The organism is Pseudoalteromonas sp. A41-2 (assembly GCF_015767615.1).
Classification (GTDB): Bacteria; Pseudomonadota; Gammaproteobacteria; order Enterobacterales; family Alteromonadaceae; genus Pseudoalteromonas; species Pseudoalteromonas lipolytica.
The window spans coordinates 798,588-913,930 of sequence record NZ_CP065231.1 but is presented as its reverse complement, the minus strand read 5'-3'; the positions used below and the strand labels follow the sequence as shown (position 1 = coordinate 913,930).

Below are 115,343 nucleotides of genomic sequence, written 5' to 3'. Positions count from 1 at the left end.
GAATACCTGCAACAGTAACCGCAATATAAAACGAAGAAATAATAAACGAAGCTTGTAACGGCGACAGCTCAAGCATTTGCTGCAAAAATGGTGTAATTGCACCATTAAGCCACGTTATACACCCCAGAATAAAAAACATTGATCCTGCCAATACCATTGGCAGCCAAATGCTTTGTTTTGTGTTGTTGTCACACTCAACCGTTGCTTCCATAATTTTTCTCAACTAGTTATTTTAATTAATTATTTTTATTTGGCTGGCTTTAAAACATCATTGTGCTGTTTAATTTCCATACCAATCACAAAAATTTAATCATACACTAACAAAAATGACAGCGCTATCATTTTGCATTCAGCTAAACGTAAAAAAGCCGTAACTAGCTGGCTAGTTACGGCTTTATTTAAATATTTACAACGGCTTAGTTATTACTTACCAATCGCTTCTTTTGCGAACAAGTGTTTAATTGGCCCCAAGTTATCAACAAGGCTAAGCCCCACACCGCGCACGAGCTTTTTAAGCGGATTAGCACCGGCAAATAACTCTTTTAGTCCTTGCATCATGGCAATGTGTTTTTGCGCATCAAGCTTACGGGTACGTTCATAATCACGCAGCGTGCGTGTACTTGCAAACTCACCCTGCTCATTGGTTAATAACTCAATTAGGTAAGCGGCATCTTTTAAGCCTAAGTTCATACCAAGCCCGGCAAGTGGGTGAATAGTATGCGCTGCATCGCCCATTAACACGACTTTGCCCGACACCCACTGCTGTGCATAACGCATTTTAAGTGGAAACGCCATGCGCTCACTTTGAACTTCGCATAAACCGCATTGGCCATCCAGTGCAGCCAGTAGTGCTTTATTAAATTCGGTATCGTCAAGTGCTAGTAACTGCTCGCAGTGCACAGGGCTGGTTGACCACACAATCGAATGCGTGTGTTTATCAGGCAGCGGCAAAAACGCTAAAGGGCCGGTTGGTAAAAACACTTGGCGTGCTGTGTGATTATGCTCATCATCGGTTTTTACAGTCGCAACAATGGCATGATGATCATAGTCTTTAAACGTAATTGGCATATTGAACTGCTTTCGAATCGCCGAGTTTGCTCCGTCGGCTGCTACCAGCAATTTAGCAATCACAGGCTCACCGCTTTCAAGTGTAATAAAGACATCGGACTCTGTTTGATGTATTTGTTGATAACGGGTTTCGAATAATAAGCTGGCATTACTTTGCTTTTCAAGTTCACTAATTAAAGCGTAGCGAATAATGTCGTTTTCAACGATATGACCAAGCTGCGGTAAGTCGAGATCATTGTGATCAAAATGAATTTTGCCAAAGCTGTCTTTATCGCGTACATCCATCGAGGTATAAGGCGTGGCGCGTTGCTTAATGATTTCTGGCCACACATTCAGTGACTCAAACAAACTTTGGCTCGCCAAACTCAGCGCACTAACGCGAAGGCCGTACTCATCCCCCGGAAGCGCCTGCTTTTCACTGGCATCAATCACCACCACACTAATATTGGCTTTAGCTAAACCAAGTGCAAGCGTAAGGCCTACACAGCCACCGCCAACAATACAAACCTGTGCTTGTTTCATATCCGTTTACCTTGCTTAACTTGACCCATTAACTGTTTGGCTAACGGGGTTTTTAACGAGGAGAATAAATCCATTGAGAAAAGACCAATGCTACGACCAAGCGCAAGCATTCGCGATGAATTTGAAAATAACCGCACCAAGCTGTCAGTTAAAGTCATAACCGTGGCAATATCTTGACTACGCACTTGGCTATAGTAGCGGGTAAAAGCGTAATCACCTAAATCGCTGCGGTGCGCCATATCACAAAGTAGTTGCACATCACGTAAGCCTAAATTAAAGCCCTGCCCCGCAATGGGATGAATAGCATGACCAGCATTACCTATAAGTACAGTGCGATGGCTGCTTAGCGCATCTACTTTTCCATACACCAGCGGGTAGCTGGCACGCATACCAACTTTACTGAACGTGCCGGCACGATAGCCAAACGACTTTTGCAAGGCAGCTAAAAATGCATCATCTGAAAGCGCCATGTGCGCATCTATATGCTCAGGCTCCATGCACCATACTAACGAGTAACGGTTATTGCTCATGGGCAAAAGCGCCATCGGGCCATGCTCGGTAAAGCGTTCAAATGCGTGATGATGATGACCACCCGCCACTTCAATATTGGCAATGATCGCGCCTTGCTGATAAGGGCGCGTATTAAACTCAATATTAGCCAGCTTTCGACTACTCGAATTAGCACCGTCGGCTATAACCACCAGTTTTGCACTCAGCTGTTCGCCCGAACTTAAAGTAACGTTCGCAGCATCGGCTTGGTACTCAAGTTTAGCAACCGTGTCAGGACAAAACAGGCTCACATCTGTGCGAGTTAACTGCTGGTGCAAGCTGCGACCAAATGGATTCACCTCAACGACATACCCAAGTGCATCTTGCGCATATTCATGGCAATCAATGTGGGTTTTACCAAAGTGACCACGGTCAGAAACCGTTACTTTTTCAATTGCAGCAGCAAATTGCGCTTGGCAATCAAATGCATTAATGGATTGTAAGTATTGAACCGATTGCTGAGCCAGTGCAATACTTCTATCATCAAAGCTTGGGTGATAGTTTGCACTTACTTCATTTGCTTCAATCACAGCGATTGATAACTGTTTATTGCTGTGTTTTAGGCCTAATGCACAACTTGCGCCAGCCAAACCACCGCCGATAATGACAACATCAAACTGCTCTGCCACGTTTGCTCCTAGCCTTTATTTGCCTTGCATCACTGCTTCAATGTCACTGATAGTTTTAGGTACTGAGAGTGTCAGGTTTTCATGACCCTCTTTTGTGACAAGTAAGTTATCTTCTATACGAATGCCAATACCTTTGTATTGCGCAGGTGCTTTGGCATCTTCGCTGATGTATAAACCGGGTTCGATAGTTAAGACCATTCCTGGCTCAAATACGCGCTCTTTTTCGTCAAGCTTGTATTCGCCTACATCATGCACATCAAGGCCTAACCAATGGCCAAGGCCATGCATATAAAACGCTTTACAGGCTTGGTTTGCCATTAGCTCATCAAGCTCACCCGTTAAAATACCCAAGTCAATTAAGCCTTGCGTTAATACCGTTGAAGCCAGTTCATTGGCTTTAGATAAACTACCACCGGGTTTCACTTGGCTAAATGCAGCCTCTTGCGCCGCAAGTACAATATTATAAAGCGCGGCTTGTGGCTCACTAAACTTGCCATTCACAGGGAATGTTCGAGTAATGTCTGCTGCATAACCCTCAAGCTCACACCCTGAATCAATCAGTACTAGGTCGCCCTCTTTTAGTTCGGCGTCGTTTTGTGTGTAATGCAGTATATTGGCGTTATCACCACTGCCAACAATGGTGCCATATGCTGGGTGGCGAGCACCATTCATTGCGTAGTGATGATGCAGTTCTGCTTCTAGCTGATATTCAGTTGCGCCTGGTTTTGCAAATTGCATCGCACGAATATGGCCTTGCGCACTAATTTCACAAGCAGTGCGCATAATGTTTAGTTCAGCGTCAGATTTAAATAAACGCATTTCGTGTACTAGGCCACGAATATCTTTAATAGTGTGAGGCGCTTTGTAACCTTTTTTTGGTGCACCACGAAGCGTGCTTAATAAGTCCCAAATTTTCGTATCGAAATGTGGGTAAGTGCCTTGTGCATAAAATAAAATCTGCTGGCCGTTCACCAAATCTAATAATTGTTCATCTAGTTCACTAAGTGGACAGGTTGCGTCGAATAAGTACTCAGATTTCGCTTTTTCGAAGCCAATTCGACGGCCATGCCAAATTTCAGCTAATTTATCTTTATTGCGACAGATAAGCGTACTTGGCGTGTCACTTGATGGGCAAAGCACTAACACTGCATCGGGTTCGTTAAAACCCGTTAAGTAGAAAAAGTCACTGTCTTGGCGAAATGCGTATTCGGTATCACGACTGCGTGTAACTTCAGCAGCTGCAGGAATAATCGCGATGCTATTTTTGTCCATCATCGCAAGTAAACGCTCGCGACGGGCTTTAAATTCAGCTTTATCGATAGCAATAGACAACATGCTAAACCTCTGTAATTTAATTAGTGAAGGGTCTTTTTAGTGCTTTTATCTGTTTGCTCTTTACCGAGTTCAGCAAAACATAATAAGGCAGAAACGCGCACGTACTCGATCACCTCGTGTAGTGCTTGGCTGTCTTCTTCGGTTTCTTCGAATAAAGTATCCAAGCGAGTAATTTCGCTAAAATCGCTAATAACTTCTTTTACGTCCGCAGACAATTTGCCATAGTCTTTTTGCTTTAAACCGAAACCAAGCATAAAACCCGACACCCAAGACACTAGGCCGTTTGCTACGTCAACTAGGGTCTCGTCATCACTTGGCAAGAATAAATCGAACTGAAATTCATCGTCACCAAAACTCGCCACAACCTGTGTATATATAGTGGCAAAAAACGCTTTTAGATCGGTATTGAATGCTAAACCATCATTGAAAACATCGCTTAATAAGCCTAAATACTCGTCGGCTTCAATATTAATGCCACAAGCAAGTAAGCCACTTATTACGCCATGGGCTTCGGCGGGTGCGACAAAAATTTCATTTTTTTCTAATAGCAATTGCGCTTGCTGGTAATCAGGTAACGTACTCATAACTTTTTCTTTGTTCGTCTCAGTAACGCCATGCTACCACTCGATAAATCGCAACTCCAATTAATTGTATGATTGAGGTCAAAAAGCAATCTGAAAAGTAAATGCCTCGTTAAAGGTGGGGAAAAACTACCCGAACGATCCGCTTTTTTGGTTTCTATGGTTTAATGATTGAAACTTGTCTTATATACTGAATATGTTCCCTAGGGTGTTGGAGCTTGGTTAAGTCCCTGAGCCGATAAATTTTATGTTAGGGTTTCTGTTCGTTTACTATTGTGCAAGCTCGGCATGTACCGAGAAGCCTACGGTAGACCGCAGATTCCCGCCCTGAAACCTCAAGGTTTCAGGACTGACACCGGGCACCGCATACTTGGGGAACACCTTCATTACTTCATGCTACGAGCTACGAGCTACGAGCTACGAGCTATCAATACTTTCATTTTATATTTTTCTAAACTGTATTTTTTGCACGCAGAATAAATTCTCACCTAGACCATTTGGCATTTAAACGCCTCCTTCGGTTTATCTTTAATCTTTAGAATTTGCTAACTTACTTGATTTCGCTACGCTCGAATCTACTTACGAATAAAAACGCGGAATAAATCCGCCGCCACTTTTTTACCTGTAGCAGCAGGTTTACCCCGCGTTATAGCACTGAGTACTTGTATTTAGAATCTAATAACGAGTACCTAGTCTCAAGCCTATTTAAACCATCCCTGAAAACGTTCCATCAATAAGTAATTAACCGGAACAAGTAATAAGGTGATAAGGGTTGCAAAAATAATCCCAAACCCAAGGCTTACCGCCATCGGGATTAAGAATTGTGCTTGTGTGGCTTTTTCAAATAACAACGGCATTAAACCAATAAAAGTGGTTAAACTGGTAAGCATTACTGGGCGAAAACGCGATGCTCCCGCCATTTTAACTGTTTCGAGAAGGTCACCGCCCTCCTCGCGCTTTTTATTGATAAAATCAACCAGCACCAGTGAGTCATTCACAACCACGCCAATCAAGGCCAGCATACCGAGCAAGCTCATAATGGTAAGCTCCATCCCCATGATCCAATGCCCCATTACCGCACCTATCATGCCAAAGGGGATCACACTCATGACAATCAATGGCTGCATATACGATTTAAACGGTATTGCCAACAGCGCATAAATAATGAAAAACACAAACACCAGCCCCCAAGCTAGCGACCCAAATGACTCACGCTGCTCTTTAGCTTCACCTTCAAGCGAATAGTCTGCACCAGGGAATTGCTGCATTAGTTCATCAAGGTACGATTTTAGGTCTGCCTGCAGCACTGTCATGTTGGTGTTTGATTTTTCAACATCGGCAGTCACGTTAAGCGTACGGTATCGGTCAATACGGTAAATTGATGACGGGCTTTGTCCCGGCACTAAAGTGGCAACATGCGACAATGGCACCGTACCACCGCTAGGTGTATTTATAAGAATATCTTTTAAATCGGCTACTGAACGGCGCTCATCAATGGGTAAGCGCACCATGACACGTACATCGTCACGACCACGCTGAATGCGCTGTACTTGCGCACCAAAAAACGAGTTACGTATTTGCTGCGACACATCAACGCGATTCAAACCAAGCGCTAAACCTTGCTCTGTTAGCTCTATTTGCAGCTCTTCTTTACCATCGGACATGCTGTCGGCAATTTCGTACACTGTTGGGTATGTTGCCAATCGTTGCTTTACTTTTTCTGCAACTTGCTCAAGTGTCGATATTGAATTGCCTGTTAGCTGTACGTCGATAGGGCTCGATGTTCGACCAAATTCAGCACGAAAGGTCACGCTTTCCGCACCGGGGATAATACCAATTAAATCGCGCCATTCACTCGCAAGTTCTCGAGAGCCAATGTCTGATTCGCGTTTTTCTGCTGGCATAATTTCAAACCGAACACTCCCCGAATTAGACGCGCCACCACGGCCACCTGTAGTAGCCAAAATGTTTAAAATAACACTTTGACCGTCTTCGTCACGGTACTTATCTTGCAGCTCTTTTGCTTTATCAGACATTTTAATCACGTATTTATTAGTGACTTCAAACGGTGTACCCGCAGGAAATGTTACTGAGGCTCTCACTGTTTCACTTGGAATGCGCGGGAAGAACACAAACTTTGTCCATCCACTGGTAATTAACGTTAAAATAATAACGAAAATACCCACAAACAAGCTGACTGTTGCCAGTTTATTCTTAAGAGCGTGATTAAGCAGCGGTTGGTAATATTTCATAATGGCATGCTCAAAGCCATCGGCAAAACGCTGTTGTAAGCGCTCCAGCTTAGTAGGCTCACCCTTTTCGTGGCGCAGCTTTAAATACTTTAAATGTGCCGGTAATACAAACTTAGACTCAATTAACGAGAACAGTAATACAGGAATAACCACCACAGGGATTTGCGCGAAAATAGCACCACGCGCACCCTCAATAAAGGCAAGCGGTAAAAATGCAGCCACCGTAGTCAACACCCCAAATGTCACTGGGGTCGCTACTTCTTGTGTACCACGAATTGCAGCCTGCTCGCCTGTTTCGGCTGTTTTTAAGTGGGTATAGACATTCTCGCCGGTGACAATCGCATCATCCACAACAATACCCAGCACTAAAATAAAGCCAAATAAACTAATAACATTTAATGTGATACCAAATAGTGGCATCACTAAAAATGCCCCCATAAACGATACCGGTATACCAATAAACACCCAAAATGCGATAGCGGGACGTAAAAACAGTGTCAGCAAAGCAAGCACCAGAATGCCACCTTGAATCGCATTACTGGTGAGGGTTGCAATACGACTTTTTACCACTTCTGAGTCATCATCCCAGTAGCTTAATTCGAAGCCTTCAGGCAGGTTATCTTGCTGTGCGACAATAAAGTTTTTCACTGCATCTGCAACTTCAATCGCACTTTGTGGGCCAATACGATAAACATCAATAAAGGCGGCTTGTTTACCATTAAAACGCGTGCGTACCGGGGTTTCTTCAAAATCGTCTTTAATGCTAGCAATGTCTCCCAAGCGAATGATCGTGCCATCTGCTTGATGCTTAATTACAATCTTTGAAAACTCATCTTTACGATATGCCTGCCCTTTAGAGCGAATAAGCACATCGCCCCCTTCTGTTTTTAAGTTACCTGCTGAGACATCGGTACTTGAATTACGAATAGCAGAAGAGATATCCGACAAACTTAAATCGTATTGACGCAAGGTATCTTTGCTTACCTCAATGGCAATTTCATAATTGCGCACCCCACTTAGCTCAACCTGAGTCACGCTAGGTAGGCGCAACAATTCATCGCGCACTGTTTCTGCATATTCTAAGGTTTCTTTTTCACCATAAATACTTGAAACGGTGACCGCTATTACTTCACGTTTCCATTCAGCGAGCGACACTATCGGCTTTTCAGCATCAACCGGAAAGGTATTAATCGCATCGACTCGGCTTTTTATATCCGCTAATAACTCTCGCGGGTCATAACCTGTTTCGACTTCAATTGTGACCGAAGCCGAGCCTTCAGCTGAGCGACTCGTTATGCGTTTTACACCTTCTAAATCTTGCACCGCTTCTTCGATTCGGATTGTGACCCCTTTTTCGACGTCTTCAGGTGTAGAGCCACGTAATGAGACGCTGACGCTGATGCGATCAGATTCAAATGATGGGAACACCTCAAGCGGTATTTGCGTTGAAACGCTAAATAACCCCGCTAATAAAATGCTGATCAGCAATAAGTTAGCTGCAACATGATTTTTTGTGAACCAAGCTATCATTATTGCGCTCCTTGCTCACGAGCGGCGCGGCGTTGCTCAATCAATTTTTTAACCGTAATGCCTTGCTCTTTTGCTTGCTTTTCAAGCTCTTCGCGGCTTAGTCGCGGTGTATCCGCGCGCGTAGCTTGATAAGCTTCGCTGCCCATTACCGTTACTTGCGTACCTGAACTTACTTGCCCAAGTGGTGTAAGCACTAAATTATCTCCAGCCGATAAACCATCAGCCACGATTGCCTGAGTTGCATTTTGCCAAGCCAGCGTAATGTCTTTTCGACGTAAAACCCCTTTTTCCTCGGTGTACACATAGCTGCCTTGGTAAATTGCACTGTTTGGAATAACTAAAGCATTCTCAACGGTTTTACCTTTAATCTGCGCTTTAATATATTGACCAATTTTAATGGGGTACTGGTTATCGCTTGTGGCTTTATACGGGTCGTGAATTTGAGCCACAACATAAAGTTGCTGAGCACTTTCATCAATCGCACCTTCGGTACGAATCACTTGGCCTTGCCAATGCTGTTTGCCTACTAGGTTTGAGCTGAACTCAACAAGTGAACCCGCACTATTTTTAGCACCATCGCGGAATTGCTCCGGCAAATTAATAAACGGTAAGTCTTTATTTTTAATAGGTAGCCTAATTTCAACACTGTCTACAGCATAAATAATGGCTATTTCCATGTTATTGCTAACAACTTGGCCTAAATCAACACTACGGCTTAACACTCGTCCTGCATAAGGCGCGGTTATTTTAGTTCGCTCTAAATCAAGTTTTGCTTTTTCAAGGTTGGCTTGTGCCGATAATACACTCGCCTCTGCGGCTGCCAGTTGAGGTTTGCGAAGTACTAAGCTACTCGCTTCTTCGCCTTTACCTAAGCGCTGCCAATCTGTCATTGCTTGTCGGCCACGCGCTTGCTCTTCAAGTAAACTTTGTTCAGCGGTTAATAGTGCGGCTTGCGCTGATTTAACTTCAGCGCGGTGATCTCTATCATCAAGCTGTACAAGTACATCGCCTTTTTCAAAAAAGCCCCCTTCACGGAATTGCTCACTTATTTTAATGATTTGTCCTGAGGCCTGCGCAACCAACTTACTCTGTGTGCGCGGTTTCACTGTACCAAAACTGTCGATCATAATTTGAAAGCTTTGCGGTGTGAGGCTCTCAACAGCAACATTCACTTTTGCTTTAGGAGGTGATGAAAAGCGATTAGCTTGCGGCGGATTCCCTTTTATAAACATCACTAAAAGTACCGTCACGATTATCACTACGAGTGGAATTAATATTTTACGAGTTTTGCTTTTCATGATTATTGCTCTGCTACTTCGGTGTTTGCTTCACTAAAATCACCCCCGAGGGCAATATGTAAGTTGATTCTGTTGATGATAAGTTGGTTTTTAATTTGAATAACTGAACTTTGTGCGTTAAAAGAGCGGTCTTGTGCATCCAGAACCGTGGTGTACGTTACCAAACCACTTTGATATTGCTCAAAAGCAAGTTGCTCTGCCGCGATGGCATTTTTTTGTGCTTCAAGTGTTTTTTCGTAACGCACTTTTAGCGCTTGCTCTTGGCTTATTGCTGTTTCAACATCGTTAAATGCATCATAAAGAGTCGCTAAGTAAACTTGTTCTTGGCGTTTAACATTGAGCCTAGCTTGCTCTTCGTTCGCTTTTAAACGTCCGCCTTCAAATAACGGCATCGAAATGCTGCCAAGTAAAGACCAAGCAAGGCTTGAAGGCGAAAATAAATCACTCATTCGATCAGTGCTATCACTGATTGAGGCTGATAAGTTCAAGCTTGGAAAACGCTGTTTGTGCGCATACGCAAGACCGGCATCGGTGCTGAGTAATTGATACCAACTGGCCATTAAATCAGGTTTACGGGTAATAAGCTCAGACGGCAAACCAAGTGGTATGGCATTATCAAGTAAAGGTAAGTCTGCGCTAACCGTAAGCGCTCCTCTGGGGTATTGCCCTGTTAAACGCTCTAAATCACGAATTGATTTTGTTAACGTAGCTTGCTGCTCAGCAATGTTTGAACGCTCTGTATTTAGCTCATTGCGAGCAAGGTAAACATCCAGTGCTTCGTTTAGACCTTGGCGGTAACCAGATTCAATGATTGATAAGTTTTGTTCTGCATTTTGTTCGCGCTGCTTATAAAGATCGAGCAATTTATGATTGCTGATCACATTAAACCAACCCGAAACAACATCAGCAACTAACTGCTGCTTAGCTTGCTCAAACGACGCTTTCTCTGCTAAGTATTCTAAGTTAGCTTGGCGCTCTGACGCCGACAACTTACCCCATAGATCAACTTCATATCCGAGCTCAAGTGATGCTGAACTTGCATTATTGTAATTTACCGGGCGGTTATCTTTACTGCGGCTAGTTCGTGTTGATAAGTCTAAGCTTGGCCACAAAGCCGCACCCGCAGCAACGAGTTGTTGCTCTTTAATTGCAACATCATAACCCGCTTGTAAAATCCCCTGATTATTCGCTAAAGCCTGTTCAACTAAGCTCAGCACCTGTGGATCTTGTAACTGCTGTAACCAATTACCCTTCACAGCTAATACTTTTGAAGCACTGTCTAGTTGTTGCCAAGCGTTTGGTATAGCTTCAAGTTCTGGTACTCGTTCACTATTCGTTGGCTGGCTTGCGCATGCACTTAGCAAAACCACACTTAAGGCAACTAAACTTGGCCTACATTGCCAATTCATCATAAAAACCTGAAAAATAACTATTTATGAGTGTAATTCAAGCATTGCATTAAGTTTTGCTCAACTGACTTTACATAAAATTACACTCGTTGACGTTGTAGTACGATAAACGGCAGGTATTTAGCGATGAGATTAGAGTTACAACGTTCAAACGTAAGCTGGGAGCAATTTGAGGAGAAAAAGCAACCCAGAGTGAAACTGTATTAGGAGCGACCGGTTTAACACTTAAAGCCTATGACCATTACTTGTTACTATTTTTTGCAACAGAAACAAAAAAGCCTCGCAATAGCGAGGCTTTTAAATAATGGTGCCCAGAGGCGGAATCGAACCACCGACACGAGGATTTTCAATCCTCTGCTCTACCGACTGAGCTATCTGGGCATAACAATTTACTAATTGTTTAATAAATGGTGCCGACTATCCGAGTTGAACGGATGACCTACTGATTACAAGTCAGTTGCTCTACCAACTGAGCTAAGTCGGCACACTAAAACTGTGTGCGTTGTGCACTATAATCACTTTAAAAGTAATTATCAAATAATGGTGCCCAGAGGCGGAATCGAACCACCGACACGAGGATTTTCAATCCTCTGCTCTACCGACTGAGCTATCTGGGCTTAAAAACTAGTTAATTAACTAGACTTTTAATAAATGGTGCCGACTATCCGAGTTGAACGGATGACCTACTGATTACAAGTCAGTTGCTCTACCAACTGAGCTAAGTCGGCACACTAAAGCTGTGTGCTGCTGCACTATATTAATGTTATAATCTTTTGATTTAAAACACCAATATTTTTAATAATGGTGCCCAGAGGCGGAATCGAACCACCGACACGAGGATTTTCAATCCTCTGCTCTACCGACTGAGCTATCTGGGCGTGCGGCGTATTAAACGGGTTTTGCCTTCGCAAGTCAACTTTTTTTTTGAGCTTTATAACTGTTTGAACAGTTTTCCATCAAGATTGCTATTTTTAATACTTTTACGGTTATTTAAGCATCAAACTGACGCTTTCTGATAGTTTACTCTAATTGTTATTTGGTTTCCTTAGGTAAAAACGTGGTGAATTTTTCTTCGTTGATGGTAGGATTGTTCTACCATCAAGGAACTGCTTAATTTTGCTGTAAAATTATTGGATAAGACCCATGCCGAGTAAATCGACCTCTACTGTAAAAGGCCTATTACCTCTTTTTATAATAACAAACGTAGTTATCACCCTATTAGCGGTGGTTGCTTACTCCTTTTACCCAACCAGTAACGCGCCGAAGCAAACAGAGCCCCCTCGCTTAACTGCAATAGAAGTTTCAGAGTTATTATCTGCACCACTTATCAGCGCACTCACTATGCCTGGACAAGATAAAGTTAAAGAAGTACTCGATTTAAGCCTATTGCTTAATAAAGATTTTGATTACTACTTATATAGATACGAAATTAATGGCGATGCATCGCTTGTCTACGCTAATAACAAAGAGGCGCTTATCGCTTCAAGTAAAGTGGACCAGCAACTTGCTCAAGGCACAATTATTCATACGGTGCTTGAGCTGAATGATCAACCCGTTGGTGAGCTTATAGTAAAACAACATCCACAGCAGCAACCAATCATAGAATCAGCCGCGCTCTCGTATGCCCTCGCGGGTTTAACGCTTTTAGCTTTAGTTATTTTATCATTTGCCTTGAGTGTATTAATTAATAAGCGTTTTATGAAAAACAGCGAATCACTCAGCAACGAATTAATGGTAATAACACAAAATGCCGATTATCAAACGCAGGTGTCAGAAGAGCTCGATTTTGGCTTAGATAAAGTCGCTAAAAACATTAATCAATTACTTAATAAAGTGTTGTCGGTTATTACCGAAAACAAAGCCGCTCAGCAAGACTTAGAAAAACTACAAAGCGGTCTTGAAGCAGAGGTACAAAGCAGAACACTGGCCCTTGAACAAGCCACCTTAAAAGCAGAACAAGCAAACGAAACCAAAACGACCTTTTTAGCAACCATGAGTCATGAAATTCGCACTCCCATGAATGGCGTGATTGGTACAATTGATTTACTGCGTCAAACAGAACTTGATGGAGCGCAACATAGACTAAGCACCATTATTAGAGACTCAGCGTTTTCATTATTGGGAATTTTGGATGATATTCTTGATTTTTCTAAAATCGAGGCGGGTAAACTTAATATAGATAATACGCCATTTTCAGTGTCAGACACCATTGAAGAGGTCGCGCGGGTGTTGTCCTCTGTCGCGAGAAAGCGCGATCTTGACCTTGAGCTTGCCATTGCCCCCGACATTCCAACCAACCTGATTGGAGATACTGTTCGCGTACGCCAAGTACTGTACAACCTATGTAGTAACGCCATTAAGTTCACCACCACCGATGATAACCGTAAAGGCTGCGTAAAAATATCAGTAGAAGTGGTGCAAAATACCACCGATCACTACACCTTACGCTTTAGTGTTTCTGATAATGGCAAAGGGATGACACGCGCACAACTTGGCGAAATATTTAATCCCTTTATACAAGCCGAAAGCTCAATTACGCGTGAATACGGTGGAACAGGCCTGGGGTTATCCATTTGTAAAAGCTTAACAGAGCTTATGCTGGGCACTATTTCTGTCACTAGTGACTTGGGTATCGGCAGTGAATTTATTGTAGAACTTCCTTTTAGCACGCAAGGTAAAGTCGATTTTGCACATAAACACGTCATTAAAGATCAGCGCGTTGTAGTTGTTACGAATCATGATGGCCGTAAAAAACTATTAACGCGCTATCTCTCGTTTATGGGGGCCACCGCCGTCATTGCCGACAGCAACGAAAAAATAGAAGCAGAACAAGACAGTAAAGATATTATTTGGGTTCTCGATGGGATCGAAAGCATGGAGGACATTAATTATATATTGCGCCGCCTGCTTTACACGCTAGAAGATAACCACCAACAAGTAATCGTTCTCAGTAAATTAGATGAAGCAGCCGTTAATCATAAAAATATTTTCTATTTAAATGCTGCCCCACTGTGTAAGTCTAACTTTATGATGTCGCTACTTGTTGCTGCGGGCTTACATCAGCCAAAGCAAATTACTTCTGCAAAAACATTTAACAACTACTTAAGCGTTGAACAAGCGCGCGAGGAAAATAAGCTTATTCTGTTAGTGGAAGATAATGTTTTAAACCAGCAAGTGTTAACTGACCAACTTCATTTACTCGGTTACGGGGTCGAGTTGGCAGAAAATGGCCAACAAGGTTTAGAGCTGTGGCGAAAAAATCACTATGCGATTATTCTCACCGACTTACACATGCCAAAAATGTCAGGTTACGACATGGTAAAAAGTATTCGCGAAGAAGCTTCTCAGCTAGAAGACATTAATGCACAACCGTATATAGTAGCAATCACAGCAAATGCGCTTAAAGGTGAAAAAGATCGTTGCTTGAGCATTGGTATGAATGATTACATCACTAAGCCTGTTGAATTAAATGTGCTTGAATCCACCTTATTAAAGTGGTCTAACAAAAGAAATCCACAAAGCACATCGGTTGAAGCCAAAAAATCAGCTATGCCTATCGATATGAACATGCTCGCTAAATATATTAATAACGATGAGGCTAAAAAACTGCGCTTCTTTAAAATGTATTTAGAGCAAAGTAATCAATTGACTAAAAATATTAATGCGGGTGTCATTGAACATGACATCGACAGCATTATTTCGTCGTGCCACCAGCTAAAATCAATTTCGAAAACGATTGGTGCGATGAAAGTCGCCGAGCTTGCCGCTGAATTTGAGCACTTTTGCAAAAACGAAGAGCCAACCAGCGATGAGCTAATTGAGCTGCGTGATGGTTTTGAAATTGAGTACTCTAAGGTAGCGCAGTTTCTCAAAGAGCAAATTAAAAAAGCTGAAACCGAGCAATAAAAAAGGGCCTTTTGGCCCTTTTCTATTATTTTTCAGGTGGACGGTAGCCTTCAATTTCTACGTCTTTACCTTCAAATAAAAACCCTACCATTTGCTCTTCTAAAAAAGCACGGTGCTCTGGGTCCATCATATTTAAATGTTTTTCATTGATCAGCATTGTTTGCTTATGCTGCCATTGGCCCCACGCTTCTTTGCTGATGTTGTTGAAAATCTTTTCACCAAGCTCACCTGGGTATAGTTGGAAGCCTAAGCCTTCAGCTTCTTTTTGTAACTTTTGACAAAATACTGTACGTGCCATAATTGCTCTCTACTCTTATTGCGTGATGCTATTGTAATCTATTGTGCTTAATTGTTTAACCAGCTTTTTAGTGGGTGCAGCCAACCCAACTTCAACCGATTCGTCAAGCGGATACCAAACAAGTTGGCGCTCGTTAATAAAATCAGGAATTGCCGGTAAGGTTAGCACATGTGGGTTAATGGTTAATTCAAAATGCGAGAATACATGGGTAAATGCCTCAAGTGCTTGCGTGTTATCAGTTAAACCATGTTGTGCTAAAAAGTGTTCTAACTCGCTGTACTCGGTAAATTCAAAAAAGCCAAATAAACCTCCCCAAATACCGCTACTTGGCCGCTTTTCCATTAATACTTTATTGTCACAGGCTAAAATAAGTTGATGACACGCTTTTTTAGGCACCGCTTTTTTAGGTTTTGAGTGTGGAAACTCTTTCACTTTACCTTGATTAAATGCCTGACATTTACTCTTTAACGGGCATGGCTGACAATCAAACTTACTGCGAGAACAAAGACTTGCTCCTAAGTCCATCATGGCTTGGTTAAATTCAGTAACCGACTCTTTGGGGGTTAACTGAGACGATAACGACCAAAGCTGGTTTTCAACTTTTTTAACCCCGTACCAGCCCTCAACCATAAAGAACCGCGCAAGAACCCGCTTAACATTACCATCTAAAATAGGGTGATGTTGACCCAGCGATAACGATAAAATAGCGCCTGCAGTCGAGCGGCCAATGCCAGGTAAATCCATGACTTCTTCGAGGGTCGTAGGAAACTTGCCTTGGTATTTATCACGGACTATTTTTGCTGTTTTATGTAAATTACGGGCACGGGCGTAATAACCAAGCCCAGTCCAGTGATGTAAAACCTGATCTTCATCAGCATTAGCGAGCGCGATAATATCAGGGAAGCTTTGCATAAACTTCTCAAAGTATGGGATAACAGTGATCACTTGCGTCTGTTGCAACATCACTTCGGAGATCCATACTTTGTAAGGGGTTTTATTTAATTGCCATGGCAGTGTCTTACGACCATGAAGGTGATACCAGTCAACCACTTGGTTAGCAAACCAAGTTGACTCCTTATTGCTTAAATTCAAAATAACATCTTTACTTGCTGAAGCTCATTGCGGCTCAGTCTATTGCAGTTAGTTAGGCCAAGCAAGTGAAAACCCAGCATCGAGGCGTGTTGCCCTTACAGGATTAAATAAGAGTTAATATAAGAGTTAATCCGTCCTTAAATAGAGCAAAAGCGCTTCGCGTATTTAACAGCGACACAGCGCTTTTGCCAATTATGCCCCCTCTCCACGTCATAAACTCCGCCATGCCTCAATATCAAATTCACTACAGCAAAATTAATCTCGAAAGATAAACAGGTCCTAACTATTGTACTCAAGGCGCTGGTCAGGGATAATACGCACCCTTTTTCTATAGTCCGTGTTTTTATCAGGCCAAATTATATGAATGACTCAAGTAACCCTAACCTCGAGCAAGCAAAGCAAGAGGGTAAATATATCCGCACTATTCGTAGTTTCGTTAAGCGCGAAGGTCGCCTAACTAAAGGCCAAGCAGCCGCCATCGAAAAGTGTTGGCCAACAATGGGCCTTGAGCATAAAAACGGCATGCTCGACCTGAAAGACGTCTTTGGTAACGATAACGATATCGTATTAGAAATCGGCTTTGGTATGGGTAAATCACTTGTTGAAATGGCTAAAAATGCCCCTGAGTTAAACTTTATTGGTATCGAAGTACATCGCCCAGGTGTGGGTGCATGTTTAATGGATGCCGATGAAGCGGGTATTACCAATCTACGTGTATTTGAGCACGATGCTGTTGAAGTGTTGGCTGACTGTATTGCCGATGAAAGCTTATCTAAGCTGCAACTGTTTTTCCCTGATCCATGGCATAAAAAGCGTCACCACAAGCGTCGTATCGTGCAACCTGAATTTGCACAAAAACTACGTAGTAAGTTAAAAATAGGTGGGGTTTTCCATATGGCAACAGACTGGGAAAATTACGCAGAACACATGCTAGAAGTTATGCAAGTTGCAGAAGGTTACAAAAACCAATCTGAAACAAACGATTATGTTCCTCGCCCTGATTCTCGCCCGTTGACTAAATTTGAGCAACGCGGTCACCGTTTAGGTCACGGTGTATGGGATTTAATGTTTGAACGTACGAAGTAACATAAGGTAAAGCCAGAATGAGTAAGTTAACCAACCCCAGTTTATTATTACTTCGCAACGACGAAGAGTTAGTTGGGCAATCCATTTTAGTGGTTAACTTTGAACAAGATGGCTTTTTACGAGAGCTAAAAGCATTAAACCCAAATGCGGCCATAACTGCATTTAGCTATAACCACGCAAATGCACAGTATGCCAGTAAAATTAATGGCATACGCGCGGTGGTTGATCACACTATTCCTGAAGGGAATTACGACTTAGTTATCTATTACTACCCTAAAGCGAAGCCTGAAGCTTTAATGTGTCTTGATAATATTCGCGCTAATTGTAAAGAAGATGCACAGCTTCTTATTGTTGGTGAAAACAAAGGTGGCGTTAAGTCAGCAGAAAAACAGCTTAAGGATTTATGTGGTTTTAGTAACAAAATCGATAGCGCCAAACACTGTATTCTATACCTTTTCTCTGAGCTGACATTAAACGATAGTTTTGATATCAGCCGTTACCACAAGCCATTTCAAGTCAAAGCGGGCGATCTTGAATTTACCGCTATCAGTGTACCGGGAGTATTTAACCATGGCGCACTCGATGTAGGGACCGCTGTGTTATTAAATAACGCCCCTAATATCAGTAAAGGTAAAGTACTCGATTTTGCTTGTGGGGCCGGTGTAATTGCCGCCTATCTAGGAATTAAACACCCTGACCTTGTGTTTACTTGCAGTGATGTCAGCGCACTTGCAACCTATGCAACCACACAGACTCTTGCGTTAAACAATTTACAAGGTGACGCAATATTAAGTGATGGTCTTGAAAGTATTGATGGTAAATTTGATTTAATAATCAGTAATCCACCTTTTCATACCGGCATTGCGACCGACTACACAATTGCTGAAGCGTTTTTAGCTAATGCAAAACAACACCTTACTAAACAGGGTAAGCTTACAATCGTCGCGAACAGCTTTTTGAAATACCCTCCTATTCTTGAAGCACAATTTGGTCAATACACAACTGACTTCAAAAATACTAAGTTTTCAGTTTACTCAGCGGCTTAGTTTTCGTTAATTAATATTGGTTGTTGAAATATTTTTCTTATTATTTAGTTACTTTTTGTTGTCTTTGCTAGACTAAGAAGTTACTAATAATACTAAAAAGATTGGCTTTAGACAGCGCATGTCAATATTCTCTGCACAAACAAGTATTCGCAAAGCTTTAACTAACGCAGTAATGTTAGTTACCGCACTCTGTTTGTCGCTATCTATTTCTATTTCGACCTACCTTGATGTAAAAGAGCAAAAATCACTCATCATCGATAAGATTACTATTTTATCTAAAATTGTCGCATACAACGCACAAGTTACCGTGCTATTCGACGATAACGAAACAGAAACTGAGCGCTTAAAATCATTTGAGTCAGTGCCTTTAATAAAAAACATTCATATTTACTCTATTGACGAGCTTTCTAATGAACCGGTTTTTTTCAGTAGCTTTAACGCCAGCAAAACACCGCCCGTTCCAATTAAAGTAGGTAGTATTAATGACTTATTAGTACCTAATGTTAAAGATAAGGTTATTGAGCTTGTTACCCCTATCGTTTACGAGGGGAACACCATTGGCTATGTGTATATTCGCGGTGGTCTAGACCGATTAAATGAATACATTAATCATAAAATTATGATTGATATCCTACTGACGCTGTTCGTACTGGTATTAGTGTTTTTTGTTGCGCGAAGTATTCAAAAGCGTATTGCAAACCCCATTGATGAGCTGAGTGTGTTACTGCAAGACGTTTCTAAAAATCATAATTATGAAACGCGCGCGCAAAAAACCAATATTGATGAAATAAATCAACTCGCGGGCAGCTTAAACATCATGCTTGCGCGCACTCAAAAACAAATTGAGCGCCATGAAAAAGACAAACAAGAGATAAAACAACTCAACCAAAGCCTTGAAGAAAAAGTAAATCAGCGAACCATTGCCCTTCGTGAAGCAAACCAAGAGCTACTCAACACCCTTGAGCGAATGCATCAATATCAAAACCAAATCGTTGAAAACGAAAAAATGGCTTCGTTGGGCCAAATGGTTGCAGGGGTCGCACACGAAGTTAACACCCCAATTGGTCTGGGGATCACCGGGTCGACGCTGTTGCGTGACAAGCTGGCTGAAATCAATACGCTGTTTGAACAAAAAACCTTAACATCGGCACATTTAAAACGCTTTATAGATGATGGCATTGAAAACCTCGACTTAATTTATCGTAACCTCAACCGCGCTGCCGAACTAGTGTCGAGCTTCAAAAAGGTGGCTGTAAACCAAGATGGCGAAATGACTTCTCTGGTTAACTTACATAACCTATTAAGTGATGTTGTGCTCTCAATGCGTTCAGAAATTGAATACCGCAGCCCTAAAGTAAACATTAATTGCAGTCACGACATTAGCATCGAAACAAAGTCAGGGCCGCTGCAACAGATCTTACAACAACTGTTAAGTAACTCCGTGATACACGCTTTTACTGACAATCAAAATAACGAAATAACCTTTGACGTTGAGCGTAATGAGAGCAGCTTAGTCATTCATTATTTCGACAATGGCGTTGGGGTAGACAAATCGATTAAAAAACGAATTTTTGATCCCTTTGTTACCACCAAACGTGGCGAAGGTGGAAGTGGTCTAGGCATGCACCTCGTTTATAATTTAGTTACCCAAGCATTAGGGGGCAGCATTATTTACGATGAGCTAAGTAATGAAGGCGCTCACTTTATTATTACTCTGCCATTGAACGAAGGTGCAGTTTAATGAGAGCGCTCTTTTATCTATTTGTATTAGTGCTTATAACATACCCCGCGCAGGCTAAGTCGCCTGACCAAGTAAAGTCGGCATTTTTATTTCAAATTGCGAAGTTTGTTGAGTTCACACATGATGACACTGCACGCCCTGTGTCATTTTGTTTTTACAGTTTAAATAGTGGTCCTGGTGCATTTATGAAGGACCGAGATGAACTGCAAATTAACAACAAACCAATTAATGTGATATTAGTTAAAAAAACTCAGCAAATTTCTGAACTTTCTCAACTTTGTGATATCACATACATTGATGAAACATTAGAAAATGATATACTTCCACTTTGGACCGATACAATTTCATTGGATACTTTAACAATAGGTGAAAGTATCAGTTTTTTAGAAAACGGCGGCATAGCCTCTCTGGTTCAAGAAGGGAATAAAATCCGACTGTATATCAATAAGCAGCACGTATTGCAGCAGAACTTTAAAGTGCAATCTCGATTGTTAGCTATGGCTAAGTTTTATCCAAATTGATTTTACTTGTTAACAATTGGATCTACTCCTATAATCTCTAGTATTCGGTTTTGCTTGATAATACCGAATTTTTGTAAATAAAATTTCCGAAAAGGTTAATATACAATGCAAACGCCAGTCATTCTGATCGTAGAGGATGAAGACGTAACTCGACTAAACCTCGTTAGTTTATTTGAAGCTGAAGGTTACAAAGTTATTGAAGCCATTGATGGCGATGATATGCATGACAAGCTTACAAATAATGATGATGTGAACCTTGTAGTTATGGACATCAACCTACCAGGTAAAAACGGGTTAATCTTAGCTCGTGAATTACGTCAAAAACGCAATGTTGGCCTGATTTTCTTAACAGGTCGTGACAACGACGTTGACCGTATTCTAGGTCTTGAAATTGGTGCAGATGATTACATCACTAAGCCGTTCAACCCTCGCGAACTAACGATTCGTGCGCGCAACCTAATCTCTCGTACAGCGTTAGGTGGCGAAGAAGCTAATATCGAAACAAATGGTGTTATTACATTTAACGGTTGGGAACTTGATGAAAACAGCCGTTGTTTAACATCACCAAGTGGCGATGCTAAACGTCTGCCTAAAGGTGAATACCGTGCGTTACGCTTAATGCTTGATTCTCCTGGCCGTATCTTTAGCCGTGAGCAACTTATTAAGCATATGACTGGCCGCGAGCTACGCGCTAACGACCGTACAGTTGATGTAACAATTCGTCGTATTAGAAAACACTTTGAAAGCGATAACAGCACATCTGAGCTTATCAGCACCATCCATGGTGAAGGCTACCGCTTCATTGGTAAAATTGACAACTAATTAGAACTAATCTTCTAACTGTTGTAAAAATAATTGGAGGGCTTCATGCCCTTCATTTATTTTGTCTGCTAAAACACTTAACCACTCTTGCAGTTCTTCTGCACTCTCATCAAGCGCACCGTGTTCCATCTTTTTAGCATGTAATTGCACATCGTTTAAACCAACAGAACCTGCAGCACCTTTTAGCTTATGGGCTACCGATTTATATTCTTCTCTGTCGTCTATAGCCAGAGCATCGGCTAATTCTGTTTGATACTGCGGGTTAAGCTTAGCAAATAACGCAGCGCTGCGTTTAAACACCTCTAACCCCATAGAGCCAACAAAATCTTCAATGGTTTCAATGTCGAGTAATTCTACTTTGATACCGGAAAGATCTTTCGGCTTAGCGGCTTTAACAGATGCAGAGTCAGGTACTTTTTGCTGTTTAATATCAAATAGCTCACCCAGCATTTTATCAAGCTTCGTGGTGTTAATTGGTTTTGCTAATGCACCTTGAATACTTATACCAGCGAGCTCCTCTTCGGCGCTTCTTACGTTGGCGGTAAGGGCGACTATCGGTAAGTTATCAAAATGCTCATCATCACGAATTTGCCTTGCTACTTCATCACCATTAATGTCGGGTAATTGCATATCCAGTAGCACTAAGTCTAAATCATCCTCGGTGTAAACAAACGACAGCGCATCTTCACCGGTTTCAGCCCAAATAACTTCGTGACCACGCTGCTCTAACAGGTTAGTTGCTATTTCAGCATTTAATGGCACATCTTCAACTAACAAAATGTTTAAGCTGCGAACTGCATAGCTTTGCTCGGTTGGCGCAATACAAAGTTTAAGGGGGATTTCTACCACGAATACACTGCCCTCGCCCTCTGTGCTGCTAACATGTATTTCACCTTTCATAGCACTAACCAACGCTTTGGTTACGGCTAAACCAATTCCCGAGCCAATTGCGTTGGTGCCATTTATATCTGGCGCTTTATAATACATGTCAAAAATACGGTGTAACTGCTCTTGAGGGATCCCTTGTCCTGTATCACTCACTCGCATTACTAACCAAGGCCCATCTGGGCGATTTTCACGGCGGCATTCGAGTTCTACATGACCTTGCTGGGTAAATTTCACCGCATTATTAATAAGGTTCCAAACAACTTGGCGAAGGCGGGTCGGATCTAAAGACGCATACACATCAAGCGTGCCTTTACGCTTGATATTAAAGTCGAGGCCTTTTTGTTCAGCAATTAAACCCGCAAAGTTCACAACATCATTGATAAAGTCTGCAACATTCACTGAATCGGCTACAATATCAAGTTGCTCACGGTCAATTTTATCTAAATCTATAATATCATTAAAGATATTACCCAGCGTTTCAGCACTTGAGAACACCGTGTTACACCAGCTTCGTTGCTGCTTATCGAGCTCAGTATCGAGTAGCATGCGGGTTAAACCAACAATGCCATTAAGTGGGGTTCTTAATTCATGGCTCAGAGTAGCAATGAATTTCCCTTTATCTTTGTAGGCTGCCTCTAGCGCTTGAGCAGCTTCTTTACGGCTGGTGATATCACGACCGAACGCAAGTAAGCCTATGTATTCACCTTTTTCATTAATAAACGGCAATTTACGCATTTCAAACCAACGTTTCTCCCCTGCTACAGGGTATTCAACGTCTAAAGTGAGTGCTTGATGAGTCTGCGACACTTTTTTGTCGGTGCGTAATACTTCAGGTAGATAATCGCTTGGGTAAATTTCTTCGACACTTTTGCCAATCAGGTCTTCGCTACTTTTACCAATCACCTCTTCAAACATTTTATTACACCCAGCGAACACACCATTGTTATCACGGTAGTAGAATAAATCGGGTGAGGAGTCGACAATAGAGCGAAGTAACATGCCCTGTTGTGCTAACTCTTGTTGTGTTTTCTTACGCTCGGCAATTTCTCGTCTTAACTCTTCAATTGCTCGGTGTTTGGCATGAAACGCCATTTTACGTTCGTCAATTTCTTCATTAAGGCGACTAATATTGTCTTTTAACGTTTGGTTTAAGAGCTTTTCTTGTTTGGTTGCACTGTCTAAGTAACTGTATGACGCTTCTAACTGACGAATAGAATTTAACAGTACAGAAATTAAAATTGGCGATACGACAGCCGTAAAAAACATTACAGCCAATACATCAACTAAGGTTACGGTTCCAACTGCCACGTAGTAAAACATACACGACAATATTAAAGACATAACCAATAACAGGGCATAGCAAGCTGCGGCGGTTTTGAATTCACCGTATTTTGATATAAAGCTTGAGAGTGTGCGAGCCCACGGACTCAAAGAAGAATCAATCATAGATAAAGCTTAGGCACATAATCTAAAAAAAACAGCATAGCTAATTTTATCACTATTCCTTATGAAATATTCATATTGTGCGATAAACACAGAATTTTTTCATCAACGCCGCGTTTTTTATATTTTTTCATGTAAAATACCGCGCTTTAATAATTGCAAAGAATGAGTATTACCATGCAGACCACGATGCCAGATATTGCTGATACGGCTCCCGCCTTACGAACAGGAAAATTAGACTGGGTTGGCATGGGCGAAATTGAACTTCCTTTCATTTTTGAATCTCGCAATATTGCCCCTGTAAATGTAGTTGCTAAAGCACGCGCATTTGTAAATTTACATAAAGAAGATGCGAAAGGCATTCACATGTCGCGCTTATTTTTAGCACTCGATACCTTATCAACTGAGCAGCAAGTGAACCCACAAACACTTGCTCAGGCACTTGATACCTTTATTAGTAGCCATGATGATTTAAGTGACCAAGCACAAATTGAATTTAAGTTTGAGCTTCCGTTGCGTCGTGAGTCTTTGTTGAGTGGCAAAGTGGGTTGGAAAAACTACCCAATCCACCTAATAGCCAAAATTAATCAAGGTGTATTAAGCTTTGAGCTAATGGTTGATGTCACTTACTCATCGACTTGCCCATGCTCAGCTGCGCTCGCAAGGCAATTAATTCAACATGCATTTGATGAAAAATTTGCAGAGCAACAACTTGATAAACAAACAGTTTTAAACTGGCTTGGCACAACAGAAGGGATTGTCGCCACACCGCACTCTCAGCGATCAATTGCAAATGTGAAAGTGAAGCTTGATAACGCTCTCACCAGCTTTGATGTGGTTGGCTTAATAGATGCATTAGAAGGTGAATTAAAAACCCCTGTGCAAGCGGCAGTTAAACGTGAAGACGAGCAAGAATTTGCACGTTTAAATGGCCAAAACCTGATGTTCTGTGAAGACGCGGCTCGTAAAATCAAAGGGCTGTTAGAAGAGCAAGATTATGCCGATTACTGGTTGCAAATCAACCACTACGAATCACTCCATGCGCATGATGCTGTTGCAATTGCCGTAAAAGGAGTTGCTGGCGGTTATACTGCTTAAATAATTTGGTAACTCCCGACACTTAGGCACACATATTGCTTTTATATTTCAGTGTCAATTTGTTGTTGTGGAGTTACCTTATGGAATTCGCTTTATTATCAATTTTAGTTTTAGTCGTAGTGGCTTCTGTTGTTGCGTCAAAGTTCAGCGATGATGGCGGAAACCCGTACCCTTTCACTCGTAAACAAAGTGTTTTTACTCAAGTTGAAAGTGCTTTTTTAAACCTTCTTGAACGTGCCGTTGGCGATCAATACAAAATTGTAAGCCGCGTAAAACTAATCGATTTAATTGACTGCAAGCAAGGCTTATCTGTTAAAGCAAAGCGAGCAGCCATGACGAAGGCAAAAGGTAAGCAATTAGATTATGTGCTTATCGATAAAGAAAAGCTAACAATCGTTGCAGCGGTTGATTTAGTAAATAATACCAACAAAGACGGTCATAAAGCACAGCGAGATTGGTTTGTTAGTGGCGCATTAGAAGCGGCTGGCATTCCTCATATTCGTATGAAGGTGAAATCGGGTTATCAACCAAGGGAAGTCCGTGATGCGATTATGTTTAAGCTAGGGAAACCTGCAGCAGCGCCGATAAGACCAACACGCAACCGTGTTACAAAGCCTGCAGTATTGTCGCCATCTCAAGCAAAAGCTCATACGAGCTCTACCGCACTTGCTGAAATATAAGTTGTCATAATAGTGGCAAAAGCAGACTTTCGGGTCTGCTTTTTTGTTTGTTTTATACATTTTTAGGTATAATCATCCTATTCAATCTAAGGAATCAAATATTATGCACGTTGGTATTATTGGCGCGATGGAGCCAGAAGTAAAAATTTTACGCGAAGCAATGGCAAACCCAAGCACGATGACAAAAGCAGGGTTTACATTCTACACAGGCGAATTAGCAGGTAATAAAGTAACACTTGTTCAGTCTGGTATCGGTAAAGTGGCGTCTGCGGTAGCGACCACGTTACTCATTGATAACTTTACACCTGATTGTGTGATCAACACCGGTTCTGCGGGTGGCTTTGAACCGTCATTAAATGTGGGTGATGTGGTTATTTCATCTGAAGTGCGTCACCACGATGTTGATGTTACTGCGTTTGGTTACGAAATCGGTCAAGTACCACAAATGCCTGCTGGTTTTGCAGCTCACCCAAAACTGATTGAAGCTGCAGAACAAAGCGTTAGCCAAATCAGTGATGTTAAGACCATGATTGGCCTAATTTGTACTGGCGACTCGTTTATGTGTGACCCGGTACGTATAGAAAAAACACGTGCTGAATTTCCAACAATGCTTGCCGTAGAAATGGAAGGCGCTGCAATTGCTCAAGCTTGCCACGTACTTGAAACGCCGTTTGTGGTTATTCGTTCTATGTCAGATATAGCGGGTAAAGAATCACCGCAGTCATTTGAAGAGTACATTGAAACAGCATCAATTAATTCATCAAAAATGGTTGTGGCCCTATTAGAAAAACTGACCTCGGTGAGTTTATAAGGTGATTACACATTTTGTTCAAACCCATTTGGACATTATTGTATTTTTTATAGCGCTCCTTGCTGAGCGCTTTTTCCCCTTAGTTAGCTGGTATCACCCCAACACTTTTTTAAGCATTATATTCGCAGCCTTGGGAGAGCGTTTATATAACCGTTCAAACCCCACGAGTTATCAATATCTTGCCTCTACCCTTGCCTTTACTTTGACCGTTTTAGTGATTGTCGTTCTTGTTGTATTGTTCTTAGAGTTTGCTTTCTACCCCGAGTTACTGAATGGCTTAATCTTATATTTACTGCTAAGTAGCCGCTTACAAGAAAAGAAGTCGCTGCGTATTGCTAGACTCATAAAACAAAATCAAAAAGCTATCGCAAAAGAGCTACTATCGAGTTTGGTTGCACGTGATGTGTCACGACTTTCATCGCCAGGTATCTGTAAAGCCACCATGGAGTCATTGGTGCTGCAAAGTGCGAGGCATTATTTTGCCGTTATATTCTTTTATTTAATCGGCGGGCCTATTAGCGCAATCGTTTATCGTTTATTAACGCTTATTCACCAATCATGGCGTAAAAAGCAACAGCCAAATAGTCCATTTTTAAAACCTATCGCAAAGCTGTTATTTGTCCTTGAGTGGCTACCCACTCGATTAGTTGCCATCACGATTGCGGCAACCAATGCCAGTAAACACAGTATTCATTATATTAAATACTACGGTAGACATTTTTATCAAACGAATACAGGCTGGTTATTAAGTGTGACCTCAGCAGCCTTACACGTACAACTTGGCGGCCCCGCACTTTATCAAGGCGAACGTTACAATAAAATGCGTGTAGGCACCGAACGATTACCCACTGCCGATGATATTCCTGTGCTTGTAAACCGTTTAAATCAAGCAAAAGCATTCTGGCTGCTATCAATCGTTGCAATCGAAATAGCCACACTATTGCTCGTTAACTAATTGCGACAAAAAAACCAGCCGAAGCTGGTTTTTTGTTTTGCTTAGTATGGAAGTATTAAGCAACCGTGATCTTTGCAAACTTACGTTTACCTACTTGGTAAATCTCAGTGGTACCTTTTGCAACTTCAAGCTTAGTATCTGTTACTTTTTCTTCACCATTAATTTTAACTGCGCCTTGCTTGATCATTCGCATTGCTTCAGACGTACTCGCTACTAAGTTTGCTTCTTTTAGCAAATTAGTGATAAAGACCGACTCTTCAGCGATGGTTACAGTCACTTCAGGGATTTCATCTGGTAAAGCATTTTTTTGGAATCGTTTGATGAAATCTTGGTGTGCACCTTCGGCTGCATCTGCGCTGTGGAAACGCGCAATTAATTCTTTAGCCAGTTCAATCTTAATATCACGCGGATTAACACCCTCTGCAACGCGTTGCTTAAGCGCAGCAATTTCTTCAATAGATAACGCACTTAGTAAGTCATAGTAACGCCACATTAGCTCATCACTAATTGACATCACTTTACCAAACATATCGTTTGGTTCATCAGTAATACCAATGTAGTTGCCTAATGATTTAGACATTTTTTGTACGCCGTCAGTCCCTTCAAGCAGCGGCATCATTAGCACTGTTTGTGGCTTTTGACCTTCGTCTTTTTGTAACTCACGACCCATTAGTAAATTAAAACGTTGATCAGTACCACCTAGTTCAACGTCTGCTTCTAATGCAACTGAGTCCCAACCTTGAACAAGTGGATATAAAAATTCGTGGATTGCAATAGATTGGCCACCGGCATAACGCTTTTTAAAGTCATCACGTTCTAGCATACGTGCTACTGTTTGACGCGCAGCCAGTTTGATCATGCCCGCAGCACCTAATGTCTCCATCCACGTAGAGTTAAATGCAACCGTTGTTTTAGCAGGATCAAGAATCTTAAATACTTGCTCTTTATATGTTTCGGCATTTGCAAGCACGTCATCACGGGTTAACGGTTTACGTGTCACGTTTTTACCCGTTGGATCACCAATCATACCTGTGAAATCACCAATCAAGAAAATCACTTCATGACCTAGGTCTTGGAAGGTTTTCATTTTATTGATAAGTACTGTGTGACCCAAATGTAGATCAGGCGCAGTTGGATCGAAACCCGCTTTGATCTTTAACTTCTTACCAGACTTTAATTTTTCAACTAATTCGTCTTCAATTAATATCTCTTCTGCACCGCGTTTTATCTCAGCTAGAGCGGTTTGTAAATCCACTGTGTATTACTCCAAAAATTCAGCTTACCGGGCGTGGTGGCCTATTAGGGTTAAAATAGAACTAAAACATTAAAATTTAGCTAGTTAGCGCCAGAAATACTGCACAAAAATAAAGCTAACTTAACCGTGTTAAGTAAAAGCCCCGAAGGCAGCGCGCGTGATTGTTCTTTATACCGCGTTATTGCATTTTAATGAAGGTACTTTAGTTAACTAATGCATAATTAGTTTAACTCTTGGCATCTGCTGCAAATTTAATCAAAAAAGTTTAACGCGCCTACTAATTCTAGCGTAAAATAGCGCCAGTTTAAATCTACAAAACTCTGGTATTTGCTCTATTTTAGGTATATCCTGCAATATTAGTAATTAATTTTCTTGACAGCAGAAAAAGGCACGTTATGGTTCACGTTGTGCACAAACTCCCCAAAAAACACAAACTGCTTATTCTCGGTTTGGTTTCTGCTATTGCTGGCTTAGCATTATTACCTTCGGAAAAAGCCACCGCATCAAAGGATAACAGTGCGAATGCACTTGAGATTGGCAAGCGCTACGAATTACAAGTTAAAGTTGACGATAACGAAAAACTGACTGAATTAAATTCTGAGCAAGCAGCAGCTAAACTTCCAGAATACGACCTTATCGACCATGAAGTTCGCAATGGCGATAATTTAGCACTTATTTTTAAACGTGCAGGTTTTTCAGCACAAACATTACACAAGCTAATCAATACAAACGCTGAAACGCGTAAACTGACAAAAATTCATCCAGGTGAAGTATTAAGCTTTGCAACCGCAGAAGATGGCTCATTAGCACAGCTTCGCTATGTTATCTCAAAAACAGATACCTTATACGTTACCTTAAACGAAGAAGGTAACTACGACACCTCTATCGATAGTAAAGAGATAGAAACGCTGAGTAAATCAGCCGGTGGAGAGATTAATAGCAGCTTTTGGACATCAGGTATTGCCGCAGGCCTTAGCGAACGTCAAATTATGAACTTTGCTGATATTTTTGGTTGGGATGTCGATTTTGCCAATGATATTCGTAATGGCGACCAATTCGGTTTAATTTACGAAGCACATTATGTTGATGGTGAATACATTGGCGACGGTAAAATTATTGCCGCAGAATTTATTAACCAAGGCGAGCGCTACACAGCAATTCGTCATACAGATGGTAACTTTTACACTCCTGAAGGCCGTAGCATGAAAAAAGCCTTCTTGCGTGCACCAGTTAACTTTAAATATATTAGCTCTAGCTTTAACCCACGCCGTTTACACCCTGTAACAAAGACAGTTAAGCCACACAACGGTATCGATTATGCCGCGCGCACTGGCACACCGGTTGTTTCAGCTGGTAATGGTAAAGTGCTTAAGGCAGGCTACAGTAAGTACAACGGTAACTATGTTTTTATTAGCCATGGCACTCAATACGTGACTAAGTACTTACACTTAAACAAAAAAATGGTTAAAACGGGTCAGAAAGTGAAGCAAGGCCAAAAAATTGGTACGGTCGGTGCTACTGGTCGTGTAACAGGCCCACACTTACATTATGAGTTTTTGGTAAATGGTGTACACCGTAACCCTAAAACGGTAAAACTACCTAAATCAGAACCCTTGCCTCGTGATGAGTTAGCCAAGTTTAAACCTATTGCAGATAACTTCTTAGCGCAATTACAGCGTAACCGTGAAATGCAATTAGCCTTAAACAAATAAGCTAATTAATAATGACAAAGCCGCTGCACGTTGTAGCGGCTTTTTTGTGCTTGGCCCTAAATTACCTTACGAGTAAATAAATAAGCTGAATAACCATTGAGATCATCACCAGAGGCCAAATGTACTTAGCGTATTTAGTTGCGCCATCAAGGCCCAGTTTTGAATGGTACTTTTCAAGTAACGGCACCAGAATAACCAAGGCAATAAACAAGCAAAGTAAGATAACAAATATATTCATGGTGGCTTCCTAATGTAGACGGTAATGTAACCAGTCTATAGGCAAAAAAAAGCGCAGTAAAATTACTGCGCCAGTCGGTTGGAAGTAAAATGTGTAATCGATTTATTAACCTACAATCGCTAACAAAATACCAGCTGCAACAGCACTGCCTAGTACCCCTGCAACATTTGGCCCCATTGCATGCATTAACAAGAAATTATGCGGGTTACTTTCAAGGCCTACTTTATTAACAACACGCGCAGCCATTGGAACGGCTGACACTCCAGCAGCCCCTACTAGCGGGTTAATAGGTGATTTAGAAATCTTATTGAGGCCTTTTGCCATAAAGACACCAGACGCTGTACCAATGGCAAAAGCCAATGCACCAAGTACTAAAATACCTATCGTTTCGACAGTTAAGAACTTATCGGCAGCCAGTTTTGAGCCAACAGCAAGACCTAAGAAAATAGTGGTAATGTTAATGATCTCGTTTTGCGCACTATTACTTAAACGGTCAACAACACCAGACTCTCGCATTAAATTACCTAAACAAAACATGCCAACAAGAGGGGTTGCCGCTGGTAAGAACAAAATAGTTAGGCTCAATACCATAAGCGGGAAAATAATCTTCTCAGTTTTCGACACAGCACGTAATTGTGGCATTTGAATTTGGCGCTCTTCAGGCGTTGTTAAAGCTCGCATGATGGGCGGTTGAATTATAGGAACCAATGCCATGTACGAATAAGCAGCTACTGCAATGGCACCTAATAAATCAGGAGCCAATTTCGACGCTAAAAATATTGCCGTTGGACCATCTGCACCACCGATAATAGCGATAGCGGATGCATCTTGCAGGGTAAACTCAAAACCTGGAATAAAGTTAAGTAAAATGGCACCAAATAAGGTTGCAAAAATACCAAACTGAGCAGCAGCCCCCAATAACAACATGCGAGGGTTTGCAATTAAAGCACTAAAATCTGTTAATGCACCCACCCCCATAAAGATCAACAGTGGAAAAACACCTGAGTCGATACCAATGTGATAAACATAATATAAAAGCCCACCTGGGTCAGATAACCCAGCAACTGGAATGTTTGTCAAAATAGCGCCGAAGCCAATGGGTAAAAGCAGCAACGGCTCAAAATTACGTGCAATTGCCAAATACAGCAATAAACACCCTACGGCAATCATAATCAAAGCAGGAAAGGTAAAGTTTGCTATACCCGTTGCATGCCAAAGGTTTAAAAGACCATCCATCTTCTATCCCCTACGCTAACGAAATCATAGCATCGCCAGTGGTAACTGAGTCACCTTCGGCTACTAAGATTTCAGCGACAGTGCCTGTATGTGCAGCACGGACTTCGGTTTCCATTTTCATTGCTTCCATAATGATAACCACATCGCCTTGATTTACCGTTTGGCCCGGCTTTACCTTAATTTTAAAGATATTACCCGCCAATGGCGCATTGAGCGTTTCACCCGCTGACGCTGATGCCGATTGTGGAATTAATTCGCTGTCTTTAAGAGTAACTTCTTTAAGCTCACCACCTTGCGCTACTACGACATCGTAAACTTTCCCATCAACTTTTACGCTATACTGCTCAGCTTTAACGGCATTTTTGCCTGACGTAGGTTGTTTACTTTCAGTCTGGGCAGTTTCAGCTGTTGGAACTGCTTCAAATGCATCAGGGTTATGGCGGTTTTTAATAAACTTCAAGCCAATTTGCGGGAATAATGCATAAGTAAGCACATCATCAATTACTTCATCAGCAAGCTCTAAGCCTTGCTCTTTGGCTTCTTTTAAAAGCTCGGCTTCTAATTTCTCAAGTTCAGGCTCAAGTTTATCAGCAGGGCGACAAGTAATCGGTTCAGCACCATCAAGGACGCGTTCTTGCAGCTCTTTATTCATTGGCGCTGGTGTCGCACCATATTCACCTTTAAGTACACCGGCAGTTTCTTTAGTGATTGTTTTATAACGCTCACCAGTTAATACATTAAGTACCGCTTGTGTTCCTACTATTTGTGAGGTGGGTGTAACAAGCGGAATGAACCCTAAGTCTTCACGAACACGCGGGATCTCAAGTAATACTTGGTCTAATTTATCTGCTGCACCTTGCTCTTTAAGCTGGTTTTCCATGTTAGTTAACATGCCGCCAGGCACTTGTGCGAGTAAAATTCGACCATCAACCCCTTTTAAGCTGCCTTCAAATGCCGCATACTTTTTGCGAACATCACGGAAGTACGCAGCAATTTCTTCAAGTTGATTTAAATCGAGTTCAGTATCGCGCTCTGTGCCTTCAACAATTGACACAATTGTTTCAGTGGCACTGTGGCCATACGTCATACTCATTGACGATATTGCGGTATCAAGCATATCAATACCTGCATCAATTGCTTTTTGATATGTTGCAGTGCTAAGCCCTGTAGTCGCATGACATTGCATAGCAATCGGAATTGAAACTGTCTCTTTCAACCCTTTAATGAGTTGCTCACACTCATACGGTTTTAATAAACCCGCCATATCTTTAATACAAATAGAGTGACAACCAAGCTCTTCTAATTGTTTAGCAAGTTTTAACCACATATCAAGCGTATGAACAGGGCTTACCGTATACGAAATAGTCCCTTGCGCGTGCGCTCCCACTTTAACAGCCGCTTTAATCGCCGTTTCTAAGTTACGTACATCATTCATCGCATCGAAAATACGGAATACATCAACACCATTTTTATGGGCGCGTTCAACAAATTTTTCAACAACGTCATCAGCATAGTGGCGATAACCTAAAAGGTTTTGACCGCGTAATAACATTTGCTGTTTAGTGTTTGGCATTGCCGCCTTTAGCTCACGGATACGCTGCCAAGGGTCTTCACCTAAATAACGGATACAGGAGTCAAAAGTAGCTCCCCCCCATGATTCAATAGACCAATAACCTGCATGATCAAGCTTTTCGGCAATAGGCAGCATATCATCTAGGCGCATACGCGTTGCTAAGAGAGATTGATGCGCATCACGCAATACTAATTCGGTTAGTTTTAATTTAGCCATGTTCAAGCTGCTCCGTTATTGTTGTTTATTTCTAAATTGAGCGATAGCAGCGCTGATAGCTGCAATATGTGCCGGTGGTACCCCTTGCTGAGGCTGTAATTTTGCGGTTCGGACTGGAACTGAGCTCGCAGAGTTTTCAAATCGCCCCAACAATTTCGACATCAGCAGTACGGCTGAAATCAAAATACTGAGAAAGATAAATACACCCACCATACCCGTTAGCATTAAGCTGGCTGCGGTTGTAAGTAAGCCACCAATATCCATACTGCTCCCCTCGCTACTCAGAATAAAAAAACACTTAAATCGAATATTTATACATTCATAATAACAAACAAAACTTATTTTTAAAGCTTTATTGTCAATTGGTAAAACCAATTAATTACAGGGTAACACATCAAACAATTAATTAACACCAAGCCATTACGGCAATTAACTACCCAATATAGACGATAAAAATACTCAATATAGTCAAAAGTTATATGTAAAAATAGTTAACTGTGTAACGTAGCAGCGTAAAAATCAGCTAAAGCAAGGGGTTTGGTAACTTGTATGCCATACAGGTTAAATTGGTCTTACCAAGAAAACATAATCACAGGCGTCCACTTTCAGCATAGAAGTTGAAAAATTATCACTATGAATAAGTTACATGATCACTCGTAATAATTACCAAACGACACGCCACAAAAAAAACCGAGAACAAAACTAACAAATTGAAAAATAAGGACTTTAAAACTTTGGTATGGAACTCGCTTCAGTCTAATCAACCGAAACGAAATTAAATAACCAAGGAGAACATTATGTTACGCTGGACAGTTACTTTTTTAGTTATAGCGCTAATCGCTGCAGTGTTAGGTTTTGGCGGTATTGCAGGGGCCGCAGCAGGCATAGCTAAAATCATATTTTTTATATTCTTAGTTTTACTTGTTATTTCACTTATATCAGGTGCTCTTAGAGGCAATGTACCTAAGTAATAACAAACCAACAGCAATTTACTTTACTAATTTATTTACAAGGAATTTCATTATGAAAAATTCAACTTTAAAAGCAGCTACTATTGCCCTATTTTCAGCTTTATTTATTATGGGGTGTGAAGACAACACAGCAGAAGAAGCTGGTGAGCGCATTGATGAAGCAGTAACCGACGCTCAAAATGCAGTAGAAGATGCATGCGAAGAAGTTAAAGAAGGTGTAAAAGCAGAAGAAACTAACTGCTAAAAATAGAGACTTTACGAAAAAAAGCGGCTTTATAAGTCGCTTTTTTTCGTAAAGCATTGGTATTTTTGAAAAACATATACAAAATAACGAAGTATTTTTTTACTTTTACCTAATATGTATACTAAGCTGATATTGCTAAGAATGGACTATCAGCAGTATTCCATTGTTTTCTAGCCAACTATAATTTATTGGGAGATAACAATGTTAACCAGCAAACTATCTAATGCTATAAGATTAGCAATTAGTACAGGCTTCGTGTCATCAGTTTTACTGTATGCACCAACAAGTTCAGCCGAAGAAGAAACTGAAGCAAAAAAAGATCTCGAAGTGATATCAGTCACCGGTAGTCGGATTAGACAACCTGGTGCGGTCTCTGCAAGCCCTATTGTTTCAATTGGAGAAAAAGAACTAGGTTATCAACAAGAACCTGAAGTAGAGCAAATCCTTAGAACCCTTCCCTCTACAATCCCTGGAGACGGTAGTAACGTAAATAATGGCTCTGGCGGTGCCGCAACCATTAACTTAAGGGGCTTAGGTTCACAACGCTCTTTAGTGTTAATGAATGGTCGCCGGATGATTCCATACAACTATAATGGGTCTGTTGATAGCTCAACAATCCCCACAGCCCTCATTGAAAGAATTGACATTATTACCGGTGGTGCCTCTGCGGTATACGGCTCAGATGCGATTGCAGGTGCTGTGAATGTAGTCTTAAAAGATGACTTCCAAGGCGTTGATTTAGACTTTAAGCACTCTGAAACAGGTGATGGTGATGGCGATAAAGACAGCATAGCCCTGACAATCGGCTCTAATTTAGAAGATGATAAAGGCAATGTGGTTCTCTCTTTAGGCTGGAGCCAACGTGATCAAATCTTACTGGGTGACCGTCCGCTGGGCCTACTCGGTATAGAAACTAAAACAGGTGCTAACTACGAGCAATTCCTCAATGGTGAACCCCCAATTCCAGCACCAGCAGATTGTAGCGGTCCAAACTCTGTTGAAAGTGGCGGTTCAACAACTGCATTCCCTACGAGATTTGCGATTGTAGGTGCGGGTACAACAGGTTCTGGGCAATTTAGAAATGACGGAACATTGCAACCAGACACCTGTAGTGTATTTAACTTTAACCCTTATAACTTCTACCAAACACCTTCAGAGCGTTATTCTGCTACAGCCATTGCTAAATATAACTTAACTGATGAGCATAAAGTATATTCAAGCTTCAACTACACAAATACCAGTGTTGATACTCAGGTCGCACCATCTGGAACATTTGGTTCAAGCTTCAACTTACCGCTTGCTAATCCACTAATTGGTGACCAAGCTAGACAATTTATGATTGACGGAGCAACAGCAGCTCTGGCAGCTGGAAGCTTAGATGATAGCAACTGGCAAGACGTCAATGGCAATGGTATCGTTGATAGTGAAGACTATTTAAAAGTTCAACTTCGTCGTAGAACGTTAGAACTTGGCGCAAGAACAGAACGTTATGACAGTGCGCAATTCCAACTTGTAACTGGTGTGACAGGTTTCTTCCTTGATGACTGGGAATACGATGTTAGCTACCAATATGGTGAATCTAACAGAACCACAGTGCGTGGCGGCTATACTAACCTAACTAATATTCAAAATGCTCTTGATACAACAGATGGTGTCACTTGTAAAAATGGTGATTCTAGCTGTGTGCCAATCAATTTATTTGGTGGTTTCGGTACAATCACTGAAGAAATGGCAGGATACGCTCAAGCAATCGCCCTGCAACAGCAAAAATACAGCCAAGAAATTTTCACCGCAACGGTTAATGGCGCCATTAATTTTATCGAAATTCCAGGTGCAGGTGCGCCACTTTCGATGAGCTTTGGTTATGAAAATCGTCGCGAAAAAGGCCTTTTTGAACCGGATGAATGTTTAAAACTTGCCCCTGCAAGCTGCCAAGGGGGAGCCGGTGGTAACCAGCTACCGATTTCGGGTGGCTTTAAAGTTGATGAGGTATTTTTAGAAGGTTACCTACCTGTGTTAGATGGGTTACCTGGTGCTGAAACACTTGATGTTGAATTTGGTTTCCGCTGGGCAGACTATGACACTGTTGGTAGTAACGAAACTTGGAAGCTCGGTTTTAACTGGCGCCCTGTAAGTGATGTACTTGTTCGTGTAATGCAACAACAAGCAACACGTGCACCTAATGTTGGTGAGATTGCATCACCTGTAGTCACAGGCTTAGACAATGCACAACAAGATCCTTGCTCTGTCGCAAATGCCGCTAATATTGATGCAACGTTGAGACAACTTTGTATTTCAACTGGCATGACTGACGCGCAAGTAGGTAATGTACAAGATGTAATATCTGGTCAAGTGCAAGTTATCAGCGGGAGCGATCCTTTAAACCCACCTGGTGCTGAAGAAGCAGAAACATTTACTGCGGGTATTGTCTGGACGCCTGAGTTCAGTGCAGTTGAAAACTTTACAATTACACTCGATTACTACGATATTGATATTGATAATATTATTGGTAACTTCTCAGCTCAGGAAATTCTAGATGCATGTTATGTACTTGGCGATGCAAACGAGTGTGCAAAAATCAACCGCATTGGGGGTGATTTAACAATTGCTGGCGCGGGTATTGAGCAATTTACGACCAACTTAAAAAACCAACGCGCCGAGGGTGTAGAGCTTGGGTTTAATTTTGGTATTTTGCTTGATGATATGGGCGAATTGCAGTTCTCTGGTAATGTAAACAAATACCTAACTCAAGAATCACAAAGTTCCAGCACTGCCCGCATTATTGACTGTAAAGGGTATTTCAGCACAAGCTGTGATCCTGTTTCTGAATTACGCTGGGTACAACGTACTAGCTGGATTTGGGAAGACTTTACGGTTTCATTACAATGGCGCCATATAGATGGTGTTGATGTTGAGCCAATCGAAGCACCTAATGTTTTTGAAGAATTCAGAAGTATTGAAAGCTATGATTACTTCGATTTATTTGCCAGCTATCATGTTACCGAATACATGAATGTTACATTCGGTATTGATAACATGTTTGAAAAAGAGCCACCTGTAGTGGGCGGTGAAGCTGGTGATACAAGCTCAAACTCAGGTAACACATTCCCAAGTAACTATGACGTTTTAGGTCGTCAATTTAAAATGGGTGTGAAGTTAAAGTTTTAATAACTTAAAACCAGAGCGGCTTATAAAGCCGCTCTTTTTTTACTTAATTTTTTACTTACATTGAACAGTTAATACCTTCCCTGACGCCATACTGTTAATTTGCCAATGACCATCGACTAAACTCACCTTCGCTATATCACTTACTTCAAAGTCGCCGGGTACATTCAAACGGGTTAAATTATCAGCCAGTTGCTGCTGACAGTATGGGGGTGTATCACCATGCATTACCAACACCGGCTTATCAGTGCGCTTTGCAAAGTCATTGATTGCATCTCGATATACTTTAAAGGCGTCGCAGTCGCTTCGGCGTGAATCAGCGCATGGCTGCTTTTTAGTTGAACGATAGATATCGGCTTGAAAGCCAAACACATATGCCTTCGCACTCTGATTAACTAACGCCTGATTTAACCAATTTACATTAAGCTTGTCTCGTGTATCGGCCGCATCGAGTGCAACATATTTATCAGTTTTTAGTATTTGAGAGCGGCCATTAAACGTACCTGGTATATGCAAAGTGCGAAACTCTATTCCGTCAAACTGCCAGCGAGCGTTTTCAAGCATATCGGCCTGCTGTGTAAAGCCCTCTAGCTGCTTCGCTTTTTTAACGTATGCTTCGTCATACATTAATCCTTTAACGTAGTTTAATCGCTCAAGTTCATCAAAACGGGGATTTAGCGTAGCACGGTCACAGTCGGTCCATTCATTGTCGCCAGGCGTGTAAATAAATGGCTGAGAAGAAAGAGAAGTAAGTAGTTTTTTATTGCTTGTTAAGAGTTCATTGGTACATGCAAGAGAGCCAGATTTCATATCACCTAAATGCATCAAAAAGCCATGAGGCGTAGTCGCAACAGCTTTTGCTAACTTGCCATTGGGCTTAGCAAGGTTAATTTCATCAATCGGTGTATAAGGCATGTCGGCCATAACTAAAAACGAGTTAGTGGCCACTGTAAGAGCTAAAGATAATGAGCTAACGAGCATAATATTTTCGCCTAAAAACACATTTACTTAAACGCATTCACTTAAACTCTAGGCAGCTTAATTAAATAAGCTGTTTAGAGACAGGTAAAACGGGCAATAGCAAGGCGAAAAGCTTCATCATTACGTTGTTCTAGATAGAAACTTTTAACGCAGCTAGCGTCAGGTTTAATCCCTCTGAATGATTAAGTAATATTGCAGGTTGGTATAAGCTCTCATAATGACAACAAAATGAAAACCAACTACGGTAGTTTTTTTCTAAAAATGATAAACTTCATGTATCAAATAATGTGAGTACTATGAATGTCGCTAAGTATAACTTACACACTAGATAAACCTTATTACTATGAGTGCTTTGATGAGTCATTGCCCTACTCTTCACAGGCAAAACCAAAATATCCATTATTAGTATTGCTAATAAGCCTAGGGTTACTTGCCTTTTATATGCTTGAAAACCATTACCTTGGCAGCTTTATGTTTATGCTGGCTATCGTTGAGTGTTTATCGTTTTACTACAAACGCCCTTGGTGGGTCACTAGACAAATGCTGAGTCGCGCATCAGGCAGTGAAGTAACCGTTAGTTTTGATGATGAGGGTGTAAAAGCCGAAAACCCTTACAAAAGCTACCAATTAAGTTGGCAGCAAATCAATGAGATTATTGAAACAGAGCGGGGTTATATTTTAAAAGCAGACAAAGGCATGCAGTATTTATCAAAGCAAGCGCTAAACGAAGCAATGACCACCGTGCTAAATAAAAGAGCCACTCAATGAGTGGCTCTTAAAAAAATCTTGTTGCTGATTAAACATTACCCGGATTAGGGTTAGATTTCTCTGCTTGGATTCGCATGTAAATTTCTTCACGATGTACAGAGACATCTTTAGGTGCATTTACACCAATGCGAACCTGATTTCCTTTAACACCAAGAACAGTAACTGTTACTTCGTCACCGATCATTAGGGTTTCACCTACTCTTCGAGTTAGTATTAGCATTCTCTTGCTCCCATGTTCCAAAAAATTAAAAGATTCCGCGTCAAAATCATTTTAATGAAAACTAGACCTAAAAGTAAGTAAAAACTCTATATCTTACTCATTTTCAGTTAAAAAAACTTTGTGTAGTGCACGTACAGCCAGTTCTAAATACTTTTCATCAATTAAAACTGATATCTTTATTTCTGATGTTGATATAAGTATCACTTTGATGCTTTCTTGTGCAAGTGCATTAAAAAATAAACTTGCGACACCTGAGTGAGATTTCATCCCTACGCCAACAGCAGATACCTTGGCAACGTTGCTTACTCCATTTATAGATTCAGCTTTGATAGCACTTTGGTTACTGGTTAAAATTTCAAGCGCCTGCTCAAAATCATTTGTGTGCACAGTAAAAGCATAGTCTATTTTTTCAAAGTTATGATTAACTTGATTAATCATATCTATTTCGATACCGAATTCTGCAAAAAGTTGCAAAATTTTTGCAAGGTTTTCCATTCCTTGTGGCACTGCGTTGACATAAATAAGACTTTCATCTCGATTAAACGCAATACCCGACACAATATTTGCTTGCACATCCGGCTCCTCAAAACTGATCAAGGTCCCTTGATCGGGATTAAAACTCGATAACACCCTGAGCGGTATATTATACTTTCCTGCTGCTTCGACACTGCGAATATGTAAGACCTTTGCGCCTAAACTCGCCATTTCGAGCATTTCTTCAAAGGTAACATGGCTCATACGACGCGCATTTGGTTCAATGCGTGGATCGGTCGTATAAACGCCGTCAACATCAGTATAAATTTGGCATTCATCGGCATTAATTGCCCCCGCAATTTCAACTGCTGAGGTATCAGTGCCGCCGCGACCTAACGTGGTGATATTGCCCTCGATATCACGGCCTTGAAAACCAGCAATAATTGCAATTCGGTTATGTTCAAGCTCATGCTTTAGCCGTGTCGCTGCAATTTCTTCAATACGGGCTTTACCGAACATATTGTCAGTACGAATATTTACCTGATCGGCAAGTAAGCTAACAGCTGAGTGTCCACGCTTAATTATTGCCATTGCCAACAACGATACCGACACTTGCTCACCAGTGGTAAGCAACACATCGAGTTCACGGGCACTAGGCCGAGAATCTATTTGTTTAGCGAGGTCAATCAGACGGTTAGTTTCTCCCGACATAGCCGAGAGCACCACCACAACTTGATGGCCTTGTTGTTTTGTTTTAACAACAAGGTCGGCGACGGCCTCAATACGCTCAATGGAGCCCACTGAAGTGCCGCCGAACTTTTGGACGATAAGTGCCACTAGTGATTAAGAACGTTCAGATAACCAACTAGTTACGCTTTCTAAAGCTGCGCTTAGGTTCTCTGGCTGAGTACCACCCGCTTGCGCCATATCAGGACGACCACCGCCTTTACCGCCCACTTGTGCAGCCATGTGATTAACAAGTTCACCCGCTTTCACTTTGCCTGTCAGGTCTTTAGTTACACCGGCAATTAAGCTAACTTTGTCGCCGTTTGCTACACCAAGTGCAATCACGCCTGAACCAATCTTCGTTTTCAGGTCATCAACCATGCCACGTAATGCTTTCGACTCTGTACCAGCTACATCAGCAACTAGAAGTTTAATACCATTCACTTCAACAACTGAGTCAAGTAGCGATGCACCCGCCGCACTTGCTAGCTTATCGTTAAGCTGAGCAATTTGCTTCTCAAGCCCTTTTGACTTTTCAAGGAGTGCTGTTACTTTTTCAAGTACCGTGCTGCTATCACCTTTTACTAGAGCTGCAACATCGTTTAACTGTTGCTCCTGCTCACTGACATACGCAACAGCTTCAGCACCTGTTACCGCTTCGATACGACGAATACCAGCTGCAATGCCGCTTTCTGATACGATTTTGAATAAACCAATATCACCAGCACGCTTAACGTGAGTACCACCACACAGCTCGATTGAGTAATCACCAATCGTGACTACGCGCACTTCGTCGTCGTATTTCTCACCGAATAACGCCATCGCCCCTTTTGCCTTGGCCTCATCAATTGCCATAAGCTCAGTCTCAAGCGCAAAGTTACGACGGATTTCGTCGTTCACTGCACGCTCAATTTGACGTAATTCATCTTTTGTTACGGCTTCAAAGTGAGAGAAATCAAAACGTAAACGCTCAGGGTCAACCAGTGAACCTTTTTGACTTACGTGATCACCTAAAATTTGGCGAAGCGTTTCATGTAAAATATGCGTGGCAGTATGGTTTTTCTTAATGCTATCGCGACGTGCAGCATCAATTGTAGCTTCTGCTTTGTCGTTTGTACCAATGCGGCCTTGTACACGACCATGGTGCGCAAATGCATTACCCAGCTTGGTAGTGTTAGTAACAACAAACTCACCACCCGCCACTTTTAACACACCCGTGTCACCAACCTGACCACCTGACTCGGCGTAGAATGGTGTACGGTCAAGAATTGCAATACCTTCTTGGCCATCTTCAAGTACAGAAACAGATTGGCCCTCAGCAAATAATTCAACCACGGTGCCAGTGTAGTGCTCTGAGTCGTACCCTTTAAAGTCTGTGTGTTTTTCAGATTTAAGTTGCTGGTTATAATCAGCACCAAATTTACCCGCTTGCTGTGCTTGCTTACGCTGAACAGCCATGCACTCTTGAAAACCTTGCTCATCAATAGTCATGAAACGCTCACGCGCAACGTCAGCCGTTAAATCAGCAGGGAAACCGTAAGTATCGTAAAGCTTGAAGACTAAATCACCCGGGATCACATCACCTTCGATGTCAGTAAGGCTTTCTTCAAGAATCGCTAGACCACGCTCAAGTGTTTTACCAAACTGCTCTTCTTCGATGCGTAATACTTTTTCGATAATTTCTTGTTGCTTAGCAAGCTCAGGGTACGCTTGACCCATTTGCTCGATTAGTGCAGCAACAAGCTTATAGAAGAACGCGCCTTTTGCGCCAAGTTTGTTACCGTGACGTACTGCACGACGAATAATACGACGTAATACGTAACCGCGGCCTTCGTTTGATGGCATAACGCCGTCAGACACTAAGAATGCACACGAACGAATGTGGTCAGCCACTACGCGTAATGATTTATCATTTAAATCTTGCGCGTTGGTTACTTTAGCCGCCGCAGCAATGAGTGCTTGGAACAAATCGATTTCGTAGTTTGAGTGAACGCCTTGTAAAATAGCCGCGATACGCTCAAGACCCATACCAGTATCAACAGATTGCTTAGGAAGCGGCTCCATTGTACCGTCGGCATGGCGGTTGTATTGCATGAATACGAGGTTCCAAATTTCAATGAAACGGTCGCCATCTTCTTCAGGTGAACCTGGAGGCCCCCCCCAAATTTCTTCACCGTGATCATAAAAGATTTCTGAACATGGACCACACGGACCCGTGTCACCCATTGACCAGAAGTTATCGCTGGTTGCAATACGAATGATGCGGTCTTCACTTAGACCCACTTCTTTGTGCCAAATGTTAAACGCTTCTTCGTCATCGTGGTAAATAGTAACCAATAACTTTTCTTGCGGTAACTTTACAGTCTCTGTTAAAAACTGCCACGCAAACTTAATCGCGTCTTGTTTGAAGTAATCGCCAAAGCTGAAGTTACCTAACATTTCGAAGAATGTATGGTGACGTGCAGTGTAACCCACGTTTTCAAGGTCGTTATGTTTACCACCTGCGCGCACACAACGCTGTGAGCTGGTTGCACGTGAATAAGGGCGGCTTTCCGCACCTAAAAATACATCTTTAAATTGCACCATGCCGGCGTTATTGAATAATAATGTGGCATCGTTGCCCGGGATCAGCGAGCTTGAAGGAACAATTTGGTGTTGTTTAGAGGCAAAAAAGTCTAAGAACTGTTGCCTGATCTGTGCGGTAGTCATATGCTGCATGTGAAAGTCTCACCCGTTTATTGCTGTGCTTGCATTGCAAAATCAATTTGTTCGTAATTAAAGCCTCGATACATCAAGTAGCGTACACGTTTCGCTTTTTCTTTCTGATCGAGTTCTCTACGTGAATTTGAAAACTTTTTTAAATATGCGTCCTGTGCGAGCTCAAACCAATCGATTTCGAACTCTTCGAGCGTCTTGTCTAACAAAGCCCGATCTATCCCTTTTGCCATTGCTTCGCTTTGGATGCGTTTAGCCCCATGATACTTCGCTAAATGGCGGCGTACAAACCCTTCGCAGTAGCGCTGCTCGTTAATAAAGTTGTGTGACTCACACCAATCTAACAAACGCTCTGTAAACTCGGGCGTCGCTTCTTTTTGTTGTAGCTTTCGGGTTAAATCACGACGCGAGTAATCTTGTCGTGAAAGTAACCAAAGTACGTAATTTTTTAACTTTTTTTCTTTATCATCCATTACGCGTCAAAGCGTCCTGATTGTGACGATGTTTCTGGTGTCTTTGGTTGGTCATCACTTTTTGGCACAACTGGCATAAAAATAGCCTGAAAAGACACGAAGAAGCTAATGTAACAAATTGGCATTAAAACCAATAGTGGAATAAACGATAAAGGTATACAGATCAGCATTAATACAGCACAAATCAAACCGTAAACACCTAACGGAGCCATATTATGATAAAACACCATGAACGAGGTTTTTAATACCTGGAACATGTTGGTTTGCTTTTGAAAATAAACCAAGGGGACTGCATAAGCAAACGCCGTTAAATACACACAGATTGCCAGTAAAAAAACGGCCACCTGCCCCATAGAAATGGTTGCCAGTAAATCCGCTATGTGTGTTTGGTTTTGTGGGTCGAACGTTTGACTTGAAATAACCGCATAGGCATCTGCAAAGATAAAATTAGATAACACCGCTAATAAAATGCCCGCCGCCATTTGATACACAGCAACTCGCACTAAACCAATACGATTCCCTTTATTGGTAAACGGTTTAAAGATATCTGCCTGACTAATCGTGCCACCTTGTTGTTTAGTTAGCACGGCTTGATAAAAGCCCGCCATTAAAAATGGGGCAACAAATGCACCGACAACTTGCAGCAGGGGTAACACTAACGATAAGAAACCAATCACACCTATTAATAGGTGCATTAAAATAAACGTAAACGGTTGCAGCTTAAAGATTTCCCAACCTGCTTTAAACCATTTTACGCCTGCATCGGCTTTAAAAATACGCACTTCGATCGACATAGCTTCTCATTCAATAACGACAAAACGCACCGAGTATAACTGGGTGCGCTATTTGTTTATAGTCACCTGCTGTGAAAATTATTCAGGCTTTTTAATTTTTTTGATATCAAGCATGTGTGAACCATGTTTGATTTTTGTTTCTAAGTAAGCGCGATTACCAACAACACCTGCTTTAATGTGTGCATGCGTGCCGACAACTGAATCAACTTCAATGCCAGCATCACGCAGAGCTTTGAGCTTATTTGGGTTGTTAGTCATTAACTTAACATGCTTTTGATTAAGTGCCTCGAGCATTAAAACAGCGTCAGAAAAATCACGCAAATCATCGGCAAAACCTAGGTGGTTATTCGCTTCGTAAGTATTCATACCTTGCGATTGCAATACATAAGCATCAATCTTATTGTATAAACCTATGCCACGCCCTTCTTGGCGCAAATATAATAAAATTCCACCTTGCTCATGCATCATTTCAATGCACTCATTTAACTGCTCACCACAGTCACAACGCGAAGAATGAAATACATCACCCGTTAAGCACTCTGAATGCATACGAATTAAGGGGATGTCTTGCTCGGTGTCGGCTTGATTAAATACTAAAGCAATATGCTCTTGACCATCATTTAAACCACTAAACGAGACGATTTCTGCAGGGATATCACTGTTTTTGCCAACATTTAGCTGGACTCTTGCTCTTACTTGCGCCACGACAAATCCAAATTAAAAAAATAAATGCAATACTGCAAATGTGATTACAACAGTTTGAGGTTGTAAGAATGCAACATACGACGAGTGATAACTAATATTGAGGCAGTTACCAGCAATTCAAGTATTATACACTCAAACCAGACGAAGATACGAGCTTTGCACATCTTTCAAGCTTAATTTTACAGCCGTATTCATCAACACTTCCTCCGCATTTTTAACTAGAAATTACCCAATTAAGTGACATTTATAATACCTTTTGTTAATCTCGACTAATAAATATGAGTAACCCTCGTTTGTGGTTTATTTAAAAGCTAACTTGCGAAATATAATAAGGATTATTATGAAAAAAGCCTCTTTAGCCATATGTTTATGGCATACTATTAAGCCAGCCTTGTTTAGCTAATCAAGATATAAACAGTGAGTTTAATGAAACTTACCGCGCCTATTTAGCTGCGCTTGAAAACCAACAAGACACTACCGAACTTGCGCAAAAAGCCTATCAACTCGGTCAAAAAGTGTATGGCGAAAACACCGATAATACAGCGAATTTAGCCATTAACTACGCAAATAGTCTTGCCACGTACCAGCACGAAAAACAATACGAGTTATACAAAACGGCATACACTATTTTAGAAAAAAGACATGGTGAACACAGTACCGAAGTCTATGATGCACTGCTCGGCATGGCTGAATCGACTCAATCAGCAAGAAAAGCAAGTGCTTACTTAAGCGACTTAATTAGCATTGCTGAGCAACAAAAGAATGACAAACTGGTTGCCGACAGTAAGCTCAGTGCAGCACGTATTTTGGCCCTTAAAAACAGTGGTGAACGTTACTTAACAGCTAAACGTTACCTAGAAGAAGCCGATGAATATTACAAAGATAATGTGCCAAGTAACTCGCTAGAGCGTATTCAAGCAGACTTTTTAGCCGCCGCTTTTGCTCAAAGCAGGCACGATTATGACTACGCAATTGAGCGCCTTAACCATGTTGTTAAAGTATTTGATGACGCACTCAGTTTTGATCACAAAGCCGAACTGGACGCCCACTCTAAGCTAGTTCATTTATACGAAAAAATAGGTAAAAGCGATGAAGCAACCAAACACTGTATTGCTATCGCAAAAATGGTGCCGTGGAAAGACAACCAAGAGCAAGAGCCCTTGTATCGCGTGCATCCTAAGTACCCCATGTCAAAGGCACAGCTTAGACAAAGTGGTTCTGTTATTATGGAGTTCGAAGTGACTCCCACAGGCTTTGTAGATAACGTTGCCGTACTTGAGTCTAAAGGCGGTAAAGCATTCGAAGTAGAAGCTATAAAAGCAATGAAAAAGTGGCGTTATGCCCCAAAATTTGAAGATGGGCATGCCGTTGCATCAACAACCCAAGTTCAGCTCGACTTTAAAATAAACTAATCAAAATAAACTAAAAGGTCGCAGTGCGACCTTTTAAAAAAATTAAAGCTTTTTGAGCAAGTTATCCGCCGCGTTTTCGATTAAATCTAGGACCTTTTCAAAACCTTGATCGCCACCATAGTAAGGATCGGGAATTTCTTGCTCGCCCGCATCACCATGGCTTAAAAATAACGACAATTTATATTGCAAATGCTCAGGGCATTGCGCGTGTAAATCAGCAAGGTTTTGCTTGTCAGCCGCTAAAATAAAATCAAACTCATAAAAATCAGCCTGCGTAACCGGGCGCGAATAAATCCCTTTAAAGCTGTAGCCTCGTTTTTCGCCTGCTGCTTTTGAACGTGAATCAGGTGGATTACCTTGGTGATAGCCAATCGTGCCTGCTGAGTCGACTTTTACATTAACATTAAGCGTCTTTGCACGACTTCTGAGCACCGCTTCAGCAGTTGGTGAGCGGCAAATATTACCCAAACATACAACCAAAACCTTCTTCATTACTCGTCCTTAAAAGTTCTTTAAAATAGCCTCATCATAGCGCTCGGCATCCAGGCTTAAATTATATTTCTCGGCGACACTATCAAGCTCAGCTTGTTTAATTGCCAGCTCATCCATAGTGATGGTGTTGTCGTCGAGCTGCCATAACAAACGCGAGCCAGCATAGCTGTAATGAATCGCTAATAAAGCATCGGCATTGCCCTCACGCCCAGCCGCTTTTAGCTTTGGCATTTTACGGGTAATCTTATTCAGCGCTTTTTTAAGCTCCCACACATACACAATCTCGGTCATATAATCATGGTTGCGGTATTTATTGAGTACAAAGCCCACCAGCAAACTGCACACAACAACCCCCAATAGATTCCAGTGAAAATGACTCCCACTTGGGTCTGGGAATAACGCAATCAAGGTTTGTGAAATGGCTAAACTACCAACGGCTAAAGCAATAACACACGCTACAATAACGTGGTTTAAATGCTTACGGTAACGGGCTTTATCTATTTGAATGAGTTTCATAACTACCTAAAGAATCACACTAATTAAAGTGAAAAAATAAAAAGTGAAAATAGTTTCACCCCTTTTTTATTTGCCAGCCGTTTTAGCTATGAAAGCAATTATCCAAAAAGGAACGGCTATGCATACTTTACCACTAAACTCAGCAAGCTTGAATAACAGCAATGGCGCTTTAAAGACAACCGTCGCAATTATAGGTGGCGGGGTAATGACCTTTGCTGCATTTGCTTTTATGCAATACCTAATTTCAGCAGAGCAACGCGCAGATATAAAAATGGGCCCCGATATCACCGTTGAAATTTACCAAGTGCCCGAAGACTCAAAAGTGCAAGTAAAGCAAACTTTGCCGCCACCGCCCGTTGCTCAGGTGCCACCGAAAACGCCCCCGCGGCCAGCTGCTGAAAACCCAGATACAATAATCATTTCCGATGCAACACCTACTATAAAATTTGATGGCATTGGCGACTCACTCAGTAAAGCAATTAATCAACCAACCGGTGATGCGACCCCTATCGTGCGTATTAACCCTAAGTATCCCCCTGTTGCTGCACGTGATGGTATTGAAGGATGGGTGCAAATTAGTTTCAGCATTTCACCCACCGGCGAAGTTATCGACCCAGTCATTATTGACGCTGAGCCAAAACGAGTATTTGACCGAGAAGCTATTCGCGCTATAAAACGTTGGAAATACCGCCCCAAAGTAGTTGAAGGTGTGGCACAATTACAAACAAACCAAAGCGTTCAACTTGATTTTAAAATAGATGGATAACGGCCTATGCTAATGAGCATCAAGACATGGTTATTTGACACGCCAAACAGCGATTGTTTGGCGCTGTATGCCAAAACAGGCGACAACCGTTATCTCAACCAACTTGTTGCTCAATACGGTAACGACCTTTATCACTACCTAGTAACACAAAGTGATAAAGATTTAGCATTCGATATTTGCCAGCAAACCTGGTTAAAAGTCATTGATAAACGTGACTTTTATCACGCGCAAAACAACCCAAAAGCGTGGCTATTTCGTTTAGCGCGTAACGTGCTAATTGATGAGTTTCGAAAACAACAAAAATTTGTTGAACTAGAAGACAACCAGCTAGTGTCTGAGCCACACGATGCAAGTTATCACTACGATTATGACGCATTTGATAAAGCACTAATGGCGCTTAGCTTTGTACAGCGAGAAGCCCTGACATTACAGCAAGAAGGCTTTAGCCTCGATGACATTGTTGCCATTACACAAAGCAACCATGAGACCATAAAAACTCGGCTGCGATACGCCCGTCAAAACCTAAAACAACAACTTGGAGGCAATCATGAAGCGTGACGACGAGCAATTTGATGCCGATTTAAAAGCGCATTATCAAAAACGCAAAGCACAGCATACTTTAAGTCCTGAGCAGCTGACGCAAATGCAAAAGCCACAACAAGCTCGCTCAAAACAGCAACGCTTTTTAGGACTTCAAATGACAGGTGTTTTTGCTGCGCTGGCCATTTTGGGCTTTATTATGTTGCAATACAATAACCGCGAACTGACTGACGTATATGCTGTAGATTTATCAGATTACCACTGGCTTGAAGTTCATGAACTTGACGCAAAAGGCAGCTATGTCAGCAACCTAAAACAACAAAAACAGACCCTAGATGCCGACTACCAACACGCCCTTGCAGCTCATCAAACCCGTACCCGCTTCACTGGCCGCTTAGTCAGTGTTGATAACGATTGGTATATCGCAGACTGCGAGCAAAATATACTCGTACAAATAAAACAGTCACTACTTGAAGAGCTACAAAAACACGGCACACTCGATACCCACATTCACCAAGGCGACCTGTTGGCCCTTGACCAAAACCAACAAGGGCAAATCATCGCACTTAAACAGTTAACGCATGAGGCCGTGAAATGTGAAAGTTAAGACACTCGTTTCCAGTCGTTAGTTGTGAGTCGATTGCGCTAACTTCGAGTAATGAGAAGCGAGAAGCGGGTTTACCCTGCGTACTAATCTCACGTAATTCACGGCTGAAGCCACTCCTACTCCTACTCCTACTCCTACTCCTACTCTAACCTCTAACCTCTAACCCCTAACCTCTAACCTCTAACCTCTAACCTCTAACCTCTAACCTCTAACCTCTAACCTCTAACCTCTAATCTCTAACCTCTAATCTCTAACCTCTAATCTCTAACCCCTAACCTCTAACCCCTAACCTCTAACCTCTAGCCTCTAACCCCTAACCCCTAACTTACAACCGCTTTTGTTCTATCCCGCTTTTTCTACCAATAGTCGCACTTTACTGAAAGTTAATAACAATTTACCTACGAACAAGCTAGGCTAATAGTATTGTGCTTAATAATTTGGAGTAACCATGAAAAAGTCTTTATTTAGCAGCCTCGTCGTCGCTTCTATCAGTTTAACCAGCTTGCAGGCATGTGCGCAGCCAGAGCAAACAATTCCGTTAGATGCCAGTGCCAATAAGTATGAGCTTGAATTAGTGAGTAAAGGGATTCAGATCCCTTGGGGTATGGCGTGGCTAAACGAGCGTGATTTATTAGTGACCGATAGGCGTGGTGAGTTAAGGCTGATCCGCGATGGTCAGCTTGATAAACAAATAATCAAAGGAACTCCTAAGCTTCACGCAGAAGGCCAAGGGGGATTACTTGATATAGAGCTCGACCCAAATTTTGCCGACAATGGCTGGATTTACCTTTCTTACTCAGGTTATGAAGGTGATGATGAAGGCTATAACACCTCAATAATGCGTGCACGTTTAAAGGACATGACGCTTGTAGACCAGCAACTCTTATTTAATGGTGAACCAAATACCACAACAACTAAACACTATGGTTCGCGTATTGAGTTTGATAAAGACGGTTATTTGTATTTTTCGATTGGCGACCGTGGCGACAGAGATGTTCACCCACAAAGCCTTGATTACGATGCGGGTAAAATTCACCGTATCAACAGTGATGGCTCTATTCCTGAATCAAACCCTTTTTATAACCATAAGAGCGCGCGTAAAAGCATTTACTCATATGGTCACCGTAATCCTCAAGGTATGGCTATGCACCCAGAAACTGGGGTAATTTGGAGTCATGAACATGGCCCTCGTGGGGGAGATGAAATTAATATTATTAAAGCTGGGGCTAATTATGGTTGGCCTGAGATCACCTACGGCATTAACTACATTGGTACAAAAATCACCGATGAAACAAGCCGCAAAGGCATGGAGCAACCAGATTGGTACTGGGTACCTTCAATTGCGCCCTCTGGTATGGCGTTTATAAATAGCGATAAATACCCGCAGTGGCAAGGGCAAATAGCCGTGGGCTCAATGAAGTTTGCTCACCTTGTGCTTGTTAAACTCGATGGTAATAAAGTCACTGGCCACAGCAAAGTATTTGAGGGTGTTGGCAGAGTGCGCAGTATTGCGACCCATCCAAATGGAGATTTATACCTTGGGGTTGATGGTGTAGGTATTTATAAAGTTGTGCCTAAAGCCTAGATCCAAGCCTTAAGCTGTCACCTCGAAGAAGCTAGTTTTCAGTCGTCAGATATCAGATTTGAACGTGCTGGCTATCGAGATTTGAGAAGCGAGCCTAGAAATACGAGGTACGGACAATAAAAAACCACAGATTTCTCTGTGGTTTTTTATTGTTTGCTTAAGGCTTAAAGTTACAAAACCAAAATACTGGTTACCAAGTAAGCGATAAAGGTTAATGCGCCGCCGAATAAGGCGTAAGGCATTTGAGTTTTAACGTGGGTTAATAAGTCACACCCAGAGGCAATCGCCGATACCGCACTGGTATCTGAAATTGGCGAGCAGTGATCGCCAAACACACCGCCACCTAGAATGGCAGCAATAACCAGTGAAGGCGGTAAACCTAGCGCTTGAATAAGCGGCACACCAATTGGAATAAGAATGGCAAATGTGCCCCACGAGGTGCCCGTAGTGAATGAAATAACCGCTCCGGTTAAAAATAGCACTGGCACAACAAGGTAAATAGGTAAGAAATCACCCACAAGCCCCGCTACAAACACACCGGTGCCTAAGTCTTTTAAGCTCGCACCAAGTGTGAGTGATAACAAGACAATTGCAACCAGCGGTAATAATTCACCCATGCCTTTAAAGCCAATATCAACAAGCTTATGGTGAGTAAAATCACGAGAGCTAATCATTAAAAAGTAAGCGACTACACAGGCTAAAATGGTTGCATACAACACTGATTTTGAGCCACTGCCACTAGCAATATCGCCATCGCCAGTCCAGAACATAAAGCCAACCATGCTGCCAATTAAGGTAATAAGTGGAATAAGCATGTAACGCGCTTTTGAGCCTTTAACTTCTTCTGCTAATTCGGTTTCTTGCTGCTCAAAGTTCTCTTCGGCTTGTTTTAATGGCCCATGTACTTTGTCGAAAGTAATGGTATAAAACACGATGAGCAAGGTGATAATCGCATAAAAATTATAACCAATACTGCCCCACAGTACCGAAACAGCAGACTCTTCCATCTCGTAGTTACCAAGTAGGCCAAGCACATACGCACCCCAGCCGTTAAGTAAAATTAAAATACACACGGGTGCACTAGTACTATCAATAATATAGGCAAGACGCGCCCGGCTCATTTTAAATTTATCAAATAAACCTCGCGATAAAATACCCGAAGTTAATACGCTCAAGTTCGATTCAATAAACACCGCAATGCCCGAGAACATGGTTAAATAACCCACTTGGCGCTTACTTTTAGCAACACCTTTGTTCATTAATAGGTTTACGGTTGCTGCCACACCGCCAGATTCACGAATATAGGCAAGCAGTGCACCAATCAAAATACTAAAAATAAGAATACGGCTGTTACCCGCTGAGCTCGCGACTTCGATTACCCGTTCAATGGTATTGATAAAAGTGTAAAACACGCTATTGCCTTCACCATTGAGGGCTAGCAAAAACTCAGACGACGCAACGGCGACCAATAAAGCCATGATCACTTCTTTGCGCCAAAACACAATTAAGATAGCAATCAAGGGTGGTAAAATTGAATACCAAGACATAAAAACCCTTTTAAATTAAGACCAATATTTTATTTTTATTATGCAAAAACTCGCTAAGCTTAATGGCTTTGCCGCTAAACTCAACTTAAATCGACTAGTGATTTAATATACTCTCATAAATCAGTGAGATAATTGAACCATACTTACCTGTTTCAAAACGCTTTCCGACAAATTCATAATTTTTATCGTTGCCCTCAATAGGTGTGTGACGGGCATTGGTAAGTAACACGATGGCAAGGTCATACTCGGGGTCAATCACAGTAACGGTGCCGGTCCAGCCAGTATGACCATAGGCTCTTGGGCTGGCATACGGGCCAAAATGCCATGTGCGTGCTTGGTGCCCTGCTCTTCGCCAGCCTAAGCCATAGGTTTCGTCGCTGGCTTGAGGCTGAGTAAATTGCGCGAGTACTTGTGGGGTAAATAACTGTTTATTGTCGTAGCCACCGCCGTTAAGCAGCACCTGCATCAATACCATTATATCGCCAGCCGTACTAAAGAGGCCTGCATGCCCTGCTACGCCCCCTAAAGCATAAAAGGCTTTTTCGTCATGTACTTCACCTTGCAATACATCGGTACGAATATTGTCAAACTCAATACGCCCGCCACGGGTGTTACCATTTATTTCAGTTGCAGCAATCTGCGACGCTAAAAATCCCTTTTGCAAAGGGTTGTACACTGTGTGTGTTAACCCTAGCGGCTGATAGAGTTGGCTTTCAACATAGCTGTCGAGAGGCATACCGCTAATGCGCTCAATCAATACGCCTAGCAACATGTAATCAATATCTGAATAGAGGTGCTTTACATTACGCCCCGCCACAAAAGGCACTCCTGTAAGCAGTAAATTTTTGGTACGTAAACTGTTTTGCGAGAAAAACCGTTCGCCAAATTTATTATCTTTACGGTGAAAATCAACCACTGCAGGGTAACCTGCGCTATGCGTGAGCAAATCCTTTACTAAACGCTGCTCTCGACCGCTGCCTCTAAATTCTGGCAGGTAATAAAATAATGGTTTTTCTACATCTAACTTACCTTCGCTTGCAAGTTTCATTAACGCAAAGTTAGTAGCAAACATTTTTGAATTCGAGGCAATGTCGAATAAGGTATCGTTTTTCATCGCTTCAGGCGATGCGAGTAATGTGCCATCTGCATGGTACTTTTTAGCAGCGCCATAGTGGCTTAATTTAATTAACTCACCCTCTTTAATAACGCCAAGCACAGCGCCAGGAAATCCTGCGGCGACTTCTTGATTTATCAGCTCATCAACAGCCTTAAAACGGTCTTTATGTGTGTTTTTAATCAACGTTGGGTAAGGAAACCGCAATGTTAAGCTCGCCCCCTCGGGTTGAACATTGTCAACTTTAAAGGTGTTAATACCGTTATGAGTGCGTTTCGCTAAGCTGTATTGATATACTTTTTCAGCTGTTAATGGTGATGCGATATTAATTTTTTCACCATTAATATAAATATCAGCACTGCGGGCATCGTGATTTTCAATGATTATTTCACCACGTCCCTTATACGCTTGAAACGTGCCTCGGTTATTTACTAACTCACGGCTACTAGGGTCGAGCGATGGAATACGTACGACAACTTGTGCATTCGCAAGCACCGTTGTCTCAGGCTCCGTTGCCAGTTGCTGTTGCTGATACTCTTTAAACAGTCTCTCGCTCTTTTTAGGAAAATACTTTTCTAATAAAGCAAACAGCACAGCTGCACTTCTGGCATCGTTATTACCGCTAACATGCCAAGGTAAAAAGTGCATTTGAAAGGCGCTCAACGCATCTAATGTTTGTGAATCAAGTTGCCCTGTTGCAATCACCTCGTAACCGTAGCTGCGCATGGCTTTTTGCATTAACTCTGTCGAAGGTTTCGATGCACTAAATAACTGCCAATACTTATCGACCGTGTCGCTGTCGTACCACGCGCCAATACCCGCTTTATATAATTGATACCAAGGAAAACGCGGACCAGGATCATTTTTACGACTTGGCGCAATGTCTGAATGCCCTACAATTTGAGTTGGCCCAATATCTGGATTGCGTTTAAGAATATCTTTGCTTAACGTAATTAATAATTCAATTTGCTTGGCATCATAATCAGGATAAATACACAGCTTGCTTGCATCATTTTGCATTGCAGGCGAACTATGCTCAGGAATATGACATGTAGGCACATTCACTATTTCAATGCCAATGGAGTGATCGTTTAAATCTTCACGTCCTTGCCAGTAACTTCGTCCAGCATGCCACGCGCGATCGTTCTCATCAACAAGTTGAATAATTTCTAATTTATCGTGCGGATAACTTGAATCGCCCGACTCCGGTAATAAGTAATGTGAGCTTAAGCCCCCTTCATCCACTAAAGCTCGCATCGACTTTTCGTAATCAATCGCGGTGTAGTGCATCACTAAAAACTTAACGCGATGACTGTAGTTAGCTGACTGGGTAAACGTATATTGATTACTGGCACAACTGACTAAAAGCGCAGCGCCACTGAGATAACACAGCTGTTTAAGTAATGTTTTTAAAGAGGGAAAACTCATAACAGTTTCATACCTGAAGTTTTAAGCATTGACGATTCACTGCAATACAGTAGCAACACCCACTTAACATGTAAAATATTTTATTTTAAGATCTAAGAATAAAAAGCATACATTATCGCTACCTCACTAAAAATGGTGCTATCTCAACAAATAATGTTGTATCTATTATGGAATAAAACTATATTATTCCATCTAAATTAAGAAAAATATTCCAAAGTTAATTCGAGTAAAACAAAAATAATTCGTCGTTTGTACTTAATTTTGCGTCTTGGCGCTTAATATTCTCGATTGAAAGGTTTGTATTACACAAAGAATAAGTTAACTAACAAAGTGAGCCCGAATGTCTACTTTTGTAAAAATTAAAGCCTTACGCCAGTCTTTGTCGAGCAGCGAAGCAAAACTAGCAGATTTCACATTAAACTCGGCCAATGCGATTCGTAATTTATCCTCTGTTGAATTAGCAAAAGTGGTTGGTGTTAGCCAATCAAGCGTGGTTAAGTTTTCACAAAAATTAGGTTACAAAGGGTTTCCTGCTTTTAAGCTAGCCGTTATCGATGCACTAAACGATGAAAGCAGCGAGCCCAAGTTACACGGTAAAATTACCTTAAACGACTCTCTTGAACAAATTGCCGAAAAATTACTTAGCAGTAAACTGGCCGTTTTAACTGAAACCAAAAACCTTAACGAAGCGCCTGCAATCGAAAAAGCGGTTGAATTATTAAAATCAGCTAAACGTATTCTTATTTGCGGTTTAGGTGGCTCGGCGCTGGTTGCCAAAGATTTCTCTTATAAATTACAAAAACTAGGAATGCCAGCTATCGCTGAACCAGACGGCCACGCCCAACTTGCCTACGTTGCTACATTTTCAAAAGGTGACTTGGTTATTGCGATTAGTGAATCGGGGATGACCCGTGAAATTGCTGAGGTCGTTAAACAAGCTAAGAAAAACGACAGCGCAGTGATTTCAGTCACTAAGTTTGGTAGTAGCCCCGTCGCAGACTCAGCAGATGTAAAACTCTACTCTGTTGCTGAAGGTGAATCAGTAAGGCTGTCATCAATTTTAGCCCGAACTGCACAAGATTTTGTCATTGATATTCTGTTCATTGCACTGACTCAATCGAGTCGACAAGGCAGGAAATTACTAGAACATTCTAATGAAGTTGTAGGCGAATTTAAGAATAACTAATTTTTAAATACTGACTATAAACCTAAAAAAGCAGCGAAAGCTGCTTTTTTTATGCCTTTATTTAGCAACTAAATTTGCACCTCACCTATCTTGTTATGTATTGATTTGTATAAGCTAATAAAAAATAAAGCGATCATAATTTCTTACAAAAAAGCCCCTCACATTCCGTATGCTCTTAAAAGCAAATGAACACAAACACTTACCCAATAAAGGTAATATATTTTATTCCACAAACAAACATGAGTAACAAAAAAATATTCTTGACCGATTCTTCTAACAGCTGTTTAATGTATAGGCAACATAATTTTAAAGTTCATAAGTCTCAATTGGGTAAGCAGTCCAACAAAGCATATAAATATAAGGACGGGAAACAATGAAACAACATGCATCCTCACTCGTAATAAGCTCCATAGCTAAAGCGACACATAATGCACTTCGCGCAAAGAAAACAGCTCTAACAGGTGTTGTAATGGCCGCGGCTTTAGCCAGCGCACCAGCCTTTGCTAATTTAACCGGTGGAATCAAGGGTAAAGTATCAACACCAGAGGCACAGCAGTCTCTGGCGGGGATCACGGTAACGGCAAAAAGTAACGTAATGCCGAAACCACGCACTGTTGTGACTCGTGAAGACGGAAGCTACGACTTACCCCAACTAAAACCGGGGACTTATGAACTCACTTTCACCGATAAAAACGGGGTCACTCAAACGATGACCGTCGATGTTTTGCTTGAGCAAACATCGAGCCTTAACGTTACCTTCGGCGGCGCAAATGAAAATGTTGAGGTCATCACCATTACTGGTAGTAAATTATACCGTCAGGGTAAGTCAGCTCTGACCAACTCACTAGGCGAAGAGGCAATCAACAACGTGCCAGTGGGTCAAGACTACCGAGACCTATTAAAACTTGTACCAGGTGTGGAGCTTTCGGCGAACACAGTTTTAGGTCCGTCAGCAGGTGGTTCAGGGGTTGATAACTCATACGGTTTTGATGGCGTAAATGTTTCTATGCCAATGTTTGGTAATTTAGCGTCAGAGCCTTCGACCCATGACGTGGCGTATGTCACCATGGACCGCGGTGGTGCTAAAGCGGTAGGCTTTAACCGTTCAGGTGGCTTCTCAATCAATACAGTATCAAAATCTGGTACTGATGAATTTCACGGTAACGTTGAATACAAAGCACAACCGAAGAGTTTTGTTGCGACCCCTATAGGCGAAGAAAGTTATGAGATGGATAAAAGCTGGTTAACTGCAAGCCTAGGTGGACCGCTGATTGAAGATACACTGTACTTTTATACCTCGTATTATCGCCCTGAAGAAACGAAGGCTAACAAGAATACAGCTTATGGCGAAGTAAAAGACTATGAAAGTATCCGTGACGAATACTTCGGTAAGCTTACATGGGCACCGACCGACGATATTTTAATTAATATTTCACAACGTACCTCTGATAAAGAGGTAAAAGGCGATTCAATAGGCGCTTACGAAACTGACAGTGTATCTGTTGGTAGCAAAGCCGACCAAGATATCTTTACGTTAGATGGCTCTTGGATTTTAGGCTCTGCAACCACCCTGTCATTCCAATACAGTAAGTTTGAATTAGAAACAGGTTCGAAACCAGATACTGAGTTGAGTGTCGTACCTTCGTTAAATAGTCAGCTTGATGTTAACAACCTTACTCAGATGGGCTATTTTTCGGTGCCAAAACCAAGAGAATATGTCTCTAAAGAAGGTTTCACAGAAGAGCAAATCGCTATTTATAATGCCGGAGCTACCGCATTAATTAATACTTATGGCTATCTTGAAGATGGTGTAATGAAAGGCAGCGGTGGTGTTGGCGCTTATTCACAATATGACAATATAAACTTCTATCGTGATTCATTTGAACTCAACTTAGAACATGAATTTGATTGGGGTGACACGTACCATACACTCCACTTTGGTGCCAAATGGGAAGAAAGTGAAGAACAACTTACCCGTTTATCAAATGGCTGGGGGCGCATCTCTTACCTTGGCGGTTTAGTTGATGCTGATGCAGATACGGCAGGCTTTGACCCTGCAGATGCTATATATCGTGCACATGTGCAGCAAATGAGTCTGGCAACTGAAGATGGTACAACTGTTTCTGGCATAAACTCAGAAATGCGTAGTATCAATTTTGAAATAAACGATACCATAGAACATGGTGACTGGACTTATAATATCGGTTTACTCGTAAGCCAAGATACGTGGTACGGGCAAGGTTTAAAAGCGAAGTCAGGCACCGTTTCAGGTTATGAGTTGGCTCCAGGACAGAAGTACGAAATGTATAAAACAGACTGGAGTGATATGCTGCAACCTCGTTTAGGTGCAACTTGGACGTACTCAGATGAAGACTCAGTCTTTGCAAATTTCGCAATTTATAATCCTGAAGCAAGTTCACTCGCTCGTGCAGCCTCGTGGGACCGTAATACGCGCTCAGAAATTGAGCTACTTCTAGATGAGTCTGGCAACATTCTTTCTGCATCACCTCGACGTGGTTCATCAGGTAAAGCATTCCAAGAAGGCATGAAACCTCGTCGTATCAATGAATTCACGCTTGGCACAACGAAATATGTGGGCTCTGATTTAGTATTACGTGCTCACGTACGTCACCGTAAAGGTATGCATTTTTGGGAAGATATGCCTAACAATGCACGCTTAACTGATTACTCAGGCGTTGATGCCGAAGGTGTGCCACAACATATCGCAGATAAAGGCCTTTATGTTGAAAACCTTGCCGATATTATCGATGAAATCGGTGGCTCATCGTATGTAATCGCTGAGGTTGATGGCGGCGAAACGAAATACTGGGAAGCCAGTATCGAAGCTGAATACCTAGGTGAAAACAGCTATATCAATGCCTCTTATGTGTGGAGCCATTACTACGGTAATTTCGACCAAGACAATACCACGACAAGTAACGATGCAAATAACTTTATTGGCTCATCATACTATGGTGATGGCCGCGGCCGTTACTCATGGGATAACCGTTACGGCACACTTTCAGGAGATAAGCCGCATAAGGTTAAAGTCTATGGTTACTACACTGTGCCGTGGGAAGCAAACATTGGTGCGTACTTTGTATTCCAGTCTGGTCAAGCTTGGGAAAACTGGGATGGAACTATGTATGGTTATCCGACAAGCCATGTTAGTCGTTATGCAGAACCTGCTGGTTCTCGAAGAACAGCAAGCCACTGGCAACTTGACTTGAACTACACGCAAGACTTTACGTTCTCAGGTGACATGGAACTACAATTCCGTGCTGACTTATTTAATGTCTTTAACCGTCAAACTGGTTACAACAAAAACCCGTATGTACTTGATGAAAACTATGGTGAATCACGCAGTTACTATAATCCACGTAGTTTACAGCTTTCAGTTAACTTCAAGTTCTAAACCAATCAATCCTGTTGGGGGCCGCATATGCGGCCCTTTTTCATCCCTTTTAATCTAAATTGTACAAAACGTTTTTGCTTCATCTAAATTAATGGCCTGCTTCATAAAATAATCAATCTGTACCGTACGTTTAATAGCGTGTTGCTGGCTGTTTTTTGATGTTGCTTGCCAGTGCCAGTCACTAAGTGCTTCACGCGATTCACTAATAAACATGCCTGCGGGGAAACTTTCTAGAAAGGTAATATCTTTGCTATTCCCGTGTTGATCAATCGTAATAATGAAGCGTGCACAGCCCGCTTTTTTGGTCATCTGTGCCACTTTAGGATAGCTAGGTTTAGTTACGCGTTTTAACGCCCATAGCTGATCTGCAGCGCTTTTATCGGCGCTTAAGTCAAGTATACGTGCAGCCTTGCTAGGGGCCTGTGAGCAGCCAGAGAGTAAGGCAAATACTGCCGCACAAAAATAGACCTTCATAATACATCCTTTTAATTATTCAGGGCCTAAATTTACCACAGCCGTCAAAAAGTGATAATAAAAAAGAGGCAAGTGCCTCTTTTTGAAATGTTTTGTTATTGATACAGTAAATAGGGCTGTCGCTTACGTTTAAATGCTGCAAGCTCAGTTTGCCAACTCTGTTTTATTTGTTGCTCGGTTTGTCCCGCCTCAATCGCTAAACGAAGCTTATCTGTGCCCGCTAACTTATCCATAAACTCAGCACGTTCAAAAAATAACTGCTGTGAATCGGTTAGTTGTTGATAAGCAGCAATAAATAAACTTAAATCTAAGCCATGCATGTTTGAATCACGTAAATCTTGACCAAAAACCTCAACGTCTTTGAATTTAGGGTTCATTGATGCCCCTTTAATCGCACGTGGCGTAAAACTAAACTCTCCTAGTTTTACAGGTGAATAGCCGACGACTTGGAACGGAAAATCAGTTCCACGACCAATGGTTATGGGTGTCGCTTCAAAGAAACATAATGATGGATAAAGCTGAATAGATTGAGCATTTGGCAAATTAGGGCTTGGTTTTACTGGCAAGTCGTAAGTCATGGTGCGCTTATAATTCGCCACCGGTACCACTGATAGCTGAAGTTCAGCTGCGTTATTTATCCACCCTTCGCCTTTAATCATCTGTGCAAGCTCAGCAACCGTCATACCATGTAAAACGGGAATTTCATGCATACCCACGAACGAACGGAATTTGGGATCTAAAATTGGCCCATCGACATAAGCAATGTTCGGATTGGGTCTATCAAGAACAATAAATGCTTTACCATTTTCAGCAGCCGCTTCCATCATATAATGCATTGAACTGATGTATGTATAAAAGCGCACACCGACATCTTGGATATCAAAAATAATAACATCCAGATCAGCCAGTGCTTCTGGGTTCGGTTTTTTATTGCTGCCGTATATAGAAACAACATCGATGCCCGTTTTGGCATCTACAGTACTTTTTACATGGGCACCCGCATCATGATCGCCTCGAAAACCATGTTCCGGGGCAAATATTTTACGCACCACAACCCCTTTCTCGAGTAAAAAGTCGACTAAATGTTGACCATTAATTTCTGACGTTTGATTGACAACTAAACCAACGCGCTTGCCTTTAAGTTCTGGCACATAGGCTTGATAGTTAACAGCCCCCACTTGTAATGGTTGTGCTTTTTCTGGCACATTAACTGGCGTTTCCTTACAACCAAGTAATGCTAAACAGCTCACAATTAAAATGGCTAAAAAACGCATTATTCCTCCACCGCTTTACGTAAAAACCCATTCGTTTGGCAAAGCAGCTGTTTTGCCTCATCTGCAGGCTTACCCGTTAATACAATCAAAATAGCTAATTTGGCACTTTGCTCGGCTTGCTTTAAAGCATCGACAGCTTGCTGCTGTGAGCAACTAGTTGCCTGCATCACTATACGAATAGCACGTGCATGGAGCTTTTCGTTACTTGCATTTACATCAACCATCAGGTTTTTATACACTTTACCGGTGCGGATCATACTGGCAGTGCTTAACATATTAAGTACAAGCTTTTGTGCCGTACCCGACTTCATTCGTGTTGAGCCTGTAACAGCTTCTGCCCCTACCACAGGGCAAATACCAATTTGCGGTAAACGCATCACCGCTGAATCAGGGTTACACGTAATGCCCACCGTGACACACCCTAACGACTTAGCATACTCAATTGCAGCACACACGTATGGAGTACGTCCACTGGCAGCGATACCCACAACGATATCTTTTCCTGTAAGGTTCGCATTTTTTAAATCTTCCACACCAAGTGTGGTGCTATCTTCGGCACCCTCAACAGCTTTTTTAAACGCGGTGTCACCGCCAGCAATAATGCCTAAAACCTGCTGTTCGCTCACACTGTAGGTCGGGGCACACTCAACAGCATCAAGAATACCTAAACGGCCGCTAGTGCCTGCGCCTATATAAATAAGTCTGCCACCTTGTTGAAATGCTTCAACAATATGATCTACTGCTAAGCTTATTTGCGGGATAACCAGCTTAACGGCTGCTGCAACCTTGTGATCTTCATTATTGATTTTTGTGAGGATCTCAGTGGTGCTGAGCAGATCGATATCCAAAGTGTCAGGGTTTTGTCCTTCAGAGACAATACCGTTTAATTCTTCAAGTAACTCACTTTGATGCTTAAAGACGTGCTCAGGGCTCATTACGTTGTCCTTTTTCAATAATGTCATGGTAATGCTTTACCGCTAGTATAGCGGCACCAGTTAATGAATCCCCTTTACAAGGAGATAATTCGTTTTGCAATGTAAGTGGCAATAAGTCTTGGCTCACCTTAGCAAGCCCCCCAATTAAAATTACGGGTAACGGCGATGTACCGCGACTTTTATTAATTAACTCAACCACTGACGTCGTGTGCTCAGTTAATACCTTATTGGCTACTTTACATTCGTTTTGTAAGCTAAACACAAGCGGACTAAAACGTGCATAATCCGCGGGTTTGGCTTGTTTAAGCCAATGACTAATTGCTTGACGAGTGCATCCTAGCTGCTCACTCAAGCGAATCGTTAATCGGCTTTTTGGTAAATCGTAACAATCTATATCGTTTAATAAATACTGTACAGCCATTAGACCAATACGCGCGCCGCCACCAAAGTCATCCACAGTAAAACCCCAACCACCGACTAATTTAGCTTGGTTGTTTGATTGTAAACGCGCACCGACAGCACCTGTACCAAGGGCAACAACAACACAAGGTTCCCCCAAATTTGCACCATAAAGCGATGTAATGGCATCACTCTCTATGCGAAGACTTGCAAACTCAATCTCGTAAATTAGCTTGAGCATTACTTTAACTTGCTCAGCTAATGTGGTTGATGCACCTCCGGCGAGGCCCATTACAGCAACGATATCACTGGCCTTTGCACCACTTTGTTCGCAAACGTCTCGAACAACCTTCACAATATTCTCAACTGCTAAATCAAGATCATTCGAAATAGACGCGGGCCCGCCTTGTGAGCGAAACGTCAATTGTGAGGATTGCTCTGTCAGTTCAGCTAAAACTTTAGTACCGCCACCATCAATGGCTAGAACATAACGCACTGTCATTTATGCAAATGCCTCATTACTTGCTTTGGGTTTGCCAACACAACACACTAATGTTGATAACAAGGTGCCAATACATAACTGCCAAGTAAAACCTAAATAAAAGCGCATCGACTCAGGCAATAACCAATCAATCATATAGGGTTGCATTAATAGCGTAACAACAAAACCAACAATTAATGCAGCGAGCACAGAACCTTCACTGCCGCGTTTTGTAAATAACGTTGTGAAATAAACACCCAATAAACCGCTGTACGAAAACACCATAACGCTTAAGGCAAACTTTAATAACGGCATATCACTGTATTGCTGCCAGAAATAGCAAAGTATTGCCATCAACGCCAACGCTAAACTAACTACTGCCATCCCCACTCTACCAGCTTTAACAAAGTGGTGGTCACTCACGTGTTTATTGGCTTTTTCTAGATACGGGCGATATAAATCTTGCACTATCACTGATGACATTGAGCTCAGCCCCGAATTTAATGTTGATATCGCCGCAGCGATTATGCCCACACTAACCAAGCCTTTAATTCCTGCAGGTACTTCATTTAATACGTAATACATAAAAATAGTAATTTTTTCGCCATTAAACTCTTGTACAACCGCCTCTCCAGCCTGATTATTCATAAGTGTTGGTTGCTGATAAACAATATAAAGCAGCATGCCAATGAAGATAAAAATAGCCATAACCGGTATTACCATCAGCACCGATAGCAATAATGCCTTACTGCCTTCTTTTGGACTCTTACAGGTTAATAAACGCTGTGTCATGTCTTGATCAAGGCCAAATGCTGCAATATTTAACAATACAAACCCGGTTAATACAGAGGCCATATTGAATACCCCTGATGGCGTAAAGTCTAAATCAAACTTAAACAAAGCAAGTTTCGAGTCAGCACCAGGAGCGGGTTCATTTAAGGTGGCTATAATGGTCGAGAAATCGGCAGGAATAATATTCAGCAAACACCAAATAACCGCGATCGCTGCACTAACATAAACAACACTCTGTAAAACATCAGAATAGATAACGCTGCGGATCCCGCCTAAAAAGGTATAAAGTAACCCCGCCAGCGCCAGTACTAAGGTCGCTATCACCACACTGTCGGCATGTATATTGCCATATAAAATCATAGCCACCGCGATGGCTGCCATATAAAGACGCGCACCACTGGCAAACACACGACCAAATAAATACATTAAACCGCTACGGCGTTTAGCTTTTGGGCCTATACGCTTTTCTAACAGCTCATACACTGTGTACACTTTTTGTTGGTAAAACTTAGGAATTAAAAATGCCGACACCACAAATGCCGCAATAAACGCCCCTATATTTGTTGCGATATAAGAAAAATCACCTTGATAACCTTGATCAGGGCCACCAATAAAGGTTGCCGCAGATTGCGACGTCGCCAAAACAGAAATAGCCACCATCCAGGTCGGCATGCTATTTCCACCCAAGAAAAAATCTTGGCTTGAGTTGGCACGTTTGCGATTAAACCACCAGCCACTGAGCAATAAAATTGCGCCATAACTTGCGAATACTAACCAATCGAGTAATGCGTAATTTGCACTCATTTATTATCCTAACTCAAACCTTAATGGAATATATTATTCCACCATTACGACAAAAATAAAATACTTTTATTTTATTATTTTTAATTTTCCAGTACCGGCAATTGCCACTGACTTTGTTTTTGCTGATATTGCTGCTTAGTTAAACTCACCAATAATGGTTTTTTACGCTCATCAAGCCAAGCTAATAAGGTATCCATATCGGTTTCGGTCATCGCTGTACATCCTGCTGTTGGTTTACTGGGCGCACGCCATAAATGCATAAAAATACAACTGCCCGCCCCATCGACATTGTAAGGATTGTGCTTTACCACGATCCCCTTTTTATATAAGTCGTCTTGGCTGTAAATATCACGGCGCATCCATTCAGATGAGTTTTTTACCGCAGCGTCTCCCACTTCTGACTTATCAACGAGTTGGTTGTAAAAAGGAGACCCTTTTACATCAATGCAGTAATCGTTAGCAGTCATAGCTTGATAGCTAAGATTCGTTTGTAATGTGTCTAAGTAACCAAATGCAGTACCTAGTTCAAAGATACCCGCTGGCGCTTTGCCATCCCCCTCTTGTTTTTGCAAACCAGCTTGCGCTGGATGTAAGCCAACACCCCAAGCAAGCCCAGTACGCCCAAGCACAACAGCGTGTTGATCACCTTGTTGTTGCCATTGTCGCCCTTTTTTTTCAAAGCGATAAAGCGTCGCATCAATTGCGTCACTGTCATTGGCTACAACCACAACTAATTGTTGATGTGTATTATCAATCACAGGCGTGTACTGCTGCGAGCTTGCACAGGCGGTTAAACTCATTGCTGCAACAAAACTAAAGATTTTTTTCATTCTGGCCACACTCCATTTGTTATCAGTTCAAGACCGTTGATTAATTCAATACCAAGACCTGGGGCATCCGAAAGCGTGATCTGTGGGCCATTAAATTCAACCCCACCTTGCACCGGATCATACTGGCCAAGGGCTGGACCATCTAAATCAATTTTACTAATTTGTTGGGCTTTTGCGGATGCTAAATGTGCAGCACCCGCCACAGCAATACTGCCCTCAAGCATACAACCAATCATACACTGCGCTTGATACTGCGCAGTGATATTGGCTATTTCAATCGCACGGCTCAACCCACCGGTTTTCATCAGCTTAATATTAATAATATCAACGGCGCCAAGCTCTAAAAGCTGAATAACCTGCTGAGGAGAAAAAGCACTCTCGTCGGCCATAATCGGTGTATTAACACGATCAGTAATGTATTTTAGTCCTTGGATGTCGTTACTTTTAACAGGCTGCTCTACAAGCTCAAGCACGACTCCGGCGTGTTCTAGTTGCTGTAAGGCCTGCACTGTTTGCTTAGCACTCCAGCCTTGATTAACATCAAGACGCAAGAGTGCTTTGCTTGCAAAGCCCGCATAAATTGCTTTAACACGCTCAATGTCTTGATTCAGGTTATTGCCGATTTTAACTTTTAATACATCGAAACCTTGATCAACTGCGAGCTGGCAGTCGCTGAGCATCTTATCGATATTATCAACACTGATAGTGATATCTGTTTTAAGCTTTGATTGCCCGCCACCGAGTAATTTATACAATGGCGCTTTATAAAGCTTGCCCCATAAATCATAAACAGCAATTTCTAGCGCCGCTTTTGCGCTACTATTACCGACTACTGTCGTTTGTATAATATGGGTGAGCTGATTAATATTTTCTATTTCGAGGCCCAATAATTTCGGCGCAATAAACTGCTTAATAACGCTTATCATGCCTTGGTGAGTATCCCCTGTAATAACTGGGGTTGATGCTGCTGAACCATAACCAATCTGGCCGCAGTGAGTCTCGATGATCACCACTAAATCTTCTATAAAACTAACTTCTCTCAACGCCGTTTTGAATGGGGTCACTAATGGCACTTTGAGCTTTGCAAAACGAATTGCTTTAATTTTCATACAGGCCTCTAGCGAATACGTTTAATGTTGTACACACGGTCTAAATAGCTTGTTTCTTGCGAGAGTCTTAACGGCAATAATGGAGTAACCGATACCCCATTTAGAGCACTGCTGTAAAAACTACCATCGCCTTTGTTGTAGCCAAGCCCTTTCACGTCGTGAATTACGTACGGCTCACCTTGGTGTTCACCTAAATACATCATCACATGACCTGGAATATAAATTAAATCACCAATTGCCATATTCTTAACAACGGATAATTTAGACGCTTCATTGGCATTTTTATCAAAGCGGCTATTTTTACCGTACTCACTGCTCCCTTGCTGACCGGAGTTACGTGGCATGAGTAAACCAAAACTTTTATAAATTTCCCCCACAAAACCAGTGCAATCTCGGCCATTGTAATCGTGCCCCCACCCATACCGCTCACCTAAAAACTTAAAGCCTTGCTTAATCAGGTTTTGTTCGGTGTAGGCGAGGTAACCGATATTTACATCTGCGGTTTTACTGATCATTGCTGGCTTTATGGCTAATTGGCCATTTTCATCGCGCGTTGGTAATTGCACAATATGGCTGGCATAGGTATTTTGCCCATTCAGTAAGTAAGGAACTTGCTCGTTATCAACAAGGGGTAAACGCACCCCCATATCAAGCTGAACTTCTGAGCGTGCATCATCATTAGGCACATAAGCAGTGTGCACTTTAGCGCCAGTGATGACTAAAAAGTTTTCTTGGTCACGGTACGCTTTAATTTTATCAGCATCGGCAAAAGCAATATCCTCAGCGGGCGTCCACGCTAAATAGTTATAAGCACGCACTAAAAGCCACTTTTTATCCGCGCTTTGATGCAAGACAGCGACAGTCTCTCCCGGAAACATGCCACTTTCTTGAAAGCGATCTAGGTCGTGATCTAAGCCACTGTTGAGCACCCGATCCCACGTTGGAAAGGTCCGTAATGACGTACGTTTCACCACCACACCAAAGCGAACTAAGTTAGTACTCGCGACCTTATTAATATTTAAATTTGCCTGATATTTAGCAAAATCTTTCGCTGTTAATTGACGTCCGTCAGTAAAAAAACGCGGGCTTTTTGGCACTGAGCTGGCTTGATTAATTAAGCTAGTGAGTTCGGCTTTAGACAGTGATTTTTGAAATGACAGTGGATCAACAATGTACTTATTTTCTTTGATTAACTTATCGTTAAACGCCTGAATTTGCGCATTTGTCATGAGCATTTTTGCTGATGCGCCTTGCTGCAACCAATAACTAGGTGACAACTGTGACTGAGTGACGGCTATCACATCTGACTGCCACCCTTCGGCATGCATAGGTGAGCTAAAGGCAACACCTAGGCTAATTGATAAAGCGATAATTGAACGACGCATGTGTGTTCCTTAATACTTATTGAGCGCGTGAATCTAATAGTTTTGTAAAAGCTGCCTGCAAATTTTGCTGCATTAGCTTGCCGACTTTTGGCAAGTGGGCTTCCTCTGCACCAGGGGTTGCTTGCTGAATACTCAAGGTAAACTCGCGACCGCCATTAATTTGCCCCAAGCATACATGTGCGAGCATAACCGTTTCGGTCGCAGAGCGAGTTTCACTTGGGCCCCAGCCGATTTTTTGCCACACTCGCCACTGCCCATTTGTCGCGGTATCAAGTACTTCTTTTGCCGAGCGTGTATCATTGGGTGCAATCGCTTTTGCAAGTGCATTAGTCACAAGATGACTGATGCCAATCATCATACCACCTACTTCAAACTGTTGGTCACTATGACCCGTGCCATTAAGGAGTACATCAATATCGCTACTTTGCAAATACGGCATACGGGTACTGGGTTCACGGTCGTGACTAACAAGGCGTTTTAACCATTCAGCTTGTGCCAAGGTAGTCATTGCCTTATTACCCGTTAAACCGCAGTTATCACAACGGTAACTTAAATAACCAGGATCATCACGATTTGCTTTGTAATGGCTGATCTTTGCATCATGTTCTGGGTGTGCAGGGTCATGCCAATATTCATCAGATGGCATAAACTGCTCACCGCCATAGGCACCATTAAATAATAAACCAGGGGTTTTGAGCTTTAACCAGTCATTATAAAAGAAGCTTTGTAATGTATTGCGCCCAGCAACATTAATAAAATAACTCGCGATTGCATTTGAATTGCCATCCGCTTTTCCAAATGGCTCATAGCTATTTACGCTACTAATTAAATCAGCCAAGAGAGTATCACCAGCCAGTGCGTGCGCACCTAATTTAGGCTGCTCTTTTCTCACGGTAGCGACAGCACCTGTGAAGGCTTGAATCTTTGATGAGCTCCACGGCTCATAAAGCTCATTGTGCGTGCCATCACTTAAGTAACGGTAAGCAAGTGCCCCACCTCTTACCTGATAATCAATAACAAGCAATTTTCCTTGCTGTTGAGACGGAGAAAAATATTGCCAATCCGCGGCAATTCGAGACTGCCAATCAGGTTGCTGATAAGCCACTTGGTCAGCACTTTTATAGCCTTTTCCAGTTCCATTATTAGCGAGACTTAAACAACCGGTATTATTTAAATCACGTGGCATGATTGCAGGTGCCATCATCACTTCGGCAAAAAACTGCTCGTCAGTCATTGTGTCCACGGGGTTATTCGCGTGACAGCCAACTAACAGCAAAAGGCTACTACAAAGCGTAAAATTGAGAGAGCGTAAACGCATGGTGTGCATAAAATAAAATTCCCACTTATTTTTATTTTTGGAATATTTTATTAAATTTAACACAAATTTCCCATGAAGCAAATTAACTCAGCTTTATTACGATTCATCTATTCTGCATCCAAAAAAATGACTTACGCGTATATACTTTTAATACCAAATAGAAAAGGGATTTATAAAATGAAAAAGTTATGCTTTATTGCGGGCTGTCTAAGCTGTTCTGGTGGCGCATTTGCTAATATTGAAAAAATTACCGTATATGGCCACCGCACTGGCTTAATCGGTGAATCAATCAGCGCCTCAAGTGGCATTATTGGCCAAGGTGAGATTGAAAATAGACCCATGCTCAGAAGCACAGAGCTACTTGAGTTAATCCCCGGTATGGCCGTTACTCAACACAGTGGTTCAGGTAAAGCAAATCAATACTTTATTCGTGGTTTTAACCTTGACCATGGTACAGACTTTTCAACCAATATTGATGGTATGCCAATCAATATGCGCAGCCATGGACATGGGCAAGGCTATACAGACTTGAACTTTATTATTCCCGAAACGATTGCCACAGTCAGTTATCAAAAAGGCAGTTACGATGCCAAGCAAGGTGACTTTTCAACTGCGGGCAGCGCCTACTTTCACCTGACAGATAACCCAAAGCATCAACAGTTAGATTTCACTATTGGTGAGGATAACTATTTACGCGCGGTTGCTTTAGGCAGCATTCCACTTGGTAATAGCAAACTTATTGGCGCCACAGAATGGCAAGGTTACGACGGGCCATGGCAAGACATTAAAGAAAGTGTAAATAAAAAGAACGCCCTCCTTCGTTTCGTTAATGAGTCTAAGCACGGTAACCTATCCATCAGTGCTATGGCATATGATAATACGTGGAATTCGGCTGACCAAATTCCGCAACGCGCCGTTGATCAAGGTATCATTTCATCGCTGGGCTCTTTGGACACCACATTAGGTGGCAGCTCTAGTCGCTATAGCTTATCGGCTAATTGGCAAAACGAACACCTCACAGCTAATGCCTATGTAATTGATTATAAAATGAACTTGTATTCTAATTTCTCGTATTTTCTTAATGATCCTGTTAATGGCGACCAATTTAATCAACGTGATAATCGTACGGTGTCTGGCGGGGCAATCAGTTATCAATTTTCGGATGTTTTAGGCTCTATTTTACTGAATCATGATGTAGGTGTTGAACTTCGTAACGATAACATTGATAACGTAGGACTGTATAACACACAGTCGAGAAATTACTTATCAACCGTACGTGAAGACCGTGTTGACGAAACAAGTTATGCTGCTTATTGGCAAACCCAACTTACTATGAGCCCTCAATTAGAGGCCACTGTAGGCGTACGCTATGACTATATTGATGCGAGCGTTAACAGCGATAATCACTTAAATTCAGGCGATGCAAATGACGATTTACTCGGTTTCAAAGCAAGCCTAACTTATTTATTCAACGAGAACGTAGCGGGTTATGCCAACTGGGGGCAATCGTTTCATTCTAACGATGCACGCGGCGCAACAATTCAACAAGACCCTGTAACCCTTGCAGCCACGGATACCGTTGATTTGCTGGTTAAAAGTAATGGTGCTGAGTTGGGCATGCGCTACTTTGATGAAAAGCACTTTAACTTTTCAGCGGCACTGTGGTGGCTTTCACTTGACTCAGAACTCCTCTTTGTTGGTGATGCAGGCAATACTGAAGCCAGTGATGCATCAACACGTTACGGATTAGAACTAAGCGCTTACTATTGGCTAGCCGAGACACTTAGCCTTGATGCTGAAGCATCGTTTACACATTCACGCCTAGACATAGATAGCCAGAACGACCGCATTGAAGGGGCTGTGCCAGTAGTTGCCAGTGCTGGGGTAAACTGGCACATAACAGAGCAATGGCAAACATCGTTGCGTCTTCGCCATATAGGTAAACGCATGCTCAATGATGATGGCAGTCAACGTTCAGAGCCTTTGACCGTCGTTAACGGTTTAGTTAGTTACCAACATACTCACTGGAAAGTCGGCTTAGAGCTACTTAATCTATTCGATAGCAGTGATCATGATATCGATTACTATTATGCATCACGCTTACCGACTGAGCCCGCAGAGGGAGTAGAAGATAATCACTACCACCCCATAGAGCCACGTACGCTTAGATTCAACGTCAGTTTACTCTTTTAGAGAACCTGCTCTGTGTACTTTTGCAAGTTAGTGATTAGGTCACGGTAAAGCGATACACTGTTATCTTTGATGCGGTCGAGGAAAAAGTCGTCAGTAATGCGAGTTATTTGCTGGCGCTTGTTCTTATCACTTAACTTACTGCCAACAATTCCTATTAGTTCAGAAATTTTCTCTTGTTCATACGCATTTAAAGACGGATCAGTACTGATATCTTTTAGCATAATCAGTGATTCAAGCATGGAACCGTTTAGTGTCACAGTGATCGCCTTCGCTAAACTGGGCAACCACGGCTTCTCAATTTGCTCACCAATCACATAAAACATATTTTGCACCGTTGCCAAGTCACCATCACGAACAGCAACACTACCTATGATCAGATATGAAATCAGCTGCTCTTTCGGGTAACTTTGACTAACCGTTTTAAAAAGTGGGTCGGTACGAATGAAATCGGCTTTCTGCTTCGCCATTTTTCGCCAACCTTTATTATAAAATGCCAGTTACTGAGCACTATAAGCTAAATACTTTCCCCGTATATCAGTGGCTTTTGCTAGCGCTAGATCGCTCTCGGCGATGGCAAAGTCATTGCTTAATCCCATGCTAAGAATATAGCTCATCATAGCATGGGTCAGTGTTGGTTCAATTTCGCCAACCTGTTTTAATCGCTCTTTTTGTAGAGTCTTATAACCATAAGCAATGGTATCTACACTGGTATCAGATACACCCGAGTAGGCTTCATAACTAAAACTACGTTGCAGCTCAGTATATTGTTGATGCTCTGATTTTGTTGACTTACATCCACTTAATAAAGCGATACTTAATACAGAGCAAGTTACGAGTTTAGTGAGTGCGACTCGATTTAAAACGTGCATCGACAATTCCTTTTTCTGCTTCGATGGCATCATGTGCCAAACCTTGATAAAGCGGGCTATTAATCGTACTTAACGAAAAAATGATATTACTATCATCAACGACGCTCATAGCATGCTTAGATGCGTTAATCATGACCCCAGCACCATCAAAACGGCTTTCGTTAAGTTTTATCGCTCGTTCAGCATCGATTGATACATTGGTTAACTCAACCACGGAGCGCTTAATATTTAACGCAAGCTCAGCGCCCGCCAGTGTGACATTTTCAAGCCTAACCAATGAATCCTTAATACGAATTGATTCAGCAACCACATCTTTAAGCAGCACGTTGTGACAATCTTCAATAATCATATGACGATAATGTCCCGTAAATTCTCGACTATGTTGATCTTCACAGTGAAAGGTCGCGATTTGTTTATCAGTAACCTTTCCGGATGTGACATCCTGAATAGCACCTGTTAATGCTTTATCTAACAAGGCCAAAAATGCCAAGGGCGTTTGTTTCATAGGAACATGACCGACACCGGGCAAAACTGCTAATTCACTGTTTGCAAGCTGGCTATTTAATACTTTTGCGGTACGCAGCGGAGCAATCGCATCGCTTTCCCCCCATATTATATGGGTTTCGGTTGTGAGGTTTGCGACAATATAGCTAAAATTTTCTTCTACTAAACTTAGCGCAGCATTCATATTAGGCGTATCCCCCATCACTAGCTTCCAAGCTCCGTCGCTGCGCTGTAATAACTCACTAAGGTAAGAGTCAATCGCGCCTTCTTCGATAAGCCCTGTTGTAAAGTCGTTTAGCTGTGCTAATTTCGTTGAGATAAATGCGGGTAGCTTACTATTGGGTTTAGGCACATTAGAAATAGGCTTAATAAAGGCGACTTTATGTAGGATACCTGCAGCATCGACCAACACCAATTTATTGAGCTTTTCAGAATACTTACCAGCAAAATATAAACTCACAGCGCCCCCCATAGAATGGCCGACAACCGAGGGAGGTTTTGTCATGTAATAATCGACAACCTCAGCCAAAACTTTCGCATAATTGCGTGGTGAGTATCGACCATCAGGGCTTTGTGAATGCGCAAACCCTGGCAAATCAATAGCAACTATATAGTAGTTTTTACTAAGCTCAGGAATAATACTAAACCAGTCTTGCATACCCAATACGCCCAATCCATGCACTAATAATAGCGGAGGAGCCTGCTTATCACCCACCTCTAACACCAACATCGATGAATTAAACACAGACTCTCTAAAGGTACTAAATTGCCAGTCGTCTTTAGGAAGAAACTCAAAATTGAGAGCTTGGATCTGCTGTGAGCTTAATTGTATTGAACGAGCCGCCGTTGACTCACTTTGCGCAGCAACAGAAAAAACAGCAAAGCAACAGATATATAAAAAGTGGAGTAAACGCAAAGGAAATTAATTTAATTATTATTGTATTAGCAAATTGTACCCTTTACATGCTAAATGTAAATAATACCATTCCGCTTAATTAAGTGGTCTATTTTGAGGCAATAAAACCGCGTTGATAACAAGGCAAAAATTTAGTTATTTAGTTGTTCTAAATCAGAAATTTTTAATGCAGGTAGCGACTGGTTTGATCACTCAAAATGATTAAGTATTTTTGCGGATTGGTATAATAGGTCAATATTGATTAAAAGGTGAAGCTGCATATTGTTAAGAAGAATAAATATACTGTAATACCGCGGCTGCGGATTTCGGGCACAAAAAAACCGACTTTCGTCGGTTTATGTCACTTTCAGAGTGAAAGTGGCGGACGCGGGAGGATTCGAACCTCCGACCGCCTGGTTCGTAGCCAGGTACTCTATCCAGCTGAGCTACGCGTCCGCAATAGTTCTGCTTATTTACGTCTTGCAATGACGGTGTCGTTTAAACACAAAAAAACCGACAGTTTGTCGGTTTATGCTTTCTTACATTGCTGTATGAATGTATAGAAAGTGGTGGGCGCAGGAGGATTCGAACCTCCGACCGCCTGGTTCGTAGCCAGGTACTCTATCCAGCTGAGCTATGCGCCCACATTCTATTCTAGTTAGTTTAAGTCTCACTAAGACTTTTCAAAAGTGGTGGGCGCAGGAGGATTCGAACCTCCGACCGCCTGGTTCGTAGCCAGGTACTCTATCCAGCTGAGCTATGCGCCCACATTTTGATGTTAGTAAAGGATGGTGGGCGCAGGAGGATTCGAACCTCCGACCGCCTGGTTCGTAGCCAGGTACTCTATCCAGCTGAGCTATGCGCCCATTCTTTACTTTACAAGATAACCATTTAAAAAATGGTGGAGAAGGAGGGATTCGAACCCTCGATAGAGCTACAAACCCTATACTCCCTTAGCAGGGGAGCGCCTTCGGCCACTCGGCCACCTCTCCGTCTTGTGGGGCGTATAATAAAGATTTCAGAAAATATGTCAAACACTTTTCAAGGAAAATCGCACAGATGGTTATAGATTGTCCACTACGGGTAAAAACAACAAACTTTTGCTCAGCCTTTGACCGGTTTTGCTTTTTGTCTGAACGAATCGATGCCCGTTAATGGGATATGCTCATCGGTTATTTCTGCTAAATATTGATCCTGATAGCCTAGTTGTTGAAACTCGGCGATGCAGGCACGATAAAAAGCTTCACGTTGCTCATCGCTTTTACTGGTGTCTGTCTGCAACTGCACAGGCTTTTTTGTCATTATAATTAAGTCCACTAATACGTTGAACGACATTTGTACAATGTTCTCATACTCGTATTAAAAAAACACCACTGTAATTACGAACAAAAGGCGATGTTTAACACTTTTACTACAACAACAACGCAGACTTAATCAGTATTTCTTTTTTTATCAATTAATTACAAATCAGTAGTCACAGAGCTCAACGTTTAAAATCAGAAATTTCCGATAATAAAAACGCCGCTAAAAAGCGGCGTTTATTAGAGTCTTAGTACTGATTAATCAGCTTGCGGACGCATATGAGGGAATAAAATAACGTCTTTAATCGTTGATGAGTCTGTAAATAACATCACCAAACGGTCAATACCAATGCCCTCGCCTGCTGTTGGCGGTAAGCCGTACTCTAATGCACGAATGTAGTCTTCGTCGTAGTGCATTGCTTCATCATCACCCGCGTCTTTCTCTTCAACTTGACGAGAGAAACGTTCTGCTTGGTCTTGTGCATCATTTAGCTCAGAGAAACCATTTGCAAGCTCACGACCCCCTACAAAGAACTCAAAACGGTCAGTAACAAATGGGTTTTCATCGTTACGACGAGCCAGTGGCGACACTTCCCAAGGGTATGCCGTAATAAATGTAGGTTGAATTAACTTATGCTCTGCAGTCTCTTCGAAGATTTCACACAAGAACTTACCTGGGCCCCATACACAGTTTTCAGGTACTTTAACGTGAACTTGCTTCGCATACGCTTTAAGCTCTTCAAAATGATTTTCTGGGTCATTAAATACAGCCGCATCAAAGTCAGGGTTGTACTTAAGAATAGCTTCGCTCATTGTTAAACGTGCGAAAGGCTTACCAAAGTCATACTCTACAGAGTCAACTACGTCGCCATGCTCGTTTTTCGTTGTGTTAACAACGATTGGTGAACCAAGTACGTCTGTTGCAACTGTACGTAGCATATCTTCAGTGATGTTCATTAAATCGATGTAATCAGCGTATGCTTGGTAGAACTCAATCATCGTGAATTCTGGATTATGACGCGTCGATAAACCTTCGTTACGGAAGTTACGGTTGATTTCGAATACACGCTCAAAGCCACCCACAACTAAACGTTTTAAGTAAAGCTCTGGCGCAATACGTAAATACATATCGATATCAAGTGCATTGTGATGCGTTACGAATGGGCGTGCAGACGCACCACCAGGGATAACCTGTAGCATAGGCGTTTCAACTTCCATGAAATCACGGTCTGCTAAGAAACGACGAATACCTTCTACCACTTTTGAACGAATACGGAATGTCTCACGCGTCGCTTCATTAGTGATTAAATCAACATAACGTTGACGGTATTTTGTTTCTTGGTCTGATAGACCATGAAATTTTTCTGGTAATGGACGCAGTGACTTAGTCAGTAGCTCATACTCAGTCATTTCGACGTATAAATCGCCTTTGCCTGATTTATTTAGCGCACCTTTAACACCGATGATGTCACCGATATCAAGTTGGCCGTATTTTGCTTTTAATTCTTTTTGTACGTCTTTTGATGCGTATGCTTGAATTTGACCTTTCATGTCTTGTAACGCAAGGAAAGGACCACGTTTAGCAAGGATACGACCTGCTACTGAAACTACATGTTGCTCAGCAACTAATTCTTCTTTCGATTTATCACCAAACTCAGCTTGCAAATCAGCCGTGTAATGTTCACGACGGAATTGGTTTGGATGACCGTTGGCTGGGCAATTTTCGCGAATAGCGTCTAATTTGCCGCGACGCTCAGCGATTAACTTATTTTCGTCTTGGATTTGATCAGTCATTTTTTAGCTCTTTTTTAGCTTGGTGGTTATAGGCCAGATTTAAGGCTGGCTTCAATAAATTTATCTAAATCGCCGTCAAGAACCGCTTGAGTATTGCGGTTTTCAACGCCCGTTCGTAAGTCTTTAATGCGCGAGTCATCAAGCACGTATGAACGAATTTGACTTCCCCAGCCAATGTCTGATTTTGCATCTTCTTGGCTTTGCTTCTCGGCATTTTGTTTTTGCAACTCAAGCTCAAACAATTTCGCTTTTAACTGCTTCATTGCTTGGTCTTTATTTTTATGCTGCGAACGCTCATTTTGGCACTGCACAACCGTATTGGTTGGTAAATGCGTAATACGTACTGCTGATTCGGTGGTATTTACGTGCTGACCACCCGCACCCGACGCGCGATATACGTCAATACGTAAGTCGGCGGGGTTAATATCAATTTCAATATTATCGTCAATTTCTGGGTACACGAAAGCAGACGCAAACGAGGTATGACGACGACCGCTTGAATCAAACGGGCTTTTACGCACTAAACGGTGCACACCCGTTTCAGTTCGTAACCAGCCATATGCATATTCGCCAACAAAGCGAACTGTCGCCCCTTTAATACCAGCCACATCACCGTCGGTTGCTTCAACAAGCTCAACTTTAAAGCCTTTCGCTTCACCCCAACGTAAATACATGCGCAGTAGCATATTACACCAGTCTTGCGCTTCAGTACCGCCAGAACCCGATTGTAAATCTAAGTACGCGTCGTTTTGGTCATGGGCACCTGAGAACATACGACGGAACTCAAGCTTTTCTAGTTGCGCATTTAAATCGGCTAATTCAGCTTCGGCTTCAGCAAAGGTTTCCTCATCTTCGGCTTCAACAGCAAGTTCAACTAAGCCTTCAACATCTTCAGTACCGGCCACTAAATTATCAATGGTCTCAACGATAGCTTCTAATGCCGACTTTTCACGGCCAAGGGCTTGAGCACGCTCAGGCTCATTCCACACTGCTGAATCTTCAAGTTCTGCGTTAACTTCTTCTAACCGCTCTTTTTTAAGAGGGTAGTCAAAGGTACCCCCGAAGCAGTTCAGTACGTTCGCGAATTTCCTTGATTTGATTAATCACAGGATTCACTTCAAACATGTACATTACTCCAAAATGGCTGATTTACCGCGCACAGCTCTCAAGATGAATTACGGTAAAATATCTACAAATATTAAAAACGCCCGATTTTAACAAAAAACCGAGCGTTTTATTAGCCTTTTATGTCGATTATAGCGATATTTTTATGTCGCTTTTTGTAGCTCTCGAATAATCAGTTGTAACGAGAATTTGCCACGGAATTCATTTATATCGAGTTGGTAGGCAGCTTTAACATAGCGTGCTTCGGTATCGGGCCAGGCACGCACATCGACACCAAATGCAATACCATCAACCAAACGTCCAGATTGATGCTTTAACACGAGTTTTAAGTGCTTTTCACCTACAATACGTTGTTGAATAACCTCGAATAGGTGCTCGAATACCGGCTCGGGAAATTGCTGTCCCCATGGCCCTGCATTTTTTAACAGGTTGGCAAACTCCATCGAAAAACACTCATTTGGCAACTCGCCGTCGGTCAACAAAATACTTTGTTTATGCTCATCGGTCAGTGTGTCGGTGACCATGCGCTCAAACACGGCTTTAAACTCGGGAAAACTCTGCTCATTAATGCTCAAGCCGGCTGCCATTGCATGCCCCCCAAACTTACTGATTAAGTGTGGGTGCAAGGTATTCACTCGTTCAAGTAAGTCACGCATATGCAGACCTTCAATTGAACGACATGAGCCTTTTATTTCACCGTTATCGCCCGCGGCAAAAATAATCGTTGGCCGGTGATATTTCTCTTTTAAACGCCCCGCTAATATACCAATTACCCCTTGATGCCAGTCGGCTTGATACAAGCAAATCGCATCGGGGATAGCGTCGGTTTTAAAGGCAAGGCGATCGAGCACGGCCTGCGCCTCAACCTGCATGCCCTGCTCTATTTCGCGGCGCTCATGATTAAGGCTGTCGAGTTCACTGGCAATACGGCGAGCTTGGTTTATGTCGTTTGATAACAAGCACGCGATGCCTAAGCTCATATCATCTAAACGCCCTGCAGCGTTTAAGCGAGGAGCCAATGAAAAGCCAAAGTCACTGGCACTTAAACGTGCCGCATTTCGATTAGCCACTTCAATTAAAGCGCTTATTCCCGGACGAGTTTTACCACTGCGAATACGTGCTAATCCTTGGTGAACCAACGTACGATTATTGGCATCAAGCGCAACGACATCAGCCACCGTACCAAGGGCGACAATATCAAGTAACTCAGCAAGGTTTGGCATTGGACTATGCTCAAAGGCCCCTTGTTCGCGTAAGTGGCTGCGCAGCGCAATTAATAAATAAAATGCCACGCCTACACCGGCAATCGATTTAGATGGGAACTGACAATCATGGCGGTTAGGGTTCACGATAGCATCTGCATTAGGCAGCGTATCCCCTTGTAAATGATGATCTGTAACCAGTACCTTAATACCGGCGCGCTTCACAATCGCAATGCCATCAATGCACGAAATACCATTATCCACTGTAATAACCAGCTCAGGCTTCATTTCAACAATTTGCGCCGCCAGTGCGGGGCTTAAGCCATAACCAAGGCTAAACCTATCAGGCACTAAATAGTCAAGGTTGTTAAACCCAAACATGGCCAAGCCTTGCATTAAAGTGGCCGTACTGGTTGCGCCATCGGCGTCGAAGTCACCGACAATTAATACTCGCTGTTGTTCTGCGAGTGCGTGTTGCAGTATTAATACGGCTTTGTCTATGTCTTTAAATAATTTAAAGTCATGCAGGGTCGCTGCACTGTTATCTAATTCATTGGCATCTTTTACCTGGCGCGAGGCATAAATTTGCTTAATAACGGGATGTAAGTGTTGAGGAAGGTATGAGTCATCGACACGGGGACGAACTTGGATTATTTTTTCCATGTTGGAAGTATTACTTTAGTTAGCTTAAAGCGAATAAAAGGCCTACCTAGGGCAGGCCTATTTATAAAAAGATTATGAAGATGTTTTTGGTAAGGCATCAAGCGCTTGGCTAATTTGTGCTGCTGATTGATAACCTGGGATCATCGTTCCATCTTCTAAAATAATTGCAGGTGTACCCGACATACCAAAGCTTTGGCCTAATTGATAATGCTCAGCAATAGGGGCACTGCATCCTTCTACCTTGGCAACCTCTGCACCGGCTTTGGCTTCAGTTAGAGCTTCTGCTGGGTCTTTTGCACACCACACATTCATTAAGTCTTCGTAACCTTTACCGCGTAAACCGCCGCGAGGGAAAGCTAGGTATTTTACGGTGATGCCCGCTTCTAAGAAATCGTCTAATTCGCGGTGTAATTTACGACAGTAACCGCATGTAATATCGGTGAATACAGTAATTGAATGTTTTTCATTTTTTGCTTTATAAACAATCATTGAATCTTCGTATTCAGCCACACCCGCCTTACGTACATCACTTAATGCGTGCTCAGTGAGATTGACACGATTTTGAAGATCAATCAGTGTACCTTGCATTAAAAATTGACCGTCAGGGCTTGCGTAAAGTACCCCCTTGTCAGTAATTAGCTCTTTAAGGCCAGCAACAGGGCTTGGGTTTACTTTTTTAACCGTAACACCTAACTCAGCAAATTTAGCAATAATTGGCGCATCTACAGCGTCGGTGGTCGACACACCATTTGCAAACACACTTAAACTCGTACCAAGCAGTGCCGTGGCTAAAACTAACTTTTTCATAACTATCCTATATCCTGATCATTTATTATATAGACCGGTACATCTTTAAAAATCTTGCACTAAGCACGTGGATGATGTTGCTCGTGTACCGACTTCAATCTCTCATTCGCTACATGGGTATAAATCTGTGTTGTTGATAAGTCACTGTGACCTAACATCATTTGCACGACACGAAGATCAGCCCCATGATTCAGCAAATGCGTTGCAAACGCATGTCGAAGCGTATGCGGTGATAACGGCGATTCAACTGATGCCAAAATAGCATAGTGTTTGATACGATGCCAAAAAGTTTGTCGCGTCATGCCAATCCCTCTCTTAGATGGGAACACAAAGTCAGTTGCATGCTTGATCATCTGCGCGCGGCCAACTTTTAAAAAGCGCTCAAGCCAATACATCGCTTCTTCACCAAGCGGCACTAAACGCTCTTTATTTCCCTTACCTTTGACGAACACAACTGCTTGGCGCAAGTTAATTTGCTCCATCCTAAGCCCTACCAGCTCAGTGACGCGCAGACCCGTTGCGTATAAAAGCTCCAACATCGCTTTATCGCGCAGCCCCATAGGCTCTTCAATATTAGGCGCAGCGAGTAGTGCTTCAACCTCAGCCTCAGACAGAGTTTTGGGTAATGACTGCCCTGCTTTTGGCTGTGCAATATTCAGCATTGGCGAATCAGCAATGGCTTTTTCACGTACAAAGTATTGGTAAAAACGTTTAAGCGCACTGATGCTGCGCGCAGTGCTGCGTGATTTAAGCCCTAAATCAACTCGGTATGCCAAGTATGCTTCAATATCTTCACTGCTGACAGCCAGTAGATCTTTGTCTTTTAAAAACTGACAAAACTTATCAAGATCGCTGCGATATGCCATCAATGTGTTTTCACTGACCCCTTGCTCAAGGTACAAAATATCTAAAAACAGCTCTAAATGTTCGGCATTGTTTGACGTTATTGCTACTTTTTCAGCTGTGAAATTATTTTCAGCCACGCGTATTGTCATCCTTATCAAGGTATCAATTAAAAAAGCCTTACGGTAAAATAGTATCAAACTACAGGAAGATAGATACTAAAAGCAGCTTGAGTAACTATCATATCAAGCAAATAGACGGTGATAAATACGATGCAGATTGGTTTATTTTATGGTTCTACTACTTGCTATACAGAAATAGCGGCAGAGAAAATTCGCGATATTATCGGGCAAGATGTTGTCAGCTTACACAATATCAAAGATGAGCCATTAAAAAATGCAGAACAATTCGATTTCGTTATCTTCGGCATTTCAACGTGGGACTTTGGTGAGTTACAAGAAGATTGGGAATCAATTTGGGACGACATCAAAGAGGTGAATCTAAACGGTAAAACCGTGGCCCTTTTTGGCATGGGCGATCAGCAAGGTTATGGCCAGTGGTTTCAAGATGCTTTGGGTATGCTACACGACGAAATTTGCCATCAAGATATTACCTTCTTAGGTCTATGGCCTAACGATGAAAGCTATGAATTTGAAGCGTCAAAAGCTCTCACAAATGAGGGTAAACACTTTGTTGGATTGGCACTTGATGAAGACAGCCAATATGAACTCAGCGATGAACGTATTGCTAATTGGGTTGAGCAAGTGATGACTGAATACAGCGAGACCCTGTAATATTCACTCCCTAATTAAGTGAATTGCTGCATAACCCATTTATTTATTAAAACGCCAAGCATTGCTTGGCGTTTTAATGTCAGGCTATTCAACACGCTGCCAGTATTGGTTGCGGTAGAAAAAGGCGATATAACCGCGTACTTCAAGCACTTTTCCCTGTTCTTTAGGGGTGAGCTTTAAGGTGTAGGTTTTGCCATTATTAGGGTCAAGAATTTCACCGTCTTGCCAACTGCCATCGCCCGCTTCTTTCGCGCCATCGATAATGGCCATTCCCAAAATTGGCTTATTTTTTTTATCGCCTTTACATGCATCACATATTGCATCTTGTTTGGCTGGGTTAAGAATTTTTTCAACTTCACCAATAAGTACACCGTTTTGCTCACGAATGCGTACCAAAGATTTAGCTTCATTGGTTTCTTCGTCAATGGTTTTCCAAAGCCCGACAGGGCTCATTGCAGCGACGCTTAATTGAGAAAATAAAAGGGCTGATAAAGCGATTGTGAGTCGTAACATAAAATACTCGCATAAAATTTAAGGCCTTATTACTATATCAGGGCTTGGTAAAACACACCATTTTGCTATGATCAGAAAAAGACAACACATTGCGAGGGAACACAATGAGTCAATATACGTTACTTACCGGAGATATTGTCAGCTTCGACAATAATCAAGTCACCCCAATTAAAGCAGATGGCGAGATTAAAACAAACCGCTTTGGTGAGTCATTATTTATTCCGCATAGCGCTAAAACCGCCGTAGAGCTTGGTAAACTCGACGATAATTTATTTAACTTAAACAAATTAATGCGCTCTGGGTATGCCGACCCCTGCCCTGCCACACGCGTGCTAATAGAAACCAAAGACCCTTTACCTGATATCGATGGCTTATTGATAAAACGCCGTTTTAGTATCATTGATTTTTGCAGTGCTGAAATAGAAAAACAGCACACAAAAGCAGTCTTAGACGCCTTGCTTGAGCTTGAGCATGTTCAACAAATTCAACTTGATGAAGTAATGCAGCTGCAACCTCCCGTGCAATTAAGTGCAAAATAGAGGTACAATCAACGCATCAATATGCCATACCAATTCGCTTAATTAAGTGCGCTATTTTGGGGCGATAAAACCTCGTTGAAAACAAGGCAAAGGTTTCGTTATTTAGTTGCTCTCGGTAACTGCTCCTAGATTGCTCCTGCATTGCTCTGCATCCATGCAGTCGTAAATCAGCAATCTTTAACACAGGTCGCAACCGGTTTAATCCCTCAAAATAATTAAGCATTTTTTGCGAATTGGAACCATACGGCAGCTTCATTAGTAAAAGGAAAAACAATGAAAAATGCGCTATTTTTACTCTTTGCAACAACGCTGCTTGTAGGGTGTGATGAGTTAGAAGTCGAGGAAAGTCATGATTTTGGCAACCAGATGTATGAGAACAAGTATACATTGATAAACACCACCGCCTTAGAGGTTGACTACTCCATGGCAAATACCGACCTGTTTGGTAACGCAAGAGAAGTCAGTGATGCGCAATATTATGTAGACACGCTCGCATCAGGTTCATTACCTGTTGATATAACACACCTTCACAATGAACGACGCCGTATTTCATTTTATGTAGAAGATCACAGTGAAGCGAGCAACTTCGCAGAGCAAATGTATCAAGTGGACAACGACCAGCCTTACCATTTTGTCGCCTGGCAAAGTGCAGAAAAGCTGCGTTTAACGCTCATAAAACAGACTCAAAATAACAAAGAGGGCTTTTTTGCCGTCCGCTTTCTTGCCACCGAAAACATTCGCTTAAAAATAGAGAATCAAATAGTTAGCCTATATCAAAATCAATTAAGTACGTGGTATCACACTGATGACTGCGCAGATGATATTAAAGTCTCTCGACTGAATGATGAAGGTGAGCGTGTTGATGAATCAGTTGCCATTTGTCATGCCTCATATGGACACTCTTATACATTATTAGTAAGCGAAGATGGTCTACAAGCGAGCATCAGTGAATAGCAATTACGACCGTTTAGAGTAAAGTGATGACGGACTATTAATGGCTGGTATGCGTCACATTTTCAAATAAAAGTCCTTGCAAAGCGCACTATATTCAGCACTGTACGCGCCACTGTTTGCATGAATCGTTAAATGTGTTGTCGTTAAAGGGGCTGCAACCTGACTAAATAACATTAAACTGCGACTAGGTGCTTTTTTCTCGGTTGTTTTAACTAAACACAGGTGGTTTAAATACCAGCCTTCTTGCTCTGCAATGGCAATAAATTGCTCGGCCTCAGGACAAGGCAGTATCACATTGAGCAGAGTATGTGCATGACTCAGCGCACTACACGCTTTGATTAATTCGCTAAAACTCAATCCATCGGTGTGGCGCGCCGTATTACGTGCTGCATTATCGCCTTTAAGGCTGGCATTGAAATAAGGTGGATTAGTGATAATTGCATCAAAGGGGGTTGCTGCTTTAAAAGACTGCACAGCCCCTTGATAAAGCATAATGTCAGGCCAAGGGCTATTAGCAAAATTAGCGCGAGCATCAATACACGCGTTAGCCTCTATTTCGATAGCGTTAACAACCGCCTTCGGCGCACGTTGTTTTGCCATTAAAGCAAGCAACCCGGTGCCTGTGCCAATATCAACAATTCGTGCAGCATCGCTTACATGTGCCCATGCCCCCAACAAAATCCCATCTGTTGAAACCTTCATCGCAGTGTGAGTTTGCCCTATCGAAAACTGTTTAAACACAAAACCTGACATTTTTTCACCTTTTCATTCACCAACAGCTGGATAGCGCGTATAATTAACGCCAATTGTCCTCTATTTATGTCACTCTATGCAATTTTCTGAATTTGATATCGATAACAAGCTGTTAAATGCCATTAATAAAATGGGTTTTGATACGCCAACCAGCATTCAACAACAAGCGATCCCTGAAGCATTACAAGGGCGCGATATTTTGGCATCTGCACCCACAGGTACCGGTAAAACAGCCGCGTTTTTGATCCCAGCTATTCAATACTTGCTTGATTTCCCTCGTCGTGACCCTGGTTTTGCCCGCGTACTTATTATGACTCCTACTCGCGAGCTTGCTTATCAAATCCATGAGCATTGTGAACAGCTTGCTGAGCAAACACACCTTAAAATAGGTGTCGTGACGGGCGGCATTAACTATGGAACGCACAAAGAAATTTTTGAGAACAATAACGACATTCTTATCGCGACACCTGGGCGCTTAATGGAATACCTCGAAACCGAGAATTTCCATGCTGAAAATGTCGAAATGCTTATTTTAGACGAAGCCGACCGCATGCTCGATATGGGCTTTCGTAAAGAAATGCTGCGTATTTGTGATGAAGCCAGAAATCGTCGTCAATGTTTTCTATTTTCAGCCACACTGGAAGGTGACAGTGTTGAGCTTTTCGCTGAGCGTATTTTAAATGATCCTGCGTTACTAGAAGCAGAATCGTCGCGTAAAGAAAAAGCAAAGATCCACCAGTGGGTTCACTTAGCCGACGACTACAACCATAAGCTTAAAATGTTAGTCGATATCTTAAACGGCGATGATATCCATAAAGCGATAGTGTTCGTTAAGACCCGTGAACGCCTAGAATCATTAATTGGTGCGTTAAATAACGAAGGACTGCGCGTTGCTTGGTTACGTGGTGAAATGCCACAAGATAAACGCATGAAAGCAATGGAGAACTTCCATTCTGGCCGCAATAAAATATTGGTAGCAACCGATGTGGCTGCCCGTGGTATTGACGTGGCAGATATCAGCCATGTGATTAACTTTGATATGCCTCGCACCGCAGACATATACGTTCACCGTATTGGACGTACTGGTCGTGCAGGCAAAAAAGGAATCGCGATTTCATTTATCGAAGCGCATGACGTTGCCATTTTAGGCAAAGTTGAGCGTTACATCGAACAAAAACTAAAGCGCCGAGTAATCAAAGGGATAGAGCCGCAACACAAAGAAGCAAAAATCCCTTCTAAAAAGAAAAAAGATCCAGCAAAGATCAAAGCGAAGAAAAAGGCAAAACCAAAAAAGAAAAAGTAGTGCGTGCTTAATATGCCTTGTTAATAAAAATGCCGAGCCTGTCTCGGCATTTTTATCGCTGTTATTTGCCGTGTCTTTTTTACTGAACTATGTGTAATTACTTCACATACAGTTTCTTCAAAAAAAATAAAACCTATAAAAATCAACAAACTAAAATTGGAACAGAATTTGTAATTGTTCATACAGAGTTCAATTTGTCATTATTGCGAGGGAATTGTATGAGCCGTTTCAAATTATCTGTTGTCGTAACCCTATTTAGCTGTCTTTTTTTATTGGCTTGCGCCACACAAGTCAGTGCCAACACCCATGTTTTAACAACCAGTACTTCGGCGCAACCGCGATTACAGCAAGTGGCTTTAAAGAAACTAACGAATAACCGCAATTTTAAAATTGAAAACTTACAGGTTATTGTAAATGGCGATACGATTGAATTATTAGGTTCAACGGAAACGGGGTTTCAACGTGCGCTGGCACAAAAGTTCTTAGAACACAGTCAGGGTGTCAGGCATGTAAAAAATAACCTTAAAGTGAGCAAACTAGAGAGTTGAACACTTTAAGGTTATTGCAGCTAACGCACGGCTGCGGTAAGCGGGTTATTCACCACTGGCTTTTAAATTAATAAATTTCGCAAGCTCTTCAGGCTGACCAACCAGCATCATGATTTGCTGGTTGATTTGCATCATCGACTTGCCTTCAGGTAGGCGTGCCGATAAAGACAATTTTGATAAACCACTGGCAAAGTTTTTAATCGCAGTGTCTAACTCCGCACTTACAGGAGCTTGTTGTAATTGCATTGCCACAACTTGCTCAAGGTCATCAAGTGTCATGCCTTGCGCTTTTAAGAAGCTTTCGACAACAGTTTTAAGTTCACCGTCGTCGTTGATTTCAAGCTCGATACTGCGCGGCTCTAATTGGCTCATTGCCGCCATCATTTTTGATTGTTGCTGTAGTTGTTGCTCTAAAGTGAGCTCAGCCCCATTCGCAGCATTTTGTGCTTGGCTGATTGATAAAGATGCTTCCATCAACGCCGTTGAATTTGCTAAACCAAGATTAAAACGTACATCAGCCACTTCGCTTGCCTTCACGTTAAGCGCAAACTTGCTATCACCTGACTCTTTGTTGTAATCAAGCGATGAATTCACGTTGTAACTCGTTGCGGCAAGCTTATTATTCGCACTGTCTGGAAGTTGCGATAAGAACTCATCACTAAAGCGGAAATTTGTCATCACGAAGCCCGTGTGGGGTGGGATCGCATCAACTTCGTAACCCGTCACTTCAATATTGTCGATAGTGGCAATGGTTTCATCGCCTTCAATGCTTTGCACATTTATACCAGACAACTGCATGCTACTACTGAACACACTTGCTGAAATATCGCTGTAAGTGATATCTACACCACTTTGGCTTGATAAAGCGCTTAGTTGCTTATCAACAACCTTTTTCACTTCCTGTGTTGCTGTATAGTTTGCGTAAACGACGCCACCTACAGCTGCAGCAACAACGGCTGCAATTACTAACTTTTTCATTTTATTTCCTTTGATTGGTGTTTTTTATAGTCTATCAAATTACAACTAGTTTATTAAAGACAGTAACTCATGCACTGTTTTAACAGGTGTAATTTTTGCGCCCAATCCTTCCATTGATTTATGGTAGTTACGATATGGAATAAAAATTTCAGTGAAACCATGCTGAGCGGCTTCTTTTACTCGCGGCACCCCACTGTCGATGGGCCTAACGTCACCATTTAAGCTTAATTCGCCCATAATACAGGTGGTTCTTGGCACAACAAATTCATTCAAACTACTCAACAATGCCGTAACTAATGCTAAGTCGATACAGGTTTCAGACTCATCAATTTTTAGGCCACCGACAATATTAAAAAACGTGTCATGAAAAATTTTAGTCTTGGTGTGTTTACGCAAAATCCCTGTGAGCATTTTGATACGATTCATATTTAAACCAACACACACTCGCTGCGGAAACTCAGCCTCGGTTTCTGTGGTTAAGCACTGAATCTCTAACAATAAATTACGATTACCTTTACGAATACATGTAATCGCCGATCCCGGCGATTCGGTGCTTGATCCCGATAAAAATATTTCGCTTGGGTTGTCAACACTGAGCATACCGCGCTCACACATTCTAAAAATACCGACGGTATCAATATCGCCAAAACGGTTTTTATTGGCACGTAAGGTACGAATTTGCCCATCGTTGGTATCAATATGCAGCAGCGCATCAACAATATGCACTAAGGTTTGCGGGCCTGCGATTTCGTTGTTTTTATTTACGTGAGCAATAATGAACATGGTGACGTCATTTTGCTTACAATATTGAGTGAGTGCTTGTGCTGCACTTTTAACTTGTGAAGGAGAGCCTGGGCTGCCATTAGCGGCTTCTGTCACAACCGCTTGAATTGAATCGATCACCGCAAACTTAATCTTGTTCTTATCAAGCTCTTCAATAATTGCTTCAACGCTGGTTTCTGACAGTAAATAAAGCTCATCAGGGTTATAATCTAAACGCAGTCGGTTTACACGGTTTTTAAACTGCGATAATGACTCTTCTGCCGTACAATAAAGTGACGGCATCACTTTCGACATGCGAGCAATTAAATCTGACAATAATGTCGTTTTTCCAGCCCCTGGATCGCCCGAAATAATATTTACGGAACCGGTGGTCACACCGCCACTTAATACACGGTCTAACTCACCAATGTCGGTTAAGCGTTTTTCTGCTTCGGCGGTTTCGACTTCATTAATTTTTTTTGAGCCGCCGCCAACACCGCCTGCGTAGCCTGCAACCACGGCACGGCTTGCCGCTTGTTTTGACTGTCCGGCTGAGGGCTTAAATTCTGCTAGCGTGTTCCATGCACCGCACTTACACTGTCCTTGCCAGCGCTGATAGTTCATGCCGCACTCTGTGCAGACAAATTCGATTTTTGCTGATTTTGCCATTCGGCCTTACCTATTTAGGTCGCTAATTTGTGACTAACTTGTTATTAAAAACTGACACTTAACACAATTAATGTATAGTAAGTTTATAATCACAAAAAGATAACTCGTTGTAACTAAAACCTCTTACTCCAGCTCTTTATTCAACACACTGTTAAATAAAGAACCGCTTTAGGGCATAGTTTTTGCTTACAAATAAAACTTAACAGTGCTTGCCATTTATTTGGCAAATACTTATAACAATAATTAATAAAATAAAAAAGTGACTACTGTTTGTGTTTTTACTGCGTAATTGCCGACTAGTATACCTACTTTTTTTAATAGACGTTGATGGTTTTATAAATGGCTGAAGACATTCTGCTTAAATATGAAAGCCTAGTTGAAGAGCTAAAGGCGTATTTAGGCACCCCAAAATTCGACAAACTGTTTAAATCAAAAACAGCGGGCTTAACTAAGCCTGAGCAGTTTTTGATCAAAATGGAGATGTCGCGTTTATCTCAGCCTGTTGCACGGTTTATTGATTTACGTGGGCAAGTAACGGGTCAAGTAAAACCATACGAATACGAAGGTAAACAACACTTTATGGACGATACTGCCATCGAAGTGTTTGAACAGGCTATTAAACGCCATGGCGGTTACACCCTTGCTGTCTATGAAGCGGTGATGAACACTGAAAACAACCATCGTGTCATGCAAAAGAAAGCGGCCGAACAAGCTCTTACTGAAGACGATAACGACAGTCAGTTATCAGCCAAAGTGATAAAATTTGCCTCCTACGAAAGCCGTCGTGAAGAGCGGATGAATTACTCTATCAAAATCACTGTTGAGTTTGATAAAGACAGCAAAGTAGCCGCAACAACATCTGATATCTCACTCAGTGGTGCGAAGATAAAGCTCGCGCCACGCTACAAGTTAAAAAAAGGTCAACTTATAGGCCTGCGCCTAGTCGGCCTTGAACAAGATTTTGAGTTAGGTTTAAAAAACGGAATTCAGTACGAAGTCGTCGCGATTGAAAAAGTATCACGCGAATACAATCATGTTCGCCTAAAACGCACCTTTATTGAAAACAACGAAAAGTTTGATGAGTTTTTAGAAAGCTTTATCCACGGCAATAAGCGTCGTTATAAAGTTAACCTAGACAATACGCTCGATGCGGTTGTGTCAAAAGGCTATGAACAATACTACATTCCGCGTGTGACCTCTCTTTATACCTTTTTAAGCTTACAAGGTGACAAGCTATACCCAAGCCTTGCCTTAACAACTGAAAATAATATTTTTATTCAGCGTTATTTTTGTGACGAGCGCAAGCTGTCTTGCTTATACAGTATTATTAACCAACAACGTATAGGCCACTTATTAAGCTCACCTGAGGCAGTAAAAGAAGAGTACCTGTATACTTTCACGCATGTTGTTGCTGGTAAAGTGTATTACTACTCTGCCACGCGTAGTGAGCTTGAAAGCCAGCCTCAGCTTAAAAATTTATTTTTAGGGTTTGGTAGTCAAAAAGACAGCTGGCAATGTTTTAAGTTGCAATTGATGCCAAGTCACCCTGAAGATTCGTATATTCCGTTGTCACTGCCAAGTAGTGCAGGGAAAGACATTGAAAAGTTGAACAAACCGCCCTCACCTCGCGTGCAAGGGTTGATCAAAGACGTTAAATATTTACTGATCTTAACGGCCGTTGGCACGCCCTATGAGCAGCTCTCTTATAAACAATTAACGTTTGATAAAAGCGCGGTTAATCAACTAAAACAATTTGGCCATAGCAAACATAAAACACCGCCACACCTAGAGCCCGTAGCCCTTGAGTATGTCAATTTAAGGGCGCACAAGCGCTATTTGTACAAGACAGCTATCACCATAAATCATCACGAGCAGATTATCACAGGCCATACCCGCGACTTGTCAGTTATGGGATTACAAATCGAGTGTGATAAACCTGTTGAGTTTAAAAAAGGCGACATAATTAATATTAGCTTGCCTGATTTACAAAAAATTACCAAAAAACATGATTTATCGAGCCTTGCTTACGAAGTCATGGCGATTAGTAAGTCACTCACCACGGTTAATCTAAAAGTTCACCGTATTACAGACTTACCACATATGGCGATTAAGTTCTTTACGATACTGATTGAAAACAATAAAGATAAGTTAAGGGTGTGTGAAGAGTCGCCTAAAATACCGGGTCTTTCAACGGCACTCAGAAATATGGTAACCAAAAGTGTTTGCCAATTTCCGTTTTATTTACACAAAGAAGCAGCGCATTTTAAAGCCGGTGCAATTGGTCAGGGTTTATATCCGAGCCCATTACATGTATTACTGCAAAACTTTGCGCTCTTAAACGAAAACACCAGTATTGAAGGGATTTTATCAACGCAGCAAATCACCGAAGTCATTACACCACTCATAAAAGATCGTAGCCGCCAAGACCCGCCGCTTGCTTTTACCTTATTTATTCGTTTTGACCCTCGCCAACCTTCAATCAGCGACGCGATTACGAGTCGGTGCATTAGTGAAGATGACTACAAACCCCAGACTTTGTTTGTAAAAAAAGCGCTGAGAAATGACCTCATGTTTGTGTTTCGTTTATATGTATCACGTACAGGGCGCCCTGATATTGATTATTTATCAAACGAACTCAAATATATAAGTCAGTATGCCTTACATAAAGCGAAAGATCTTGAAGAAGCGCTGTGGGCCGTGGCAGGTGTGGGTGATTTAATTGATATTAGTGATGAAGCGCTTACGCATTTTGATATTGATGAAACACTCAAAATCGAAATGAATAAGCGCAAGAAAACGTGGTTAAAGCGTGTAATCTAATGGAATTGTGAGCAAGTAACTGACTTGAAGTAACGAGCCTTCATTAATGGCTGTTTGTGCTTGCTCAACAACTTTCGGTTTTCCATGAACAGCCACGCCAAGCCCTGCTGCAGCCATCATTTTTAAGTCATTAGCCCCATCACCCATGGCAACAGTTTGACGGGTATTAAGCGCCAGTTTTTCTGCGATTCGCTTAAGCACTCGCGCTTTTTCTTCTGCATCAACAATCGTGCCTATGACCTTACCCGTTAGCCGGTTATCTTTAAACTCAAGTGTATTAGCATGTACTTCATCTAAACCAATAAGCGATTGTACTTGCTCAGCAAATGGCACAAAACCACCCGAGGCAATGGCAAGATGCCAGTCATACTTTTTAAGGTATTGGCAGAGCTCATTCACACCAGGCATCAAGGGTAAACGCGATTTTAAATCATCGATTAAATCAACATCAATGCCTTCAAGCTTTGCAACACGCTGTTTTAAGCTTTGTGCAAAATCAAGCTGCCCAGCCATGGCTTGCGCAGTGACAGCAGCCACTTCATCATACACATCGGCTAAACGTGCAATTTCATCAATACATTCTATCGTAATCGCTGTTGAATCCATGTCCATGAGTAATAAACCGGGCTCATTCACGGTGGGTGGATTCGTTAACTGCACCAATTGCAAGCCATGCTGATTAGCAAAGGCGGTTAATACGGATGGACTGAGTGGTGATGTTGAGTCGCTATGAACACACCACGCTGAGGGCATAGATTCAATAGGCTGATAACAACACACGGTTAAATTTGTGAAGCCGTGCGAGCTTAAAAATGCTGTCAGAGCAAGTAAATGGTCAGCACTGAGTTCACCGCCAAACGCCACGCTCAGTACGCCTTGATGTGCTTTGGGTAAAATATCTGTCGCAATTAGGTGTTTATTTTCAATTTTATACCAGCAATTTAGTGTTATTTGACCTGTTAAATTTGCTGTAGGTGTAGCAGCTAAGCTAAGCTGTGACATAGTGGCTCCACGTTAGACTTATGTCTGTTGTTGTGCGTGTATTTGCTACTCGCAATCAATGAACTAATAAGGTTATTATACTGGTTTAGTTGTACCATCAATTGTAAAAGCTGTCAGCAGCGTATACGGTGACTATGAAAAATAACCAACTTAAAACTCCATTTTCGGCTACTTATCGCCAACGCATCGTGCGATTAAGCCTAGCTGCGGCCTGTTTTGTGTTGCTTAGTTGGGTTGCCGTTAATAGTAGCTTTCAAAGCCATCAACTACTTTATGACAGTGCAAACAGTACCGCGACAAGCCTAACAAAATTTATGGCGCTTAATGCGCAGACCCCGCTCGAAGAAAAAAATAAGCCCGCATTAAATGCACTGTGTAATAACATAGCAGAAGACGAGTATGTTTTAGCAGCCATCGTTTATGACCAACAAGGGATCCAAATTGCCGCCAGTGATAACTGGCAAAGCCACCACACATTTGGACTTTTACCAGACTCGACTCCGGGAATAAGTAAACTCAAAACCCCCTTTGTCGAGCCTGTAATAAGCGATGATGAGCGTCCGATAGGCTTTGTAACCATCACTTATTTAACACAAGCGTCAATTGCAACCAGCCACAGCAGTTTTCATGATTTAGGCAGACAGGTCTTACTCATGTTGGTTATTACCTGTATTTTTACATGGCAACTAGGCCGAGGATTAAAGCGCTGGCAGGTAAATCGTTATATCAAAAAAAGTGCTGAGCAAGAGTCATAAAGCGCATCAGCTAACGATTGCTTTTCAGTACCCGAGACACCTTTTAGCTCACATAGGTGAGTAAACACCTCTCGTATTTTTAGTGGCGTATTGATTTGCCCTTGAGAGCCTGCAAGTGGCATTGAGGGCGCATCGGTCTCAAGCACTAAATGCTGGGGGGCAATATTACTTATCACTTGGCGTGTTTTTTCAGCTCGAGGGTAACTTATCACCCCACCCACCCCGAGTTTAAAACCTTGCTTAATATAGCTGTTTGCTTGTTGCTGCGACCCGGAAAATGCATGAATTACCCCGCCATATTTAGGCTTGCATCGCTTGAATGAACGCGCAATGAGATCATGGCTTTGTCGGTGGTGAACTATCAGCGGGAGTGCCAATTGGTTAGCAAGCTCAATCTGCCCTTCAAATAACGCAATTTGTTTATCAAGATTATCAATACTGCGATCAAGCCCGCATTCACCAATCGCAACAAGTTCATTCGCATGGGTTTTAGCAAGCTGCTCTAGCTCGCTTAGATGATGAGGTTGATGCTGTGATAAAAAATAAGGGTGTAAGCCTAGTGCAATTGATACGCTTGGATACGATTTTGAAAAGCAAAGCAATTGGGTCGATTGTGCCAAGCTAATACCCGGCACAACAAAGTGTGCGATCCCTGCGTTTTGACACGCGTCGATAAGCGCGTCGCGATTCTCATCAAACTCGCTAAAATCGAGGTGACAATGGGAATCAATAAAACGCATTTATGGATTTAAACGACCGAATTGCCAACTGCCGTCAGCGTTGCGCTGATACATAAAGCGGTCATGCAAACGGTGTGCACCGCCTTGCCAAAATTCAACTTTAGTCGGCTCTACACAGTACCCTCCCCAAAAATCAGGGAGAGGAATTTCACCATTAGAAAACTTCTGCTTCATTTTAGCAAAGGTTTCCATTAGCACTTTACGAGACGAGACAGGGCGACTTTGCGCAGACGCCCAAGCTGCAAGCTGGCTTTCCTTAGGACGCGATAAAAAGTACTTTGCCACTGCTGTGGTTGGTAATGGTTTTGCTTCGCCATACACAATTACTTGACGCTCCATATGGTGCCAAGGAAAGTGTAAGGAAATTTTGTTGTTCCCTTTAAGCTCTTGCGCTTTGCGTGAGCCCGTATTGGTAAAAAACACGAAGCCGTTTTCATCAAGGTGCTTTAGCAAAACGATGCGCTGCGAAGGCTGACCATGCTCATCAACCGTTGCCACCACCATTGCCGTCGGATCTGGCAAGTTAGTTGCCACAGCCTGCTCAAGCCATTTTTCAAACTGCTTGATAGGCGATGCATCAAGCATGTCTTCAGATAAACCATCCTGTAAGTATTCACGGCGAATATCTTCAAGTTTCATTTAAAAATTCCTTCTATCACAGTAAGCTATCAGCTAAAAATTAAGCAACATTTATATCTTGTCAATTTTTGTTGGGTGTCGCTGCGCTCTACCCAACCTACGAAGGCGGTAACATACGTTATCTGCAAGTGTAGGGAAGCAGCGTTCACCTAAGTAGTTCAGCCTAAGACAAAACAGAAAACCGACTTCCCCCTATGAGCACTCAAACTCTCTGCAAGTGTAGGAGTGCTAGCAAGGCAATGAGCTTATTTATACCAAGGAGCATACATTTTTGTATGTGACTTAGGCTAAATAAACTCATTAACGCAGCTAAAGCGAACTACACGAAGCAGCGTTCACCTAAGTAGTTTAGCCTAAGACAAAACAGAAAACCGACTTACCCCTATGAGCACTCAAACTCTCTGCAGTGTAGGAGTGCTAGCAAGGCAATGAGCTTATTTATACCAAGGAGCATACGTTTTTGTATGTGACTTAGGCTAAATAAACTCATTAACGCAGCTAAAGCGAACTACACGAAGCAGATTACATTTGCTCCATAACTTCGATACCTAACAAATCCAACCCTTTTTCAAGCGTCTTCGCAACCAAATTACACAGTACTAAACGGCTATCACGTACACTTGGTTCTACACCGTCTTTAAGTACTGGGCACGCTTCGTAGAACGTCATGTATAGGCTTGCAAGTTCGTATAGGTATCCACATAGTACGTGTGGTGTTGCTTCGCTGATCATCAGGTCGAGTACTTCTTCTAATTGGAGAAGTTTTAGCGCAAGTGCTTTTTCTTGCGGCTCGTTGATAGCAACGTCTGCTGTTAATGAAGCGGCATCGATACCTGACTTGCGGAAAATACTGCGAACACGCGTATACGCATATTGAAGATAAGGAGCAGTTGCGCCTTCGAAACTCAGCATCGTATCCCAATTGAAGATATAGTCGCTGGTGCGGTGCTTTGAAAGATCCGCATATTTTACTGCGCCAATCCCTACTTTACGGGCAATTTCACTACGCTCTTCGTCGCTTAGATCTGACTCACGCTCTGCAAGTTTTGCTGCTGCACGCGTGATTGACTCTTCAAGTAAGTCAGCTAGTTTAACGGTGCCACCCGTACGTGTTTTGAATGGCTTGCCATCTTCACCCATCATGGTGCCGAATGGGCAAAACTCGTAACTAGTTTCATCACGTAACAAACCGGCTTTACGTGCAGTTAACTCAACTTGGTTAAAGTGTAAGCTTTGACGCGCATCAACAAAAATTAAGATACGGTCAGCACCTAGTTTGTTTGAGCGGTAATCACACGCTGCTAAGTCAGTTGTCGCGTATAAGAAACCGCCGCCTGATTTTTGCACGATAAACACTGAAGGTTCACCGTCTTTATTAGCAAGCTCGTCTAGAAACACAACTTGTGCGCCATTAGACTCAACAGCAATGTGCTTGTCTTTTAATAAAGCGATGATATTAGCAAGCTCACTGTTGTAAGCACTTTCAGCCATGATATCGTCTTGTTTAAGCGTAACATTTAAGCGCTTATACACTTCTTCAGAGTGCTTCACTGACGTGGCAATGAATAGCTTCCACAGCTTTTCACAGTGCGCATCGCCACCTTGTAATTTAACCACGTAGTCACGGGCTTTATCGGCAAATCCTTCTTCATCATCAAACCGTTTTTTCGCATCACGGTAGAAGGTTTCTAAGTCTGCCAGAGCCACTTTGTCTAAGTCGACACCTTGGCTAATTTGGTCTTCTAAATGCGCAATCAACATACCAAACTGCGTACCCCAGTCTCCCATGTGGTTTTGACGAATAACATCATCACCACGGAATTCAAGCGCACGAACAACGGCATCGCCAATGATCGTAGAACGTAAATGGCCAACGTGCATTTCTTTCGCAAGGTTGGGTGATGAGTAATCAACCACAACTTTTTGCGCGGTTGCATGCGGTGAAACCGCGAGCTTTTCATCTTCATTCGCTGCTTTTAAGCTTGTTGATAAAAATTCAGGCTTTAAGTGAATGTTGATGAAACCTGGGCCTGCAATTTCTGTTTTTTCTGCGATATCAGCAAGGTCTAGGTTATCGATAATTTTTTGTGCCAGTTCGCGTGGGTTTGATTTTAGCTTTTTAGCCGCTCCCATCGCGCCATTGATTTGGTAATCACCAAACTGCGGGCGTGTACTTTGTGTTACAGCGGGGTTCGTGTCTTCGGGTAGTCCTGCTGCAACCATGGCTGCAACGGCTTTTTCAATTAAAAGAGTACGGATGTTCATTGTAATTTTTACCTTTATTGCCCGCCATGCGGGCACTTAAAATATGTGCCTGTGTAAGCTTAGTTTTCGCGTGTATGGTTAAACTTAATATCAGGATAACGTTCCATTGATAAGTTTAGGTTTACACGACTTGGCGCGATGTAGGTAAGGTTATCCCCCCCATCTAGCGCTAAGTTGCTTTCGCACTTGCGTTTAAACTCTTCAAACTTTTTAGTATCGTCTGAACTTACCCAGCGTGCAGTATTAACACTGACCCCTTCATAAATAGCATCTACGTTGTATTCTGCTTTTAAGCGTGCAACAACCACATCAAACTGTAGTACACCAACAGCGCCAACGATAAGGTCGTTGTTAATAAGTGGTCTAAATACTTGCACCGCCCCTTCTTCTGATAACTGCACTAAGCCTTTTAATAACTGCTTTTGCTTAAGAGGATCTTTTAGACGAATACGACGGAATAATTCAGGCGCGAAGTTAGGAATACCGCTAAACTTCAACTTTTCACCTTGGGTAAAAGTATCACCAATTTGAATCGTACCGTGGTTATGTAAACCAATAATATCGCCCGCATAAGCATCCTGCGCACGTTCGCGGTCGCCGGCCATAAAGGTTACCGCATCAGAAATGCTCACTTGCTTGCCAATACGAACGTGATTCATCTTCATACCTTGGCTGTATTTGCCTGATACGATACGCATGAAAGCAATGCGGTCACGGTGTTTAGGGTCCATATTCGCTTGAATTTTGAATACGAAACCAGTGAAGTTTTCTTCTGTTGCAAGCACTTGGCGATCTTCTGTTTCGCGTGGTAATGGTGACGGAGCCCACTCAGTTAAGCCATCAAGTACATGGTCAACACCAAAGTTACCTAGCGCCGTACCGAAGTAAACAGGTGACAGTTCGCCCGCTAAAAAGAGGTCTAAGTCAAACTCGTGCGATGCACCCATTACCAGCTCAAGTTCTTCACGTAATTGCTCTGCTAGTTCGCTGCCGATGGTTGCATCTAGCTCAGGGTTATCTAAGCCCTTAATTGTACGAACTTCCTGAATAGTGTGGCCTTGGCCGGTGCTATATAAAATCGTTTCTTCGCGGTGAATATGGTAAACACCTTTGAATTCTTTACCACAGCCAATCGGCCATGTTACTGGTGCACATGCAATGTTTAGTTCGGTTTCTACTTCGTCTAATAACTCCATAGGATCACGAATATCACGGTCACACTTATTCATAAAGGTAACGATTGGCGTGGTACGTAAGCGCGTTACTTCCATTAATTTACGTGTGCGATCCTCAACACCTTTTGCCGCATCGATAACCATTAAACACGAGTCAACTGCGGTCAAGGTACGGTATGTATCTTCAGAGAAATCTTCGTGTCCTGGTGTATCAAGAAGGTTTACCAAACGCTGGTTATAGGGAAACTGCATTACTGACGTAGTTACCGAGATACCACGTTCTTTTTCCATTTCCATCCAGTCAGATTTAGCGTGCTGGTTTGAGCCACGACCTTTTACGGTACCTGCTTTTTGGATTGCTTGTCCGAATAACAGCACTTTTTCTGTAATGGTGGTTTTACCCGCATCCGGGTGCGAGATAATCGCAAAGGTGCGTCGTTTATTAATTTCGGTAGTTAAATTAGACATGTAAGCTGCTTTTAGTCATAACAAAGCACACCTAGCGGCTCTAAAAACGAGAGGGCTCGGTGCGCACTGAAAAATAAAATAGAATTGCGGGCATTATACCCTGTTTGTCTTAGCCAAAAAAGCAGCGATTGTAAGTAATTATTCCCCCTTGATAAGCAATTTTCGTTGTTCACTTTTTTGCTAAGCTTGTGTAATCAAGTTGTAACGCATACTATTGACAAATTGCACGGAGGGATATCAATTTAGGTCATGAAAACCAGTAAGCTCAGTATTCGATTATTATGGTATATCACGCCATTAGTGATCTTACCTTTGTTGTTTTTAGGTGGCTTTACGTTAACCAATGTGACCAATTCAACAAAAAAACAAGCAGAGCTTATTGTGAGTCGCTTTGTTGAGCAGCAACAGCATAAAATTTTCAACTATATTGACTCATTTCATTCTATTACTCGCCTTTTATCAACCTCTCCGGTACTTGCCGATTTTTTAGCACGCGAGCCTAATTCGAAAAATCAGTATATAGAACACCTCGGCGAGTTAATGAATGTATTTGCCAGTTACTCAGAAGCGTACCCCGATATTGTCAGCATTAACTATGTTGACTCGCAAGGTAAAAGTGATGCGTTTTATTCGAGCCAATTAACTCCTGCACCTAAAAGTTACCCGTTTTTTGATCAAGTTCTACAGTCTAATTTGCGTCAACAACAATTTATGATCCCCAAAGAAGACGGCTCAACCAGTCTTTATTTTGTGCACCCTATCTACAATATCGACTATTACTTAAAACGACCCCAAGAGTTAGGCTTTATCGTTGTTCATGTTGAACCATCAATTTTGAACACCAGTATTTTAGAAGCCCCTTTTAATAACACCTTAAACCTATTTTTGACCAGTAAAGGGCAAATACTCTTTAGCTCCGACTACGATTTACGGGGCAACTATTTAAGTGAGTATGAATTAGAACAAATTAAAGGCTTGGCCGATTATGGCAAGCTGTCTAGCATTGAACTGTCGAGTATCGATAAAGAAGAGCGTATTATTTATGCGGTACAAATGACCGATGGCGATTATTACGTATCGACCACGCCCAAAGATTTACTTTACCAATCAGGTAAAGCCATTAGTTTAATCACCGCGCTGATTGTGATCATCTCGGTTATTTCGTTACCCATTTTAATTTATATTGTGGTACGCAATTTACTACTCACCCCTGTTGAGTTATTGGGTGCGGCCAGCCATCGCGTTGGAGATGGTGACTTATCGGTGTATTTACCCGCCCACACCAATGATGAAGTCGGTGTATTATTTAACGACTTTAACCACATGGTGAACCAGATTCGTCATTATCAAGATGAGTTAAAAGAGTATAAACACCACCTAGAAGATAAAGTTGAAAGCCGTACAAAAGCACTTGAAGCAATGAATAGCAAGCTTGAAATAGCCATTGCACAAGCTGAACAAGCGAATCAACTTAAAAGTCGTTTTTTAGCGAATATGAGTCATGAAATTCGCACGCCTCTTACTGCCATTATGGGGTTTACCGAACAGCTACTTCACAATAAAGATGCCGTGAATGACGACCAGCATTTAAGCACTATTTTAAGAAACTCAAAACACCTGCTTGAGCTCATTAATAACATTCTCGACTTATCAAAGATTGAAGCTGAGAAGCTTGCTGTAGAGTGTGGGCCATGCTCAGTCGTCCAATTAATTCATGATCTTGATTCGATTATTCGTCCACTGGCAAACGAAAAACGATTAGAGTTTACAATTAACTACAGCCTGCCAATTCCTAAAAGTATTAACAGTGATACGACCCGTTTAAAGCAAATATTAATCAACATAGCCAGTAATGCGGTGAAATTTACCGAACAAGGGCATATCTCCATTGATATTCGCTACAACAGTGCAAAACAATATTTAGAATTTGCGATTCAAGATACAGGTATTGGTATGTCAGAGCGCGAAGTTGAACGGGTGTTTAAACCGTTTGAACAAGCCGATGCCACAACAACTCGCCGCTTTGGCGGTACTGGGTTAGGACTTTGTATTTCAAAAAACTTGGCTCAGCTATTAGGAGGGGATGTTTACCTTAAGAGCGAGCCCGGTATAGGCAGCTGTTTTACAGTGCAAATTGCGTGTCACCTAAAACCAGAGCAACAACAAAATGACGCCTTTATTCATAACTTAGAGCAATTGTCACCCAGTAAAGATCTACAGCTTTCTTTTGCCTCAAATAGTTTTGATGCAAATATATTGGTCGCCGAAGATAACCCTGATAACCAATTGCTTATCAAACTGTTATTACAGACCTGGGGACTTGAGCCAGACATCGCGAAAAACGGCGCAGAAGCCGTTGAAATGGCACTCGTCAATGACTACCAACTCATTATTATGGACATGCAAATGCCTGTTATGGGTGGTTTAGAGGCGACGCAAATGCTGCGCCATGCAGCCTACGATGGCCCAATCATCGCGCTTACGGCAAATGTAATGAAAACCGATGTTGACACCTATCTCGAAGCAGGCTGCGATGAAGCACTTGCAAAACCGATTGATAAAAATGCCCTTGAGCAAGTGCTGGTTAGTTATTTAAATATTGAAAAAGACAGTCAAAACAAGTGGGAAAATTTACTCAAGAGTGAGAAGTTCCAGCAAATTAACGACAACTACCGTTCTAAATTACCTGACTACCTCAACCAAGTCGTGCAGTTGTACCGAACTAAAGAGTGGGAAGCATTACGCTCGCTGGCACACAGTCTAAAAGGCAGTGCGGGTTGCTTTAGCTTTGAGGAAATCCATGAGACTGCGGGGCAACTCGAAACGGCACTACGCAGTAACCAAGCCCAGCAAATAGAACAAAGTTACGAAATGCTTATCAGTGCGTTAAAAAAGGCTTCTTAAACGCTAGAAGCGTAAAGTTAAGCCCATTAAAATGGCATCTTCGTTACCTGTTGCTGTCGGATAATAATTTTTTCGCACCGACATATGAGAAAAACCTGCACGCTCATATAGTGCAATGGCACGCGTGTTTGACTCTCGCACTTCTAAAAATAGATTCTCAGCGTGCTGTTGCTCACCATGATGAATAAAAGCATCTAAAAGCTGCTTTGCAATGCCCTGCCCCTGATGACTTGGCGCCACACAAATATCCATTAACGTGTAGTCAGGCCCAGCTTGCTCACCAATGTAAAAACCAAGCATCTCATCACCTTTAAAAGCGGCAAGATTAAAGTAACGTCCAGCTAAACACGACAACATGGTTTTTTCGGTCCATGGGTGACTGTGACAGGCATTTTCGATTGTCATTAGCTGAGTTATATAATTTGCATCAACAGGCTTAAAGCTTATCAAGTTGTTCACCAATTAAAGACCACAATTGTTTTTTTTGCTCACTGTTAAGTTTCTCACTTGGTAAGGCTAAACAGCCATCCTGCCAGCTTATATTTGGCGCTTTGACAACGTGTGTAATCACCAAAGGAGCACATGCTTTTTCAAGATCATGATGAAACTGTAACGAGAGTGTAAGCGGCGTTTGCTCAGACATTGGCGCATGTTCTACTTGAACATCAGGCACTGTTCGATAGTGTTGGTTTAACTCTAAAGATTGTACAGAAAATATCGCAGCGTAACTTGGATTCATAACAACTCAATCATGATTAAGAGCAAGTAATATAGGGAGATTTGCGATTAAAGTAAAGCGGGAAGAAATGGCAGGGGCGGAGAGATTCGAACTCCCAACCGTCGGTTTTGGAGACCGCTGTTCTACCAATTGGAACTACGCCCCTGCAATGACGATGAATTATATAGAGCTTTTTATAAAGGTAAAGTAAAAAAACACAGTTTGTGGTTCAACTGCTTTCAAAATAAACAAAACGGCGAATTAGCAAGCTAATCCGCCGTTTTTTATACGGTAGTTACAGAAATAAAAGGATTATTCCCACTCGATAGTTGCAGGTGGCTTACCTGAAATATCGTAAACAACGCGTGAGATACCATCAATTTCATTAATGATACGGTTAGACACCACCCCCAAGAACTCATAAGGTAAGTGTGACCAACGTGCTGTCATAAAGTCGATTGTTTCTACACAACGCAGTGATACAACCCAATCATACTTACGCGCATCACCCATTACACCGACTGATTTAACAGGTAGGAATACCGTAAACGCTTGGCTTACTTTGTGGTAAAGCTCAGCTTTGTGTAGCTCTTCGATAAAGATAGCGTCTGCACGGCGAAGTAAATCACAGTATTCTTTCTTGATTTCGCCCAGTACACGTACACCTAAACCTGGCCCTGGGAATGGGTGACGGTAAAGCATGTCGTACGGTAAACCTAACTCAAGACCGATTTTACGTACTTCGTCTTTGAATAGCTCACGTAAAGGCTCAACAAGACCCATTTCCATGTCGTCTGGTAAACCACCTACGTTGTGGTGAGACTTGATTACGTGTGCTTTACCTGTTGCTGATGCAGCAGATTCGATCACGTCTGGGTAGATAGTACCTTGACCTAACCAACGTGCATTCTTCAGTTTCTTCGCTTCTGAATCAAATACTTTGATAAATGTATGACCAATTGCTTTACGCTTGTCTTCTGGGTCTGATTTACCGGCAAGATCTGCAAGGAATTGATCTTCAGCATCTACTTTGATGATGTTTAGGCCAAACTTGTTACCAAACATATCCATGACTTGTTGGCCTTCGTTTAAACGAAGTAAACCGTTATCGACAAATACACAAGTCAGCTTGTCGCCAATCGCACGGTGAATAAGCATCGCAACAACCGATGAATCAACACCACCTGAAAGACCTAAGATAACTTCATCGTCACCGACTGTTTCTTTAATTCGCTCAATCGCATCGTCGATGATTTTTGCAGGTGTCCAAAGCTTTTCACAGCCACAGATATCAATCGCAAAACGCTCAAGAAGACGAAGACCTTGGTGAGTATGTGTCACTTCTGGGTGGAATTGTACGCCGTAAAAACGCTTTTCTTCCCATGACATAGCAGCATGTGGACACGTTGATGTTTTAGCAGTCGTTTTGAAAGTATCAGGTACTTCCATTACTTTATCGCCGTGGCTCATCCATACATCAAGTACGCCTGCGCCGCCATCTGTAATGTGATCTTCAATAGCATCGAATAACGCACAGTTGCCTACTTTTTCAACTTGCGCATAACCAAACTCTTTCTTATCTGAGCTGTGTACACTTCCGCCAAGTTGCATTGCCATTGTTTGCATGCCGTAACAAATACCAAGTACAGGCACGCCTGCATTAAATACATACTCTGGAGCACGTGGGCTGTTATCAAGCGTTGTTGACTCAGGGCCACCCGACAAGATAATACCTTGTGGGTTAAACTCGCGGATTTGCTCTTCTGTTACATCCCAAGCCCACAGCTCACAGTAAACACCAATTTCACGTATACGACGTGCGATTAATTGCGTGTATTGCGAACCAAAATCTAAAATGAGAATTCGTGAATCGTGAATGTCTTTGCTCATGGAGTATCTCGTTAGTCAGGAACTGCTCTCCCACAGGGGAGATGAAAAATAAATAAGGGCTAGCATATGCTAGCCCATGTAATTTCAATACGTTACGGTTATTAACCTAAACGGTAGTTTGGCGCTTCTTTGGTGATTTGCACATCGTGAACATGTGATTCACCCATACCAGCCGACGTTACACGGACAAACTGAGGTTTAGTATTTAACTCTTCAATTGTCGCACAGCCAGTTAAGCCCATTGCACTGCGAAGACCACCCACTTGTTGGTGAATGATTGTCGCAATAGGTCCTTTATAAGCAACACGGCCTTCGATACCTTCAGGAACAAGCTTGTCTGCTTCGTTCGATTTCTGGAAGTAACGGTCTGATGAACCTTCTTTTTGGTTCATCGCACCAAGGCTACCCATACCACGGTATGACTTGTAGTAACGGCCTTGATATAGCTCAACTTCACCTGGTGCTTCTTCTGTACCCGCGAGCATTGAACCCACCATGACACATGATGCACCCGCAACCAGTGCTTTTACGATATCGCCAGAGAAACGAATACCACCGTCAGCAATAACAGGAATGTCACGGCCTTTTAAGCCTTCAACTGCATCTGAAATAGCGGTGATTTGTGGTACACCACATCCTGTAACGATACGTGTAGTACAGATAGAGCCTGGGCCAATGCCCACTTTAACGGCATCAACACCTGCATCAGCAAGGGCAATTGCACCTTCAGCTGTCGCAACGTTACCCGCTACGATTTGTAAATCTGGGTATGTTTGACGAGTTTGTGCAACACGGTCGATAACACCTTGTGAGTGACCATGTGAAGTATCGATAAGTAATACGTCAACACCCGCTTCAACAAGGGCAGCGATACGCTCATCAGTACCTGGGCCAACACCTACAGCAGCGCCTACACGTAAACGACCTTGTTCGTCTTTACATGCGTGAGGTTTGTCTTGTGCTTTTTGATAATCTTTTACAGTGATCATGCCTTTCAGTTTAAATGCATCATCAACTACAAGAATTTTTTCGATACGGTGCTCGTGCATGAGACCTAAAATTTCATCGCGGTCTGCACCTTCTTTTACAGTCACTAACGATTCTTTTTTCGTCATCACTGTAGAAACAGGCTGCTCAAGTTTAGTTTCAAAACGCATATCACGGCTTGTAACAATACCTACAAGGTTATTGTCAGCGTCGGTTACAGGGAAACCTGAAAAACCTTTTTCTTCTGAAAGCGCGATAGCATCAGCAATTGTTAGATCCGCAGTCACAGTAACAGGGAAAGAAACAATACCTGCCTCGTACGTTTTTACTTTACGTACGTTTTTAGCTTGCTCTTCGATTGTCATGTTTTTGTGGATAAAACCTAAACCGCCTTCTTGCGCTAGCGCAATCGCCAAGCGAGCTTCTGTTACAGTATCCATAGATGCTGAAACTAGCGGCAAGTTAAGTTTGATACCACGCGTTAAGCGAGTTGAAATATTTGCCGTGTGTGGCAAAACAGTAGAATGACCTGGTACTAAAAGTACGTCGTCAAAGGTAAGAGCTTCTTTAGCAATTCTAAGCATTTTGGCAACTTCTCACATGTGGATCTGAGTATAAGGAATTGCGGCCAAATTTTATCAGCGTTATGCGCATGAGTAAATAAAATTCCGCATTTATTTATGATAAAGTAGACGCAGTTTATTTTATTGGGGTTTTAAATGGCTTTAACGCACTCAACACAGCCTATTTATACGGTCTCGCGCCTAAATAAGGAAATTCGCCATGTTTTAGAGCAAGGCTTTTCATCACTTGTGTTAACGGGCGAGATTTCTAATTTTATTGCCCCGGCTTCAGGCCATTGGTATTTCACTTTAAAAGACGACAGAGCTCAAGTGAAAGCGGCTATGTGGCGAGGCAATAACCGTGGACAGACTTTTCGCCCAACAAATGGCGCGCAAGTCACAGTGCGTGCTCGGGTTTCATTGTACGAACCGCGCGGTGATTATCAACTCATTGTTGAGCATATGGCACCGGCTGGTGAAGGGTTACTAAAACAAGAATTCGATGCACTGAAAATGCGCCTTGCCGCTGAAGGCCTTTTTAGTTCTGCACATAAAAAGCCCCTCCCCACTACGATAAACCGCGTTGGTGTCATTACCTCTGCGACTGGGGCTGCCATCCGCGATATTTTAACCGTTTTAAAGCGTCGCGCACCGCAGCTTGAAGTTGTGATTTACCCTGCCATGGTGCAAGGGGCTGATGCCCACAGCCAACTTATTGAAAAAATTAATATTGCTAACCAGCGACATGAAGTTGATGTATTAATACTCGGTCGTGGCGGTGGCTCATTAGAAGATCTATGGTGCTTTAACAATGAACAACTCGCCCGCGCTATATTTGCCAGTGAATTACCTATTGTCAGCGCAGTTGGGCATGAGGTCGACACCACAATCAGTGATTATGTAGCCGATATACGTGCCGCTACACCTTCTGCCGCTGCCGAGCTTGTTAGCCCTAACACGCAGGAGCTACACAATAAAGTCAGTCAGTTAGTGAAGCATTTACACCATGCATTTAAACATACACTGTCTGTTAAACGCAGCACTGCAACACAGTTTGAACATCGTTTGCAGCTGTGTCATCCGCGTAACCAGTTAAACCAGCAAACTCAAAAATTAGATGAGTTAACCCTCGCATTGCACAGCGCTATTAACGGTAAAATTCAGCATTATGAGCGCGTTCTTGCAAACTTAACACCGCGTTTAATGCAGCGTTCACCTGAAAAGCAGCTGGCCAGAAGCGAACATCAATTAGTGCAATTACATGGCCGTTTAACGCAAGCTATGCAACAACAGCTCTCAATCTCTCGTAACACCCTTTCACTGCAAGCAAGCCGTTTAGACTCGGTGAGTCCGCTAAGCGTGCTAGCACGTGGCTACAGCATCACTAAAAATGAGCACGGTCACGTTGTGAAGTCAGTGGCTGATATCAAATCAGGGGAATTATTGATAACTGAACTAGCGGACGGCCAATTAAAATCAAACGTGATCTAGCTGTGCGTTATTTACTGTTCAGTACTAACAATGATGCTCAGAGTATCGTCGCTTGATGTGGAAGAAGAGTATTTAAACTGCTTCCACCAGCCTTGCTCCATCAACTTATCGCTGATATTTCGCCAATAATGTGCAGGAAGTGAATCAACCCCTTCAGGCTGTTGCAATTTAAATTCACAGACGGAGGTTTTACAGTTGGCAACAGTCATATCTGGCTGTACAGGTAAATCGGCCATGATAAGAAAGTCTGCCATGGCCGTTTCTGTTTGATACGCCCATGCTTCATCACGCGCCTGCTCTTCTAATAAACTGTACAATGCCTCGGTACGCGAATTAATCTGTTGCGGTGAGACAACCGCCGCTTTGTAACTGGCTATAATTGTTTGTTGATTTGCCACTTGCTGCTGTAACTCTTCAATTTGTTGCACAAGCTCAGTTGCCGTAGCGGATTCTATAGGCGCCTTGTTGAGTGGCTCATTTTGAGCGCTCATGGTTTCAGGTTTTTTAATGCTCACAGATGAAGTTTCATGCGGTTCATAACCAGCAACACTCGGCGCTGCTGGCTCAATGTCAGACGTTGTTGTAGCAGAAAAAGATTGATAGAACGACATCGCAGCAGCGCCACATAAAAAAGACGCTGCAACGACTAACCCTAAAGATAATTTAGACACTTCCGTTGCCCTTTAAATAACAATGTAATTGAAATTACAACATAGCACTCGTATGCGATTCATTGCTAGGGGTGGCTGCACTATCATCTAAAAAGTTTTGATTCATGCTTTCTGCGGGGCATGGGCAGTTTGGTTTACCGACTACTTTAGCTGGCACCCCAACCACCGTTGTATGGGCAGGAACAGGACTCAATACCACAGAGTTTGCGCCAATACGCGCACCCTCACCGACTTCTATATTACCAAGTACTTTTGCACCCGCGCCAATTAGAACGCCTGCGCGAATTTTAGGATGGCGATCGCCTTGCTCATTACCCGTACCGCCTAATGTCACAGACTGTAGAATCGATACGTTATCTTCGATAACCGCGGTTTCACCAATTACAATCCCAGTTGCATGGTCAAACATAATACCATGACCGACTTTACAAGCAGGATGGATATCAACGCCAAATACTTCTGAGGTTCTACTTTGAATAAAGCGAGCAAGCTCTTTTCTGTTTTGCAGCCATAAACAATGTGCGAGTCGGTGTGCTTGTATTGCATGGAAGCCCTTTAAGTTAAGTATCACAGTTAAATAACTATCGGCTGCGGGGTCACGATCTTTAACAGCTTTTATGTCATGGGCCACATGCGTTAGCATTAAGTCACATTTTACAAAGGCTTGGTCAAATAATTCACGAATAGTAAATGCTGACACGACGGCATCTGCCAGCTTATTAGCAACAATAAAACTCAGCGCCGACCCCAAACACTCATGATTTAACACACACGAGTAAACATGACTTGCTAATAATGGTTCGCGAGTAACGACTTCGTTTGCTTCTTCGCGAAGCTGTTGCCAAATTTCATGACGCATATTTTTGCCTTTCTGGTTGTACCTAACTGCTATGCCTTAAGTTTAACGGATTTGTAGCAAGATGTACTAACCCGTTGTTTATTTGTTCTGGTTATATCTAATAACCAGAGTGTCATCGCTACTTTTTTGTTATCTAACGGTTATTTTAGTGCAAGCCAATACGACAGTGACCGATACAACATCAATCGAACCACTTAAAATAATTCGCTTATATTTCAATAACAAAACCAATATGACATCTTGGCTGTCATATGCCAAAATAGGGACTGGCGTATCGCTGACGGCGTAAAAAACAAAAATAATCATTAAATTTACATCATCAACTTAACAAGGAAACGATGATGAAAAACGACGTACTAAACTCACATAAACTAGGTTATAAACTTTACTTTCAAGATGGTGATAACCAAATCGCATGCTTTGGTCACATCATGAGCGGCAAAGAAGAAATATATGTAAACGATGAATTGGTTAGTGAGAAGCGCAGCTTCGGCTTTAAAAGTCGTCACGACTTTAACTACCAAGATAATGCGTATGCAGTCGAATTTAAGATGCAAAATATGCTAACAGGCAAGCTTGAATGTTCGTTTTTTAAAGCTGGCAAATTGGTAAAGCAAAGCACGCAAACCGCACTGACTGATAACCCAAAACAAGTTGCTATGGTTACCTTAGGTTGCTTTATTGGGGGGGCTATTTTTGGTTTTGCCTTTATCACACTTATCGAGCCGTTTATTGGGAAGTAAGTGATGCAATTAAACCCTAATACAATTAAAACATTAAGGCTTAAGTTCGACTGGACACAACAGCAGTTGGCCGACGCCTGTGATGTAAGCCTACGAACCATTCAACGCGTTGAAAAAGAAGGTGCGGCATCAAAAGAAACCACCATGAGCCTATGTGCGGTATTTGAAGTACGCCAAGGTGAGCTTATCAAACTAGACGATGAACCAGCCGTTGAAAGCGAAGCAAAAGCAGTATCGAAGCAAAACTTGGCCGCAATTGTTGCAGCTTCATCGTGTGTTAGTTTTGCACTGGGTATGGCAACAGTATTTGTTATTTTTTAGGAGTGAACGATGAAAAAAGAACAGCGTGGTCACGCAGTGCTCATCGCCTTTGTTGCAGCAACCTTGTTGTTAGCTATCGGCGTGGAAGTTGGCGCATTGTTATAACAAATAGATTAACTGTCAGAGTTGAGCCTTGGTGTGATTCTGGCAGAAAACTAAATAGCAAAACCTTAAAACCGACTCAACAGCCTCTCTATTACGTAAAACAGGTTACTTAAAATATGAGTAACCTGTTTTACTGTTATTTGAAGTATCGACTTATTCCCTGTTGTAACACCTTCACAATGCAGTAAAATGAACTGCGCAATAAATTAAGTGCTTCGGATTATTTTTTACATCAACAACAGTGAAAACTCAGCATTTATTGCTAATCTTAATTGAGTAGTCATGGTCAGGAACCAATGTGGTTGAATCAAAAGAATTTTTGAAATTAATACTTGATACCATCTCAGAGCATATCGTTGTTATCAATGAGCTGGGCGATATCATATTTGTTAATCGCAGTTGGCAAACGTTTGGCGATGAGAATAACTGTGACTGTAATATTCAATGGCAGAAACAAAATTACTTAGCTATCTGCAAGTCAGCCGCAATACAAGGCGATGATTTTGGAATAAAAGCCTTAGCAGGTCTCAATAAAGTCATCAATCATCAAGAACCTGAATTTTACTTAGAGTACCCTTGTCATAGCGACATCGAAAAACGCTGGTTTATGATGCGTGCTGTGCCACTGGAGTATAATGCGCAGCGTTTCGTGGTGATTAGTCATTTAAACATCACTGAACGAAAACTTGCTGAACAGCAAGTTCAAGAGTTAGCGCATATTGATGGTCTGACACAAATTGCTAATCGACGTCATTTTGATGACTTTTATGAGCAAGAGTGGAGCCGCTGCATGCGACTCAAACTTCCCATATCGCTGGCGATGATTGATTTAGATAACTTCAAACTTCTCAATGATAACTTTGGCCATGTCGTTGGTGACACTTGCCTAAAAGAAGTCGCAAAAATACTGCCCGACTACGCGCGTAGACCTGGCGATTTATGTGCAAGATACGGTGGCGAAGAATTTATATTAGTGTTGGGAAATACTCACTGTTTACAGGCTCAAATGCTATTAACGCGTTTTATGGCCGAGCTTACAGCATTAAAGCTCCCCGAACTGGCTGGCCACCCTTTAACAGTCAGTATTGGTTTGGCAACACTTGTGCCAAACGTCGCTGATAATGCCATGCAATTGATCGAAATGGCCGATAATGCACTTTATCAAGCGAAGGATACTGGCCGCAACAAACTTGTTGTTGCTGATCACTACCCGCAAACAAATAAAGAAGAGTGCCCCTAAAGGAGCACTCTATTGTGTGTTATTGAAACACCTTTTCTACATCAACGACTGATATATTTTTCGCTGGAATAGCGAGCTTATAATCAGCAATCACGTTGTCTTCCGCGACAAGTTCTGCTGGTTTTTCTGCGTTATAAACCATAGGCGATGTTTGCTCTGACGCTAAGCGCTTTTGCATGTCTTTACCGTCACCTGTAATAAACACATAGTGAATATTGTCGGTTTGCAGATTCTCGCGAATAACACGGTTCACATCCTCAAGTGTTAGCTTTTCAAGCTTGCCACGTACATAGTCAACAAAGCTCTCTGTATTATAAAACTCACTATCTAGCGCGTAGCCTAGTTGGCGGTCTTGGCTTGCCACCATTTGTGGCACAAAGTTAATTAAGAAGTTGCGCGTTGCTTCAAAATCTTCTTTGCTGATGCCGTTTTTAATAAGCTTATCTAACTCGAATAACGCGGTACGGGTTGCAAAGTGCGCATCGTTATTAGAGCGCAATGGACGCAGCCATACTTGGAAAATTTGCTCAGAGCGGCCTAAGTTCGCATCAGGCTTAGTTTGGAACATACCACGTGGGAAGTATTCAACGTACGCATAGTCACCGTAGTTCATACCACGGGTTTGACGAATACGCTGATACAAGAAGCTATTTGAACTTCTGTGCTCGCCAAAGTATGAACGCACTAGCCATAATGCAGTCCAATCTTCACTACTACGAATCGTCTCTATTGGGAAACCAAACGACACGGCTGTTGATTGCGCCGACTTTTCAACAATGGTGGCATGGTGACCACTCAGTGCTGGCGCATCGGGAATTACTAAACGGCTTTCTTTGCCTTGTGGCAGCGATGTTAAATCTTTTAGCATCGCCGATTTTACATCGCTTGGAATCGCACCAATTAAACCTACAGTTAGTTTTGATTGTGTGAATTGCTTGTCGTAAAACGCTTTTACATCATCAAGCGTCAATGCTTCCAGATCAGATAAGTCACCATAGTTATAGCTTTCGTATGGGTGGCCTTTATACAGTTGATGATAAAGCACTTCTTTACCGAGCTCTTCATCGTTTGATGCTTTAAGCCCCGCTTTAATGCTATCGATAAGCTCTTTTTTCAGGCGTTTGAAGTCATCTTCTCTAAAACCTGGGTTGAGTAATTGTTCACTCACAAGCGCATACCACTGTGCCGCATTGTCTTTGTGTACACGACCGCGCAACGAAATCATCTCTTTATCGATTTGATACCCAAAGCTACCCGCGAGTGGGTATAACGCTTTTTGAATGTCTTTATAGCTCATCGTTTCTGAGCCACCTTTCGCAAGCATGGCTGCCGTTAATGCGGCGACGCCTTTTTTACCTGCTGGATCGGCCGCGGCACCGGTATTAAATAACCAGTTAACATCAACCAATGGTGAACTGTTGGTTTTATCGAGCACTTTAAAATGACGCTCTGTTGGCGCTTGTTCTGTACTTGCAACGGCTGCGTTTAGGTCAACTTCTTGCTCAAATCCTGCCACGTTATCTAAAGCCGACATCGTCACTGTAGTTCGGCTTGAATCAACAAAGTATTTATTCGCTATCGCTTTAATGTCTTCTGGGGTGATGCTATCGGCAGTCGCATAGAGCTGATTGATTACCTCTGGATCACGCTCAAAATGCATGTAGCTTGCAAGTGTCGAGGCGATTGATTGCGATGAATCAAGCCCATTGATAAAGCTGTATTTTAAATTTGATTTTAAGTCTGCCAGTTTTTGGGCATCAACAAGCTCAGTGCGTGCTTGTACATATGTGCGGTTAATGGCATCACGTGCTTTTGCAAGATCGGCTTCGTTTTCTACTTTTACAAAGACATGCAATAACCCCGGATCTTTTGTATCAGGATTATAAGTGAACATTTGACTTGCGATTTGCATATCAACCACCAATTCTTGATAAAGCGCTGAGTTATTTGAGAAATAAAGCTGTGAGATTAAATCAAGTGCGGCGCGATCTTTTTGCGTTGGATCCCACGCAGTGCCTTTATACGATACAAGCAACCAATGGCCTGGTAAACCGTCATTCTGCTCATGTATATATTTTGGCGCTTGTTGCTTTGGCTCTACTGGAATATCTGCTTGGTAATCACCTTTTTTCCAGTTACCCCAATGTTTTTTCACCATTGCCATGGTTTCTTGAGGGTCGACATCACCAACAATGACCAACGATACATATTCTGGTTTATAAAATTTTGCGAAAAACTCTTTCCCGTAAGCCATTTGATCTGGCATGGCTTCAATGTCTTCAAAAAAGCCCATCGTGGTGTGTTTATAAGTATGTTTCTCAAATGCTTCGTTACGCACTGCTGAAAGCAATTTACGAATTGGACTGGCATTATTTTTTAAGTACTCACCTTTCACTGTTAAGGCTTCTGTACGGAACTGTTCTTCGCTGTACGTGAGGTTTTGAAAGATATCAGCTTCAATTTCAAGCACTTTATCAAGGTGCTCTTTTGAGAAGTTTAAATGATAGTTGGTGTAATCATTAGTAGTATACGCGCGGTTATCA

96 protein-coding genes, 11 tRNA genes, 1 other RNA gene and 1 pseudogene (2 of these 109 cut by a window edge) are annotated in these 115,343 nt (G+C 42.1%); 36 read left to right on the top strand and 73 right to left on the bottom strand.

The genetic code is table 11. The features are described from left to right. From nagP to IT970_RS04275, 5 genes are all read right to left on the bottom strand, one after another. Nucleotides 1-211: the beginning of an N-acetylglucosamine MFS transporter NagP gene (gene nagP / locus IT970_RS04295; RefSeq protein WP_036970411.1), read on the bottom strand. It extends 1,094 nt beyond the left edge of the window; only the first 211 of its 1,305 coding nucleotides appear in the window; its start codon is at nt 209-211; its stop codon lies beyond the left edge, outside the window. Nucleotides 212-423: 212 nt separating this feature from the next. Then, nucleotides 424-1,590, bottom strand: a complete 1,167-nt coding sequence (locus IT970_RS04290) for an FAD-dependent monooxygenase (protein ID WP_036970414.1) — start codon at nt 1,588-1,590, stop codon at nt 424-426. After that, nucleotides 1,587-2,768, bottom strand: a complete 1,182-nt coding sequence (gene ubiH / locus IT970_RS04285; protein WP_065978399.1) for a 2-octaprenyl-6-methoxyphenyl hydroxylase — start codon at nt 2,766-2,768, stop codon at nt 1,587-1,589. The genes IT970_RS04290 and ubiH overlap by 4 nt, the downstream gene beginning before the upstream one ends. 15 nt (nt 2,769-2,783) lie before the next feature. Then, a complete protein-coding gene (gene pepP, locus IT970_RS04280; RefSeq protein WP_065978400.1) occupies nt 2,784-4,103 on the bottom strand; it encodes a Xaa-Pro aminopeptidase in 1,320 nt (439 codons plus the stop codon). Between the two features lie 20 nt (nt 4,104-4,123). After that, complete coding sequence (locus tag IT970_RS04275) at nt 4,124-4,687, bottom strand: UPF0149 family protein (protein ID WP_036970422.1); 564 nt, start codon at nt 4,685-4,687, stop codon at nt 4,124-4,126. 194 nt (nt 4,688-4,881) lie between these two features. Between IT970_RS04275 and ssrS the strand changes: the two genes are divergently transcribed. Further along, a non-coding RNA gene (ssrS, locus tag IT970_RS04270) (6S RNA) lies at nt 4,882-5,065 on the top strand. Nucleotides 5,066-5,385: 320 nt separating this feature from the next. Here the strand turns inward: ssrS and IT970_RS04265 are convergent. From IT970_RS04265 to IT970_RS04230, 8 genes and pseudogenes are all read right to left on the bottom strand, one after another. Beyond that, a complete protein-coding gene (locus IT970_RS04265; protein ID WP_065978401.1) occupies nt 5,386-8,466 on the bottom strand; it encodes an efflux RND transporter permease subunit in 3,081 nt (1,026 codons plus the stop codon). After that, nucleotides 8,466-9,764 (bottom strand): efflux RND transporter periplasmic adaptor subunit, encoded by a 1,299-nt coding sequence (locus tag IT970_RS04260; RefSeq protein WP_182396178.1) that lies wholly within the window; start codon nt 9,762-9,764, stop codon nt 8,466-8,468. Before IT970_RS04260 ends, IT970_RS04265 begins: the two co-directional genes overlap by 1 nt. Beyond that, nucleotides 9,745-11,173 (bottom strand): annotated as a pseudogene (locus IT970_RS04255) (efflux transporter outer membrane subunit). The gene IT970_RS04260 and the pseudogene IT970_RS04255 overlap by 20 nt, the downstream one beginning before the upstream one ends. Before the next feature lie 305 nt (nt 11,174-11,478). Next, nucleotides 11,479-11,554, bottom strand: a tRNA-Phe gene (locus IT970_RS04250). Nucleotides 11,555-11,581: 27 nt separating this feature from the next. Further along, nucleotides 11,582-11,657 (bottom strand) — tRNA-Thr (locus tag IT970_RS04245). 57 nt (nt 11,658-11,714) lie between these two features. Continuing rightward, nucleotides 11,715-11,790, bottom strand: a tRNA-Phe gene (locus tag IT970_RS04240). Between the two features lie 35 nt (nt 11,791-11,825). Further along, nucleotides 11,826-11,901: transfer RNA gene (locus IT970_RS04235), tRNA-Thr, on the bottom strand. Nucleotides 11,902-11,975: 74 nt separating this feature from the next. Next, a tRNA-Phe gene (locus IT970_RS04230) sits at nt 11,976-12,051 on the bottom strand. Nucleotides 12,052-12,316: 265 nt separating this feature from the next. On the opposite strand from IT970_RS04230, the gene IT970_RS04225 reads away from it, so the two are divergent. Next, complete coding sequence (locus IT970_RS04225) at nt 12,317-15,079, top strand: ATP-binding protein (protein ID WP_196857629.1); 2,763 nt, start codon at nt 12,317-12,319, stop codon at nt 15,077-15,079. Nucleotides 15,080-15,104: 25 nt separating this feature from the next. Here IT970_RS04225 and IT970_RS04220 read toward each other — a convergent pair whose 3' ends face one another. Beyond that, nucleotides 15,105-15,377 (bottom strand): oxidative damage protection protein, encoded by a 273-nt coding sequence (locus IT970_RS04220; protein WP_036970432.1) that lies wholly within the window; start codon nt 15,375-15,377, stop codon nt 15,105-15,107. 15 nt (nt 15,378-15,392) lie between these two features. Next, nucleotides 15,393-16,469, bottom strand: a complete 1,077-nt coding sequence (gene mutY, locus IT970_RS04215; RefSeq protein WP_206770731.1) for an A/G-specific adenine glycosylase — start codon at nt 16,467-16,469, stop codon at nt 15,393-15,395. A 360-nt stretch (nt 16,470-16,829) separates the two neighbouring features. Here mutY and trmB point away from each other — a divergent pair, with 360 nt between their 5' ends. From trmB to arcA, 5 genes are all read left to right on the top strand, one after another. Then, entirely contained in the window at nt 16,830-17,555 is a 726-nt protein-coding gene (gene trmB, locus IT970_RS04210; RefSeq protein ID WP_196857628.1) for a tRNA (guanosine(46)-N7)-methyltransferase TrmB, read from the top strand. Nucleotides 17,556-17,572: 17 nt separating this feature from the next. Further along, complete coding sequence (locus tag IT970_RS04205; protein ID WP_036970441.1) at nt 17,573-18,601, top strand: methyltransferase; 1,029 nt, start codon at nt 17,573-17,575, stop codon at nt 18,599-18,601. A 118-nt stretch (nt 18,602-18,719) separates the two neighbouring features. After that, entirely contained in the window at nt 18,720-20,342 is a 1,623-nt protein-coding gene (locus IT970_RS04200; protein ID WP_036970444.1) for an ATP-binding protein, read from the top strand. Beyond that, on the top strand, nt 20,342-20,863 hold the full coding sequence (locus tag IT970_RS04195) for a YfiR family protein (protein ID WP_036970447.1): 522 nt from the start codon (nt 20,342-20,344) through the stop codon (nt 20,861-20,863). Before IT970_RS04200 ends, IT970_RS04195 begins: the two co-directional genes overlap by 1 nt. Before the next feature lie 105 nt (nt 20,864-20,968). Continuing rightward, complete coding sequence (gene arcA, locus IT970_RS04190) at nt 20,969-21,685, top strand: two-component system response regulator ArcA (protein ID WP_036970449.1); 717 nt, start codon at nt 20,969-20,971, stop codon at nt 21,683-21,685. Between the two features lie 6 nt (nt 21,686-21,691). Here the strand turns inward: arcA and arcB are convergent, their stop codons facing one another. Further along, the gene (arcB, locus tag IT970_RS04185; protein ID WP_182396175.1) at nt 21,692-24,019 is read right to left on the bottom strand and encodes an aerobic respiration two-component sensor histidine kinase ArcB; all 2,328 of its coding nucleotides are present in this window, start codon (nt 24,017-24,019) and stop codon (nt 21,692-21,694) included. 174 nt (nt 24,020-24,193) lie between these two features. On the opposite strand from arcB, the gene folE2 reads away from it, so the two are divergent. The 4 genes from folE2 (at nt 24,194) to IT970_RS04165 (ending at nt 27,560) form a co-directional block, all read left to right on the top strand. After that, the gene (folE2, locus tag IT970_RS04180; protein WP_182396174.1) at nt 24,194-25,114 is read left to right on the top strand and encodes a GTP cyclohydrolase FolE2; all 921 of its coding nucleotides are present in this window, start codon (nt 24,194-24,196) and stop codon (nt 25,112-25,114) included. An 80-nt stretch (nt 25,115-25,194) separates the two neighbouring features. Further along, complete coding sequence (locus IT970_RS04175) at nt 25,195-25,794, top strand: DUF2726 domain-containing protein (protein WP_036970456.1); 600 nt, start codon at nt 25,195-25,197, stop codon at nt 25,792-25,794. 103 nt (nt 25,795-25,897) lie between these two features. Beyond that, entirely contained in the window at nt 25,898-26,605 is a 708-nt protein-coding gene (mtnN, locus tag IT970_RS04170; protein ID WP_065978410.1) for a 5'-methylthioadenosine/S-adenosylhomocysteine nucleosidase, read from the top strand. A 1-nt stretch (nt 26,606) separates the two neighbouring features. After that, nucleotides 26,607-27,560 (top strand): cobalamin biosynthesis protein CobD/CbiB, encoded by a 954-nt coding sequence (locus IT970_RS04165; protein WP_065978411.1) that lies wholly within the window; start codon nt 26,607-26,609, stop codon nt 27,558-27,560. Between the two features lie 55 nt (nt 27,561-27,615). Here IT970_RS04165 and tyrS read toward each other — a convergent pair whose 3' ends face one another. Next, the gene (gene tyrS, locus IT970_RS04160; protein WP_065978412.1) at nt 27,616-28,815 is read right to left on the bottom strand and encodes a tyrosine--tRNA ligase; all 1,200 of its coding nucleotides are present in this window, start codon (nt 28,813-28,815) and stop codon (nt 27,616-27,618) included. Between the two features lie 395 nt (nt 28,816-29,210). Between tyrS and IT970_RS04155 the strand changes: the two genes are divergently transcribed. Then, nucleotides 29,211-30,527, top strand: coding sequence for a peptidoglycan DD-metalloendopeptidase family protein (locus tag IT970_RS04155; RefSeq protein WP_036970468.1), 1,317 nt, complete (start codon nt 29,211-29,213; stop codon nt 30,525-30,527). Nucleotides 30,528-30,588: 61 nt separating this feature from the next. Here the strand turns inward: IT970_RS04155 and IT970_RS04150 are convergent, their stop codons facing one another. The 4 genes from IT970_RS04150 to IT970_RS04135 form a co-directional block, all read right to left on the bottom strand. After that, complete coding sequence (locus tag IT970_RS04150; protein ID WP_162898025.1) at nt 30,589-30,765, bottom strand: hypothetical protein; 177 nt, start codon at nt 30,763-30,765, stop codon at nt 30,589-30,591. Between the two features lie 105 nt (nt 30,766-30,870). Beyond that, nucleotides 30,871-32,001 (bottom strand): sodium ion-translocating decarboxylase subunit beta, encoded by a 1,131-nt coding sequence (locus IT970_RS04145; RefSeq protein WP_036970471.1) that lies wholly within the window; start codon nt 31,999-32,001, stop codon nt 30,871-30,873. Between the two features lie 10 nt (nt 32,002-32,011). Beyond that, entirely contained in the window at nt 32,012-33,790 is a 1,779-nt protein-coding gene (oadA, locus tag IT970_RS04140; protein ID WP_036970475.1) for a sodium-extruding oxaloacetate decarboxylase subunit alpha, read from the bottom strand. Between the two features lie 15 nt (nt 33,791-33,805). Further along, the gene (locus tag IT970_RS04135; protein ID WP_065978414.1) at nt 33,806-34,054 is read right to left on the bottom strand and encodes an OadG family transporter subunit; all 249 of its coding nucleotides are present in this window, start codon (nt 34,052-34,054) and stop codon (nt 33,806-33,808) included. A 533-nt stretch (nt 34,055-34,587) separates the two neighbouring features. Between IT970_RS04135 and IT970_RS04130 the strand changes: the two genes are divergently transcribed. From IT970_RS04130 to IT970_RS04120, 3 genes are all read left to right on the top strand, one after another. Next, nucleotides 34,588-34,761, top strand: coding sequence for a DUF1328 domain-containing protein (locus IT970_RS04130; RefSeq protein WP_036970480.1), 174 nt, complete (start codon nt 34,588-34,590; stop codon nt 34,759-34,761). 52 nt (nt 34,762-34,813) lie between these two features. Beyond that, nucleotides 34,814-35,005: a hypothetical protein gene (locus tag IT970_RS04125; protein WP_036970483.1), complete on the top strand. Its 192-nt coding sequence runs from the start codon at nt 34,814-34,816 to the stop codon at nt 35,003-35,005. Between the two features lie 201 nt (nt 35,006-35,206). After that, the gene (locus IT970_RS04120; protein ID WP_036970486.1) at nt 35,207-38,173 is read left to right on the top strand and encodes a TonB-dependent receptor domain-containing protein; all 2,967 of its coding nucleotides are present in this window, start codon (nt 35,207-35,209) and stop codon (nt 38,171-38,173) included. Between the two features lie 51 nt (nt 38,174-38,224). Here IT970_RS04120 and IT970_RS04115 read toward each other — a convergent pair whose 3' ends face one another. Beyond that, complete coding sequence (locus tag IT970_RS04115) at nt 38,225-39,151, bottom strand: hypothetical protein (RefSeq protein WP_196857627.1); 927 nt, start codon at nt 39,149-39,151, stop codon at nt 38,225-38,227. 300 nt (nt 39,152-39,451) lie between these two features. On the opposite strand from IT970_RS04115, the gene IT970_RS04110 reads away from it, so the two are divergent. Continuing rightward, complete coding sequence (locus tag IT970_RS04110; RefSeq protein WP_065978416.1) at nt 39,452-39,919, top strand: YcxB family protein; 468 nt, start codon at nt 39,452-39,454, stop codon at nt 39,917-39,919. 28 nt (nt 39,920-39,947) lie between these two features. Here IT970_RS04110 and csrA read toward each other — a convergent pair whose 3' ends face one another. From csrA to IT970_RS04080, 6 genes are all read right to left on the bottom strand, one after another. Further along, the gene (gene csrA / locus IT970_RS04105; protein WP_036970495.1) at nt 39,948-40,139 is read right to left on the bottom strand and encodes a carbon storage regulator CsrA; all 192 of its coding nucleotides are present in this window, start codon (nt 40,137-40,139) and stop codon (nt 39,948-39,950) included. A gap of 93 nt (nt 40,140-40,232) precedes the next feature. Next, the gene (locus IT970_RS04100; RefSeq protein WP_036970498.1) at nt 40,233-41,450 is read right to left on the bottom strand and encodes an aspartate kinase; all 1,218 of its coding nucleotides are present in this window, start codon (nt 41,448-41,450) and stop codon (nt 40,233-40,235) included. 6 nt (nt 41,451-41,456) lie between these two features. Beyond that, the gene (gene alaS / locus IT970_RS04095; protein WP_065978417.1) at nt 41,457-44,057 is read right to left on the bottom strand and encodes an alanine--tRNA ligase; all 2,601 of its coding nucleotides are present in this window, start codon (nt 44,055-44,057) and stop codon (nt 41,457-41,459) included. A gap of 17 nt (nt 44,058-44,074) precedes the next feature. Then, nucleotides 44,075-44,527, bottom strand: coding sequence for a regulatory protein RecX (locus tag IT970_RS04090; protein ID WP_118844073.1), 453 nt, complete (start codon nt 44,525-44,527; stop codon nt 44,075-44,077). Next, nucleotides 44,527-45,321: a BPSS1780 family membrane protein gene (locus tag IT970_RS04085; protein WP_065978419.1), complete on the bottom strand. Its 795-nt coding sequence runs from the start codon at nt 45,319-45,321 to the stop codon at nt 44,527-44,529. Before IT970_RS04085 ends, IT970_RS04090 begins: the two co-directional genes overlap by 1 nt. A gap of 78 nt (nt 45,322-45,399) precedes the next feature. Next, complete coding sequence (locus IT970_RS04080; RefSeq protein ID WP_036970507.1) at nt 45,400-46,026, bottom strand: GTP cyclohydrolase II; 627 nt, start codon at nt 46,024-46,026, stop codon at nt 45,400-45,402. Between the two features lie 515 nt (nt 46,027-46,541). On the opposite strand from IT970_RS04080, the gene IT970_RS04075 reads away from it, so the two are divergent. After that, complete coding sequence (locus tag IT970_RS04075) at nt 46,542-47,438, top strand: energy transducer TonB (RefSeq protein ID WP_231387315.1); 897 nt, start codon at nt 46,542-46,544, stop codon at nt 47,436-47,438. Between the two features lie 42 nt (nt 47,439-47,480). On the opposite strand, the gene IT970_RS04070 is transcribed toward IT970_RS04075, so the two are convergent. Both IT970_RS04070 and IT970_RS04065 read right to left on the bottom strand, forming a co-directional pair. Continuing rightward, the gene (locus IT970_RS04070; RefSeq protein WP_036970515.1) at nt 47,481-47,930 is read right to left on the bottom strand and encodes a low molecular weight protein-tyrosine-phosphatase; all 450 of its coding nucleotides are present in this window, start codon (nt 47,928-47,930) and stop codon (nt 47,481-47,483) included. Between the two features lie 9 nt (nt 47,931-47,939). After that, nucleotides 47,940-48,446: a DUF3087 domain-containing protein gene (locus IT970_RS04065; RefSeq protein WP_074989455.1), complete on the bottom strand. Its 507-nt coding sequence runs from the start codon at nt 48,444-48,446 to the stop codon at nt 47,940-47,942. Nucleotides 48,447-48,564: 118 nt separating this feature from the next. Between IT970_RS04065 and IT970_RS04060 the strand changes: the two genes are divergently transcribed. The 4 genes from IT970_RS04060 to IT970_RS04045 all read left to right on the top strand — a co-directional run bounded on the left by IT970_RS04060 (nt 48,565) and on the right by IT970_RS04045 (nt 51,944). Continuing rightward, nucleotides 48,565-49,212, top strand: coding sequence for an energy transducer TonB (locus IT970_RS04060; RefSeq protein ID WP_118844071.1), 648 nt, complete (start codon nt 48,565-48,567; stop codon nt 49,210-49,212). A gap of 6 nt (nt 49,213-49,218) precedes the next feature. Next, nucleotides 49,219-49,770 (top strand): RNA polymerase sigma factor, encoded by a 552-nt coding sequence (locus tag IT970_RS04055; RefSeq protein WP_065978423.1) that lies wholly within the window; start codon nt 49,219-49,221, stop codon nt 49,768-49,770. Then, a complete protein-coding gene (locus tag IT970_RS04050) occupies nt 49,760-50,359 on the top strand; it encodes a hypothetical protein (RefSeq protein WP_074989453.1) in 600 nt (199 codons plus the stop codon). The genes IT970_RS04055 and IT970_RS04050 overlap by 11 nt, the downstream gene beginning before the upstream one ends. A gap of 448 nt (nt 50,360-50,807) precedes the next feature. Further along, complete coding sequence (locus IT970_RS04045; RefSeq protein WP_196857626.1) at nt 50,808-51,944, top strand: PQQ-dependent sugar dehydrogenase; 1,137 nt, start codon at nt 50,808-50,810, stop codon at nt 51,942-51,944. Nucleotides 51,945-52,114: 170 nt separating this feature from the next. Here IT970_RS04045 and IT970_RS04040 read toward each other — a convergent pair whose 3' ends face one another. Next, nucleotides 52,115-53,491 (bottom strand): Na+/H+ antiporter NhaC family protein, encoded by a 1,377-nt coding sequence (locus IT970_RS04040; RefSeq protein WP_036970533.1) that lies wholly within the window; start codon nt 53,489-53,491, stop codon nt 52,115-52,117. A gap of 94 nt (nt 53,492-53,585) precedes the next feature. Next, on the bottom strand, nt 53,586-56,033 hold the full coding sequence (gene pbp4b / locus IT970_RS04035; RefSeq protein ID WP_196857625.1) for a penicillin binding protein PBP4B: 2,448 nt from the start codon (nt 56,031-56,033) through the stop codon (nt 53,586-53,588). Between the two features lie 340 nt (nt 56,034-56,373). Here pbp4b and IT970_RS04030 point away from each other — a divergent pair, with 340 nt between their 5' ends. Both IT970_RS04030 and IT970_RS04025 read left to right on the top strand, forming a co-directional pair. Continuing rightward, complete coding sequence (locus IT970_RS04030) at nt 56,374-57,219, top strand: MurR/RpiR family transcriptional regulator (protein WP_036970537.1); 846 nt, start codon at nt 56,374-56,376, stop codon at nt 57,217-57,219. Nucleotides 57,220-57,592: 373 nt separating this feature from the next. Beyond that, nucleotides 57,593-60,634 (top strand): TonB-dependent receptor, encoded by a 3,042-nt coding sequence (locus IT970_RS04025; protein ID WP_036970539.1) that lies wholly within the window; start codon nt 57,593-57,595, stop codon nt 60,632-60,634. A 54-nt stretch (nt 60,635-60,688) separates the two neighbouring features. Here the strand turns inward: IT970_RS04025 and IT970_RS04020 are convergent, their stop codons facing one another. The 9 genes from IT970_RS04020 to IT970_RS03980 form a co-directional block, all read right to left on the bottom strand. Next, nucleotides 60,689-61,108, bottom strand: a complete 420-nt coding sequence (locus IT970_RS04020) for an energy transducer TonB (protein ID WP_118844068.1) — start codon at nt 61,106-61,108, stop codon at nt 60,689-60,691. A 95-nt stretch (nt 61,109-61,203) separates the two neighbouring features. Continuing rightward, nucleotides 61,204-62,382 (bottom strand): exo-beta-N-acetylmuramidase NamZ family protein, encoded by a 1,179-nt coding sequence (locus IT970_RS04015; RefSeq protein ID WP_118844067.1) that lies wholly within the window; start codon nt 62,380-62,382, stop codon nt 61,204-61,206. After that, nucleotides 62,382-63,317, bottom strand: coding sequence for an N-acetylmuramic acid 6-phosphate etherase (gene murQ / locus IT970_RS04010; RefSeq protein WP_075593827.1), 936 nt, complete (start codon nt 63,315-63,317; stop codon nt 62,382-62,384). The genes IT970_RS04015 and murQ overlap by 1 nt, the downstream gene beginning before the upstream one ends. Then, the gene (locus tag IT970_RS04005) at nt 63,307-64,218 is read right to left on the bottom strand and encodes a BadF/BadG/BcrA/BcrD ATPase family protein (protein ID WP_051501818.1); all 912 of its coding nucleotides are present in this window, start codon (nt 64,216-64,218) and stop codon (nt 63,307-63,309) included. The genes murQ and IT970_RS04005 overlap by 11 nt, the downstream gene beginning before the upstream one ends. Next, complete coding sequence (locus IT970_RS04000; RefSeq protein ID WP_065978428.1) at nt 64,219-65,793, bottom strand: sodium:solute symporter; 1,575 nt, start codon at nt 65,791-65,793, stop codon at nt 64,219-64,221. 80 nt (nt 65,794-65,873) lie between these two features. After that, on the bottom strand, nt 65,874-66,623 hold the full coding sequence (locus IT970_RS03995; RefSeq protein ID WP_065978429.1) for a L,D-transpeptidase family protein: 750 nt from the start codon (nt 66,621-66,623) through the stop codon (nt 65,874-65,876). Then, on the bottom strand, nt 66,620-67,732 hold the full coding sequence (locus IT970_RS03990) for a mandelate racemase/muconate lactonizing enzyme family protein (RefSeq protein WP_196857624.1): 1,113 nt from the start codon (nt 67,730-67,732) through the stop codon (nt 66,620-66,622). The genes IT970_RS03995 and IT970_RS03990 overlap by 4 nt, the downstream gene beginning before the upstream one ends. An 8-nt stretch (nt 67,733-67,740) precedes the next feature. Then, nucleotides 67,741-69,117: an SH3 domain-containing protein gene (locus IT970_RS03985; protein WP_065978431.1), complete on the bottom strand. Its 1,377-nt coding sequence runs from the start codon at nt 69,115-69,117 to the stop codon at nt 67,741-67,743. 16 nt (nt 69,118-69,133) lie between these two features. Further along, nucleotides 69,134-70,360, bottom strand: coding sequence for a hypothetical protein (locus IT970_RS03980; RefSeq protein WP_196857623.1), 1,227 nt, complete (start codon nt 70,358-70,360; stop codon nt 69,134-69,136). A 252-nt stretch (nt 70,361-70,612) separates the two neighbouring features. Between IT970_RS03980 and IT970_RS03975 the strand changes: the two genes are divergently transcribed. Beyond that, nucleotides 70,613-72,628: a TonB-dependent receptor gene (locus tag IT970_RS03975; RefSeq protein WP_118844063.1), complete on the top strand. Its 2,016-nt coding sequence runs from the start codon at nt 70,613-70,615 to the stop codon at nt 72,626-72,628. Here the strand turns inward: IT970_RS03975 and IT970_RS03970 are convergent. From IT970_RS03970 to xerD, 14 genes are all read right to left on the bottom strand, one after another. Beyond that, nucleotides 72,625-73,095 (bottom strand): hypothetical protein, encoded by a 471-nt coding sequence (locus IT970_RS03970; protein WP_118844062.1) that lies wholly within the window; start codon nt 73,093-73,095, stop codon nt 72,625-72,627. The two genes, IT970_RS03975 and IT970_RS03970, sit on opposite strands and share 4 nt — an antisense overlap. A gap of 30 nt (nt 73,096-73,125) precedes the next feature. Next, entirely contained in the window at nt 73,126-73,497 is a 372-nt protein-coding gene (locus tag IT970_RS03965) for a hypothetical protein (RefSeq protein ID WP_118844061.1), read from the bottom strand. Continuing rightward, nucleotides 73,466-74,917 carry an alpha/beta fold hydrolase gene (locus IT970_RS03960; RefSeq protein ID WP_196857622.1) on the bottom strand — a complete coding sequence of 484 codons (1,452 nt, stop codon included), beginning with the start codon at nt 74,915-74,917 and terminating at the stop codon, nt 73,466-73,468. The genes IT970_RS03965 and IT970_RS03960 overlap by 32 nt, the downstream gene beginning before the upstream one ends. A 358-nt stretch (nt 74,918-75,275) precedes the next feature. Beyond that, a tRNA-Arg gene (locus IT970_RS03955) sits at nt 75,276-75,352 on the bottom strand. Nucleotides 75,353-75,463: 111 nt separating this feature from the next. Beyond that, a tRNA-Arg gene (locus IT970_RS03950) sits at nt 75,464-75,540 on the bottom strand. Between the two features lie 46 nt (nt 75,541-75,586). Further along, nucleotides 75,587-75,663, bottom strand: a tRNA-Arg gene (locus IT970_RS03945). Between the two features lie 22 nt (nt 75,664-75,685). After that, a tRNA-Arg gene (locus IT970_RS03940) sits at nt 75,686-75,762 on the bottom strand. A gap of 33 nt (nt 75,763-75,795) precedes the next feature. Further along, nucleotides 75,796-75,888 (bottom strand) — tRNA-Ser (locus tag IT970_RS03935). A gap of 112 nt (nt 75,889-76,000) precedes the next feature. Then, a complete protein-coding gene (locus IT970_RS03930) occupies nt 76,001-76,198 on the bottom strand; it encodes a hypothetical protein (protein ID WP_118844781.1) in 198 nt (65 codons plus the stop codon). A 257-nt stretch (nt 76,199-76,455) separates the two neighbouring features. After that, the gene (gene lysS, locus IT970_RS03925) at nt 76,456-77,991 is read right to left on the bottom strand and encodes a lysine--tRNA ligase (protein ID WP_036970557.1); all 1,536 of its coding nucleotides are present in this window, start codon (nt 77,989-77,991) and stop codon (nt 76,456-76,458) included. Between the two features lie 26 nt (nt 77,992-78,017). Beyond that, nucleotides 78,018-79,116, bottom strand: a protein-coding gene (gene prfB / locus IT970_RS03920; RefSeq protein ID WP_118844059.1) for a peptide chain release factor 2 whose coding sequence is annotated in 2 segments (ribosomal slippage) — nt 78,018-79,040 and nt 79,042-79,116 — 1,098 coding nt in all. Because the reading frame shifts where the segments join, the coding sequence is not laid out codon by codon here. Between the two features lie 143 nt (nt 79,117-79,259). Further along, nucleotides 79,260-80,981, bottom strand: coding sequence for a single-stranded-DNA-specific exonuclease RecJ (gene recJ, locus IT970_RS03915; RefSeq protein WP_196857621.1), 1,722 nt, complete (start codon nt 80,979-80,981; stop codon nt 79,260-79,262). Nucleotides 80,982-81,053: 72 nt separating this feature from the next. Beyond that, nucleotides 81,054-81,788: a bifunctional protein-disulfide isomerase/oxidoreductase DsbC gene (dsbC, locus tag IT970_RS03910; RefSeq protein WP_118844057.1), complete on the bottom strand. Its 735-nt coding sequence runs from the start codon at nt 81,786-81,788 to the stop codon at nt 81,054-81,056. A 59-nt stretch (nt 81,789-81,847) separates the two neighbouring features. Next, on the bottom strand, nt 81,848-82,735 hold the full coding sequence (gene xerD / locus IT970_RS03905) for a site-specific tyrosine recombinase XerD (protein WP_371915641.1): 888 nt from the start codon (nt 82,733-82,735) through the stop codon (nt 81,848-81,850). A gap of 168 nt (nt 82,736-82,903) precedes the next feature. On the opposite strand from xerD, the gene fldB reads away from it, so the two are divergent. Then, nucleotides 82,904-83,425, top strand: coding sequence for a flavodoxin FldB (gene fldB, locus IT970_RS03900; RefSeq protein WP_036970565.1), 522 nt, complete (start codon nt 82,904-82,906; stop codon nt 83,423-83,425). 84 nt (nt 83,426-83,509) lie between these two features. Here the strand turns inward: fldB and IT970_RS03895 are convergent, their stop codons facing one another. After that, nucleotides 83,510-83,938 (bottom strand): DUF2147 domain-containing protein, encoded by a 429-nt coding sequence (locus tag IT970_RS03895; protein WP_036970567.1) that lies wholly within the window; start codon nt 83,936-83,938, stop codon nt 83,510-83,512. A 104-nt stretch (nt 83,939-84,042) separates the two neighbouring features. Between IT970_RS03895 and IT970_RS03890 the strand changes: the two genes are divergently transcribed. Together IT970_RS03890 and IT970_RS03885 are read left to right on the top strand one after the other, a co-directional pair. Then, the gene (locus IT970_RS03890; protein ID WP_065978437.1) at nt 84,043-84,477 is read left to right on the top strand and encodes a hypothetical protein; all 435 of its coding nucleotides are present in this window, start codon (nt 84,043-84,045) and stop codon (nt 84,475-84,477) included. Nucleotides 84,478-84,750: 273 nt separating this feature from the next. After that, entirely contained in the window at nt 84,751-85,431 is a 681-nt protein-coding gene (locus IT970_RS03885; RefSeq protein ID WP_196857620.1) for a hypothetical protein, read from the top strand. 54 nt (nt 85,432-85,485) lie between these two features. Here the strand turns inward: IT970_RS03885 and IT970_RS03880 are convergent, their stop codons facing one another. Then, on the bottom strand, nt 85,486-86,184 hold the full coding sequence (locus IT970_RS03880; RefSeq protein WP_065978439.1) for a tRNA1(Val) (adenine(37)-N6)-methyltransferase: 699 nt from the start codon (nt 86,182-86,184) through the stop codon (nt 85,486-85,488). A gap of 76 nt (nt 86,185-86,260) precedes the next feature. Here IT970_RS03880 and srmB point away from each other — a divergent pair, with 76 nt between their 5' ends. Both srmB and IT970_RS03870 read left to right on the top strand, forming a co-directional pair. Then, entirely contained in the window at nt 86,261-87,487 is a 1,227-nt protein-coding gene (gene srmB, locus IT970_RS03875; protein ID WP_036970576.1) for an ATP-dependent RNA helicase SrmB, read from the top strand. 218 nt (nt 87,488-87,705) lie between these two features. Then, nucleotides 87,706-88,035 carry a BON domain-containing protein gene (locus tag IT970_RS03870; RefSeq protein ID WP_074989443.1) on the top strand — a complete coding sequence of 110 codons (330 nt, stop codon included), beginning with the start codon at nt 87,706-87,708 and terminating at the stop codon, nt 88,033-88,035. Between the two features lie 45 nt (nt 88,036-88,080). Here the strand turns inward: IT970_RS03870 and IT970_RS03865 are convergent, their stop codons facing one another. Next, the gene (locus IT970_RS03865; RefSeq protein ID WP_074989442.1) at nt 88,081-89,013 is read right to left on the bottom strand and encodes a hypothetical protein; all 933 of its coding nucleotides are present in this window, start codon (nt 89,011-89,013) and stop codon (nt 88,081-88,083) included. A 45-nt stretch (nt 89,014-89,058) separates the two neighbouring features. Beyond that, on the bottom strand, nt 89,059-90,444 hold the full coding sequence (gene radA / locus IT970_RS03860) for a DNA repair protein RadA (protein ID WP_036970582.1): 1,386 nt from the start codon (nt 90,442-90,444) through the stop codon (nt 89,059-89,061). A gap of 339 nt (nt 90,445-90,783) precedes the next feature. Here radA and IT970_RS03855 point away from each other — a divergent pair, with 339 nt between their 5' ends. Beyond that, nucleotides 90,784-93,264, top strand: coding sequence for a PilZ domain-containing protein (locus tag IT970_RS03855; RefSeq protein ID WP_196857619.1), 2,481 nt, complete (start codon nt 90,784-90,786; stop codon nt 93,262-93,264). Here IT970_RS03855 and serB read toward each other — a convergent pair. Further along, nucleotides 93,247-94,266 carry a phosphoserine phosphatase SerB gene (gene serB, locus IT970_RS03850; RefSeq protein ID WP_036970584.1) on the bottom strand — a complete coding sequence of 340 codons (1,020 nt, stop codon included), beginning with the start codon at nt 94,264-94,266 and terminating at the stop codon, nt 93,247-93,249. The genes IT970_RS03855 and serB overlap by 18 nt on opposite strands. Nucleotides 94,267-94,400: 134 nt before the next feature. Between serB and IT970_RS03845 the strand changes: the two genes are divergently transcribed. Continuing rightward, nucleotides 94,401-95,021, top strand: coding sequence for an AhpA/YtjB family protein (locus IT970_RS03845; protein ID WP_036970587.1), 621 nt, complete (start codon nt 94,401-94,403; stop codon nt 95,019-95,021). Here the strand turns inward: IT970_RS03845 and IT970_RS03840 are convergent. From IT970_RS03840 to prfC, 4 genes are all read right to left on the bottom strand, one after another. Then, nucleotides 94,988-95,761 (bottom strand): TatD family hydrolase, encoded by a 774-nt coding sequence (locus IT970_RS03840; protein WP_182396155.1) that lies wholly within the window; start codon nt 95,759-95,761, stop codon nt 94,988-94,990. The two genes, IT970_RS03845 and IT970_RS03840, sit on opposite strands and share 34 nt — an antisense overlap. Next, nucleotides 95,762-96,400: a pyridoxamine 5'-phosphate oxidase gene (pdxH, locus tag IT970_RS03835; protein ID WP_036970594.1), complete on the bottom strand. Its 639-nt coding sequence runs from the start codon at nt 96,398-96,400 to the stop codon at nt 95,762-95,764. A gap of 522 nt (nt 96,401-96,922) precedes the next feature. After that, nucleotides 96,923-98,665, bottom strand: coding sequence for an arginine--tRNA ligase (gene argS / locus IT970_RS03830; RefSeq protein ID WP_036970597.1), 1,743 nt, complete (start codon nt 98,663-98,665; stop codon nt 96,923-96,925). Nucleotides 98,666-98,724: 59 nt separating this feature from the next. Beyond that, on the bottom strand, nt 98,725-100,308 hold the full coding sequence (prfC, locus tag IT970_RS03825) for a peptide chain release factor 3 (protein ID WP_036970600.1): 1,584 nt from the start codon (nt 100,306-100,308) through the stop codon (nt 98,725-98,727). Between the two features lie 249 nt (nt 100,309-100,557). Between prfC and IT970_RS03820 the strand changes: the two genes are divergently transcribed. Further along, complete coding sequence (locus IT970_RS03820; protein ID WP_118844052.1) at nt 100,558-103,212, top strand: hybrid sensor histidine kinase/response regulator; 2,655 nt, start codon at nt 100,558-100,560, stop codon at nt 103,210-103,212. Nucleotides 103,213-103,215: 3 nt separating this feature from the next. Here IT970_RS03820 and rimI read toward each other — a convergent pair whose 3' ends face one another. The 5 genes from rimI to guaB all read right to left on the bottom strand — a co-directional run bounded on the left by rimI (nt 103,216) and on the right by guaB (nt 107,391). After that, a complete protein-coding gene (rimI, locus tag IT970_RS03815; RefSeq protein WP_065978446.1) occupies nt 103,216-103,662 on the bottom strand; it encodes a ribosomal protein S18-alanine N-acetyltransferase in 447 nt (148 codons plus the stop codon). Continuing rightward, nucleotides 103,649-103,951: a hypothetical protein gene (locus tag IT970_RS03810; RefSeq protein ID WP_036970608.1), complete on the bottom strand. Its 303-nt coding sequence runs from the start codon at nt 103,949-103,951 to the stop codon at nt 103,649-103,651. The genes rimI and IT970_RS03810 overlap by 14 nt, the downstream gene beginning before the upstream one ends. Nucleotides 103,952-104,019: 68 nt before the next feature. Further along, nucleotides 104,020-104,096: transfer RNA gene (locus IT970_RS03805), tRNA-Trp, on the bottom strand. A 146-nt stretch (nt 104,097-104,242) separates the two neighbouring features. Continuing rightward, nucleotides 104,243-105,820: a glutamine-hydrolyzing GMP synthase gene (guaA, locus tag IT970_RS03800; protein WP_065978447.1), complete on the bottom strand. Its 1,578-nt coding sequence runs from the start codon at nt 105,818-105,820 to the stop codon at nt 104,243-104,245. Nucleotides 105,821-105,921: 101 nt separating this feature from the next. Continuing rightward, nucleotides 105,922-107,391 carry an IMP dehydrogenase gene (gene guaB / locus IT970_RS03795; protein ID WP_036970614.1) on the bottom strand — a complete coding sequence of 490 codons (1,470 nt, stop codon included), beginning with the start codon at nt 107,389-107,391 and terminating at the stop codon, nt 105,922-105,924. Between the two features lie 135 nt (nt 107,392-107,526). Here guaB and xseA point away from each other — a divergent pair, with 135 nt between their 5' ends. After that, nucleotides 107,527-108,861, top strand: a complete 1,335-nt coding sequence (gene xseA / locus IT970_RS03790) for an exodeoxyribonuclease VII large subunit (protein WP_036970617.1) — start codon at nt 107,527-107,529, stop codon at nt 108,859-108,861. Nucleotides 108,862-108,872: 11 nt separating this feature from the next. On the opposite strand, the gene IT970_RS03785 is transcribed toward xseA, so the two are convergent. From IT970_RS03785 to IT970_RS03775, 3 genes are all read right to left on the bottom strand, one after another. Beyond that, a complete protein-coding gene (locus IT970_RS03785) occupies nt 108,873-109,532 on the bottom strand; it encodes a hypothetical protein (RefSeq protein ID WP_074989758.1) in 660 nt (219 codons plus the stop codon). A 34-nt stretch (nt 109,533-109,566) separates the two neighbouring features. Beyond that, nucleotides 109,567-110,391 (bottom strand): serine O-acetyltransferase, encoded by an 825-nt coding sequence (cysE, locus tag IT970_RS03780; protein WP_036970620.1) that lies wholly within the window; start codon nt 110,389-110,391, stop codon nt 109,567-109,569. A 129-nt stretch (nt 110,392-110,520) separates the two neighbouring features. Next, entirely contained in the window at nt 110,521-110,697 is a 177-nt protein-coding gene (locus IT970_RS03775) for a hypothetical protein (protein ID WP_162898024.1), read from the bottom strand. Between the two features lie 32 nt (nt 110,698-110,729). On the opposite strand from IT970_RS03775, the gene IT970_RS03770 reads away from it, so the two are divergent. The 3 genes from IT970_RS03770 (at nt 110,730) to IT970_RS03760 (ending at nt 112,800) form a co-directional block, all read left to right on the top strand. Continuing rightward, nucleotides 110,730-111,134 carry a hypothetical protein gene (locus IT970_RS03770; protein ID WP_065978449.1) on the top strand — a complete coding sequence of 135 codons (405 nt, stop codon included), beginning with the start codon at nt 110,730-110,732 and terminating at the stop codon, nt 111,132-111,134. A gap of 3 nt (nt 111,135-111,137) precedes the next feature. Beyond that, nucleotides 111,138-111,455, top strand: coding sequence for a helix-turn-helix transcriptional regulator (locus IT970_RS03765; protein WP_074989757.1), 318 nt, complete (start codon nt 111,138-111,140; stop codon nt 111,453-111,455). Nucleotides 111,456-111,858: 403 nt separating this feature from the next. Further along, on the top strand, nt 111,859-112,800 hold the full coding sequence (locus IT970_RS03760; RefSeq protein ID WP_118844050.1) for a sensor domain-containing diguanylate cyclase: 942 nt from the start codon (nt 111,859-111,861) through the stop codon (nt 112,798-112,800). 19 nt (nt 112,801-112,819) lie between these two features. Here IT970_RS03760 and IT970_RS03755 read toward each other — a convergent pair whose 3' ends face one another. Next, nucleotides 112,820-115,343: the 3' portion of a M16 family metallopeptidase gene (locus IT970_RS03755; RefSeq protein WP_196857618.1), read on the bottom strand. Its footprint extends 362 nt past the window's final position; 2,524 of the gene's 2,886 nt are visible here — the last part of the coding sequence; its start codon lies off the right edge, out of view — the gene reads right to left on this strand; its stop codon occupies nt 112,820-112,822.

Coding starts and splice junctions, on each gene's coding strand:
- IT970_RS04260 (WP_182396178.1), bottom strand. CDS start 9,764: ATGAAAAGCAAAACTCGTAAAATATTAATTCCACTCGTAGTGATAATC.
- IT970_RS03885 (WP_196857620.1), top strand. CDS start 84,751: ATGAAAAATGCGCTATTTTTACTCTTTGCAACAACGCTGCTTGTAGGG.
- IT970_RS03820 (WP_118844052.1), top strand. CDS start 100,558: ATGAAAACCAGTAAGCTCAGTATTCGATTATTATGGTATATCACGCCA.
- IT970_RS04290 (WP_036970414.1), bottom strand. CDS start 1,590: ATGAAACAAGCACAGGTTTGTATTGTTGGCGGTGGCTGTGTAGGCCTT.
- IT970_RS04195 (WP_036970447.1), top strand. CDS start 20,342: ATGAGAGCGCTCTTTTATCTATTTGTATTAGTGCTTATAACATACCCC.
- IT970_RS04050 (WP_074989453.1), top strand. CDS start 49,760: ATGAAGCGTGACGACGAGCAATTTGATGCCGATTTAAAAGCGCATTAT.
- IT970_RS03865 (WP_074989442.1), bottom strand. CDS start 89,013: ATGAAAAAGTTAGTAATTGCAGCCGTTGTTGCTGCAGCTGTAGGTGGC.
- dsbC (WP_118844057.1), bottom strand. CDS start 81,788: ATGAAAAAGTTAGTTTTAGCCACGGCACTGCTTGGTACGAGTTTAAGT.
- IT970_RS04115 (WP_196857627.1), bottom strand. CDS start 39,151: ATGCTCGTTAGCTCATTATCTTTAGCTCTTACAGTGGCCACTAACTCG.
- IT970_RS03990 (WP_196857624.1), bottom strand. CDS start 67,732: ATGAAAATTAAAGCAATTCGTTTTGCAAAGCTCAAAGTGCCATTAGTG.
- IT970_RS04065 (WP_074989455.1), bottom strand. CDS start 48,446: ATGAAACTCATTCAAATAGATAAAGCCCGTTACCGTAAGCATTTAAAC.
- IT970_RS04030 (WP_036970537.1), top strand. CDS start 56,374: ATGTCTACTTTTGTAAAAATTAAAGCCTTACGCCAGTCTTTGTCGAGC.
- mtnN (WP_065978410.1), top strand. CDS start 25,898: ATGCACGTTGGTATTATTGGCGCGATGGAGCCAGAAGTAAAAATTTTA.
- IT970_RS04070 (WP_036970515.1), bottom strand. CDS start 47,930: ATGAAGAAGGTTTTGGTTGTATGTTTGGGTAATATTTGCCGCTCACCA.
- IT970_RS04040 (WP_036970533.1), bottom strand. CDS start 53,491: ATGTCTTGGTATTCAATTTTACCACCCTTGATTGCTATCTTAATTGTG.
- recJ (WP_196857621.1), bottom strand. CDS start 80,981: ATGGAAAAAATAATCCAAGTTCGTCCCCGTGTCGATGACTCATACCTT.
- IT970_RS04135 (WP_065978414.1), bottom strand. CDS start 34,054: ATGGATATTGGTGGCTTACTTACAACCGCAGCCAGCTTAATGCTAACG.
- IT970_RS03770 (WP_065978449.1), top strand. CDS start 110,730: ATGATGAAAAACGACGTACTAAACTCACATAAACTAGGTTATAAACTT.
- IT970_RS03975 (WP_118844063.1), top strand. CDS start 70,613: ATGAAAAAGTTATGCTTTATTGCGGGCTGTCTAAGCTGTTCTGGTGGC.
- serB (WP_036970584.1), bottom strand. CDS start 94,266: ATGTCACAGCTTAGCTTAGCTGCTACACCTACAGCAAATTTAACAGGT.
- IT970_RS03845 (WP_036970587.1), top strand. CDS start 94,401: ATGAAAAATAACCAACTTAAAACTCCATTTTCGGCTACTTATCGCCAA.
- IT970_RS04150 (WP_162898025.1), bottom strand. CDS start 30,765: ATGAATATATTTGTTATCTTACTTTGCTTGTTTATTGCCTTGGTTATT.
- prfC (WP_036970600.1), bottom strand. CDS start 100,308: ATGTCTAATTTAACTACCGAAATTAATAAACGACGCACCTTTGCGATT.
- lysS (WP_036970557.1), bottom strand. CDS start 77,991: ATGACTGATCAAATCCAAGACGAAAATAAGTTAATCGCTGAGCGTCGC.
- IT970_RS04015 (WP_118844067.1), bottom strand. CDS start 62,382: ATGCGTTTTTTAGCCATTTTAATTGTGAGCTGTTTAGCATTACTTGGT.
- xseA (WP_036970617.1), top strand. CDS start 107,527: ATGGCTTTAACGCACTCAACACAGCCTATTTATACGGTCTCGCGCCTA.
- oadA (WP_036970475.1), bottom strand. CDS start 33,790: ATGGCTAAATTAAAACTAACCGAATTAGTATTGCGTGATGCGCATCAA.
- pdxH (WP_036970594.1), bottom strand. CDS start 96,400: ATGAAACTTGAAGATATTCGCCGTGAATACTTACAGGATGGTTTATCT.
- pepP (WP_065978400.1), bottom strand. CDS start 4,103: ATGTTGTCTATTGCTATCGATAAAGCTGAATTTAAAGCCCGTCGCGAG.
- IT970_RS03890 (WP_065978437.1), top strand. CDS start 84,043: ATGAGTCAATATACGTTACTTACCGGAGATATTGTCAGCTTCGACAAT.
- IT970_RS04120 (WP_036970486.1), top strand. CDS start 35,207: ATGTTAACCAGCAAACTATCTAATGCTATAAGATTAGCAATTAGTACA.
- IT970_RS04000 (WP_065978428.1), bottom strand. CDS start 65,793: ATGAGTGCAAATTACGCATTACTCGATTGGTTAGTATTCGCAAGTTAT.
- IT970_RS03995 (WP_065978429.1), bottom strand. CDS start 66,623: ATGAAAAAAATCTTTAGTTTTGTTGCAGCAATGAGTTTAACCGCCTGT.
- IT970_RS04225 (WP_196857629.1), top strand. CDS start 12,317: ATGCCGAGTAAATCGACCTCTACTGTAAAAGGCCTATTACCTCTTTTT.
- IT970_RS04130 (WP_036970480.1), top strand. CDS start 34,588: ATGTTACGCTGGACAGTTACTTTTTTAGTTATAGCGCTAATCGCTGCA.
- IT970_RS04025 (WP_036970539.1), top strand. CDS start 57,593: ATGAAACAACATGCATCCTCACTCGTAATAAGCTCCATAGCTAAAGCG.
- csrA (WP_036970495.1), bottom strand. CDS start 40,139: ATGCTAATACTAACTCGAAGAGTAGGTGAAACCCTAATGATCGGTGAC.
- cysE (WP_036970620.1), bottom strand. CDS start 110,391: ATGCGTCATGAAATTTGGCAACAGCTTCGCGAAGAAGCAAACGAAGTC.
- IT970_RS03810 (WP_036970608.1), bottom strand. CDS start 103,951: ATGAATCCAAGTTACGCTGCGATATTTTCTGTACAATCTTTAGAGTTA.
- srmB (WP_036970576.1), top strand. CDS start 86,261: ATGCAATTTTCTGAATTTGATATCGATAACAAGCTGTTAAATGCCATT.
- IT970_RS03965 (WP_118844061.1), bottom strand. CDS start 73,497: ATGCACGTTTTAAATCGAGTCGCACTCACTAAACTCGTAACTTGCTCT.
- guaA (WP_065978447.1), bottom strand. CDS start 105,820: ATGAGCAAAGACATTCACGATTCACGAATTCTCATTTTAGATTTTGGT.
- IT970_RS04265 (WP_065978401.1), bottom strand. CDS start 8,466: ATGATAGCTTGGTTCACAAAAAATCATGTTGCAGCTAACTTATTGCTG.
- radA (WP_036970582.1), bottom strand. CDS start 90,444: ATGGCAAAATCAGCAAAAATCGAATTTGTCTGCACAGAGTGCGGCATG.
- fldB (WP_036970565.1), top strand. CDS start 82,904: ATGCAGATTGGTTTATTTTATGGTTCTACTACTTGCTATACAGAAATA.
- IT970_RS03970 (WP_118844062.1), bottom strand. CDS start 73,095: ATGGCGAAGCAGAAAGCCGATTTCATTCGTACCGACCCACTTTTTAAA.
- arcA (WP_036970449.1), top strand. CDS start 20,969: ATGCAAACGCCAGTCATTCTGATCGTAGAGGATGAAGACGTAACTCGA.
- IT970_RS03870 (WP_074989443.1), top strand. CDS start 87,706: ATGAGCCGTTTCAAATTATCTGTTGTCGTAACCCTATTTAGCTGTCTT.
- IT970_RS03895 (WP_036970567.1), bottom strand. CDS start 83,938: ATGTTACGACTCACAATCGCTTTATCAGCCCTTTTATTTTCTCAATTA.
- IT970_RS03930 (WP_118844781.1), bottom strand. CDS start 76,198: ATGACAAAAAAGCCTGTGCAGTTGCAGACAGACACCAGTAAAAGCGAT.
- IT970_RS04045 (WP_196857626.1), top strand. CDS start 50,808: ATGAAAAAGTCTTTATTTAGCAGCCTCGTCGTCGCTTCTATCAGTTTA.
- IT970_RS03775 (WP_162898024.1), bottom strand. CDS start 110,697: ATGATTATTTTTGTTTTTTACGCCGTCAGCGATACGCCAGTCCCTATT.
- IT970_RS04200 (WP_036970444.1), top strand. CDS start 18,720: ATGTCAATATTCTCTGCACAAACAAGTATTCGCAAAGCTTTAACTAAC.
- murQ (WP_075593827.1), bottom strand. CDS start 63,317: ATGAGCCCTGAGCACGTCTTTAAGCATCAAAGTGAGTTACTTGAAGAA.
- IT970_RS04275 (WP_036970422.1), bottom strand. CDS start 4,687: ATGAGTACGTTACCTGATTACCAGCAAGCGCAATTGCTATTAGAAAAA.
- IT970_RS04145 (WP_036970471.1), bottom strand. CDS start 32,001: ATGGATGGTCTTTTAAACCTTTGGCATGCAACGGGTATAGCAAACTTT.
- alaS (WP_065978417.1), bottom strand. CDS start 44,057: ATGCAGCATATGACTACCGCACAGATCAGGCAACAGTTCTTAGACTTT.
- IT970_RS04175 (WP_036970456.1), top strand. CDS start 25,195: ATGGAATTCGCTTTATTATCAATTTTAGTTTTAGTCGTAGTGGCTTCT.
- IT970_RS04055 (WP_065978423.1), top strand. CDS start 49,219: ATGCTAATGAGCATCAAGACATGGTTATTTGACACGCCAAACAGCGAT.
- IT970_RS03840 (WP_182396155.1), bottom strand. CDS start 95,761: ATGCGTTTTATTGATTCCCATTGTCACCTCGATTTTAGCGAGTTTGAT.
- IT970_RS04005 (WP_051501818.1), bottom strand. CDS start 64,218: ATGACAGTGCGTTATGTTCTAGCCATTGATGGTGGCGGTACTAAAGTT.
- IT970_RS04085 (WP_065978419.1), bottom strand. CDS start 45,321: ATGTCGATCGAAGTGCGTATTTTTAAAGCCGATGCAGGCGTAAAATGG.
- IT970_RS04205 (WP_036970441.1), top strand. CDS start 17,573: ATGAGTAAGTTAACCAACCCCAGTTTATTATTACTTCGCAACGACGAA.
- IT970_RS03855 (WP_196857619.1), top strand. CDS start 90,784: ATGGCTGAAGACATTCTGCTTAAATATGAAAGCCTAGTTGAAGAGCTA.
- IT970_RS04060 (WP_118844071.1), top strand. CDS start 48,565: ATGCATACTTTACCACTAAACTCAGCAAGCTTGAATAACAGCAATGGC.
- guaB (WP_036970614.1), bottom strand. CDS start 107,391: ATGCTTAGAATTGCTAAAGAAGCTCTTACCTTTGACGACGTACTTTTA.
- IT970_RS04110 (WP_065978416.1), top strand. CDS start 39,452: ATGTCGCTAAGTATAACTTACACACTAGATAAACCTTATTACTATGAG.
- folE2 (WP_182396174.1), top strand. CDS start 24,194: ATGCAGACCACGATGCCAGATATTGCTGATACGGCTCCCGCCTTACGA.
- IT970_RS03985 (WP_065978431.1), bottom strand. CDS start 69,117: ATGCGTCGTTCAATTATCGCTTTATCAATTAGCCTAGGTGTTGCCTTT.
- argS (WP_036970597.1), bottom strand. CDS start 98,665: ATGAACATCCGTACTCTTTTAATTGAAAAAGCCGTTGCAGCCATGGTT.
- IT970_RS04090 (WP_118844073.1), bottom strand. CDS start 44,527: ATGGATGATAAAGAAAAAAAGTTAAAAAATTACGTACTTTGGTTACTT.
- trmB (WP_196857628.1), top strand. CDS start 16,830: ATGAATGACTCAAGTAACCCTAACCTCGAGCAAGCAAAGCAAGAGGGT.
- IT970_RS04125 (WP_036970483.1), top strand. CDS start 34,814: ATGAAAAATTCAACTTTAAAAGCAGCTACTATTGCCCTATTTTCAGCT.
- IT970_RS03765 (WP_074989757.1), top strand. CDS start 111,138: ATGCAATTAAACCCTAATACAATTAAAACATTAAGGCTTAAGTTCGAC.
- IT970_RS03880 (WP_065978439.1), bottom strand. CDS start 86,184: ATGTCAGGTTTTGTGTTTAAACAGTTTTCGATAGGGCAAACTCACACT.
- arcB (WP_182396175.1), bottom strand. CDS start 24,019: ATGATTGATTCTTCTTTGAGTCCGTGGGCTCGCACACTCTCAAGCTTT.
- IT970_RS04220 (WP_036970432.1), bottom strand. CDS start 15,377: ATGGCACGTACAGTATTTTGTCAAAAGTTACAAAAAGAAGCTGAAGGC.
- pbp4b (WP_196857625.1), bottom strand. CDS start 56,033: ATGAGTTTTCCCTCTTTAAAAACATTACTTAAACAGCTGTGTTATCTC.
- IT970_RS04155 (WP_036970468.1), top strand. CDS start 29,211: ATGGTTCACGTTGTGCACAAACTCCCCAAAAAACACAAACTGCTTATT.
- IT970_RS04020 (WP_118844068.1), bottom strand. CDS start 61,108: ATGAAGGTCTATTTTTGTGCGGCAGTATTTGCCTTACTCTCTGGCTGC.